Source organism: Bradyrhizobium sp. USDA 4538, from assembly GCF_024171045.1.
Lineage (GTDB): Bacteria > Pseudomonadota > Alphaproteobacteria > Rhizobiales > Xanthobacteraceae > Bradyrhizobium > Bradyrhizobium australafricanum.
In genome coordinates this window covers 4,233,982-4,349,324 of the sequence record NZ_JALJZE010000001.1, presented here as the reverse complement: position 1 = coordinate 4,349,324, position 115,343 = coordinate 4,233,982, and the positions used below count along the sequence as shown (strand labels likewise).

The 115,343-nt window shown below is 65.3% G+C and carries 100 protein-coding genes, 1 tRNA gene and 1 riboswitch (1 of these 102 running past the window's edge); of the genes, 66 read left to right on the top strand and 35 right to left on the bottom strand.

The features are described 5' to 3' along the window. Nucleotides 1-98: 98 nt before the first annotated feature. The 6 genes from J2R78_RS19540 to J2R78_RS19515 all read left to right on the top strand — a co-directional run bounded on the left by J2R78_RS19540 (nt 99) and on the right by J2R78_RS19515 (nt 4,998). Nucleotides 99-518, top strand: a complete 420-nt coding sequence (locus J2R78_RS19540) for an HIT domain-containing protein (RefSeq protein ID WP_016848078.1) — start codon at nt 99-101, stop codon at nt 516-518. A gap of 7 nt (nt 519-525) precedes the next feature. Next, the gene (gene nudC, locus J2R78_RS19535) at nt 526-1,476 is read left to right on the top strand and encodes an NAD(+) diphosphatase (protein WP_076834914.1); all 951 of its coding nucleotides are present in this window, start codon (nt 526-528) and stop codon (nt 1,474-1,476) included. Nucleotides 1,477-1,554: 78 nt separating this feature from the next. Next, on the top strand, nt 1,555-2,502 hold the full coding sequence (locus J2R78_RS19530) for a sugar kinase (RefSeq protein WP_057018982.1): 948 nt from the start codon (nt 1,555-1,557) through the stop codon (nt 2,500-2,502). Between the two features lie 76 nt (nt 2,503-2,578). After that, nucleotides 2,579-3,079 carry an Lrp/AsnC family transcriptional regulator gene (locus J2R78_RS19525; protein ID WP_016848075.1) on the top strand — a complete coding sequence of 167 codons (501 nt, stop codon included), beginning with the start codon at nt 2,579-2,581 and terminating at the stop codon, nt 3,077-3,079. Nucleotides 3,080-3,239: 160 nt separating this feature from the next. After that, nucleotides 3,240-3,551, top strand: a complete 312-nt coding sequence (locus tag J2R78_RS19520) for a hypothetical protein (protein WP_253606251.1) — start codon at nt 3,240-3,242, stop codon at nt 3,549-3,551. Continuing rightward, complete coding sequence (locus J2R78_RS19515) at nt 3,532-4,998, top strand: methyl-accepting chemotaxis protein (RefSeq protein WP_253606249.1); 1,467 nt, start codon at nt 3,532-3,534, stop codon at nt 4,996-4,998. The genes J2R78_RS19520 and J2R78_RS19515 overlap by 20 nt, the downstream gene beginning before the upstream one ends. Before the next feature lie 120 nt (nt 4,999-5,118). On the opposite strand, the gene J2R78_RS19510 is transcribed toward J2R78_RS19515, so the two are convergent. After that, nucleotides 5,119-6,618, bottom strand: a complete 1,500-nt coding sequence (locus J2R78_RS19510; protein WP_253606247.1) for a phosphomannomutase/phosphoglucomutase — start codon at nt 6,616-6,618, stop codon at nt 5,119-5,121. Nucleotides 6,619-6,879: 261 nt separating this feature from the next. Between J2R78_RS19510 and J2R78_RS19505 the strand changes: the two genes are divergently transcribed. The 3 genes from J2R78_RS19505 to J2R78_RS19495 all read left to right on the top strand — a co-directional run bounded on the left by J2R78_RS19505 (nt 6,880) and on the right by J2R78_RS19495 (nt 8,529). Then, nucleotides 6,880-7,083: a hypothetical protein gene (locus J2R78_RS19505; protein ID WP_253606245.1), complete on the top strand. Its 204-nt coding sequence runs from the start codon at nt 6,880-6,882 to the stop codon at nt 7,081-7,083. Between the two features lie 225 nt (nt 7,084-7,308). After that, a complete protein-coding gene (locus tag J2R78_RS19500; RefSeq protein WP_253606243.1) occupies nt 7,309-8,034 on the top strand; it encodes a hypothetical protein in 726 nt (241 codons plus the stop codon). A 9-nt stretch (nt 8,035-8,043) separates the two neighbouring features. Beyond that, nucleotides 8,044-8,529: a hypothetical protein gene (locus J2R78_RS19495; protein WP_143029463.1), complete on the top strand. Its 486-nt coding sequence runs from the start codon at nt 8,044-8,046 to the stop codon at nt 8,527-8,529. A gap of 276 nt (nt 8,530-8,805) precedes the next feature. On the opposite strand, the gene J2R78_RS19490 is transcribed toward J2R78_RS19495, so the two are convergent. The 3 genes from J2R78_RS19490 to hrpB form a co-directional block, all read right to left on the bottom strand. Then, on the bottom strand, nt 8,806-9,318 hold the full coding sequence (locus tag J2R78_RS19490) for a TIGR02281 family clan AA aspartic protease (protein ID WP_253606241.1): 513 nt from the start codon (nt 9,316-9,318) through the stop codon (nt 8,806-8,808). Nucleotides 9,319-9,518: 200 nt separating this feature from the next. Then, nucleotides 9,519-10,970: an NCS1 family nucleobase:cation symporter-1 gene (locus J2R78_RS19485; protein ID WP_057018987.1), complete on the bottom strand. Its 1,452-nt coding sequence runs from the start codon at nt 10,968-10,970 to the stop codon at nt 9,519-9,521. A 219-nt stretch (nt 10,971-11,189) separates the two neighbouring features. Continuing rightward, complete coding sequence (gene hrpB / locus J2R78_RS19480; protein ID WP_253606239.1) at nt 11,190-13,658, bottom strand: ATP-dependent helicase HrpB; 2,469 nt, start codon at nt 13,656-13,658, stop codon at nt 11,190-11,192. 207 nt (nt 13,659-13,865) lie between these two features. On the opposite strand from hrpB, the gene J2R78_RS19475 reads away from it, so the two are divergent. The 9 genes from J2R78_RS19475 to J2R78_RS19435 all read left to right on the top strand — a co-directional run bounded on the left by J2R78_RS19475 (nt 13,866) and on the right by J2R78_RS19435 (nt 22,133). Continuing rightward, nucleotides 13,866-14,933 (top strand): acyltransferase family protein, encoded by a 1,068-nt coding sequence (locus J2R78_RS19475; RefSeq protein ID WP_253606237.1) that lies wholly within the window; start codon nt 13,866-13,868, stop codon nt 14,931-14,933. A 246-nt stretch (nt 14,934-15,179) separates the two neighbouring features. Further along, a complete protein-coding gene (locus J2R78_RS19470) occupies nt 15,180-15,791 on the top strand; it encodes a sigma-70 family RNA polymerase sigma factor (protein WP_057018990.1) in 612 nt (203 codons plus the stop codon). A 411-nt stretch (nt 15,792-16,202) separates the two neighbouring features. Continuing rightward, a complete protein-coding gene (locus tag J2R78_RS19465) occupies nt 16,203-16,952 on the top strand; it encodes a cytochrome c biogenesis CcdA family protein (RefSeq protein WP_309145048.1) in 750 nt (249 codons plus the stop codon). Between the two features lie 17 nt (nt 16,953-16,969). Beyond that, nucleotides 16,970-17,548 carry a thioredoxin family protein gene (locus tag J2R78_RS19460; RefSeq protein WP_076834906.1) on the top strand — a complete coding sequence of 193 codons (579 nt, stop codon included), beginning with the start codon at nt 16,970-16,972 and terminating at the stop codon, nt 17,546-17,548. Between the two features lie 191 nt (nt 17,549-17,739). Next, nucleotides 17,740-19,146: a cytochrome ubiquinol oxidase subunit I gene (locus tag J2R78_RS19455; RefSeq protein ID WP_253606234.1), complete on the top strand. Its 1,407-nt coding sequence runs from the start codon at nt 17,740-17,742 to the stop codon at nt 19,144-19,146. After that, nucleotides 19,143-20,144, top strand: a complete 1,002-nt coding sequence (cydB, locus tag J2R78_RS19450; protein WP_057018993.1) for a cytochrome d ubiquinol oxidase subunit II — start codon at nt 19,143-19,145, stop codon at nt 20,142-20,144. Before J2R78_RS19455 ends, cydB begins: the two co-directional genes overlap by 4 nt. Continuing rightward, on the top strand, nt 20,144-20,272 hold the full coding sequence (locus tag J2R78_RS19445) for a DUF2474 domain-containing protein (protein ID WP_156436394.1): 129 nt from the start codon (nt 20,144-20,146) through the stop codon (nt 20,270-20,272). Before cydB ends, J2R78_RS19445 begins: the two co-directional genes overlap by 1 nt. 170 nt (nt 20,273-20,442) lie before the next feature. After that, a complete protein-coding gene (locus J2R78_RS19440) occupies nt 20,443-21,036 on the top strand; it encodes a L,D-transpeptidase (protein ID WP_253606232.1) in 594 nt (197 codons plus the stop codon). Nucleotides 21,037-21,095: 59 nt separating this feature from the next. Beyond that, nucleotides 21,096-22,133 (top strand): amino acid ABC transporter substrate-binding protein, encoded by a 1,038-nt coding sequence (locus tag J2R78_RS19435; protein ID WP_038385646.1) that lies wholly within the window; start codon nt 21,096-21,098, stop codon nt 22,131-22,133. Nucleotides 22,134-22,488: 355 nt separating this feature from the next. Here the strand turns inward: J2R78_RS19435 and J2R78_RS19430 are convergent, their stop codons facing one another. Then, complete coding sequence (locus tag J2R78_RS19430; protein ID WP_253606230.1) at nt 22,489-23,628, bottom strand: acyl-CoA dehydrogenase family protein; 1,140 nt, start codon at nt 23,626-23,628, stop codon at nt 22,489-22,491. Between the two features lie 152 nt (nt 23,629-23,780). Then, nucleotides 23,781-24,965, bottom strand: a complete 1,185-nt coding sequence (locus tag J2R78_RS19425; protein ID WP_253606228.1) for an acyl-CoA dehydrogenase family protein — start codon at nt 24,963-24,965, stop codon at nt 23,781-23,783. Between the two features lie 168 nt (nt 24,966-25,133). Between J2R78_RS19425 and J2R78_RS19420 the strand changes: the two genes are divergently transcribed. Continuing rightward, entirely contained in the window at nt 25,134-25,679 is a 546-nt protein-coding gene (locus J2R78_RS19420) for a carboxymuconolactone decarboxylase family protein (RefSeq protein WP_253606226.1), read from the top strand. Nucleotides 25,680-25,814: 135 nt separating this feature from the next. Further along, nucleotides 25,815-26,309, top strand: a complete 495-nt coding sequence (locus J2R78_RS19415; RefSeq protein WP_253606224.1) for a VOC family protein — start codon at nt 25,815-25,817, stop codon at nt 26,307-26,309. A 153-nt stretch (nt 26,310-26,462) separates the two neighbouring features. Here J2R78_RS19415 and J2R78_RS19410 read toward each other — a convergent pair whose 3' ends face one another. From J2R78_RS19410 to J2R78_RS19400, 3 genes are all read right to left on the bottom strand, one after another. Continuing rightward, on the bottom strand, nt 26,463-27,626 hold the full coding sequence (locus tag J2R78_RS19410; protein ID WP_057015126.1) for an IS4 family transposase: 1,164 nt from the start codon (nt 27,624-27,626) through the stop codon (nt 26,463-26,465). Between the two features lie 341 nt (nt 27,627-27,967). Next, on the bottom strand, nt 27,968-28,471 hold the full coding sequence (locus J2R78_RS19405) for a DUF2938 domain-containing protein (protein WP_253606222.1): 504 nt from the start codon (nt 28,469-28,471) through the stop codon (nt 27,968-27,970). Then, a complete protein-coding gene (locus J2R78_RS19400) occupies nt 28,464-29,327 on the bottom strand; it encodes a class I SAM-dependent methyltransferase (RefSeq protein WP_253606220.1) in 864 nt (287 codons plus the stop codon). The genes J2R78_RS19405 and J2R78_RS19400 overlap by 8 nt, the downstream gene beginning before the upstream one ends. 82 nt (nt 29,328-29,409) lie before the next feature. Here J2R78_RS19400 and J2R78_RS19395 point away from each other — a divergent pair, with 82 nt between their 5' ends. After that, nucleotides 29,410-29,844, top strand: coding sequence for a helix-turn-helix domain-containing protein (locus J2R78_RS19395; protein WP_057019001.1), 435 nt, complete (start codon nt 29,410-29,412; stop codon nt 29,842-29,844). A gap of 180 nt (nt 29,845-30,024) precedes the next feature. On the opposite strand, the gene J2R78_RS19390 is transcribed toward J2R78_RS19395, so the two are convergent. The 3 genes from J2R78_RS19390 to J2R78_RS19380 all read right to left on the bottom strand — a co-directional run bounded on the left by J2R78_RS19390 (nt 30,025) and on the right by J2R78_RS19380 (nt 33,452). Then, nucleotides 30,025-31,239, bottom strand: coding sequence for an MFS transporter (locus J2R78_RS19390; protein WP_253606218.1), 1,215 nt, complete (start codon nt 31,237-31,239; stop codon nt 30,025-30,027). 172 nt (nt 31,240-31,411) lie between these two features. Next, a complete protein-coding gene (locus tag J2R78_RS19385) occupies nt 31,412-32,656 on the bottom strand; it encodes an MFS transporter (RefSeq protein WP_076834898.1) in 1,245 nt (414 codons plus the stop codon). A gap of 304 nt (nt 32,657-32,960) precedes the next feature. Further along, nucleotides 32,961-33,452 carry a type II toxin-antitoxin system HicB family antitoxin gene (locus J2R78_RS19380; RefSeq protein WP_225162000.1) on the bottom strand — a complete coding sequence of 164 codons (492 nt, stop codon included), beginning with the start codon at nt 33,450-33,452 and terminating at the stop codon, nt 32,961-32,963. Between the two features lie 86 nt (nt 33,453-33,538). Between J2R78_RS19380 and J2R78_RS19375 the strand changes: the two genes are divergently transcribed. Beyond that, nucleotides 33,539-34,411 carry a protein-L-isoaspartate O-methyltransferase gene (locus J2R78_RS19375; RefSeq protein ID WP_253606216.1) on the top strand — a complete coding sequence of 291 codons (873 nt, stop codon included), beginning with the start codon at nt 33,539-33,541 and terminating at the stop codon, nt 34,409-34,411. 6 nt (nt 34,412-34,417) lie between these two features. Here the strand turns inward: J2R78_RS19375 and J2R78_RS19370 are convergent, their stop codons facing one another. Beyond that, entirely contained in the window at nt 34,418-35,092 is a 675-nt protein-coding gene (locus J2R78_RS19370) for a DUF938 domain-containing protein (RefSeq protein ID WP_253606213.1), read from the bottom strand. A gap of 265 nt (nt 35,093-35,357) precedes the next feature. On the opposite strand from J2R78_RS19370, the gene soxX reads away from it, so the two are divergent. The 8 genes from soxX (at nt 35,358) to J2R78_RS19330 (ending at nt 41,408) form a co-directional block, all read left to right on the top strand. Next, the gene (gene soxX, locus J2R78_RS19365) at nt 35,358-35,648 is read left to right on the top strand and encodes a sulfur oxidation c-type cytochrome SoxX (protein ID WP_253609862.1); all 291 of its coding nucleotides are present in this window, start codon (nt 35,358-35,360) and stop codon (nt 35,646-35,648) included. A gap of 34 nt (nt 35,649-35,682) precedes the next feature. Continuing rightward, the gene (soxY, locus tag J2R78_RS19360) at nt 35,683-36,177 is read left to right on the top strand and encodes a thiosulfate oxidation carrier protein SoxY (RefSeq protein WP_168859289.1); all 495 of its coding nucleotides are present in this window, start codon (nt 35,683-35,685) and stop codon (nt 36,175-36,177) included. Nucleotides 36,178-36,247: 70 nt separating this feature from the next. Continuing rightward, nucleotides 36,248-36,559 (top strand): thiosulfate oxidation carrier complex protein SoxZ, encoded by a 312-nt coding sequence (soxZ, locus tag J2R78_RS19355; RefSeq protein WP_057021236.1) that lies wholly within the window; start codon nt 36,248-36,250, stop codon nt 36,557-36,559. Then, nucleotides 36,556-37,479, top strand: a complete 924-nt coding sequence (gene soxA, locus J2R78_RS19350; protein ID WP_375167045.1) for a sulfur oxidation c-type cytochrome SoxA — start codon at nt 36,556-36,558, stop codon at nt 37,477-37,479. The genes soxZ and soxA overlap by 4 nt, the downstream gene beginning before the upstream one ends. Then, a complete protein-coding gene (locus J2R78_RS19345) occupies nt 37,476-37,790 on the top strand; it encodes a hypothetical protein (protein ID WP_253606211.1) in 315 nt (104 codons plus the stop codon). Before soxA ends, J2R78_RS19345 begins: the two co-directional genes overlap by 4 nt. A gap of 34 nt (nt 37,791-37,824) precedes the next feature. Continuing rightward, a complete protein-coding gene (gene soxB, locus J2R78_RS19340) occupies nt 37,825-39,573 on the top strand; it encodes a thiosulfohydrolase SoxB (protein ID WP_253609860.1) in 1,749 nt (582 codons plus the stop codon). Beyond that, on the top strand, nt 39,570-40,025 hold the full coding sequence (locus J2R78_RS19335; protein WP_253606209.1) for a hypothetical protein: 456 nt from the start codon (nt 39,570-39,572) through the stop codon (nt 40,023-40,025). Before soxB ends, J2R78_RS19335 begins: the two co-directional genes overlap by 4 nt. A 339-nt stretch (nt 40,026-40,364) precedes the next feature. After that, nucleotides 40,365-41,408 (top strand): MBL fold metallo-hydrolase, encoded by a 1,044-nt coding sequence (locus J2R78_RS19330; protein WP_253606207.1) that lies wholly within the window; start codon nt 40,365-40,367, stop codon nt 41,406-41,408. A gap of 88 nt (nt 41,409-41,496) precedes the next feature. Here J2R78_RS19330 and J2R78_RS19325 read toward each other — a convergent pair whose 3' ends face one another. From J2R78_RS19325 to J2R78_RS19315, 3 genes are all read right to left on the bottom strand, one after another. Then, complete coding sequence (locus tag J2R78_RS19325; RefSeq protein WP_253609859.1) at nt 41,497-42,312, bottom strand: ABC transporter substrate-binding protein; 816 nt, start codon at nt 42,310-42,312, stop codon at nt 41,497-41,499. A 206-nt stretch (nt 42,313-42,518) separates the two neighbouring features. Next, nucleotides 42,519-43,292 carry an ABC transporter ATP-binding protein gene (locus J2R78_RS19320; RefSeq protein WP_253606205.1) on the bottom strand — a complete coding sequence of 258 codons (774 nt, stop codon included), beginning with the start codon at nt 43,290-43,292 and terminating at the stop codon, nt 42,519-42,521. After that, nucleotides 43,289-44,332, bottom strand: coding sequence for an iron ABC transporter permease (locus J2R78_RS19315; protein WP_253606204.1), 1,044 nt, complete (start codon nt 44,330-44,332; stop codon nt 43,289-43,291). Before J2R78_RS19315 ends, J2R78_RS19320 begins: the two co-directional genes overlap by 4 nt. 112 nt (nt 44,333-44,444) lie before the next feature. Then, nucleotides 44,445-44,643: riboswitch (cobalamin riboswitch) on the top strand. A gap of 108 nt (nt 44,644-44,751) precedes the next feature. Between J2R78_RS19315 and J2R78_RS19310 the strand changes: the two genes are divergently transcribed. The 3 genes from J2R78_RS19310 to J2R78_RS19300 all read left to right on the top strand — a co-directional run bounded on the left by J2R78_RS19310 (nt 44,752) and on the right by J2R78_RS19300 (nt 48,517). Continuing rightward, nucleotides 44,752-47,034 carry a TonB-dependent receptor gene (locus tag J2R78_RS19310; protein WP_253606202.1) on the top strand — a complete coding sequence of 761 codons (2,283 nt, stop codon included), beginning with the start codon at nt 44,752-44,754 and terminating at the stop codon, nt 47,032-47,034. A gap of 112 nt (nt 47,035-47,146) precedes the next feature. Continuing rightward, on the top strand, nt 47,147-47,320 hold the full coding sequence (locus tag J2R78_RS19305) for a hypothetical protein (protein ID WP_253606198.1): 174 nt from the start codon (nt 47,147-47,149) through the stop codon (nt 47,318-47,320). A 204-nt stretch (nt 47,321-47,524) separates the two neighbouring features. Beyond that, the gene (locus tag J2R78_RS19300; RefSeq protein WP_253606197.1) at nt 47,525-48,517 is read left to right on the top strand and encodes an ABC transporter substrate-binding protein; all 993 of its coding nucleotides are present in this window, start codon (nt 47,525-47,527) and stop codon (nt 48,515-48,517) included. Nucleotides 48,518-48,535: 18 nt separating this feature from the next. On the opposite strand, the gene J2R78_RS19295 is transcribed toward J2R78_RS19300, so the two are convergent. Next, nucleotides 48,536-49,783, bottom strand: coding sequence for a hypothetical protein (locus tag J2R78_RS19295; protein WP_253606196.1), 1,248 nt, complete (start codon nt 49,781-49,783; stop codon nt 48,536-48,538). Nucleotides 49,784-49,945: 162 nt separating this feature from the next. Between J2R78_RS19295 and J2R78_RS19290 the strand changes: the two genes are divergently transcribed. Further along, nucleotides 49,946-51,184 (top strand): MFS transporter, encoded by a 1,239-nt coding sequence (locus tag J2R78_RS19290; protein ID WP_253606195.1) that lies wholly within the window; start codon nt 49,946-49,948, stop codon nt 51,182-51,184. 28 nt (nt 51,185-51,212) lie between these two features. On the opposite strand, the gene J2R78_RS19285 is transcribed toward J2R78_RS19290, so the two are convergent. Next, nucleotides 51,213-51,665, bottom strand: a complete 453-nt coding sequence (locus tag J2R78_RS19285) for a MarR family winged helix-turn-helix transcriptional regulator (protein WP_092078941.1) — start codon at nt 51,663-51,665, stop codon at nt 51,213-51,215. Nucleotides 51,666-51,741: 76 nt separating this feature from the next. Here J2R78_RS19285 and J2R78_RS19280 point away from each other — a divergent pair, with 76 nt between their 5' ends. Next, nucleotides 51,742-53,562, top strand: coding sequence for a chloride channel protein (locus tag J2R78_RS19280; protein ID WP_253606193.1), 1,821 nt, complete (start codon nt 51,742-51,744; stop codon nt 53,560-53,562). 166 nt (nt 53,563-53,728) lie between these two features. Continuing rightward, entirely contained in the window at nt 53,729-55,447 is a 1,719-nt protein-coding gene (locus J2R78_RS19275) for an amidohydrolase family protein (RefSeq protein ID WP_253606191.1), read from the top strand. Nucleotides 55,448-55,671: 224 nt separating this feature from the next. On the opposite strand, the gene J2R78_RS19270 is transcribed toward J2R78_RS19275, so the two are convergent. Continuing rightward, nucleotides 55,672-57,000: an MFS transporter gene (locus J2R78_RS19270; protein WP_253606189.1), complete on the bottom strand. Its 1,329-nt coding sequence runs from the start codon at nt 56,998-57,000 to the stop codon at nt 55,672-55,674. Between the two features lie 223 nt (nt 57,001-57,223). Here J2R78_RS19270 and J2R78_RS19265 point away from each other — a divergent pair, with 223 nt between their 5' ends. The 5 genes from J2R78_RS19265 (at nt 57,224) to J2R78_RS19245 (ending at nt 62,862) form a co-directional block, all read left to right on the top strand. Further along, nucleotides 57,224-57,985, top strand: a complete 762-nt coding sequence (locus J2R78_RS19265) for a class I SAM-dependent methyltransferase (protein ID WP_253606187.1) — start codon at nt 57,224-57,226, stop codon at nt 57,983-57,985. 36 nt (nt 57,986-58,021) lie between these two features. Next, nucleotides 58,022-58,675 (top strand): ABC transporter ATP-binding protein, encoded by a 654-nt coding sequence (locus J2R78_RS19260; RefSeq protein WP_253606185.1) that lies wholly within the window; start codon nt 58,022-58,024, stop codon nt 58,673-58,675. Continuing rightward, on the top strand, nt 58,672-61,131 hold the full coding sequence (locus tag J2R78_RS19255) for an ABC transporter permease (protein WP_253606184.1): 2,460 nt from the start codon (nt 58,672-58,674) through the stop codon (nt 61,129-61,131). The genes J2R78_RS19260 and J2R78_RS19255 overlap by 4 nt, the downstream gene beginning before the upstream one ends. Further along, entirely contained in the window at nt 61,121-62,206 is a 1,086-nt protein-coding gene (locus J2R78_RS19250; protein ID WP_253606183.1) for a lipocalin-like domain-containing protein, read from the top strand. The genes J2R78_RS19255 and J2R78_RS19250 overlap by 11 nt, the downstream gene beginning before the upstream one ends. Nucleotides 62,207-62,472: 266 nt before the next feature. After that, nucleotides 62,473-62,862, top strand: a complete 390-nt coding sequence (locus tag J2R78_RS19245; RefSeq protein WP_057021220.1) for an MAPEG family protein — start codon at nt 62,473-62,475, stop codon at nt 62,860-62,862. Between the two features lie 168 nt (nt 62,863-63,030). Here J2R78_RS19245 and J2R78_RS19240 read toward each other — a convergent pair whose 3' ends face one another. From J2R78_RS19240 to J2R78_RS19230, 3 genes are all read right to left on the bottom strand, one after another. Next, the gene (locus J2R78_RS19240; RefSeq protein WP_057021219.1) at nt 63,031-64,221 is read right to left on the bottom strand and encodes an ABC transporter substrate-binding protein; all 1,191 of its coding nucleotides are present in this window, start codon (nt 64,219-64,221) and stop codon (nt 63,031-63,033) included. A gap of 269 nt (nt 64,222-64,490) precedes the next feature. Then, complete coding sequence (locus J2R78_RS19235) at nt 64,491-67,664, bottom strand: efflux RND transporter permease subunit (RefSeq protein WP_225642972.1); 3,174 nt, start codon at nt 67,662-67,664, stop codon at nt 64,491-64,493. Further along, nucleotides 67,661-68,878: an efflux RND transporter periplasmic adaptor subunit gene (locus J2R78_RS19230; protein ID WP_253609858.1), complete on the bottom strand. Its 1,218-nt coding sequence runs from the start codon at nt 68,876-68,878 to the stop codon at nt 67,661-67,663. The genes J2R78_RS19235 and J2R78_RS19230 overlap by 4 nt, the downstream gene beginning before the upstream one ends. Nucleotides 68,879-69,710: 832 nt before the next feature. Here J2R78_RS19230 and J2R78_RS19225 point away from each other — a divergent pair. The 5 genes from J2R78_RS19225 to J2R78_RS19205 all read left to right on the top strand — a co-directional run bounded on the left by J2R78_RS19225 (nt 69,711) and on the right by J2R78_RS19205 (nt 80,177). After that, complete coding sequence (locus J2R78_RS19225) at nt 69,711-77,696, top strand: cadherin domain-containing protein (RefSeq protein ID WP_253606181.1); 7,986 nt, start codon at nt 69,711-69,713, stop codon at nt 77,694-77,696. Between the two features lie 338 nt (nt 77,697-78,034). After that, entirely contained in the window at nt 78,035-78,535 is a 501-nt protein-coding gene (locus J2R78_RS19220) for a phage tail protein (protein ID WP_225162022.1), read from the top strand. 42 nt (nt 78,536-78,577) lie between these two features. Further along, a complete protein-coding gene (locus J2R78_RS19215; RefSeq protein ID WP_253588614.1) occupies nt 78,578-79,072 on the top strand; it encodes a phage tail protein in 495 nt (164 codons plus the stop codon). 12 nt (nt 79,073-79,084) lie between these two features. Continuing rightward, nucleotides 79,085-79,618 carry a phage tail protein gene (locus J2R78_RS19210; protein ID WP_253606179.1) on the top strand — a complete coding sequence of 178 codons (534 nt, stop codon included), beginning with the start codon at nt 79,085-79,087 and terminating at the stop codon, nt 79,616-79,618. A 7-nt stretch (nt 79,619-79,625) separates the two neighbouring features. After that, nucleotides 79,626-80,177: a GNAT family N-acetyltransferase gene (locus J2R78_RS19205; protein WP_253606177.1), complete on the top strand. Its 552-nt coding sequence runs from the start codon at nt 79,626-79,628 to the stop codon at nt 80,175-80,177. On the opposite strand, the gene J2R78_RS19200 is transcribed toward J2R78_RS19205, so the two are convergent. Beyond that, nucleotides 80,159-80,464 (bottom strand): DUF6916 family protein, encoded by a 306-nt coding sequence (locus J2R78_RS19200; RefSeq protein ID WP_253606175.1) that lies wholly within the window; start codon nt 80,462-80,464, stop codon nt 80,159-80,161. The two genes, J2R78_RS19205 and J2R78_RS19200, sit on opposite strands and share 19 nt — an antisense overlap. A gap of 451 nt (nt 80,465-80,915) precedes the next feature. On the opposite strand from J2R78_RS19200, the gene J2R78_RS19195 reads away from it, so the two are divergent. The 11 genes from J2R78_RS19195 (at nt 80,916) to J2R78_RS19145 (ending at nt 94,398) form a co-directional block, all read left to right on the top strand. Continuing rightward, nucleotides 80,916-82,160: an IS4 family transposase gene (locus J2R78_RS19195; RefSeq protein WP_253609857.1), complete on the top strand. Its 1,245-nt coding sequence runs from the start codon at nt 80,916-80,918 to the stop codon at nt 82,158-82,160. A gap of 442 nt (nt 82,161-82,602) precedes the next feature. Then, complete coding sequence (locus J2R78_RS19190; RefSeq protein ID WP_253606173.1) at nt 82,603-83,757, top strand: iron-containing alcohol dehydrogenase; 1,155 nt, start codon at nt 82,603-82,605, stop codon at nt 83,755-83,757. Between the two features lie 87 nt (nt 83,758-83,844). After that, entirely contained in the window at nt 83,845-85,395 is a 1,551-nt protein-coding gene (locus J2R78_RS19185) for an AMP-binding protein (protein WP_253606171.1), read from the top strand. Nucleotides 85,396-85,515: 120 nt separating this feature from the next. Further along, on the top strand, nt 85,516-86,214 hold the full coding sequence (locus tag J2R78_RS19180; RefSeq protein WP_375166721.1) for a DUF2270 domain-containing protein: 699 nt from the start codon (nt 85,516-85,518) through the stop codon (nt 86,212-86,214). 71 nt (nt 86,215-86,285) lie between these two features. Continuing rightward, complete coding sequence (locus tag J2R78_RS19175) at nt 86,286-87,170, top strand: TauD/TfdA family dioxygenase (protein ID WP_253606169.1); 885 nt, start codon at nt 86,286-86,288, stop codon at nt 87,168-87,170. A 444-nt stretch (nt 87,171-87,614) separates the two neighbouring features. Continuing rightward, nucleotides 87,615-89,210 (top strand): ABC transporter substrate-binding protein, encoded by a 1,596-nt coding sequence (locus tag J2R78_RS19170; protein ID WP_253606167.1) that lies wholly within the window; start codon nt 87,615-87,617, stop codon nt 89,208-89,210. A 90-nt stretch (nt 89,211-89,300) separates the two neighbouring features. Continuing rightward, nucleotides 89,301-90,248 (top strand): ABC transporter permease, encoded by a 948-nt coding sequence (locus J2R78_RS19165; protein WP_028335293.1) that lies wholly within the window; start codon nt 89,301-89,303, stop codon nt 90,246-90,248. Nucleotides 90,249-90,252: 4 nt separating this feature from the next. Then, nucleotides 90,253-91,146, top strand: a complete 894-nt coding sequence (locus J2R78_RS19160; protein ID WP_016848340.1) for an ABC transporter permease — start codon at nt 90,253-90,255, stop codon at nt 91,144-91,146. After that, the gene (locus J2R78_RS19155; RefSeq protein WP_253606166.1) at nt 91,146-92,159 is read left to right on the top strand and encodes an ABC transporter ATP-binding protein; all 1,014 of its coding nucleotides are present in this window, start codon (nt 91,146-91,148) and stop codon (nt 92,157-92,159) included. Before J2R78_RS19160 ends, J2R78_RS19155 begins: the two co-directional genes overlap by 1 nt. Beyond that, nucleotides 92,156-93,151, top strand: coding sequence for an ABC transporter ATP-binding protein (locus J2R78_RS19150; protein ID WP_253606164.1), 996 nt, complete (start codon nt 92,156-92,158; stop codon nt 93,149-93,151). The genes J2R78_RS19155 and J2R78_RS19150 overlap by 4 nt, the downstream gene beginning before the upstream one ends. 152 nt (nt 93,152-93,303) lie before the next feature. After that, a complete protein-coding gene (locus J2R78_RS19145) occupies nt 93,304-94,398 on the top strand; it encodes an IS30 family transposase (protein WP_253606163.1) in 1,095 nt (364 codons plus the stop codon). A 125-nt stretch (nt 94,399-94,523) separates the two neighbouring features. Here the strand turns inward: J2R78_RS19145 and J2R78_RS19140 are convergent, their stop codons facing one another. After that, nucleotides 94,524-95,297 carry a tetratricopeptide repeat protein gene (locus J2R78_RS19140; RefSeq protein ID WP_309145005.1) on the bottom strand — a complete coding sequence of 258 codons (774 nt, stop codon included), beginning with the start codon at nt 95,295-95,297 and terminating at the stop codon, nt 94,524-94,526. Nucleotides 95,298-95,587: 290 nt separating this feature from the next. Here J2R78_RS19140 and J2R78_RS19135 point away from each other — a divergent pair, with 290 nt between their 5' ends. Beyond that, nucleotides 95,588-96,838: a glycosyltransferase family 87 protein gene (locus tag J2R78_RS19135; RefSeq protein WP_253606161.1), complete on the top strand. Its 1,251-nt coding sequence runs from the start codon at nt 95,588-95,590 to the stop codon at nt 96,836-96,838. Between the two features lie 33 nt (nt 96,839-96,871). Here J2R78_RS19135 and J2R78_RS19130 read toward each other — a convergent pair whose 3' ends face one another. The 6 genes from J2R78_RS19130 to J2R78_RS19105 form a co-directional block, all read right to left on the bottom strand. Further along, nucleotides 96,872-98,473, bottom strand: coding sequence for a hypothetical protein (locus J2R78_RS19130; RefSeq protein WP_253606158.1), 1,602 nt, complete (start codon nt 98,471-98,473; stop codon nt 96,872-96,874). Then, nucleotides 98,473-99,219: an SDR family oxidoreductase gene (locus J2R78_RS19125; RefSeq protein ID WP_253606156.1), complete on the bottom strand. Its 747-nt coding sequence runs from the start codon at nt 99,217-99,219 to the stop codon at nt 98,473-98,475. Before J2R78_RS19125 ends, J2R78_RS19130 begins: the two co-directional genes overlap by 1 nt. Continuing rightward, entirely contained in the window at nt 99,219-100,574 is a 1,356-nt protein-coding gene (locus tag J2R78_RS19120; protein WP_253606154.1) for an FAD-binding oxidoreductase, read from the bottom strand. Before J2R78_RS19120 ends, J2R78_RS19125 begins: the two co-directional genes overlap by 1 nt. A gap of 32 nt (nt 100,575-100,606) precedes the next feature. After that, nucleotides 100,607-102,037, bottom strand: coding sequence for a UbiA family prenyltransferase (locus J2R78_RS19115; RefSeq protein ID WP_253606152.1), 1,431 nt, complete (start codon nt 102,035-102,037; stop codon nt 100,607-100,609). Between the two features lie 157 nt (nt 102,038-102,194). Continuing rightward, a tRNA-Arg gene (locus tag J2R78_RS19110) sits at nt 102,195-102,271 on the bottom strand. 118 nt (nt 102,272-102,389) lie between these two features. After that, on the bottom strand, nt 102,390-103,892 hold the full coding sequence (locus J2R78_RS19105) for an NAD(P)/FAD-dependent oxidoreductase (RefSeq protein ID WP_253606150.1): 1,503 nt from the start codon (nt 103,890-103,892) through the stop codon (nt 102,390-102,392). An 84-nt stretch (nt 103,893-103,976) separates the two neighbouring features. On the opposite strand from J2R78_RS19105, the gene J2R78_RS19100 reads away from it, so the two are divergent. The 3 genes from J2R78_RS19100 (at nt 103,977) to J2R78_RS19090 (ending at nt 106,788) form a co-directional block, all read left to right on the top strand. After that, nucleotides 103,977-104,627 carry a TetR/AcrR family transcriptional regulator gene (locus J2R78_RS19100; RefSeq protein ID WP_092083175.1) on the top strand — a complete coding sequence of 217 codons (651 nt, stop codon included), beginning with the start codon at nt 103,977-103,979 and terminating at the stop codon, nt 104,625-104,627. A 200-nt stretch (nt 104,628-104,827) separates the two neighbouring features. Then, nucleotides 104,828-105,925 carry a hypothetical protein gene (locus J2R78_RS19095; RefSeq protein WP_057020156.1) on the top strand — a complete coding sequence of 366 codons (1,098 nt, stop codon included), beginning with the start codon at nt 104,828-104,830 and terminating at the stop codon, nt 105,923-105,925. A 197-nt stretch (nt 105,926-106,122) separates the two neighbouring features. Beyond that, on the top strand, nt 106,123-106,788 hold the full coding sequence (locus J2R78_RS19090) for a hypothetical protein (protein ID WP_057020157.1): 666 nt from the start codon (nt 106,123-106,125) through the stop codon (nt 106,786-106,788). Between the two features lie 108 nt (nt 106,789-106,896). Here J2R78_RS19090 and J2R78_RS19085 read toward each other — a convergent pair whose 3' ends face one another. Genes J2R78_RS19085 through J2R78_RS19075 form a run of 3 tightly spaced genes read right to left on the bottom strand, consistent with a single transcriptional unit; the run spans nt 106,897 to nt 108,612 of the window. Continuing rightward, complete coding sequence (locus J2R78_RS19085; RefSeq protein ID WP_253606148.1) at nt 106,897-107,319, bottom strand: CAP domain-containing protein; 423 nt, start codon at nt 107,317-107,319, stop codon at nt 106,897-106,899. Further along, nucleotides 107,316-107,549 carry a hypothetical protein gene (locus J2R78_RS19080; protein WP_253606146.1) on the bottom strand — a complete coding sequence of 78 codons (234 nt, stop codon included), beginning with the start codon at nt 107,547-107,549 and terminating at the stop codon, nt 107,316-107,318. The genes J2R78_RS19085 and J2R78_RS19080 overlap by 4 nt, the downstream gene beginning before the upstream one ends. A gap of 40 nt (nt 107,550-107,589) precedes the next feature. Next, nucleotides 107,590-108,612, bottom strand: coding sequence for a 2-dehydropantoate 2-reductase (locus J2R78_RS19075; protein ID WP_253606144.1), 1,023 nt, complete (start codon nt 108,610-108,612; stop codon nt 107,590-107,592). Between the two features lie 151 nt (nt 108,613-108,763). Between J2R78_RS19075 and J2R78_RS19070 the strand changes: the two genes are divergently transcribed. Further along, nucleotides 108,764-109,369 (top strand): YidB family protein, encoded by a 606-nt coding sequence (locus J2R78_RS19070; RefSeq protein WP_168858718.1) that lies wholly within the window; start codon nt 108,764-108,766, stop codon nt 109,367-109,369. Between the two features lie 36 nt (nt 109,370-109,405). Then, nucleotides 109,406-109,684, top strand: coding sequence for a GlsB/YeaQ/YmgE family stress response membrane protein (locus J2R78_RS19065; protein ID WP_024582682.1), 279 nt, complete (start codon nt 109,406-109,408; stop codon nt 109,682-109,684). Between the two features lie 147 nt (nt 109,685-109,831). On the opposite strand, the gene J2R78_RS19060 is transcribed toward J2R78_RS19065, so the two are convergent. Together J2R78_RS19060 and J2R78_RS19055 are read right to left on the bottom strand one after the other, a co-directional pair. Then, nucleotides 109,832-110,614: an SDR family NAD(P)-dependent oxidoreductase gene (locus J2R78_RS19060; protein WP_253606142.1), complete on the bottom strand. Its 783-nt coding sequence runs from the start codon at nt 110,612-110,614 to the stop codon at nt 109,832-109,834. Nucleotides 110,615-110,705: 91 nt separating this feature from the next. Beyond that, nucleotides 110,706-111,467 carry an N-acyl homoserine lactonase family protein gene (locus tag J2R78_RS19055; RefSeq protein WP_253606140.1) on the bottom strand — a complete coding sequence of 254 codons (762 nt, stop codon included), beginning with the start codon at nt 111,465-111,467 and terminating at the stop codon, nt 110,706-110,708. Between the two features lie 200 nt (nt 111,468-111,667). Between J2R78_RS19055 and J2R78_RS19050 the strand changes: the two genes are divergently transcribed. The 3 genes in view from J2R78_RS19050 to J2R78_RS19040 are tightly spaced (at most 59 nt apart) and all read left to right on the top strand, a layout consistent with a single transcriptional unit that may run on beyond the window. Beyond that, a complete protein-coding gene (locus J2R78_RS19050; RefSeq protein ID WP_253606138.1) occupies nt 111,668-113,296 on the top strand; it encodes an AMP-binding protein in 1,629 nt (542 codons plus the stop codon). 15 nt (nt 113,297-113,311) lie between these two features. Continuing rightward, nucleotides 113,312-114,529, top strand: coding sequence for an ABC transporter substrate-binding protein (locus tag J2R78_RS19045; protein ID WP_253606136.1), 1,218 nt, complete (start codon nt 113,312-113,314; stop codon nt 114,527-114,529). 59 nt (nt 114,530-114,588) lie between these two features. Then, nucleotides 114,589-115,343 carry the 5' portion of an NADH:flavin oxidoreductase/NADH oxidase gene (locus J2R78_RS19040; protein ID WP_253606134.1) on the top strand. 379 nt of this gene lie beyond the right edge of the window, so only the first 755 of its 1,134 coding nucleotides appear in the window; it begins with the start codon at nt 114,589-114,591; its stop codon lies off the right edge, out of view.

Sequence of the window (115,343 nt, the reverse complement as noted above, 5' to 3'; positions counted from 1 at the left end):
GGGCCAAAACCGCCGGAAAGCAAGCGGCCTGACCCGGCTTTGTAAGGCTGGCTTTGTGGGACTTGTCTGGGAACACGGAAAGGCATTATTTGCCCCCCATGTCCGCCTCCAATTGGTCGCTGCATTCGCAGCTCAAGAAAGACACCATCGACATCGGCGACCTGCCGCTGTGCAAGGTGCTCGTCATCAAGGATGCGCATTATCCGTGGCTGCTGCTGGTGCCGCGGCGCGACGGCGCGGTCGAGATCATCGACCTCGACGAGGTCGCGCAGGCGCAGCTGATGACGGAAATCACCCGCGTCTCCCGGGCCCTGAAAGAGGTCACCAAGTGCGACAAGCTGAATGTCGCCGCGCTCGGCAACCTCGTCCCGCAGCTGCACGTCCACGTCATCGCGCGCCGCACCAGCGACGCTGCATGGCCGCGTCCCGTTTGGGGCGTGATGCCGCCGCTGGCGCATGACGCCGAGGAAGTGCAGAATTTCATCAGCGCGCTTCGCCGCAAGATCTGGTTGGGTTGAACATTCAATGTCTGCATTCGATTCATTTCCGCTCGGCCAGCCGGCCTTCGTCACCCACGTGCTGGACCGCGCCGCGCATCTGCGCACCAACGACGAGAAGCTGTTCGCGCTGGAGGGCCACCGCGAAGCTAGAGCCTATGTGATCTATCGCGACTCGCTGGTCGTGAAGCAGGAGGATGGCGGGGCCCGCGCACTGCTTTCGCTGGAGGAAGCCCGCAGCTACGGCGCCAATCCCGGCACGATCTTCCTCGGGCTGCGCGACGCCGCGCCGATCTTCGGCATGGGGATCGCGCCGCAGGCGGCCGAGAAGCTGGTCGGACGCGCCGACGTCGCGATCACCGAATTGCGCGGCATGGCGATGCAGGGGGTGGTGCCGCCCGAGCAGCTCTCGGCCATCGCGATGGCGAAATCGATGGTGACCTGGCATCAGCGCCACGGCTTCTGCGCGAACTGCGGCACCCGCACGGCGATGAAGGACGGCGGCTGGAAGCGCGAATGCCCGAGCTGCAAGGCCGAGCACTTTCCGCGCACCGACCCGGTGGTGATCATGCTGGTCACGTATGGCGATAAGGTGCTGCTGGGACGGCAGAAGCAGTTCATGCCCGGCATGTATTCCTGCCTCGCCGGGTTCGTGGAAGCCGCGGAGACCATCGAGGACGCCGTGCGGCGCGAGATTTTCGAGGAGTCCGGCATCCGCTGCACCGACGTCAATTACTACATGACGCAGCCCTGGCCCTATCCGTCATCGCTGATGATCGGCTGCACCGCGCGCGCGACCAACGAGGACATCGTGGTCGACCGCACCGAGCTGGAAGATGCGCGCTGGTTCGACCATGCCGAGGCGTCGCTGATGCTGAAGCGCCAGCATCCCGAAGGGCTCGCCGGCCCGCATCCGTTCGCGATTGCCCATCATCTGCTCGGCCGCTGGGTGCATCACCAGAACCCGTTGGACAAATAGCGGGAACCGGACATCGTTCTGCCGATTAAAGCTGGACACAGTTCTGGCAGTAACGGAACCATTGCGACGGATCCCCGCATGAATTTTCAGAACGGCGCCCCGAAAGTCCCGCCCCGCATCCTCTGCATCGGCCTGCCGGTGCGCGACCTGACCTTTCGCGTCAGCGTCCCGGCGCGCGGCTCCAAGGAGAATGCGACGCATTTCGACGAGATCTGCGGCGGCAATGCGCTGAACGCCGCCATCGGCATCGTCCGACTGGGCGGGCGCGCTTCGATCTGCGGACCGATGGGCGATTCGCAGGAGACCTCGAGCCGCTACATCTTCGACAAGCTCGCCCAGGAAGGCATCGAGACCAATCATCTGATCCACATGCCGAACCTGGTCACCCCGATCTCGGCGATCATGATCGACGACAGCGGCGAACGCACCATCGTCACCTTCCGCGATCCGGAACTCTGGAAGGTCAAGCTGCCGCCGACCGAGCTGTTGCTGGAGGATTGCGCGGCGATCCTGACCGAGAGCCGCTGCGCGCCGTTCTGCACCGAGCTTTGCGCCGAGGCGGTCAAGCGCGGCATCCCCGTGGTGGTCGACGTCGACCGCGCGATGTCGATGCGGGAGGGGCTGCTCACCGCCTCCTCCCATCTGGTGTTCTCCAGCGAGCCGCTGCAGGAGACCGCCGACGTCACCGACGACGGCCAGGCGCTGCACAAGCTCGCCAAGCTCACCCCCTCCTTCCTGGCCGGCACCCGCGGGCCGATGGGCACGATCTGGCTCAACGAGAACGGCGAGCTCGAGGAAACCCCGGCCTTCCCGGTCCATACCGTCGACACGCTCGGGGCCGGCGACGTCTTCCACGGGGCGTTCGCCCTCGCCATCACCGAGAAGCAGCCGCTGCGCGACGCACTCCGCTTCGCCTCGGCCGCTGCAGCGCTGAAATGCACCCGCTTCGGGGGTGCTTATGCCGCACCGCAACGTACTGAAGTTGAAGAGTTTTTGGGTCAGCACGCCGACGCCAGGCCGGCCTGAGCCGTCACGAATCGCTTGATTTGGAAGATTCTTCTCTATATGAGGGATATTGAACCTTCATATGGAACTTTCTTCTATGACCGATGTCGCCATTCAGCTTCATGACAACAGCCGCCGCCTCGATGCGATCGATCGCAAGATTCTGACCGTGTTGCAGGAGGATGCGTCGCTCTCCGTCGCCGAGATCGGCGACCGGGTCGGCCTGTCGTCGACGCCGTGCTGGAAGCGCATCCAGCGGCTGGAGGCCGACGGCGTGATCCTGCGCCGCGTGGCGCTGGTCGACCAGAACAAGATCGGCCTCGGGATTTCGGTGTTCGTCTCGGTCGAGAGCGCCGACCATTCGGAAGCCTGGCTGCGCAAATTCGCCGACGCCGTCAGCGCCATGCCCGAGGTGATGGAGTTCTACCGGATGGCCGGCGACGTCGACTACATGCTGCGCGTCGTGGTCGCGGACATGCAGGCCTACGACGTCTTCTACAAGAAGCTGATCAGTGCCGTGCCGCTGAAGAATGTCACCTCGCGCTTCGCGATGGAGAAGATCAAGTCGGTGACGGCGCTGCCGGTGCCCGCGGCGTAAGCGCAGCCGCACACCCCACACGACAGGTCGATACGCCCCCAGGTAGTTCGCCGGTTCGGCATTTACCTGAAGTTAGCGCCGGCAGCGGTATTCTGCTGCGATGGAGCCGGGGGAGATCATCCCAGCGAAACGACGGCCTGCCTGGCTGGGCGCGGCCGCATTGCTGATCGCGAGCTGGATCGCGGTCGCAACGCTGTCGTTGCAGGTGCGTGCGGGCAGCGATGTGGTGGCCGTGGCCTTTCCGCCATGGTGGCGCGCCGAGCGCGCGCTGCTGGCCGCCGCATCCGCCGATGCGTCGATCGTTCGGATGACCGCGATCCCGGCCCTGCTGGTGGTGCGGCCTGACCGCAATGGCGGGCTGGGCCGGCTGTACGAGGCCGGCGCCTTGCTGACCATGGATCCGCAGGCGATCGCCGGCTGCTTCGGGGCGGATGACGATCTGGGGGTTGGGGATGACCTTCGAAGGCGATGAAATGGCGGCCCTGCGCGAGACGGCCAGCAAGATCCTGCTCGTTGTGCTCTGGCTGCACGTTCCGATCGCGATCATCGTCGGCATGACGCTACACACCGACTGGCTGATGCCGGCCGGCTTCATGGTCGCGATGGCGCTGGCCGCGACGTTGTCGTGGCGCGTCTCGGGGAACGGCGTTTCAACCCGCCTGATCGTTGCCGTGGCCCTGATGGCCGGCGTGTCGATGCTGGTCTACCAGTTTGCCGGCCACCGCTGGCAGGTCGACATGCACATGTATTTCTTCGCCGCGCTGGCGTGCCTCGTCGCCTATTGCGACTATCGGCCGATCGTCGCCGGCACTTTGGCGGTTGCCCTGCACCACCTGACGCTGAATTTCATCCTGCCGGCTGCGATCTATCCCGGCGGCGCCGATTTCGGTCGCGTCGTTCTCCACGCCGTGATCCTGCTGATCGAGGCCGGCGTGCTGATCTGGCTCGCGCACACGCTTGCCGAACTGTTCAGGACGTCGGCGCTGAAGGCGGCGGAAGCCGAGGCCGCCGGTGCCGCCGAGGCGCGCGCCAATGCCGAGCGCATCGAGGCCGAACGCGCCAAGCAGGATCGCGATGCCGCGCGGCGCGAGCTCGCCGCCGGCTTCGAGCGCAAGATCGGCGAGGTCGTCGAGGCCGTCGCGGTGGCGGCGGGCGCGATGCAGGACCTGTCGGCAACGATGAACGGCAGCAACGCCGAAACCATCCGCCAGGCCACCGCCGCCGCCTCCGCATCGACGCTGGCCTCGAGCAATGTGGAAACCGTCGCGTCCGCGACCGAAGAGCTGACGGCCTCGATCAACAGCATCGCCGAGCAGGTGACGCGCTCGGCACGGATCGCCGCCAAGGCCGCCGACGAGGCACGCCGCACCAACAGCGTCGTCGAAGGCCTTGCCGCCGGCACGCAGAAGATCGGCGAGGTGGTGACGTTGATCCAGAGCATCGCCAGCCAGACCAATCTGCTCGCCCTGAACGCCACCATCGAAGCGGCGCGCGCCGGCGAGCATGGCCGCGGATTCGCCGTGGTCGCGAGCGAGGTCAAGGCACTGGCCAACCAGACCGCCAGGGCGACCGAGGAGATCTCGGCCCAGATCCAGGATATCCAGAGCGCGACCGGCGCGGCCGTCAGCGCGATCGGGACCATCGGGTCCACGATCGCGGAGATCGACCAGGTCTCCGGCGAGATCGCGGCCGCCGTCGATCAGCAGGGCGCGGCGACCCGCGAGATTTCCGGCAATTTGCAGCAGGCCGCCGATCGCACGCGGGATGTCAACAAGGGCATCCTCAACGTCAACCACGCCTCAGAGCAGGCCGGCAGCGCGACCGCACAACTGCTCGATGCGGCCAACGGCCTGTCGTCGCAATCGGAGTGGCTGAAGACCGAGCTGGACCGCTTCCTGGCCTCGCTGCGGGCGGCGTGAAGCTGCGGACACCGACCGTCGCACGCTGGCTTGACCCGCGTGCCCATCGATTTTCAAGAAAGCTTTTCCGAGATGGATTGCCGGGTCAAGCCCGGCAATGACGACCCAGGAGCACCCAGCTCAAATCTTCTGATTATACTCGCCGACCTCGGGATGCGTGCGCAGCACGGCATCCATCGCCTCGAACATGTCGTGCATGCGCCGCTCGCTGACCGGGCTTTCCACCACGACCACGAGCTCCGGCTTGTTCGAGGATGCGCGCACCAGGCCCCAGCTGCCGTCCTCGACCGTGACGCGCACGCCATTGACGGTGACGAGGTCGCGGATGTTCTGGCCCGCGACCTTCCCGCCCTGCTGCTGCAACGCCTCGAAGTGCTTCACGACAGCGTCGACGACGCCGTACTTCGCCTCGTCGGCGCAATGCGGCGACATGGTCGGCGACGACCAGGTCTTCGGCAGCGCGTTCTTCAGGTCGGCCATCGACTTGCCGGGGGCGCGGTCGAGCATTTCGCAGATCGCGATCGCCGACACCAGGCCGTCGTCATAACCGCGGCCGAACGGCTTGTTGAAGAAGAAGTGGCCGGACTTCTCGAAGCCGGCGAGCGCGCCCAGTTCATTGGTGCGCCGCTTCATGTAGGAATGGCCGGTCTTCCAGTAGACCGTCTTCGCGCCCTGCTTCTGCAGCACGGGATCGGTCACGAACAGCCCGGTCGACTTCACGTCGACGACGAACTGCGCGTTGGCATTGATCGCCGACATGTCGCGCGCCAGCATGACGCCGACCTTGTCGGCGAAGATCTCCTCGCCGGTGTTGTCGACCACGCCGCAGCGGTCGCCGTCGCCGTCGAAGCCGAGGCCGACATCGGCCTTGTGCGCCAGCACCGCATCGCGGATCGCGTGCAGCATCTCCATGTCTTCCGGATTCGGATTGTATTTCGGGAAGGTATGATCGAGCTCGGTGTCGAGCGGGATCACATCGCAACCGATCGCCTCCAGCACCTGCGGCGCGAACGCGCCCGCGGTGCCGTTGCCGCAGGCCGCGACGACCTTCAGCCTGCGCTTCAGCTTCGGCCGGCTGGTGAGGTCGGCGATGTAGCGCGCCGGATAATTCTCGTGGAATTGATAGGAGCCGCCGGCCTTGTTGTTGAATTCGGCGTTGAGCACGATCTCCTTCAGCCGCGACATCTCGTCCGGACCGAAGGTCAGCGGGCGGTTAGCGCCCATCTTGACGCCGGTCCAGCCATTGTCGTTATGCGAGGCGGTGACCATGGCGACGCAGGGCACGTCGAGATCGAACTGCGCGAAGTAGGCCATCGGCGTCACCGCGAGCCCGATGTCATGCACCTTGCAGCCCGCCGCCATCAGGCCCGAGATCAGCGCGTATTTGATCGAGGCGGAATAGCCGCGGAAATCGTGACCGGCGACGATCTCCTGGCGGACGCCGAGCTCCGCGATCAGCGCGCCGAGCCCCATGCCAAGCGCCTGCACGCCCATCAGGTTGATTTCCTTGTTGAACAGCCAGCGCGCGTCGTACTCGCGAAACCCGGTCGGCTTCACCATCGGCTCGGATTCGAAGGCGTAGGTGTTCGGAACCAGCGCGGGTTTCGGCTTGGGAAACATCAGAAATGGCCTCGTGGAAATGCGGAGGAGCGATGCCGCTGGCTTTAGCGAATGCATCGCCGCAGCGGAAGGCAGGATTGACGGCTTGTGGCCAATAATTAAGGCAGATTTGGCGTCGGCGAAATACTGTCGTCATCCACCCATCCTTGCACGGCGGCGCAACACGCCACGCCGTTGCGCCCTGCGAGCTGCTTGACCGCTAATCGCTCTGACCCAGCATGGTTTCTGCAGGGGCGGCGCTAGGCAAGGACAGGCATTGCCGTGCGGTTGTTATTTCAGCCGCTCCCGGCGCTCTGCAATCTGCGCGTCGAACAATTGACACGTCGGGCAACTCACCGATATATTTCATCGTCGCAACAATTAAGCCCGCACCGGAAAATCCGCTGCGGGCTTTTTGAATTGGACAAGACGCTGTCGGCCAATCCACTGCCGGGCGCGCCGCAATTGGCCACCGCAACGAACTGAGCTGGCCGATAGCCAGGGCCGACCTCGCCGACAGGCGGCGGTCCGGCGAACACGATGGACAAGCCGAGCCGGAAGCGACACTTCCGCGCCGCCGCGCAAGCTATCCTTCAAGCACTTGCCTTCAAGCACTTGCCTTCAAACACTCAAAGCCAACCCAGCACTCTCCGCGAGGCGCGCCGCACGCGCTCGCCCGAAGATGCCCGCAATATCTGTAGGTGATGATCAATGCCTGATTACTCTCTGGTGCCGGTGGACCATCAGCCGGATTTCGATGACTACTCGCTCGTTCCCGTTGACCACGATCCGTTCGCCGCGGATGGCGTAACTCAACAGGCGCAGATTCAACAGCCGCCGACATCGACTCAACTAACGCGGCCACAGCCGCAAACCCAGCCGCAACAGCCTGCGACAGCAGCCGGTCAGCCCGGCGTCAACGGGCCGGCGACGGGCAACAGCCCCAGCGGATCGGGTGGCGTCGCTGGCATCAAGCGCTTTGGCGGCGCCGAAGGTGGCGACTTTCCGAGCCGCAATGCGGGGATCGGTTTCGAGAGCGCGGAGCGCGCATGGGACGCTGCCCGTAAGGAAATGATAGACCTTGGTGCCCAATATTACCCGGAAGAGACCAAGAGCAGGGGTTTTATCCCGGAACTGGGCGTGGAAATTCATAAGCGCGGCGGACTATATTACTACGATCAGATAGCGCGCGGATTCCAAGACGGAGCGCTGGGCGGTGGTGTGGGGTTTGGCGACAGCGGTGCGGTGGCACGTCGGCACATGCACTGGGATGATCAGCACGAGAGTGATGGAGATCTAGACAATGCGAAGGCTTATTCGCAGAAAACTCCGGATTATCGAGCGTGGGTTGGATCTTGGGATGGGAGCTATTTGTATTGGCTTCACGGCAAGCCAACGGGGTCGAGAATGCCTGATTGGAATCGATACAAATATTGAGTCATGCCGATGAAAATGTTCGTGCTCGCCGGAGCCTTATGCCTTCTGCTCGCCAATTCAACGGTATGCAAGGCAAACTCGGGCCCCTGGTGTAAGCCGGATGTCGTGACTTTGACTTTCAAAAATCAACAAGGCGGGGATCTTGCGAAGATCGAACTTCGCACCCTCAAGGCAGTTTGCGACCGAAACCCGGAAAAGAAAGGGTTTGGGGTAGGCTTGGAACGGTCGATGCGCATTGAACACAATGGGCAATGGATTGATGTGCCGAAAGAGTGTCTATCCGTTTTTCCTTTTGGGGAAGATGAGGTGTCGCTATCGGGTGACGATGCCGGCCTAGGCATAGCTATTATTGGGAAACCGACGGAGAGAGGCGAGCGTTTAAAAGTCTCGATATTCAAACACGGTGATGAAGTCTTTTGCGTTCAGGTCGTGCGCTGCCCGAATGTCGACGACCCGCCCGGCTATATCAGAGAGTGCAGTAGGGATTTACAGTGAGCACGCCGGGAGATCGGCGCGACGCTCTGCGAAAGCGCCTCAGGTCTGACGTTGCCCGCGAACGTCTGGCGCAAATGCCGCGCCGTCGCGAAGATCGACTCGACTACGCTCTCATTCCCAAAATGTGAACAAGCAGCGCACTGAATTCCCTCGCGGCGACTTGTGTGTCCGCCTTCCTCAGTTTCGGCGGAATTTCTGCCGTTCTGAGGAGACGATGCGCATCACGGAGGAAGACATCCAGCGGAAGACTTGGATAGGCTTTGATGCCAATCGGCCTTACTGCTCCAGCAACAATTTGCCGTTGGCATATTCGAAGCGCTTCAGCTTCGACAGGAAGGACAGGCCGAGCAGGTTTTCCGACAGCGCCTCGTCGGGCAGCACCAGGGCGTCGACGTCGCGCACGGTGAGGCCGCCGATCTCGATCATGGCGATGCGGGCGCGCGCGGCCTTGATGGTGCCGTTGGCAGTGGTGACGCGCGAGGTGTAATCGCCCGGCACCGGACGCAGGCCGAAGCGTGCCGCGGACGTTTCGTTCAGGGCTACCACCGAGGCGCCGGTGTCGACCATGAAGTTGATGCGCTGGCCGTCGATCCGGCCGTCGGTCGCGAAATGACCGCGAGGATCGGGCGCAATACTGAGCGTGCGGGCGCTGGCCTGCGCCACCGTGACGGCTGGGGCCATGATCTGCTTTGTGGTGGTCGCGGCGGCGGGCGACATCTTGCTGGCCATCTGAGCCATGAAGGTGCCCAGCCCGATCAGGATGGCCGCGAAAATCATCAGGTTACGCATGACACCATACTCGGAAAACCGAACACGCAATTTCACCACGCCGCCCGCCCCGCCGCGAGCGAGGGCGGCGGCACGAGCCTGCCATTTTGGCGAAAAGGATGAGCGAAGGGTTAATGCGAGCCCCAAGGGGCGGCCGAATGACGTCGGTCGCCCGCGAGGGCCGCAATTTCCGGCCCTCAGGCCGTCTCTCAGGCCGTCTCTCAGGCCGTCCTGGCGACCGGGCTCGGCATCGCAACGCGCAGCGCGTAATAGACCGCGCCCGCGATCCCGACACCGAAGAACCAGCCATAGACCGCCCACCACGCCGGCAGGATCGAGGTGAAGTTCGGCAGCACCGACGAGAACAGCGCGCCGATGCCGGCGGCGATCAGCGCGCTGACGTTCCAGCCGTTCTGAAAGCGATATTCGCCGTTCTCCTGATACAGCGCCGGCACGTTCACACGGCCTTTGGCGATCAGGTAATAGTCGACCATCATGACGCCGAAGATCGGTCCCATCGTCGCGCCGATCAGCCCGACGAACGAGGCGGCGCTGCCCTCCCAGGGCGCGAACGGATACAGCGCCAGCGCGATCAGCGCCGCGATATAGCCGCCCTTCTTGAAGTCGATATGCCGCGGAAACACGTTCGAGAAATCGAACGCCGGCGAGACGAAATTGGCGACGACGTTGATGCCGAGCGTCGCCACCGCGAAGGTGACCGCCGCGAGCAGCGCCAGGAACCAGCTGTCGAACTTCGCCGAAATCTGGTCGGGATGCAGCAGCACCTCGTGATAGACGTTGAACGCCGCGATCGTGGTGACGCCGGCGACCAGCGAGAACAGGATCAGATTGACCGGCAGGCCCCAGATATTGCCCTTGCGCAGCGCGGCTGCATCGGGCGCATAGCGCGAGAAGTCGCAGAAGTTGAGATAGAGGGCGGCGAAATAGGTGATCCAGGTCGCGGCGACGGCGCACAGCGCCGGGAACGAGCCGGGCACGCCGGGTACGCCAGCCTCCTTGGTCTTCTCCAGCAGCACGTCCTGCGGGATCGGCGCGGTGAGCGAGATGCCGCCGGCCGCGATGCACAGATAGATCGCAAGGATCAGCATCATCAACCACACCGCAGGTCCCGCCCAGTCCTGGAAGCGCCGCACCGTTTCCATGCCGCGCTGGATGATCAGGAGCTGCAGCGCCCAGATCACGACGAAGCAGATCACCTCGAGCGTGGAATGGCCGAGCATATGGCTGGACTGGTGGAACGCCTTGAAGCTGTCGATGCGCGTCAGCAGCGCAACGATCGCGCCCGAGGCCGCCGCAGTCTGCGCGCCGTACCAGAAGCAGGCGACGACAGCGCGGACCAGCGCCGGAATGTTGGCGCCCCAGACCCCGAACGAGGCGCGCGCCAGCACCGGATAGGGCACGCCGGTCCTCACGCCGGCATTGCCGATCAGGCTCATCAGCACGAAGATCACCAGCGACCCGACGCCGATCGCGAGGATGAAATTGACGAAGCTGCCGCAGAGCAGGAACAGGCTGGCGGCGAGATAATAGCCCCACAGGCTATGCACGTCCGAGGTCCAGACGTTGAAGATGCTGAAGGCGCCCCAGTTGCGTTCCTTGGCCGGCGCCAGGTCTTCGTTGTACAGCGACGGCGATGCGTTCTTGATCTCCACGGTGACCTCCCCAAACTGCGAGCCCGTGATCCCATCCCAGCGTGCAAATCTAACCACCGTTTGCGGACGCTCGCCAGCGTTACGTCCCGGATGGTGCGGGTCTATGCCCGTCATTGCGAGCGAAGCGAAGCAATCCATCGTGCGGCATGCGCGGAACGATGGATTGCTTCGTCGCTATCGCTCCTCGCAATGACGGCGATGCATGAGATTCGCGACCCGTCACGTGCCGCGCGGTTTCACGCGCCTGGTCGGCATCGCGCTGGCGGGATCTTCCGGCCAGGGATGGCGCGGATAGCGGCCGCGCAGGTCGGAACGCACCGCAGCGTAACTGCCGCGCCAGAAGCCGGGCAGATCGCGCGTCACCTGCACCGGCCGCTGTGCCGGCGACAGCAGTTCCAGCACCAGCGGCACCGCGCCCTTGGCGATCGAGGGATGGGTGTTGAGCCCGAACAGCTCCTGCAGCCGCACCGCGATGGTCGGGCCCTGCTCGGCCTCGTAATCGATCGCGAGCTGCGTTCCGGTCGGCGCCTCGAAATGCGTCGGCGCCTCGCGATCGAGCCGCGCGCGCAATTCCCACGGCAGCAACGCCATCAACGCGTCCGACAGGTCGCCGGCGGACAGGTCCTTCAGCGCGGTCTTGTCGCAGAGCGCCGGCACCAGCCAGTCGTCGGCACGCGCGGCGAGCGCGGTGTCGGACAGATCGGGCCAGCTCTCGTCCTCGGCCTTGCGCAGGAACATGACACGGTCGCGCCATTGCTTGGAGTGCTTCGACCACGGCAACCGGTCGAGCCCGGCCGCGATGAGCCCGTCGGCGAAGACGCGCGCGGTCTCGGCCGAGGGCGACAGCGACATCGGTGCTTCCGACAGCGTGATCGCGTGCAGCGAACGCCGGCGCCGCGCGCGCAGCGCCATCGCGCCGCGGTCGAACGTCACCTCTTCCACGTTCTCGATCTGGTCGGCGAAACGCTGCTCGATCTCCTCCTGGGTGATCGGCGCCGCCAGCAGGATGCGGCCGCTCGCGGCCGTGCCGGTCAGTTCGGCGACCGCGATATAAGGCAGCCGCGCCAGCGCCGCGGTCTGCTCGACGGCGGCACCGCGGCCGTTGGCCAGCACGAAGCTGCCATTGCCGCGGTTCCTGGCGACCCGATCCGGGAATGCGAAGGCCAGCATGACGCCGGTGGAGAGATCCTTCGCTTCGCCGACAGCCGACTTCACCTGCGCGGCCCAGCGCGCCGCCATGCTGCGAGCGCTCGATGCGCGCTGCGAACGGTCGCGGCGGAACTGGTCGAGCCTGACGTCGAGATCGACACTGTCGCCGCCGAGCCCGCGCTCGGTCAGAACCGCGGCGATCTCGGCCGCCTCCTCGCCCATACCGAAGCGGGCGGAATCCACGATCATGCGCGCCAGCCGCGGCGGCAGCGCCAGCGCGCGCAGGCTCTGCCCTTCCTCTGTCATGCGGCCATCACCGTCGAGCGCCCCGAGCTCCGACAGCAGCGATCTGGCTTCCTTCAGCGCCGGTCCCGGCGGTGGATCGAGGAAGGCAAGGCCCGCGGGATCGCTGACGCCCCATTGCGCGAGGTCGAGCACCAGCGAGGACAGATCGGCGGAGAGGATTTCGGGCGCGGTGTAGGCCGGTAGCGACGCGGTCTGCGGCTCGTCCCAGAGCCGGTAGCAGACGCCGGGCTCGATGCGGCCGGCGCGGCCGCGCCGCTGATCCACCGCGGCGCGCGACGCCCGCACAGTCTCGAGCCGCGTCAATGCAATGTCTGGCTCGTAGCGCGGCACCCGCGCGAGGCCGGAATCGACCACAATGCGGACGCCCTCGATGGTCAGCGAGGTCTCGGCGATCGAGGTCGCCAGCACCACCTTGCGGGTGCCCTTCGGCGCCGGCGCGATGGCGCGATCCTGCACGCTGGCATCGAGCGCGGCGAACAGCGGCACGATCTCGACCGCGGCGTCGTGCACGCGCTCGGCCAAAAAAGTCTGGGTGCGGCGGATCTCGGCGGCGCCCGGTAGGAAGGCGAGCACCGAGCCGGCATCGGCGCGCAGCGCGGCCGCGATCGTCTCGGCCATCTGCCGCTCCAGCGGCGCGTCGACCTTGCGGCCGACGTAACGGGTCTCGACCGGAAAGGCGCGCCCCTCACTTTCGACCACCGGCGCGTCGCCGAGCAGTTTTCCGACGCGTGCGCCGTCGAGCGTTGCCGACATCACGAGGATCCGCAGGTCCTCGCGCAGGCCGGTCTGCGCGTCGCGCGCCAGCGCCAGCCCGAGATCGGCATCGAGCGAGCGCTCGTGGAATTCGTCGAATAGCACCGCGGCGACGCCGTTGAGCTCGGGATCGTCGAGGATCTGGCGCGAGAAGATGCCTTCGGTGACGACCTCGATCCGAGTCGCGCGCGACACCTTCGAGCCGAAGCGCACGCGATAGCCGACGGTCTCGCCGGCACGCTCGCCGAGCGTCTTCGCCATCCGCTCCGCGCTGGCGCGCGCGGCGATGCGGCGCGGCTCCAGCACGATGATCTTCTTGCCCCTCGCCCAGGGTGCATCGAGCAACGCCAACGGCACGCGCGTGGTCTTGCCGGCGCCCGGCGGCGCCACCAGCACCGCGGCGTTGTGGCCCTCGAGCGTGCGATCGAGCTCATCGAGCACGGCGTCGATCGGCAGCGGACTATCGAATTGGCGCGGCAAGGACTTTTCATCATCGCAGCGGCGCTCGGGCCGGGCTGCGTCCCATGGTTAACAATCCGTGTCGGATTCCCTCGCCTCTTAGACCATTCGCCGGCTACGGGAAACCCGCGGAAAGGTCCGGTTTGGTGGCACACCATTTGTATCAATAAAGGAGAAAGCAACCGATCGGGCCGATGATAGGCACGATCACGCCGGAACGAGACAAAGATGACCACGAACGGCACAGCCGCTGCGACAGATCGTTCCGCCCCAGGCGCGAGCGGACGCGTCGACTGGGTCGACTACGCCAAGGGCATCTGCATCATCATGGTCGTGATGATGCATTCGGTGCTGGGGGTCGAGAAGGCCGCCGAGCAGACCGGCTTCATGCATTACGTCGTGATGTTCGCGAAGCCGTTCCGGATGCCTGACTTCTTCCTGATCTCGGGCCTGTTCCTGTCGGTCGTGATCGATCGCGACTGGCGCACCTATCTCGACCGCAAGGTGATGCACTTCGCCTATTTCTACGTGCTCTGGGTGACGATCCAGTTCGGCTTCAAGGCGCCGTCGCTGGCCGCCGAGACCGGTTGGGCCCAGGTTGGGCTGCAATACCTCGAGTCCTTCATCGAGCCGTTCGGCACGCTGTGGTTCATCTATCTGCTGCCGATCTTCTTCGTCGTCACCAAGCTCGCGCGCAACGTCCACCCGCTCGTGATCTGGCTGATCGCGGCAGCGCTGGAGACCGCGCATGTCGCGACCGGCTGGACCGTGGTCGACGAATTCTGCTCGCGCTTCGTCTACTTCTACACCGGCTATGTCCTCGCCGATTACGTGTTCGCGCTCTCGGACCGCGCGCGGGCACGGCCTGCGCTTGCCCTGCTCGGGCTTGGGCTCTGGGCGCTGATCAATGGCGGCCTGGTTGCGCTCGAGGTGAGCGAATGGCCGGTCGTCTCGCTGGCACTCGGCTTTGCCGGCGCCTGCGCGATCATCGTGACCGGCACGCTGCTGGCGCGCGCGCACTGGCTTGGCTTCCTGCGCTTCTGCGGCGAGCATTCGATCGTGATCTATCTCGCCTTCTTCCTGCCGATGGCGGCGTCACGCACCCTTCTGCTGCGCTTCGGCGTCATCCACGACATCGGCCTGATCTCGCTGATCGTGACCGCGGTCGGCGTCGCCGGCTCGCTCTTGATCTGGCGGCTGGCGCTGGCGGCGCGGGCCAATTTCCTGTTCGAACGGCCCGATGCGTTCTGGATTGCCCCGAAAAAGGCGGCGCCCTCGCTGCAGGCGGCCGAATAAGCCCCGACAGTGCCAGAAGTCATAACAGCCGGATTCGTTCCGACGGCGGGAATCCGGCCGTTCGAATTTTCCTCGCATTGAAATTATTGGCTTTTTGGTCCCGAATGTTTCGTCGTCGGGCCGGCGACGAAACAATTCTCCCGTTCACGAAACCATTTTCCGCTTTTCGCGCAGACATCCGGAAACGGGCCGTAACTAACAATTCTCCCAACGAACCGCCGCCCAACGGCGAACTGGGAGCCTGTCATGCCGAACGTCATCGCCATCAACTCTGCAGCCACGAAGCATATCGACGCTGCTCGCGCGACCTCGGATGAAACGCTGCTCGCGCGTATCGCCAAGAATAACCGCACCTCGATGCACACGCTCTATTCCCGTCATAACGTCCGGGTTTACCGCTTCGTGCTCCGCATGGTGCGCGACACCACGATGGCCGAGGACCTGGTGAGCCAGGTGTTCCTGGACGTCTGGCGCACCGCGGCCCAATTCGAGGGCCGCTCGCAGGTCTCGACCTGGCTGCTCTCGATCGCCCGCTTCAAGGCGCTGACCGCGCTACGCCAGCGCAAGCATGAGGACATCGACCAGGACGACGTGCTGGAGATCGCCGACGGCGCCGACACGCCGGAAACCTCGCTCGATCGCGCCACCACCAGCGAGATCCTCCGCGCCTGCGTGGCCAAGCTGTCGCCGGCTCACCGCGAGATCATCAATCTGGTCTACTACCATGAGAAGTCGGTCGAGGAGGCCGGGCAGATCATCGGGATCCCGCAGAGCACGGTGAAGACCCGCATGTTCTATGCCCGCAAGCAGCTCGCCGACCTCCTGCGGGGTGCCGGCGTGGATAGCGTCGCCGCATAAAAGACTGCAAATTCAATACCTTAAATGGAAATCACGCGACCCGGGCAATTGTTCACGAAGCCGAAAAATTCAGGCGACGAAACAATTGAAACAATCGACGACATCACCCGGAAAAACGCGACCTCTATACCTATATCCAACGACGCAACCCCAACCCCAATTCACTGAACCGGTTTCGATACTTCTTCGTTCTAACCTCCCAAGTAGCCTCCAACGACCCGGCCGGGATGCCCCCCAGCCGGGTCGCTCTGTATTTGACGCGACGTCGTGAAGCCGAGTGCACCTCGCCTCACACAGACGTGACGCGGCCCGCGACCGGCCCGCCGTAACGGCCAAACCGTCCTCGCGAAGAACATCAGGCGTACCCGGCACGGCCCTCTGGCGCGCCGGGACTCTGATGGACGGATGACGATGCTCAGCCTTGCCCTTGCCCTGCTTGCCGGTGTCGCCACCGTCGCCGCCCCTTGCACCCTGCCGATGCTGCCGATCCTGCTCGGGGTATCGATAGGCCAGACCGGCAAGGCGCGGCCCGCGATGATCGCGCTCGGCTTCGTGATGTCATTCTCTGCGGTGGCATTGCTGCTGAGCGCGATCACGCGCGCCTTCGATTTCGATCCGAACGTGCTGCGGACCGGCGCGGCCGTGCTGCTCGCGGGCTTCGGCCTCCTGATGATCTGGCCGGCGCCGTTCGAATGGCTGTCGATCCGGCTCACCGGCGCTACCAAAGCGTTTTCGAGCGAAACCGGTTCGCGTCAAGAAAGCGCGTCTAAACAACAGGGCAGCCTCGGTCATGCCGCGCCGTCGCAAAGCCTGTTCGGCGGCTTCGTGCTCGGCTCTACGCTCGGCCTGGTGTGGACGCCGTGCGCCGGCCCCGTGCTCGGCTCGATCCTGACCATCGTCGCGACCTCGAAGGACACCGCGTGGGCGAGCCTGCAGCTCGTCACCTACGCGATCGGCGCCGCGATCCCGATGCTTGCGATTGCCTATGGCGGACAGGCCGTCACCACGCGCGTGCGCAGCATGGCGCGGATCGCGCCGCGCCTGCAGCAGGGCTTCGGCGTCGTGATCGTCGCATTCGCCGCGCTGTCCTACCTGCAATACGACACGCTGATCGTGGCGTGGCTGACCCAGTTCTATCCCAACGGCCAGATCGGCCTGTAAGCCCAAAGGAGATATCGATGTCCCTGCGCTTGATTGCCGTATCCGCTCTGGTTACGGGCCTTGGCCTCGGCGGCGCCGTCATTCCCGGCCTCTGCACCGAGTCAGACGCGCCGGCACAGCCGGTGCCGCGGGCGATCGCCATGACAACCGGACAGAGCCAGACCGCGCCCGAATTCGTCGGCATCAGCAACTGGTTCAATTCGCAGCCGCTCAGGCTCGCCGACCTGCGCGGCAAGGTCGTGCTGGTGGATTTCTGGACCTATGGCTGCGTCAACTGCGTCAACACGCTGCCGCACGTCACCCAGCTCTATTCGAAGTACCGGGATCGCGGCCTCGTCGTGATCGGTGTCCACACGCCGGAATTCCCGTTCGAGCATTCGGCCTCCAACGTGCAGGCGGCGCTGAAGCGGCACGGCATCCTCTATCCGGTGGCGCAGGACAACAATTCGCAGACCTGGAACGCCTACCGCAACCAGTATTGGCCGGCGCAATACGTGATCGACCAGAACGGCAAGATCGTGTTCCAGCACGCCGGCGAGGGACAGTACGACGAGATCGACCGCACCGTCGCGCGGCTGCTCAACGCCAATAGCTAAAGCCTGATGAAAATCAGGTTGAGCTGGAACGGCGTCGAAAGCTCACCTCTCCCCGACGGGGAGAGGTGAACCGGGACCGCGCCAAGCCGATCCAGCCAAAACTCAACCCGCTCTAGTCGGACAATCCGCCCTCTTTGTCGTCACAGCTGACGTGGTAAGGTCCACGCCAGGTCGACGACGGATGGTGCGTAATGTTCGAAGGCTGGGATGCGGTCGTACTCGCCCGCGCGCAATTCGCTTTCACGATGTCGTTCCACATCGTGTTTCCCGCATTCTCGATCGGGCTTGCGAGCTATCTCGCGGTGCTGGAAGCGCTGTGGCTTGCCACCAGGCGCGAGGTCTACATCAACCTGTTCAATTACTGGCTGAAGATCTTCGCGGTCGCGTTCGGCATGGGCGTGGTCTCGGGCATCGTGATGTCCTACCAGTTCGGCACCAACTGGTCGTCCTTTGCCGACAAGACCGGGCCGGTGATCGGCCCGATGATGGCCTATGAGGTGCTGACCGCATTCTTCCTGGAAGCCGGTTTCCTCGGCGTGATGCTGTTCGGGCTCGAGCGCGTCGGCCCCAGGCTGCACTTCGTGGCGACGCTGATGGTCGCGATCGGCACGCTGATCTCGGCGTTCTGGATTCTGTCGGCCAATTCCTGGATGCAGACACCGACCGGCCACGCCGTCAACGCCGACGGCCAGTTCGTCGCCGCCGACTGGCTCAAGGTGATCTTCAATCCGTCGTTCCCCTATCGCCTCGTGCACATGGTGCTGGCGGCGTACCTCACCACCTCGCTCGTGGTCGGCGCGGTCGGTGCCTGGCATCTGCTGCGCGACCAGCATCTGGCGGGAGCGCGCGTGATGTTCTCGATGGCGATGTGGATGGCCACCCTGGTGGCGCCGATCCAGATCCTCGCCGGCGACCAGCACGGCCTCAACACGCTGGAGCACCAGCCCGCCAAGGTGATGGCGATGGAAGGCCATTACCAGAGCCACAAGGACGGCGCGCCGCTGATCCTGTTCGGCTGGCCCGACCAGCGTGAGGCGAAGGTGAAGTATGCGATCGAGGTGCCGAAACTGTCGTCGCTGATCCTGAAGCATTCGCTCGACGCGCCGCTGGCCGGCCTCGACACCGTGCCGCGCGAGAACTGGCCGCCGGTGCCGATCACCTTCTGGTCGTTCCGCATCATGGTCGGCCTCGGCTTCCTGATCATGGGGCTCGGCCTGCTCAGCCTTTTGATGCGCTGGCGGGGGATGATGTACCAGTCGCCGCTGCTGCATCGCTTCGCCGTGCTGATGGGCCCCGCCGGCTTCATCGCGGTGCTCGCGGGCTGGATCACCACGGAGACCGGGCGGCAACCGTTCACGGTCTACGGGCTGCTGCGGACCGCCGATTCGGCGTCGCCGCTGGCGGCGCCCGCGGTGGGCTCGTCGCTGATCGCCTTCATCATCGTCTATTTCGCCGTGTTCACCGCGGGCGTGATCTACATCCTGCGGCTGATGGCGCAGCCGCCGCATCCCGGCGAGCAAGGCCCGACGAAAGATCTTCCCGCCCGCGCAGCAGGCATCACGCCGGCGGCAGGTGCTGCCGTGGAGGGCGCGCGATGATCGATCTCGCCACGATCTGGGCCTTCATCATCGCCTTTGCCGTGTTCGTCTATGTCGTGATGGACGGCTTCGATCTCGGCCTCGGCATCCTGTTTCCGCTGTTTCCGCAGAAGACCGACCGCGACGTCATCATGAATACGGTGGCGCCGGTGTGGGACGGCAACGAGACCTGGCTGGTGCTCGGCGGCGGCGGCATGATGGCGGCGTTCCCGCTGGCCTATGCGGTGCTGATGCCGGCGCTCTACACGCCGATGATCGCGATGCTGCTCGGCCTCGTGTTCCGCGGCGTCGCCTTCGAATTCCGCTGGCGGACCCAGAAGGCGCGCAACAAATGGGATATCGCTTTCGCCGGCGGCTCGCTGCTTGCGACACTGGCGCAGGGGATCGCGCTCGGCGCCATCCTGCAGGGCATCCATGTCGAGGGCCGCCAGTACGCCGGCGGCTGGTGGGATTGGCTGACGCCGTTCAGCGTCCTGACCGGCGTCGCGCTGGTGATCGGCTACGCGCTGCTCGGCGCGACCTGGCTGGTGATGAAGACCGAGGGCGAGCTGCGCGACCGCGCCTATCATCTGAGCTGGATGTTGTTGGTCGCGATGCTGGGCGCAATCGGCGCCGTCAGCATCGCGACGCCTTTCCTCAGCGTGCAGTACACCCAGCGCTGGTTCGCCTGGCCCAACATCATCCTCACCGCGCCGGTGCCGATCGCGGTCGCCGCGGTCACCGCGCTGCTGCTGCGCGCGCTGAGCAACAAGAACGACCATCAGCCGTTCTTCCTGACGCTCGGGCTGTTCGCGCTGTCCTATGCCGGACTCGGCATCAGCATGTATCCGTACATCGTGCCGCAGAGCATCACGATCTGGCAGGCGGCGGCACCGACCAACAGCCAGGTCTTCATGCTGGTCGGCGTCTCGATCCTGGTGCCGCTGATCCTCGGCTACACCGCCTGGGCCTATTGGGTGTTCCGCGGCAAGGTGCGCCCCGGCCACGGATACCACTGATGCCCGAGGGCTCGAATCAGCGGCCGCTCGGCCAGCGCCTGCTGTGGTTCGCAGCGCTGTGGCTCGGCGGCGTCGGCACCGTGGCGCTGATCTCGTTCGCCTTGCGACTCTGGATCGCGCCGAAATGAGGCGGCCCGCGCAACGTGCCGCGACAATCAATGACAAAAAACAGAAGCATTACAGGGATATACCTGTGATGCCGCCCTAAGCTTGCCATCAAGCTGCCGCTGAGATTTGATGCTGCCTGATTTGCGGGTGGAGCAACCATTTGGCCGCGTGCCAACAAGGAGAGCTTTCAATGACGAAGTTTCGTCACCTGGTCTGGATGTTGATCGCGACGGGCGCGCTCGTGCTGTCGACGTCGCAGGGCTTCGCCCAGAACCGCCCGGACGCCGACGAGCCCGGCCTTGTTGCTGACGACGGCTACGAGCTCGACCCGGAATGGCAGAAGCAGGTCGTGTATTACCGGTCCAATGAGGCGCCGGGCACCATCATCGTCGCGACGGCCGAACGTCACCTTTATTTGGTGCAGGGCAATGGCCGCGCGCTCCGCTACGGTATCGGCGTCGGCCGCGAAGGCTTTCAATGGCAGGGCCTCGTGAGCATCACCCGTAAGGCCGAGTGGCCCGACTGGGTGCCGCCGCCGGAAATGATCGCGCGCCAGCCCTATCTGCCGCGCTTCATGGCGGGCGGCCCGGGCAATCCGCTCGGCGCACGCGCGATGTATCTCGGCACCACGGTCTACCGCATCCACGGCACCAACCGGCCCGACACCATCGGCACCGCCGTTTCCTCCGGCTGCTTCCGCCTGGTCAACAACGACGTCGCCGATCTCTACAACCGCGTTCCGGTCGGCACCAAGGTGATCATCCGGCAGAAGCCCGAACTCTGATCTCTACCCGCCTTCGATATCCGCCCTGATTTTCCCCGATCCTTCGCGAGAGAGAACCCATGCGTACATTTCGAGGCGGCCTGACGATCGGGCTCGCGATCGCCGCGCTGGTTGCGGCCGCCGCCATCACCTATGAGCGTTACGACACCCGCACGCTGAAGCGCACCGTCCGTCGCGGCGACGTGCTGTGCGGCGTCAACAAGGGCCTGCCGGGCTTCTCGATTCCGGACGACAAGGGTAACTGGACCGGCTTCGACGTCGACTTCTGCCGCGCGGTCGCGTCGGCGATCTTCGACGACCCGTCGAAGGCGAAGTTCGTGCCGCTCGACGCCAGCGAGCGCTTCAAGGAGCTGCAGAATCGCAAGGTCGACATCCTCTCGCGCAACTCCACCTGGAGCATGTCGCGCGAGACCAATTACGACCTCTATTTCCCCGCGGTCGCCTATTATGACGGCCAGGGCTTCATGCTGCCGCGCTCGCGCAACATCGATTCCGCGCTCGACCTGAACGGCAGCAAGGTCTGCGTGCAAGCCAACACCACGACGCAGCTCAATCTCGCCGACTATTTCCGTGCCAACAACATGAAGTACACGGAGATGAAGTTCGACAAGCTGGACGACGTCGTGAAGGCCTATAACTCCGGCCAGTGCGATACGCTGACGTCGGACGCCTCGCAGCTCTATGCGCTGCGGCTCAACCTCGCCAAGCCGAGCGACCACACGATCCTCGCCGACATCATCTCCAAGGAGCCGCTGGCGCCGGTGGTGCGCTTGCGCGACGACGACTGGATGATGATCGTGAAGTGGACGCTGTACGCCATGATCAACGCCGAAGAGCTCGGCATCACCTCGAAGAACATCGACGAGGCGCTGAAGTCGAAGAAGCCGGAGGTGATGCGGCTGGTCGGCACCGAGGGCAGCTATGGCGAGGATCTCGGTCTGACCAAGGACTGGGCGGTGCGCATCATCCGCCATGTCGGCAATTACGGCGAGGTCTACGACCGCAACGTCGGCGCCGACTCCAAGCTGAAGATCCCGCGCGGCATGAACCAGCTCTGGAACGCCGGCGGCGTCCAGTACGCGCCGCCGATCCGGTAGACTCTCCATCGTCATTGCGAGGAGCTCGCGACAGAATTGCAAAGCAATTTTGCGCTGAAGCGACGAAGCAATCCATTTCGCCACAAGTGGAGAGATGGATTGCTTCGCTTCGCTCGCAATGACGAGCCTATGCCAAGCCGCCCTCACCGCTGTCATCACCCGCGCGAAAGCGGGTGATCCAGTACGCCGCGGCTTCTCGGCTCAAGCGCCGACGTCTCTGGAATACTGGAACGCCCGGTCCCGTCTACGCCAAGGCTTCGACGAGGCTTTCGCTTTCAGGCGCGCCGAAGCTTGAGCGAAGGCGGCGAGCCGGGCGATGACAGCGTGTTGCGTAGCGACAATGACGCGGCGAAGATCAATACCCCTTGCCGCTCGCCAGCTGGTCGGTGTGGAAGTTGCTGTCGCCGAACAGCTCCTGGCAGACGCGGGCGCGCTTCATGAAGAAGCCGATGTCGAACTGGTCAGTCATGCCCATGCCGCCATGCATCTGCACGCCCTCCTGCACGGCCAGCGTCGCAGTGGTGCCGGCACGCGCTTTTGCCACCGCGACCGCGGTGGCCGCCTTGTCGACATCCGTATCGAGCGCCTGCAACGCCTTCAGCACGGCGGCGCGCGTGATCTCGATATCGATATAGAGCTGGGCGGCACGGTGCTGCAGCGCCTGGAATTCGCCGATCGCCTTGCCGAACTGCTTGCGCTCCTTCAGATAGGCCACGGTGCGGCCGAACACCTCGTCGGAGAGGCCGACCATTTCGGACGCCACCGTGCCGCGGCCGATATTGAGCACGCCCTCGAGCAGCCCAAAGCCCTGATCGACTTCGCCGAGCACGCTGTCGGCGTTGACCTCGACATTGTCGAACACGATGCGCGCCGCGTTGTGCGAATCGACCATCGCGGTGCGCTCGACCGCGAGCCCCTTCGCCTTCGGATCGACCAGGAACAACGTCAGCCCGTTCCTGTCGCCGGCGCCGCCGGCCGTGCGCGACGCCACGATCAGGAGGTCGGCGGTGTGGCCGTCGACCACGAAGGCCTTGTCGCCCGACAGCTTGAAGCCGTTGCCGGAGCGCGTGGCCTGCAACTTCGTCTGCAGCGGGCGATGCTTGGCGCCCTCATCGATCGCGAGCGCCGCCAGCAGCGAGCCGTCGGCGATCTTCGGCAGATGCTGCGCCTTCTGCGCCTCGCTGCCGCCGCGCGACAGCGCCGAGGCGGCGAGCACCGAGGTCGCGAGGAACGGCGACGGCATCAAGGTGCGGCCGATCTCCTCCATGACGATGCCGGCCTCGACGCAGCCGAGCCCGCTGCCGCCGAACTGGTCCGGCACCAGCAGGCCGGAGAAGCCCATCTCCGCAAATGTCTTCCAGAGATCGCGCGAGAAGCCGGTGGCATCCTTGGCATCGCGCAAGGACCGCAGATGCGCCACCGGCGCCTTGTCGCTGATGAGGCCGCGCGCACTGTCGCGCAGCATGGATTGTTCTTCGGTGAGGACGAGGGCCATTGGAAATCCGATCTAACGTTCTAAGCAACGGTCTGAGTTCGTCATTCCGGGGCGATGCGACAGCATCGAACCCGGAATCTCGAGGTTCCACAATGCGCAACTGCGCATTAGGGTTCGCCGCTTCGCGACGCCCCGGAACGACGGTGCAGCGATCACGCGCCCGGCAAATCGAGGATGCGCTTGGCGACGATGCCGAGCATCACCTCCGAGGTGCCGCCCTCGATCGAATTGGCCTTGGTGCGCAGCCAGGCGCGCGGGCGGGCGCCGCCTTTGGAGCGGTCGCTCTCCCATTCCAGCGCGTCGATGCCGCCGGCCGACATCAGGATCTCATAGCGGCGCTTGTTGAGCTCGGTGCCGTAATATTTCATCGCCGAGGAGAACGCCGGATGCGATTGCCCGGCCTTGGCGAGATCGACCGCGCGCTCGGCGGCGGCAGCGAGCGCGGCCTCGTCGACCTCGAAGCTCGCGATCTGGCTGCGCAGCTGCGCGTCATCGAGCTTGCCCTGCGCGTCCGCACCGATCGAGTCGGCGGCGATCTGGCCGAGCGGACGACCGACGCCGCGCTCGCCCATGCCGGAGATCATCGCGCGCTCGTGCTGCAGCAGATATTTCGCGACATCCCAGCCGCGATTGACGGTGCCGACGACATGCGACTTCGGCACGCGAACATTGTCAAAGAAGGTTTCGCAGAACGGCGAATAGCCCGAGATCAGGAGGATCGGCTTGGTCGACACGCCCTTCGAGGTCATGTCGAACAGGATGAAGCTGATGCCGTCATGCTTCTTCGCCGCCGGATCGGTGCGCACCAGGCAGAAGATCCAGTCGGCGTAGTTGGCGTAGGACGTCCAGATCTTCTGGCCGTTGATGATGTAATCGTCGCCGTCGCCGACCGCGCGGGTCTGCAGCGAGGCGAGGTCGGAGCCGGCATTCGGCTCGGAATAGCCCTGGCACCAGCGGATCAGGCCCGCGGTGATCTTCGGCAGATGCTCCTTCTTCTGCTCCTCGGTGCCGTATTTCAGCAGCGCCGGTCCCAGCATCGAGATGCCGAACGAGGTCAGCGGCTGACGCGCGCCGATCGCAGCCATCTCCTGGCGCACGATCTTGGCCTCCTCGCCGTCGAGGCCTCCGCCGCCATATTCCTTCGGCCAATGCGGCACGGTCCAGCCCTTGTCGCGCATCCGCTCGAACCAGACGCGCTGCGCTTCGGACGAGAATTTCGTGTTGCGGCCACCCCAGAAGGTATCGCCATCCGAGGTCATCGGCTTGCGCATCTCCGCCGGGCAATTCTGCTCCAGCCAGGCGCGGGTCTCCGCGCGGAATTTCTCGAGGTCGGCCATGGTGCGTTTCCAGTCAAATTCGACGAATTGGATTCGACCTTAGACCTACGCAGCCGCCGAATTCAATATGCCTCGCGGCCGCGCCATGCTCTGGCGTCGCTACTCACTGCGCGCGATCGGGTGTATCGCCGAGATGGGGTAACGCTTGAAAAACAAAAGGAAACGGACATGCGGCTGAAGCTGCTTTCGCCTAGCGAAATGAACGCCGCCCAGAAAGAAACCTACGACGAGTCGATTGCCGGCAAGCGCGGCGCGCCACCCGCGCCGATGATGGCCTGGCTGAACAGCCCCGAGATGGCACGGCATGCCACGCGGCTCGGCGAGGTGCTGCGCTTCGACACGATCTTTCCCCCAAAACTGTCGGAGATCGCGATCCTCGTCACCGCGCGGCACTGGACCGCGCATTACGAGTGGTATGCCCACAAGCGCCTGGCGCTGAAGGGCGGCCTCGATCCGAAGATCATCGAGGACATTCGCGTGCGCCGGACGCCGAGCTTCGACGAGCCCAAGGCCAGGGTGATCTACGACGTCGCCAAGGCGCTGCACGAAGGTCACGGCCTGCCGAAGGCACTGTATGACGAGGCGATCGAGGTGCTGAGCCAACGCGGCCTGGTCGAGGTGATCGGCCTCTGCGGCTACTACACGATGGTGTCGATGACGCTGAACACGTTCGAGTTCCAGCTGCCCGGCGGCGAGTTGTCGGAACTCTGCTAGGCCCGGCCGACCGTGGCGCCTTTCGGAAACGCTGCGTTTCCGGATCGATCGCTCCGGCGTCGGCAAATCCGGACTATATCAGGCGGCGAACCTCGCCCCTGATGGCAGGGGCATTGACGTCAACGGAGTCCGCTCATGCCAGAGAGTCCCCCCATCATCGCGGGCACCCGAATCGGACATGTCCACCTCAAGGTGGCCGATCTCGAACGCGCGCTCGGCTTCTATTGCGGCGTGCTCGGCTTCGAGCTGCAGCAGCGGCTGGGCACGGACGCGGCCTTCATCTCGGCCGGCGGCTATCACCACCACATCGGCCTCAACACCTGGGAAAGCAAGGGCGGCCATCCGCCGCCGCCGGGCACCACGGGCCTGTTCCACACCGCCATCCTCTATCCCACCCGCCCGGCGCTCGCCGATGCGCTGCACAGGGTGCTGTCGGCCGGCATCCAGCTCGACGGCGCCAGCGACCACGGCGTCAGCCAGGCGCTTTACCTGCGCGATCCCGACGAGAACGGCGTCGAGCTCTATTGGGATCGCCCCGAGGCCGAATGGCCGCGCAGCACGGACGGCAAGCTCGCGATGTTCACGCGACGGCTGGACCTGGACGACCTGCTGAAGCAGCGTGCGACGTAATTCCGCAAGGCGATAATCTCGTAGCCCGGATGAAGCGCAGCGAAATCCGGGGTTCGCTCCATGAGGTAATACTGCTCCCGGATTACGCTTCGCTCCATCCGGGCTACGAGTGCTTTCCCCTTCCCCCTGAAAGGCAGGGGTGTCCGGGGAAATTCAGGCATAGCGGAGCTCCATCTGGTCAGGTGAGATGGTTGATTTCCGACGGCTGGGGTTGATGGGCGGAGGTTTGTCGATGGCAGCGAGGGATCGACGCGTGAGCAGGAGCTGGCCGACGAGTTCGGCGAACCTGAGCGGGAGCATTTTGATGCAGTTGGTGTGAGCGGCGATGCGCAGCAGCAGGTAGGCAATCATCGCAGCGAGCACCTGAAGGCGGATCGCGTTGTCGTTGGCGCCGAGGAACTTGCGAATATCGAGATGCTGCTTGATCCAGCGGAACAGCAGCTCGATTTGCCATCGGCTCTTGTAGAGGGCGGCGATCTCGACGGCGCTACGGGCAAGGTCGTTGGTCAGGAGTGTGATCTTGCCGCCTTTCTCGCGTCTGATCTTGATGCGGCGGAGCGGGATTGGAAGGCGCGAATCGCCCTTGCTGGTGAGCTTCACCTCGTCATCGGCAAGGATTTCGAAGCCATCCCCGTTACGCTTGCGGATGGCGCGATGCCTGAGCGAGCGAAGACGGATGCTCGTCTTCGCCCGGGTAACGAAGAAAGCCTTGCTATCATTGATCTTCTGCCACCAGTCGAAACGGCAATAGCCCTTGTCAAACACATAGGTGGTGGCGGGCTGGATTGGGGTCTGTCGGCCGATCTCGATGTCATTGACGTTCGCGGCCGTCATCTCGACGCAGGTCGGGACATCGCTCCTTGGGTCGTAGACGACATGCAGCTTCATGCCGCGGATGCGGCCGTTCCACGTCGCCCAACTGCAGACCTTGCCGAGCGGGATCGGACTGGCGTCGATCAGACGCACCATCTCCATGCCTTCACTCCGCAGCTGGCGACGCGCCATCGCCGACAGCGCCGCAAAGGTTTGCGCGAAAATGCCGATCGGACGGCGGGCATTGGCATCGGACAACGTCGAGCGCGACAGCTTGCCGGTTCCCAAGTGATAGTGATGCTGCGAATTGGCGTTGAAGCCAGTCACCACCCCGCGCAGACTGCTGTTGCCGCTAAGCTGGGCATAGATCAGCGCCACCAGATGATCCCAGCTCCTGAACGACTTGTCGTAGGCATCCCCGTCCAGACGATCCACAACCGTCTGAAACTGCCGTCGATTGATCGGTTCAAGCAGCCTTCCAAAAATGCTACCGCGATATCGCATGCTCGGCCCTCTGTGTCTCGACAACCAGAAAAGACCGATTTGCCTCGGTCCTGCCGAGCATGCACCGCGACACAGTGAATCATTCCCCGGACACCCCTGCCTGAAAGGGGGAAGGTCGGGATGGGGGTTAGCCGCGGGCTCTGCTGCAAATGGAGAGAGCAGATCCCCACCCGCTTTGCTCTGCGAGCAAAGCGACCTCCCCTTTCCAAGGGGAGGTGAAGAGGTAGCTCGGATGGAGCCAACGGGTCGCGCGAACGCGCGCCCGATGACAGGCTCCGCGAAATCCGGGGTTCGCGCCGTAAGGTGATGTTGTCCCCGGATTGCGCTTCGCTTCATCCGGGCTACGGGTTCAGGAACGGGTGCACGAGCCAGCCGGCCACATATAGCCCAAAGCCGAACACCGTGTGCGTGACGAGGCTCTGCAGCCGCGCCGCCCATGGATGGGGCGTGCGGCTCGCGGCGATGCCGGCGCCCATCGCGGGCTGCATCACCAGGAACGGCGCGGCCACGCTGCCGATCCCGACCATCAGGGCCGGAGCGATGGTGGGCTGCCGCATCCAATCGAGGCCGACGATCGCAAGCAGCACGCCGGCAAAGCCGATCCCGATCAGATAATGCGCGGCCCATCCTATGACCCGTTCGCCCGCGATCTGCGGTGACGCGGCGATGCGGTCGTGGCGCAGGCGGGCGGATACGAGATGGCCGAGCCAGCGGCCGACCAGGGCATAGTCCAGCGACGGGATGCCAAGGAGGCGCGTGCGGACCATCCCCCAGATGTCCATCACGACGGTCGCGCCGGTCCCGATCAGCACCGCGCTCGCCACAAACTCCGCGGCTTCAACCATGTGCGGTCTCCGCCGGCGCCCGTGCCGCGACCATCCAGCACGCCGCGGTGAAGCGAATGTCGTTGCCGTGGATGTAACGATCGAAGGCACCGCACACGGTCTCGATCACTTGCGTGCGGCGCGGCTCCTCCATCGCCTGCAGCATCGTCCCGACCGGGCCGAGCCAACTCACATAGCGGGTCAGCTCCGATGCCGGAAAGCTGAGCGCGACATCGACCGGGTCGACCGCGATCGCGTCCCAGCCGCTATCCTCCAGGATAGTTTCGACCCGCTTCCGGTCGGCAAAGCCGAACTGCCCCGGCGCATCGGGACGCCGCGCCGGAAGATCCGGCAGCAACGGCTTCGCCGCCTGTTCCGCCGTCGTCATGAACGGGTTCTCGGCGGCGCCGCGCCAGGCGATGAAGCGGAGCGCAGCACCCGGCCGCGCGGCGCGGCGCAGATTGGCGAAAGCCTGCACCGGATCGGCAAAGAACATCACGCCGAGGCGCGAGATGATCATGTCGAAGCTCGCGGGCGCGAACGGATAGGTCTGCGCGTCGGCGCAGATGAAGCTGACCGGCCGCCCTTCCTGCTCCGCGCGGGCGCGCGCCGCCGCGATCATCGGCTCGGAAATGTCGATGCCGGTGCAATGCCCTTGACGGCCGAGCACGCGGGCCACAGCGAAAGTCGTGGCGCCCGTGCCGCAACCGATATCGAGCACCCGGCTTGCCGCGGCATCGGACACCGCCTGAACGAGCAGCTCTTCAAGCGGCCTGAACATCCCTTCCAGCACCTCGCGCGTCTCGACCCAGGCGCGGCCGGCGGCGCCGTTCCAGAGTTTGACCTGCTCGTCGTCGACTTGCGCTGCGACACCCATGATTCTCGTCCTTGTTGATGCTTGCCTTACGCAAGCGATAGGCTGGATACTGCCAGTTCAAGTGAACTTGAGGTCAAGGGCCATGCGGGACATCGATATCGCGGAGGTGGCGGAGCTATCGGGCGTGCGCGCCTCGACCTTGCGCTTCTACGAGGAGAAAGGTCTGATCGCCTCGCATGGCCGGCGCGGGCTGCGCCGCCTGTTCGATCCGGCCGTGCTCGACCGGCTGGCGCTGATCGCGCTCGGGCGCGCCTCCGGCTTCTCGCTCGACGAGATCGCAAGGATGTTCGCGCCCGATGGAAGACCGCGCATCGACCGGAAAATGCTTTCTGCCAAGGCCGACGAGCTCGACCGCACCATCCGCAGGCTCAACGCGATGCGCGACGGCCTGCGCCACGCCGCCGTCTGCCCGGCTCCGAGCCACATGGAATGCCCGACCTTCCGCCGCCTGCTGCGGGTCGCGGCGGCCGGCAAGATCGGCGAGAAGAAGGCGCGGAAGTCACGCCGCAAGTCGTAGAACGTAGCCCGGATGAGGGAAGCGATATCCGGGGACAGGTCTTTATTCCCCTTCCCCCTGAAAGGGGGAAGGTCGGGATGGGGGTCAGCCGCAGGCGATGTTGCAAGCGGAGAGAGCAGATCCCCACTCGCTTTGCTCTGTGAGCAAAGCGACCTCCCCTTTTCAAGGGGAGGTGGAAAGCTACTTCCCTTTCGCCATGATCGTCGCCGCCGCGATCAGCTCCAGGCCAATGCAGCCGTAGAACGGCAGCGAATAGCTGCCGGAGAGGTCGTGCAGCAGCCCGACCACGCCGGGGCCGAAGGCGTAGGTGATCTGGTTGATCGCGGTGATCAGGCTGACCAGCACGCCGAACGCACGCGGATCGAACTCGCGCTGCACGATCAGCGCCGGCAGCGTGATCAGATTGCCGACCGAGAAGCCGAACAGCGCGCAGGCCGCGATCTGCGCCACGTCATTGTGCACATTGATGATGACGGCGAGCGCGGCCGCCTGGCTGACAAAAGACAGCGCCGATGCCAGCCGCTGGTTGAGCCGATCGATCACGAAGGAGAACGAGACGCGGCCGACCACGGCCATCGCGGTCAAGAGCGCCATCGCCACCGTCGCGCGCTCGCGGCCGATCACCTGATCAAGATAGGCGATCAGATGCACGATGAAGCCGACCTGGGCAAACAGCACCAGCGCGAAGGCAATCGAGACCGAGAGGAAGCGGATGTCGCGCAGCGCCCGGCTGCGCACCTGCGTTGCCGACGGCGCGTCGGCCGCGGCGGCCGTGACCGCGTGCAGATGCACCGGCGGTTGCCCGACGAAGATCAGGATGACAGGCACCATCACCACGATCAGCAGCACCGCGGCCGCGATCATCGCGCCGGAGAAGCCGAAAGCGCCGATCCCCGCCACCAGCAGCGGAACGCCGACGATGCCGCCGAAGCTCGCGCCGTTCAGCGCCAGGCTGATCGCCATGCCGCGCTTCTTGTCGAACCACAGGCCGAGCGTGTTGGTGATGATGCCGAGGCTGGTGCCGGCCCAGCCGAACGCCAACAGCGCATCGGCAAGATAGAGCTGCCAGGGCTCGCGTACCTCGCCGATCGCAACCGCCGCTATCGCCATCGCGAAGGTGCCGGCGATCAGGCAGCTGCGCGCGCCGAACGCCTTGATCGCCTCGCTGACGAAGGCGACCAACGCGGCGCCGAACAGATAGAAGAAGGTCGTGCCCGACGAGATCAGCGATGCCGGCCAGCCGTGCAGCCGCTGCAGCTCGGCGACATAGACGCTCTGGCCGTAGAAGCCCAATCCCCAGCCGAAGGTCGCAAGCAGGAAGCAGACGACGACGATGCGCCAGCCTTCGTAGCCAAGCGAGGATTCATCAGGCAGCGTGGCTGAGGATGCGTCCATTTCTTGCTCTTGCTTCTCACATCGTCATGGCCGGACCAACCCGATCCCATGATGTGAACAGCGTTGCAAGCGGATCATTTCGAAGCTGATCGAAGTGTCAGCAAATGGCAGCAGCATGGTCCGGAAAAGTGCGAAGCGGTTTTCCGAACAGACCATGGTCAAACGACAAGCTTTAAATGCTGGGATCCGGGATTTCTTCCACCGCGCGCAATTTCGCGCGTCGCTTGGCGAATGAAGCGAACGAGAGCACGGCAAGGCCGAGCAGCACAGGCGGGAACACCACCCAGTTGACGGCATTCCAGCCGTAATGCGCGAGCAGTTGGCCCGACGAGAACGAACCGATCGCCATCATGCCGAACACGAGGAAATCGTTGAACGCCTGCACCTTGTTGCGTTCCTGCGGCCGGTGCGTTTCCAGCACCAGCGCCGAAGCGCCAACGAACGCAAAATTCCAGCCGATCCCGAGCACGAACAGCGTCGCCCAGAAGTGCGGCGCAGTGACGCCTGACAGTCCGATCATCGCGGCGACCGCCTCGAGCGCCAGCCCGAGCGCAACGATGACGGGCGCGCCGAACCGCGCGATCAAGGAGCCCGTGAAGAAGCTCGGGCCGTACATCGCAACGATGTGCCACTGAATGCCGAAATTGGAATCGCTGACCGACAGCCCGCACATCTTCATGGCGAGCGGCGCCGAGGTCATCACCAGATTCATCATCGGATAGGCGATCACGCCGCACAGCGCCGCGGCAATGAAGCGCGGCTGCTTTGCGATCTCGAGCAGCGGGCGGCCGCCATGCAGGTCCGCCGCCGCAGGCTTCGGCGCGTCGACGCCCGAGAGCACCGCCATCGCCACCAGCGCGACCAGCGCCTGCATCACGAAGGAGAACGCGAACAGATAGGGCGGCCAGATGTCCATGGTCCATTGCACGAGCTGCGGCCCGAGCACGCCGGCGAACACGCCGCCGGCCATCACCCAGGACACCGCCTTGGGCCGGAACGCGACACTGGCGCCATCGGCCGCAGCAAATCGGTAGGACTGCGCGACGGCGCCGTAGAGCCCGCCGAGGAAGGTCGCGCCGCAGAACAGCCAGAACGATGAATGCAGGATCGCCCAGGCGCCGAGCGCGCCGGTGAGCGTGCCGCAGAAGGTGCCGATGATGAAGGCGACGCGTCGTCCGTAGGCGCGCGAGATCGCGCCGGTCGGCAGCGTGCCGGCGGCAAGCCCGAGCACATACATCGAGAGCGGCACCGTCGCGAGCGAGACGTCGGGTGCCAGCGTCGCGCCGACGATCGAGCCGGTGGCGAAGATCACGGCCGAATTGGCACCGGTCAGCGCCTGCGCCGCCGCAAGCCGCCACACATTGCTGCGCGCCCGCGCGTCGTCGCTCGCCTCATCCGCAGCTGTCACGTCAATCATCGGTGGTCCCGCCTCGAAGCCCCGGCGGGAGCCCCCAATCGGGCGCACTATGGAGAGCGGGTCGAAGCCGATCAACCGGCGCAAACGGACGTACGCCATGCAGGAGGCGCACGAGGGGATCGCTTGCTCTCACAGAGCGACGTCACAGCAGCCCGGCACTTCTATCAGTACCGTCATCCTGAGGAGCGCGTAGCGCGTCTCGAAGGATGCACGGCCAACAGCCGGACCGTCGACCCTTCGAGACGGCCGCTCTGCGGCCTCCTCAGGGTGACGGTGAGAGAGCTGTCGCTCGATGATCGATCGCCTACCGCGCCGGCTTCTTGCCAGGCCGCTTCTCGGCGCGCAGCGCGCCGGTCTTGTGCACCTTGGAGCGCGGCCCGACGAGGTGCGGCTTGTGAACGTGCCATTCAAGCGCAAGCGTCGCGGCGAAACCGAAAAAGCTCGAGCGGCTCATGCCGAGTCCGGCGGCATGCTTGTCGATCCGTGTGATCAGGCTCTTCGGCAAATAGACGTTGACGCGCTCGGACGGGTCGGGCGGATCGACGCCGACCATGAAGAAGGCGGCGACGTCGGAGCCCTTCGGCGGCACGATGCGCTCGATCGGGGTCGGCTCCGGCAATGGCTTGCCCTGCTCGACCCAGCCGTCGACGGTCTGCGCCAGCGTCTGCTCGGCGCGCTCGATCGCGTCTTCCTGCGATCGTCCCGCGGCGACGCAGCCGGGAAAGTCCGGAAACCACGCCCCGAACGCGCCGCGCGGACCGCGCTCCAGCACGGCCGGATAAAGCCGTCTCTTCATTCTGGCCTCCGTCGCCGCAGTATGCTATTTCACACACCTCGGTGTGTCAAATCACACAACACGCGACATCGTGGGAGCGCGCGGCAATGGACCCGCAAGCCGAACTCCGCATCGTCCGCGCGGCCTATGCCAAGCAGATCCTGGCCGCCGCCAACACCATCAATCCGCGGCTGACGGAGGCCTTCGCCGCCATTCGCCGCGAGGACTTCGTCGGCCCGGGACCATGGATGATGCTGCGCTGGTGGAGCCGCGACTATGCGCCGACGCCCGATGCCGACCCGGTTTATCTCTACACCAACGATCTCGTCGCCTTGCGACCCGAGCGACGTCTCAACAACGGCCAGCCGTCACTGCATGCCTATCTCATGCACCAGGCCGCACCCACCGCCGGCGAGCACGTGGTGCATATCGGTACGGGCACGGGGTACTACACCGCGATCCTCGCGCATCTGGTCGGACCGTCCGGCCGCGTGACCGGCATCGAATACGATCCGGACCTTGCGGCAGACGCTCGCGCCAATCTCGCCGCTTGCGCAAATGTCGAGATCATCCAGGGCGACGGCACACAGGTCGCGTTCGAGTCCGCCGACGTGATCTATGTCAACGCCGGCTGCACCCGGCCTGTCGCGCGATGGCTCGACGGGCTCGCCGCCAGCGGCCGCCTGATCCTGCCGCTGACTTCGGATGAGGGATTCAAGGGCGGCGCGCCGGAGCAGGTGGCGCGATCCGGCGCCGTGTTCCGGATCCGGCGCGAGGAGGCAGCGTACCAGGCGGACTGGATATCACCGGTCGCGATCATTCCCTGCGACGGCGGCCGGGACGAGACGTCCGAAAAAACGCTCGCCGAAGCCTTCGCCCGCGGCGGCTGGCAGAAAGTGACGCGGCTCTATCGCGACGCCGGGATCCCCGATGAACGTTGCTGGCTGCGTGGGCCAGGCTGGTGCCTGGCTTACGATTGAGCGCGGCTACTTGCGGGCAAAGACCAAAATCATGTTGTTGGCCGGCATCTCGAAGCTGCCGGCGAGCTTGAGCCCGACGCGCTCCGCAAGCGTCTCGAGATCGGCGATATCGCGCACCCCCCACTCGGCGTCGCGCTCGCGCAGCGACGTGTCGAACACGGCATTGCTGAGCGCGGTGTGCTTGCCGCCGCGCTTGAACGGGCCGTAGAGCAACAGCCGGCCGTCGGCGCGCAGGTGCCGCGCGGCGCCGGCGAACAGGCCCTCGGCCACGCGCCACGGCGCGATGTGGATCACATTGGCGCAGAAGATCGCGAGCAGTTTGTCCGGACCTTTGCCGTCCGGCGGCGCCGGCGACCAAGCCGGGTCGGACAGATCAATCGGCTGCGGCGGCCGGATGTTGGCAAGGCCCGCATGCGCGCGCCAGGCCTCGATGCTGCGCAGGTGCGCCGCATGGAGATCGCTCGGCCACCAAGTGATGTCGGGCGCCTGACCGGCGAAAGAGACGACATGCTGGCCGGTGCCGCTGCCGGCTTCCAGCACGTCGCCGGATTGGCCGGCGAGGTAGTCCTTCAGGACGGTCCAGATCGGCTGATGGTTGCGATGGAACGCCGGCGCATCGAGCCGCCCGTCCGCCTCGACCGGCCGGCCGTCCTTGCCGAACTCCGCCACGAATTCTGCCACCGCGCTTCTCCCTACGCCTCAGCCGCATCTCAACCGCACAAACATGACAGGCGGAAGGCGCAGGACATGCGCTCCAGTGCCGGACTGCCCCTGTGGCATTAACCCCGTCGCAGCGCGCCTATTCTCCGTGTTGCCAGCCGATGGCCTTTGTGCTTTCCACTCTTTATATTGCGTTGGGATCATCGAGATTGAAGCCCGGGAAACGTCCTTGATCGCCACTTTCTCCAAGCCAGCCTTCGTCCTGGCGCTGCTGGCAAGCACCGCCATGGCCGCGCCCGCCAAGGCCCAATCCGCCGCCGAGGGACAGAAGCTCGCCTTCGACCGCGGCAAGGGCAATTGCCTGACCTGCCACGTCATCAAGGGCGGCGACCTGCCCGGCACGATCGGCCCCGAGCTGAGCGGCCTGAAGGCCAAATACAGCCGTGACGAGCTGATCGCGATCGTGACCGACGAAACCAAGCGCAATCCGCAGACGGTGATGCCGCCGTTCGGCCGAAACCGGATTTTGAGCGAGAAGGAAATCGACGCGGTGGTGGACTTCCTGCAGACGCTGTGACGCCGCGACCGTCGCTTGAGGAGATTTTTTTTCGATGAACATCACGACCACCGAATTTTTCAAAGCGCGCCGCATGGTGCTGAAGGGCGCCGGCATCGCCGCGCTGATCGGCCTCGGGGGCATTCCGTTCGACGTGCCGCAGGCGCTCGCCGCCGCCAACGACAAATATCCCGAAGACGCATTCAAGCAGAAGAACGAGGCCGACGCGATCAAGGCGCTCTATGGCAAGACCGCCGAGCCGTCGGACAAGATCAAGATGGATGCGCCGGAGATCGCCGAGAACGGCGCGGTGGTGCCGATCTCCGCCACCACGACGCTGGCCGACGTCACCTCGATCTCGTTTCTGGTGAGCGAGAATCCGATCTCGCTGGTCGCCTCATACAGGATTCCGGCCGGCACGCTGCCGACCGTCTCCAACCGCATCAAGATGGCGAAGACCAGCAACGTCACCGCGATCGTCGAGGCCGGCGGCAAGCTCTACAGCGCCAAAAAGGAAATCAAGGTCACCGTCGGCGGCTGCGGCGGCTGAGTACGCATGATCCGGAAAAGTGGGAACCGGTTTTCCGACAAGATCATGCGCAAACAATAGGGATAATCAGATGGCATCGAGCATTCGCGTGCGCGCCACGTCAAACGGCGACACCACCGAGGTGCAGGCGCTGATCCAGCATCCGATGGATTCCGGCTTCGTCAAGGACGCCAAGGGCGAGATCATTCCGCCGCATTTCATCCAGCAGCTCACCTTCGAATATGACGGCAAGCCGGTGTTCGTCGCCGACTGGGGCGGCGGCGTCTCCAAGGACCCCTATGTCAAGTTCGCCTTCAAGGGCGGCAAGAAGGGCGACGATCTGAAGGTCAGCTGGGTCGACAACAAGGGCGCGACCGACACCGCCACGGCGAAGATTCAATGACGCGGCGCCTCGCAATCCGTGCTCTAGAGCGTTTTCGAGCGAAGTGGACGCCGGTTCGCGTGAAGAAAACGCGTCAAAGCAAAAATCTAATTGCAACGTTCGCGCTCGGCGTGCTGACGCTCGCGCCGGCCGCGCGCGCAGCCGACACCGTCGATCCCGCCGCCGACAAGGCGGCGTTCCAGAAATTCTTCACCAGCAAATTCCCCAAGCTGAAGCTCGAGGATTTCGTCAACGGTCCCTATTCGATGAATGAGGATCTGCGCAGGCAGTGGGAGGAGAAGGAGCAGTTTCCGCCCTACGAGTTCTCGCTCGAAGCCGGCAAGGAGATGTTCGCGACGCCGTTCAAGAACGGCAAGACCTACGCCGACTGCTTCCCGAACAAGGGCATCGGTATCCGCCAGAACTATCCCTATTTCGACGAGAAGGAAGGCAAGGTCGTCACGCTCGAGCTCGCGCTCAACCGCTGCCGCGAAACCAATGGCGAGGCGCCGTTTTCCTATGTGAAGGACGACATGGCGGCGCTCACCGCCTACATGGCCTTCACCTCGCGCGGCAAGCCGATGGACATCAAGATCCCGAACGATCCGCGCGCGCTCGAGGCCTATCAGAAGGGCAAGGAGTATTTCTACACCCGCCGCGGCCAGCTCAATTTCTCCTGCGCAACCTGCCACATCCAGAGCCCGGGCGAGCGGATCCGCGCCGAGGTGCTGGCGCCGGCGCTCGGCATCCTGAACGCGATGCCGATCTACCGCTCGGAATGGAGCGGCATGGGGACGACCAGCCGCCGCTTCACCACCTGCAACAGCCAGATCCGCGGCGTGCCGCTCAATCCGCAGGACGACGAGTACCGCAACCTCGAATACTATCTGTCCTATGTCAGCAACGGGCTGCCGATTTCGGGTCCGGGAGCACGGCCATGAGCGCGGCCATCAAAACTGTCCTCGCAGCATCAGCCCTGCTGATCGCAGCGGCGACCGGCGCCCTCGCCGCCTCCGAGGCCGACTACAAGGCCGCCTACGCCGCCGCCGAAGCCGCCAACAAGGAAGCAGGCAGCCTGCGCAACCAGTGGACCACCACCGCCTCGACACTATCTGCCGCAAAAAAGGCCGGTGAGGCTGGTGATTTCGACACCGCAGTCGCCAGGGCCAAGGAGGCCGAGGCACTGGCAAAGGCCTCGATCTTCCAGGCCACCAGCGAGAAGGAACGCTGGAAGGACATGGAAGTTCGTTAAGAGCGCGCAGGCCAGGGGCCGCGCGGAGAGAATGATGATCATCCGCCGCCGGGAATTCCTGAAAGCTGCGGCCGCCGCAACGCTGACGGCCGGTCTGCCCCGCCTTGCGCGCAGCGCCGACACCGCCAGCGTCTACGACCTCGAGCGGTTCGGCAACGCGCGCATCCTGCACATGACCGACACGCATGCGCAGCTGAAGCCGGTGTTCTTCCGCGAGCCCGGCGTCAATCTCGGCGTCGGCGCGATGGCCGGCCAGCCGCCGCACCTCGTCGGCAAGGCCTTCCTCGACCGCTTCGGCATCCGGCCCGACAGCGCCGACGCCTATGCCTTCACCTGCGTCGAATTCGAGAAGGCCGCCGGCCGCTTCGGCCGGCTCGGCGGCTTCGCCCACCTGAAGACGCTGGTCGACAAGCTGCGCGCCGATGTCGGCGAAAAGCGTTCGATCCTGCTCGACGGCGGCGACCTTTGGCAGGGCTCGGCGCTCGCCAACGCCATGAACGGCGCCGACATGGTGGAGGCCGCCAATCTGCTCGGCATCGAGGCGATGACAGGGCACTGGGAATTCACCTATGGCGAGCAGGTGCTGCGCGACAACCTCTCCCGCTTCAAGGGCGAGTTCCTGGCGCAGAACGTGTTCCTGACCGAGGAAGCCGCGTTCAACGACGCCAAGGCGTTCGACCCGGCTTCGGGGCGGGTGTTCAAGCCGTCCTTCGTCAAGGAGATCGGCGGCCATCGCGTCGCTATCATCGGCCAGGCCTTCCCCTACGTGCCGATCGCCCATCCGAAGCGCTTCACGCCGGACTGGAAGTTCGGCATCCGCGACGAGGAGCTGCAGAAGCTCGTCGACGGCCATCGCAACAACGACAAGGTCGAGGCGGTGATCCTGCTGTCGCATAACGGCATGGACGTCGACCTCAAGCTCGCCAGCCGCGTCACCGGCATCGACGTCATTCTCGGCGGCCACACCCACGACGCGATCCCGATCCCGATCACGGTAACCAATGCCGGCGGCGTCACGCTGGTGACCAATGCCGGCTCCAACGGCAAGTTCATCGGCGTGCTCGATCTCGATCTTGCCAAGGGCAAGGTCGCCAACGTCCGCTACCGGCTGCTGCCGGTGTTCGCCGAATTGCTGAAGCCCGATCCTGCGATGCAGACGCTGATCGACAAGATGCGCGATCCGCATGTCGACGAATGGAACACCAAGCTGGCCTCGGCCGACCGGCTGCTCTACCGCCGCGGCAATTTCTCCGGCACCGTCGACCAGTTGATCTGCGATGCGCTGCTGAACGAGCTCGACGCCGAGATCGCGCTGTCGCCGGGCTTCCGCTGGGGCATCACCACGCTCGCCGGCCAGCCGCTGACCATGGAAGACGTGCTGTCGGAAACCGCGATCACCTATCCGGAGACCTACGTCGCCAAGATGACGGGCAGCCAGATCAAGGATGTGCTGGAAGACGTCTGCGACAATCTGTTCAACGTCGATCCCTATTATCAGCAGGGCGGCGACATGGTTCGCGTCGGCGGCCTCGCCTACACCTGCACGCCGGCCGAGACTGTCGGCAAGCGCATTTCCGAGCTGAAGTTGGGCAACGGCAAGCACCTCGAAGCCGGCAAGCACTACAAGGTCGCAGGCTGGGCCTCGGTCAACCAGCAGAGCGGCGCGCCGATCTGGGATGTCGTCGCCAGGCATCTGCGCTCCGGCCGGCCGCCGAACCGCGACGAACCCGGCGTGACGCTGAAAGGCGTCGAGGACAACCCGGGCATCGCGAGGCACGGATGACGCGCCGCGCGCTGATCGCGGCATTCGGCCTTGCTGCGCTCGCGCTGGCGACGCCGCTCGCGCGTGCCCAGCAGGCGCCGTTGCAGGACAAGCCGTTCGCCGAGCACAAGGTCGTGCTGCAGCTCTCCGACAACGATCCGAGGAAGCAAGGCCTCGTCATCAGCGTCGCCAACAATCTGATGAAGCATTACGACCCCGACAAGGTCGCGGTCGAGATCGTCGCCTTCGGCCCGGGCATCGACCTGCTCAAGCCCGACAACCCGAACCGCAAGCTGGTCGAGAGCCTGATCGCGCAGGGCGCGCGGGTCGACATCTGCCTCAACACCGTCGACACGATCGAACGCGACAGCGGCAAGCGGCCGGACTACATCGCCGCCGCCACCCCCGTGCAGGTCGGCGTCGCACAGATCTTGCTGCTCACCGAGAATGGATACACGCTGGTCCGGCCGTAACGGCCCCGTCGTCATTGCGAGCCAACGGGTCGCGCGAACGCGCGCCCGCGGGAGCAGGGCTGGAGTTACGTGCGGCCGTAACTTCGTCTCTTCCACGACCTCGATGCATATCCCGTCATCCTGAGGCGCGAGCGGAGCGAGCCTCGAAGGATGCACGGCCCAGATGCCTTGTCCCATTCGCGGAAAGACCCGGGCCGTCCACCCTTCGAGACGCGCGCAAGAGCGCGCTCCTCAGGGTGACGGGATCCGGCTGGGGTGGGGATGGATTTGCTTTGAACGGACCCTATCTATGGAATAATATCCTCCATGTGACTCGGCCCGGAGAATAGGTAAGCCGTCATGATCTTTCGCCAGCTCTTCGACAGCGTATCCGGAACCTACAGCTATCTGCTCGCGAGCCGCGCCGGCGGCGAGGCACTGATCCTCGATCCGGTGCTGGAGAAGGCCGACCGCTACTGCAAGCTGCTGCAGGAACTCGACCTCAGGCTGGTCAAGGCCGTCGATACGCACCTGCATGCCGATCACGTCACCGGCCTCGGCGAGCTGCGCGACCGCACGCAGTGCATCACCATCATGGGCGAGCAGAGCAAGGCCGACGTGGTGTCGATGCGAGTCTCCGACGGCGACAAGGTGACGATCGAGGGCCTCTGCCTCGAGGCGCTGTACACGCCCGGCCACACCGACGATTCCTACAGCTATCTGATGGGCGACCGCGTCTTCACCGGCGACACGCTGCTGATCCGCGGCACCGGCCGCACCGACTTCCAGAACGGCAGCGCGCGGGCGCAGTACGATTCGATCTTCAACCGCCTGCTGAAGCTGCCGGAGGAGACCATGGTGTTCCCCGCGCATGACTACAAGGGCGACACCGTCTCCACCATCGGCGAGGAGAAGCGCTACAATCCGCGGCTGCAGGTCAAATCGATCGACGACTATGTCGAGCTGATGAACAACCTCAATTTGCCGAACCCGAAGCTGATGGACGTCGTGGTGCCCGCCAACATGCATGTCGGCCTGCACCAGGACGAACTCGCCAAGGAGGGCCTCTCCCTCAGCGCGCGCGACGCCATCGCGAGCCTCGGCCGGCCCGATATCCTTCTGGTCGATTTGCGCGAGAGCGCCGAGCGGGCCAAGCACGGCACGCTCGCGGGCGCGCTGCACGCGCCCTATCCGGGGATTTGCGCCACCCTGCAGCCCGGCGGCATGCTGCGCGAGGTCGCGGCCGCAACCGGCCGCCGCGTCGTGTTCTTCTGCGCCTTCGGCGAGCGCTCGGCGATGGCGGTGGCCGCCGCGAAGAAGGCGGGACTGGCCAACACCGCGCATATCGATGGCGGCATCGACGCCTGGAAGAAGGCCGGCGGGCCGGTGGTGATAACTCCGTAGCCCGGATGAAGCGCAGCGCAATCCGGGATCAGCCCATCCGCGGATTGAGTGGCCCCGGATTGCGCTTCGCTTCATCCGGGCTACAAGGCTACCGCGTCACCCGCTTCAGCTCTTCCGTCAGCCGATCCAGCGCATCCGCCAGCATCACGCCGCCGCACACCGTGAGCCGCTCCGGCAGCACGATGCGCTTGCTTTGCGGATAGAAGCGCTCCAGCGCCGGATGCAGCAGGAAGGCGCGGCCGTCATCCTCGGCGCGGTCGCCGGCTTCCGACACCAGGATGAAATCCGGCCGCAGTTTTACGATCGCCTCCAGCGAAGCAAACCCGCCTGCGCCGACGCCAAGTTCGCCGGCGGCGTTGGAGAGACCGGTTGCCGCCAGCAGCGAGCTGACCAGGCTGCCGTCGCCGGGCACAAAGCCACGCCGCTCCAGCGGCAACACGCGGTAGTGATGCGCGCTCGCCGCAGCGCGCGCCCGGGCGGTGGCCGCATCGAGGCGCGCGATCTCGGCCTCTGCGCGATCGGGATGCTGCACCACATCGCCCATCGCGCGGATCTGGTTCTTCACCTCGTCCAGCGTGCGCGGCACCGTGAATTCGACGAGGTGCAGCCCGTGGGCCTTCAACAGATCACGGGTCGCGCGCTTGTCGAACAGGCTGACCACGACGAGGTCGGGCTTGAGCAGCAGCACGTCCTCGGCCTCGCCGGACAGGCGCGGAAAGTTTCGCGCCTTCTCCGCGGCCCAGGATTGCCAGTCATCGCGCGAGAAGCGGCTGAGGCCGATGATCTGGTCCGGGTCGGCCAGCGACAGCACGAGCTGGTCGCTGCAGACATTCATCGAGACGATGCGCGGTCCGGCGGCGAACGCGGCGCCGGCGGAAATAAGCCACAGCAGTATCGCGACCACCGCACCAAGATGAAGCGAAGCGAGATGGCTGCCACGCTGAAGGTGCGCCCCCTCTCCCGCTTGCGGGAGAGGGTTGGGGTCGGGGTCGTGCCGCAATGAACGCTCTTTGAGTGGAGAGAGCCCCCACCCGCTGCGCTCTTCGCGCGCAGCGACCTCCCCCGCAAGCGGGAGAGGTGAACTGAGCTCGTGGTGAGGCCGTGGCCACATCACACGTCCGCCCACGGCACGATGACGACCTCGCGCTGAAATTCGGCACGATAGGCGCTGATGCGGAACACGCTGGCGAGGACGCTCTCCGACAATGCCTCGACGGGCGCGCCCTGCGCGGCCAGCCGCCCCTCCGCGAGCACCAGCACGTGATCGGCAAAGCGCGCGGCGAGTCCCAGGTCATGCGTCACCACGATGACCAGCACGCCGGTGTCGGCAACGTTGCGCAGCTTCTGCATCACGTCGATCTGGTGGCGCGGATCGAGCGAGGCCGTCGGCTCGTCGGCGAGGATCACGGGCGCCTCCACCGCGAGCACCCGGGCCAGTGCGACGCGGCTGCGCTCGCCGCCGGAGAGTTCGGTGACGCGGCGATCGCTGAACTCAGCGACGTCGACCGCCTGCATCGCGCGCAGCACCGCCTCCACATCCGTCTGCGACAGCCGCGCCGGATCGGTCGCACCGTGCGGATAGCGGCCGAGCGCGACGATATCGCGTGCCGGCAGCGGCCAGTGCACCATGTGGCCCTGCGGCAGATAGGCGAAACGTTTCGCGCGCTCGCGCAGCGGCAGCGACGCCAGCGCATCGCCGCCGATCCGGATCTCGCCGCCCGACGGGATCAGCCCGGCCAGCGCGCGCAGCAGCGTGGTCTTGCCGGCGCCGTTCGGCCCGACCAGCGCGACTAGATGGCCCGATGGCAACGACAGGGAGACATCGTGCAGCACCTTGCGGCTGCCGAGCGAGGCATTGAGCGCGGCAGCCGAGAGCAGCGTCATGCCACGCCTCCGCCGAGCGCGCGGCGTTCGCGCATGATCAGATAGAGGAAGAACGGCACGCCGATGATCGAGGTCAGCACGCCGACCTTGATGTCTGAGGTCGAGGGAATGATGCGCACCGCGATGTCGGCGGCGAGCAGCAGCGCCGAGCCGGTGAGCGCGCTCGGCACCAAGAGCCGCGCCGGATCGTGACCGATCACGGGACGCATCAGATGCGGCGCGACGAGGCCGATGAAACCGATCGTGCCGGTGACTGCGACCGCGCCGCCGACGCCGAGCGCCACGCCCGTGATCACGAAGAGCCGCAACCGCCCGACGTCGACGCCGAGGCTCTGCGCCGCCTCCTCGCCAAGCGTCAGCGCGCGGAAGGCGCTCGCCTGGCTGAGCAGGATGGCGGCGCCTGCGATAATGAAGGGCAGCGCCAGCGCGACGTGCTGGAAGCTGCGGTCTTCCAGCGAGCCGAGCAGCCAGAACGCGATCTCCAGCACCACGAACGGATTGCTCGAGAGATTCATCACCAGCGCGGTCGCGGCTCCCGCAAAGCTCGAGATCGCGAGCCCGGCGAGGATCAGGATCAACAGCCCGGCATTGCGGCCGGCGATCGCAAGCAGCGCGAACACCGAGCCGAACGCGGCGATGATCGCCACCACCGGCAGCGCGTAGGAGCGCACATCGGCGAGGCCCAGCGCGATCACCAGCACCGCGCCGAAGGCGGCCGATTGCGGCGCGCCGAACAGCGACGGCGAGGCCAGCGGGTTGCGCAGCAACCCTTGCAGCGCCGCGCCTGACAGCCCAAGAATACCGCCGATCGCGAATGCCAGGATGGTGCGCGGCAGGCGGATCTCGCGCACGATCACCTGCGCCACATCGCTGCCGCCGCCGAACAGCGCCTCGATCACCGCGAGCGGCGACAGCCGCACCGGCCCGATGCCGAGCGAGATCACCAGCAGCAGCAGCACAAGCGCGAGCAGCGCCGCGGTGGCGCCCCACCGGCGCCGCGCCGCGACCTCGGCCGCCAAGGCAAAATCCTGCACGCTCATCGGATCCATGCTCTTACAGCGATCGTCGTGGCAGACAAGCGACACTCGACAAAAACCGTGGCCGCACGGCCATTGCCCGACTTCCGCCGGATTGACTTTGCTACCCGGCCGAACCCTAGATGAACATGACGGTTCTTTCATGAGATGAAAAGGGAATGCGGTACGGGGAAACTTCCCCAACGCCGCGGCTGCCCCCGCAACTGTATGCGGTGAATCCTTCGTCACAGGCCACTGGGAATCTCGGTCCTGGGAAGGCGACGAAGGGTAACGACCCGCGAGCCAGGAGACCTGCCGTCAGCCGTGGTCACACGCGATGCTGCCGGTCGGGGAGTACAGGCATGAGCTTCACCTGATGCTGTGAGCACGATGGTGAGACTGGTTCGCGGTGACGTGCCACTGACGTTGCCGAGGCCTTTCTTATGTTCTCCTTCCCTTTCCATCGGCGGCGCCGCGCGCTTCTGCTCGCGTCGACGATGATCGCGCCGGCGACGATGCTCGCGCCGGCATTCCTTGTCTCCGCAGCGCGGGCGCAGCAGGCACCCGCTCCCGATCAGCTGCCGGCGATCGAAGTCACCAAGCCGGGCGACCAGAACGTCACGCGCGCCAGGCCGGCCGCTGACGAAGCGCCGGCGCCGCGACGCCCGGCGCCGGGCACCTCGCAAGGCAACAATACAGGCAGCGGAGCCGGATCGGGCACGACAGGGACCGGTGTGGCCACCGGAACGGGCGGCACCGGCGGCCGCCAGTTCGCCGGCATTGTCGGCACCTCCTCGGCCGTGATCACCGCCGACGACATCGCGCATTCGCCGGTGCAGTCGTTGCCCGAGATCCTCGCGCAGGTGCCGGGCGTGCAGCTGCAAACGCCCTATGGCGGACCGAACGGCGCCAAGACGTCGGTCGACCTGCGCGGCTTCGGCGCGTTCGCGACCGACAATACCCTCTTCCTGCTCAACGGCCGCCGCCTCAACGACGTCGACAAGGCCGGCTTCGACCTCACCACGATTCCGCTCGATTCGATCGAGCGCATCGAGATCACGCGCGGCAACAGCGGCGCGGTGCTCTACGGCGACAACGCGGTGGGCGGCGTCGTCAACATCATCACCAAGACCGGCGTCGGCGGCCCGCCGACGACGATGCGGGCCGAGGCCGGAGTTGGCTCGTTCAACACCCGCATGGCCGCGGTCTCCGCGGCACTCAATTCCGGCCCGTGGTCCACCTCGTTCTACGGCAACGGCATCAAGTCGGACGGCTACCGCGTCAACAATGCGCTCGACCAGCGCAACGCCGTCGGCAACATCAACTACACGACGCCGGATCTCACCGCCTTCCTGACCGTCACCGGCAGCGACCAGAAGCTCGGCCTACCCGGCGGACGGCTGGTCGATCCGTCGATCGGCGTGAACGAGCTGCTCACCGATCGCCGCGGCGCCGCGACGCCCTTCGACTATGCCAACCAGCAGACCGCCAGCGTCACCGCCGGCTTCACCAAGACGCTGATGAACGGCGTCGACCTCATCGTCGACGGCGGCTGGCGGCAGCGCGAGACGCAGAGCGGCTTCTTCGGCACGGTGCCGACCATCAGCTTCGCCTCGACCTACAATGACGCCGCGCTGCAGACCTGGTCGCTGACGCCGCGGCTCAGCGTCAAGAACGTGATGCTGGGCGTGCCGTCGACGATCCTGACCGGCATCGACTATTACGATTCGACCTTCCGCGAGGCGCGCGGCGCCTATCAGGGCGTCGACCCGTTCCACATCTACAGTATCGAGCAGCAGTCCGTGGCCGGCTATTGGCAACATACGCTGGGCCTGTTGCCGACGACCGACTTCTCCTACGGCGCGCGGGTTCAGAACACCAGCATCTCGGCGCGCGATCGCTACGACCCGAATGCGCCATTCGCATTCGACACCCAGGCGGCACCGCTCGACAGCAACGAGACGCAATACGCGCTGCATGTCGGCATCGAGCATCGCCTGACCGACACTTTCTCGGTGTTCGGCCGCGCGGCACGCGCATTCCGCACGCCTGATGTCGACGAACGCGTCGCGTCGGGTCCGTCATTCGACCCACTGACCTTCGCCCCGATCCCGCAGAATTTCCAGCTCAAGACCCAGACCTCGCAGGATGTCGAGGGCGGCTTTCGCGTCAGGACCAACCGCTTCCAGGTCCAGTCCAGCGTCTATCTGATGGATCTCGAGAACGAGATCCATTTCAACCCGGTGCTGTTCTTCAACACCAACCTCGACCCCACCCGCCGCTACGGCTCGGAGACCAGCGCGGCGCTCAAGGTCAGCGACAGCGTCACCCTGCGCGGCGGCATGGCGATCACCCGCGCGGTGTTCCGCGAAGGCATCTGGGCCGGCAACGACGTGCCGCTGGTGTCGCGCTACACCGGCAATCTCGGCGTCACCTGGAATATCTGGCAGAACTATCTGGTGTTCGACGCCACGGTGCGGGCCTGGAGCTCGCGCATCATGGACAACGACCAGGCCAACACCCAGAGCCGGATTCCCGGCAACGCCACCGCCGATATCAAGCTGAGCGGGCAAGTTGACCGCTTCTTCTGGTCGCTGAGCGTGAACAACCTGTTCAACGCGCTCTATTACGACTACGCCATCGCGAGCACGTTCACCGAGGGCCGCTTCTCGGCCTACCCGCTGCCCGGCCGCACCTACATGGTAAAGGCCGGCGCGACGTTCTAGAGCATGATCCGGTGGGGCGGGTGTGCCCCGCCGCACCGTCTCCGAATATTACAAACGCACGGAAACTGGGGTAGAGTTCCGGCAGCTGATTTGACCCGCGCAGGGGAAACGCATGGCCAAGGCCGGGAAGCAGACCAAGGGCGGCACGAAGACCAAAGACAAGGCCGACGACAAGTCGAAGAAACCTCCGCCACCCGCAGCGCTACAGGACGACGAGTACTACGAGGACGGCGACATCGCCACGCCGAAGCTCGACCGCTACGGCAATGATGACGAGCCGTTGTGAGGCGCGGCGAAGATCGATCGACCGATCCCGCGCAGTCGCGCGCGGCGGCCTCGTAGGTTGCGAACTACCGAGCCCGGCTCATCCTCGCCAAGCAGACATTAGGTCGCAGCGAGGTCATGGGCCGGACCACCCTTCCGGATTGGTTGCCCACCCCCTGAATGCTAGGCTCGCATGGACGCTGGGTCCTTGCTGGGGGGCGGTGCCATGAGATTTGCGAAGGCAGTGCTCACGGTCTTCTGCATGATCGCGTCGATGTGCGACCCGTCCGATGCGCAACAAGCTCCCAGGAAAGTAGGAATCCTCGTCAACGGCGGCCCGTCGCCGCTCTTCGATTCCATCAAGAAAAATCTTCTGAGCGACTTCGCCGACCGCGGCTATCTCGAAGGACGCGACATCGTCATCGAACCGCGATTTGCCGAATCGAAGCTCGAGCGCCTTCCGGGCCTCGCCTCGGAGCTGGTCGGTGCGAATGTGGATGTTATCCTTGCACTCGGCGGCCCGGCGTCGGTGGCGTCGCAGAAGGCCACGTCGACGATCCCGGTGATCTTTGCGATCGTCACCGATCCGGTCGCGTTGAAGCTTGTCGCCTCGATGGACAAGCCAGGAGGCAATGTCACGGGCCTCACCAACCTTGATCAGCAGCAGGCCAGCGACCAGTTCAAGCTTCTGAAGGAGGCATTCCCCGGGATCACGCGCGTTGCGATTCTCAGTGATCAAACGATCCCCGGCGCGGATGAACGCGGGCTCGCCCCGATTGACCGCGCCAACGAGGCCGCAGCCAAGGCGCTGGGGCTGGAGCCGCAAATCGTGAAGGTCAAGGGTGCGGACGATCTGGAGGCCGCGATTGCCGGGATGGCAAAGGAGCGCGCGGAGGCGCTGCTGGTCCTTGAAGTGCCGGTGCCCTGGAGCAATCGAAAACGAGTCGGTGAACTGGCCATCAAGAACCGCTTGCCGGCAATGTTTCCCGGCGGCCAGGCGGACGCGGGCGGGGTGATTACTTATGGGGCCAACGTCGCCGATACATGGCGCGAGTTTGCGACATTCGCCGACAAGATTTTCAAGGGCGCGAAGCCGGGCGACCTGCCAGTCGGCGTCGTCACCAAGCGAGAGCTGATATTCAATCTCCAGGCGGCCCAGGCCGTGGGCGTCGAGATTCCACCGGAGCTCTTGAAGCGCGCAGACAAGATCGTGCGGTGAATTCGCGCTGGAGGGATACTAGCGGAAATCGCCGTTCTCGATCGCCTTGATGCTGCCGCGATCGAGCAGATGCGCGCCAAAGCCGCCGCGCGCCAGCGATGAGGCGATCTGCGGTGATGCCAGCAGCAGCACTGTCGTCATCGCCAGCGGCACGGCGCTGAGCCAGTCGAGCCGCACCGGCGTCAGCTCTTCGCTGCTTCCCCGATAGTGCCCTTCGCCCGCGGCGATGCGGCCGCATTCCCGGATCAGGTCACGCCGCGTACCATCGCGCGACGCACTGCCGAGCAGCGCCTGCATCGCCAGATGCGTCCGCACGCCGGCGCGGCCCTCGGGCAGCGGCGCCGGAGTCTCGCCGCGCGAGACGCGCAGCAGCAGATCGACCAGATCGACGCCCGACTGAAAGGCGTTCATCGGCTCGACCAGCCGCGGGTTGCAGTCGATCAACAGCGGCGTCGCGCTGTCGAGCGGCATGATGACGTCGACCGAGAGCGCACCGTGCCAACCAAAATGCGCGCCGATGGTCTCGAGGCCGGCGCGGATCGCCGGCCGGCTCACGCTCTCCTTGATCGCCTCGCCGCCGCCGACACCGGCCGCAATCTGGCGGTAGGCATGGAAGCCGACAAGCGTGCCGTGGCAGAACACCGACTGCGCCTTCTCGACCGTGCCGGTGATCAGATCCTGCGCCAGCACCTCGCCGGCAAAATCGCCTGAGGACTCGAGGTCGTAGAGCGCGCGATTGAGATCACCAGCATCGCGCACGAACCAGACACCGCGGCTGGCGGTGCCGACCGACGTCTTGACAACGGATGGAAACCGCACCGCCTCGCGCAGCTCCTCGGCCGAGTTCACGATCCGGGTCGGGGGCTGCGGCAGCCCGAGCCGGTCGAGCAGGCGGCTGAAGCCGGCCTTGCTGTGCACGGCGCGATAGCTGGCGAAATCCGGCAGCGCGAGGCCGGCACGTGATGCCAGCCCCGCCGCGGCGCGGGCGAACAGAAATCCCTGTTCATGGATCGGCAGCAGCACATCGAAATGCCGCGACGCCAAGAGGCGCTCGACGAAGCGCAGGAAGCCGGCCGGATCCGACCGCAGCGGCGGACAATGGTGGTATTTGCGGACAAAGCGCGAGTAGCGCGCCAGGCACCAGCGCGAGGGGTCGCAAACCTCGACGTGATGGCCGGCCAGTCCGAGGATCGTGATCGCCTCGCGGCCGGAGGTGCTGGAGCCCTCCGACACCAGCACGCGGAGCTGCTTTTTGGGGTCGATCATGGCCGATCATCGCCGTGCTGCCGTGCTTTGTCGCCGCATTTAATGCCGCATGTGTCGATCCGGCACGCCCGCGCCGGGGGCAGCCATGCGCCCGCGTTCATGGACAATTAGCGGCCAATCTCTATTTTCGGCGGGCTTTCCGGAATTAGGGTTTTCAGGCACATGGTCGACGTTTTGGCCGCACCGCAGCAAGCGAAAGCCGACAGTGCGCTGCGCACGCTGACGGGGATTTCGGTCGCCCATTGGGTCAGCCATTTCCATATCTTCGTGCTGCCGATGCTGTTCCCGTTCCTGAAGCAGCAGCTCGGCGTCGGCTATGTCGAGCTCGGCCTGGCGCTGACGGTGTTCGCGGTGGTCTCCGGGCTGACCCAGGCGCCGATCGGTTACCTCGCCGACCATATCGGCGCGCGCAAGATCCTGTTGATCGGACTGACCGTCGGCGGTTGCGCGCTGATCGGGCTCGGCCTGCATCTCAGCTATACGTCGCTGATCGTCTGCGCGGTGCTGCTGGGCCTCGCCAACAGCGTCTATCATCCGGCTGACTATGCAATCCTCTCGGCGCATATGGACGAGGCGCGGATGGGCCGCGCCTTCTCGATCCACACCTTCGCCGGATTCCTCGGCGGCGCGGTTGCGCCCGCGATCATGGCGGCGCTCGTGGCCTCGATCGGCGGCCTCGGCGCGCTGATCGTCGCCGGCGCGGTCGGGCCGCTGGTGGCGCTGTTCCTGATCGTGCTCGGCATTCCCGATGCCGGCGCCAACAAGAACAAGGCAAAGGAGGGCGCCGCGCCGAAGGCGAGCGTAATCACGCCGGCGCTGATGGTGCTGACGGCCTTCTTCACGCTGCTCAGCCTGTCGACCTCGGGCATCAACAATTTCGGCGTGGTCGCACTGATGGGCGGCTACGGCGCGTCGTTCTCGACGGCCAATATCGCGCTGACTGCATTCCTCGGCGCCAGCGCGGCCGGCGTGCTCGCCGGCGGCTATCTCGCCGACTGGACCCACCGCCACAGCCAGGTCGCCGCGGCCTGCTTCGCGGTCAATGCCGCCCTCGTGCTGCTGATTGCGCTGCTCGACCTGCCGCCGGTGGCGCTCACGCTGGCGATGGGGCTCGCCGGATTCCTCGGCGGGGTGATCGCGCCGTCCCGCGACATGATGGTGCGCAACGCGGCGCCGCCCGGCGCCGCCGGCCGCGCCTTCGGCATCGTCTCCACCGGCTTCAACTTCGGCGGCATCGTGAGCCCGCTGCTGTTCGGCTGGATCATGGACCAGCACATGCCGCACTGGGTGTTCGGCGCCTCCGTGGTCTTCATGGTGCTGACCGTGCTGCTTGCCCTCGTCACCGAGCGCAAGCCGCAGGCTTCGGGATACGAGGCCGAGACCGCCAGCCCGCGCGCCTGAAACGCGAAACGTTGCGCACGCGGCGCGGTCATTCCGACCGTCGCGACAGCACCTGCTTCAGGAGCGGCTCGATCCGCGACAGCTCATCGAGATGGACCGCCGACAATTCGGCGAGATGATCGGCCGCAAGGCCGGTTAATTTCAGCAGCACCCGCCGCTGGTCGGCGGGATCGAGCACGCGCTCGACCAGTCCGGCCTCGGACAGCCGGTCGACCAGTTCGACCGTGGTGTGGTGACGAAGCCGCAGCCGTTCGGCCAGATCACCGACCGCAACCGGCCCGCCGCCCGGATACCCCCGGATCGCCAGCAATGCCTGATGCTGCCGCGGTGTCAGGCCTGCGGCCTTCGCGGCGTCCTGGCTGAACTCCAGAAACCGGCGGATCAGATAGCGAAATTGCGACAGCGTTTCGTAATCGCCCTGGCTGGGAACCCGCTTCTGGTCCTGCCTCGGCGATTTCGACGGTCCTTTCAACGCTGCCATTCGATGTCTCCCGCTTGTAATTATATCGCAATGCGATATTACGCCGCGTCCACTTCACCCGAGCCTTACGCCACCAATGAGCGTCATTTCCACCAAATCGAGCGCCTCCGCTACGAACACCGCCCCAAACACCGCCAAAATCGGCGAGAAGGCCAGCCACCTCCTGAGCGACTTCACGACCGATCCGCGCGTCGTGGTGATCTCGGCGATCGCCGTGTTTGTTTCCGCCGCAGGCGTGCTGGCCGGGGCGGGACTGCTGCAGCTGATCAAGCTCGCCACCAACATCGCCTATTTCGGCCAGTTCAGCTTCGCCGACCTGAAATTGCAGGATTCGCCGCTCGGGCTCTGGACCGTGCTGGTGCCGGTCGTGGGCTCGCTGATCATCGGGCTGATGGCGCGTTTCGGCAGCGAGAAGATCCGCGGGCACGGCATTCCGGAAGCGATCGAGGCCATCTTGCTCGGCCGTTCCCGGCTCGACCCCAAGGTGGCGATCCTGAAGCCGTTGTCGTCGGCGGTGTCGATCGGCACCGGCGGCCCGTTCGGCGCCGAGGGCCCGATCATCATGACCGGCGGCGCGATCGGCTCGCTGATCGCGCAGATGCTCCCGGTCAGCGACAACGAGCGCAAGACCCTGCTGGTGGCGGGCGCCGCCGCCGGAATGACCACGGTGTTCGGAACGCCGATCGCCGCGATCATGCTCGCGGTCGAACTGCTGCTGTTCGAATGGACGCCGCGCAGCTTCATTCCCGTCACCGTCGCCGCCGTGGTGGCGGCGGTCGGACGCACCTTCCTGCACATGCCCGCGCCGCTGTTTCCGTTCACCGGCGGCGTCGACATCTCGGTGCTGCAGCTCGGCGCCTGGATGCTGATCGGGATCCTCTCCGGGCTGCTGTCGGGCGTGCTCACCCAGCTGGTCTATGGCTGCGAGGACATCTTCCTCAAGCTGCCGATCCACTGGATGTGGTGGCCGCTGATCGGCGGCCTGGTCGTCGGCCTCGGCGGCTTGATCGAGCCGCAGGCGCTCGGCGTCGGCTATGACAACCTCGCGTCGATGCTGCAAGGCGATGTGGTGCTGAAGGCCGCGCTGCTGCTGCTCGTGGTGAAAGCCGTGATCTGGTCGGTCGCGCTCGGCTCGGGCACGTCGGGCGGCGTGCTGGCGCCGCTGCTCATCATGGGCGGCGCGATGGGAACGGCGCTGAGCGGCTATCTGCCTGAAGCGAGCCCCGGCTTCTGGGCGCTGCTGGCGATGGCGGCGACGATGGGCGGCACGATGCGCTCGCCGCTGACCGCAACCTTCTTCGCGGTCGAGCTGACCGGCAACACCCATGTGCTGCTGCCGCTGATCGCGGCCTGCGGCACCGCGCACGGCGTCACGGTGCTTTTGATGCGGCGCTCGATCCTGACCGAGAAGGTGGCTCGGCGCGGCCATCATCTGGTGCGCGAGTACCGTGTCGATCCGTTCGCGCTGACCCGCGTGCGCGACGTCATGACCAAGGCGGTCGAGACCGTCGCCGACACCATGACGCTGCACGGCGCGGCCGCCTTCCTGACCAACCCGAAGACCGGTCACCCCAGCTTTCCCGTCGTCGACGCCAACCATCACGTGCTCGGCGTGATCGACCCGCCGTCCGTGCTGCGCTGGCGCCGCGCCGGCAAGCATCGCACCGCGACGCTCAGGCAGCTGCTGGCCGGCAGCAAGATCACCGTCGCCTATCCCGACGAATATCTCGACCGGCTCGCCGACCGCCTGATGCAGGTCAACGTCTCGCATCTGCCTGTGATCTCGCGCGAGGATCAGCGCCTCGTCGGCTATATCGGCTGGAAGGACCTGATGCGCGTCCGCGCCAGGCTGCAGGCCGAGGAGACCCAGAAGACAGCGTTCTTCGGCGCGCGATAGGTTCGCGGCGGGTTGCCGGCGGAACAAATTTCCGCCGGACGGCAACGCTCGATCCCTGCTGGCAAATCAGCAACAGCGCATCCCAGAGCTTCATCGGCGCTGGTTGACAGCATCGGGGGCTGACCCATGATGCCGTCAACCAAAAACAGCCTCGGGATGAAATGCCATGACCTCGACCCCAGACCTCGTGATCCGCGGCGGCACCATCGCCGACGGCAAGGGCGGCGACCTCTATGAAGCCGATGTCGCGATCACAGGCGGCAAGATCACTGAAGTCGGCAAGGTTTCGGCGAAGGGCAAGGAAGAGATCGACGCCCGCGGCAAGCTGGTGGCGCCCGGCTTCGTCGACGTCCACACCCATTACGACGGCCAAGTGACCTGGAGCCATGACATCACGCCGTCGTCGCAGAACGGCGTCACCACGGCGATCATGGGCAATTGCGGCGTCGGCTTCGCGCCGTGCCGGCCGAGCGACCACACCAGGCTGATCCAGCTGATGGAAGGCGTCGAGGACATTCCGGAGCCGGTGCTCTCCGCCGGCATTCCCTGGGCGTGGGAGAGCTTCCCCGACTACATGGAGTGGCTGTCGAAGCGCGATTTCGACATGGATATCGGCGCGCAGCTGCCGCATGCCGCGCTGCGGGTCTATGTGATGGGCGAGCGCGGCGCGCGCCGCGATCCGGCAACGGCCGAGGACAACAAGGCGATGGCGGCGCTCGCCGGCGACGCAGTGCGGGCGGGCGCGCTGGGTTTCTCGACCTCGCGCACGCTCAATCACCGCACCTCGACCGGCGACTACACGCCGACGCTGAAAGCCGGCGAAGATGAACTGACCGCGATCGCCGGCGCGATGCATGGCGTCGGCCGCAGCGTGCTGCAATTCGTGCTCGACCAGAGCACCGTGCACGAAGACCTGCCGATGATGCTGCGGGTCGCCGAGAACACAAGGTGCCCGATCTCGTTCTCTGTCGCACAGGCCGACAAGGCGCCGCGGCGCTGGCGGCAGACCATGGACACCATCAATGAAGCCGCCGCCCGCGGCCTGTCGATCACGACCCAGATCGCGGCACGGCCGGTCGGGCTGCTGCTCGGGCTCGAATTGTCGCGCAATCCGTTCCAGACCCATCCGAGCTATCGCGAGATCGCCAAATTGCCGCTGGCCGAGCGGCTCGCGCATCTGCGTCGGCCCGAGGTGCGCGCGGCGATCCTGAGCGAGAGCGCGACGGCGACCGACGATCCGCTGTTCTTCCGGCCGAACTACGACAAGATGTATCTCTTGGGTAATCCGCCGAACTATGAGCAGCCGCCGGAAAACGCGCTCGGGCCGCAGGCGCGGCGCCAGGGCCGTCAGCCGGAAGAGCTTGCCTATGACGCGATGCTGACCGACGAGGGTCGCGGCATGCTCTATGTGCCGTTCCTGAATTACGCCGACGGCAACCTCGACGCCGTGCATGAGATGCTGCGCGAGCCCAGTGCCGTGCCCGGCCTGTCCGACGGCGGCGCGCATTGCGGCATCATCTGCGATGCCAGCTTCCCGACCTATCTCTTGACGCACTGGACGCGCGACCGCAGCCGCGGCGAGAAGCTCTCTATCCCGTTCGTGGTCGCGGCGCAGTCGCGCAAGACCGCGCTGTCGGTCGGTCTGTATGATCGCGGCGTGATCGCTCCTGGCTTCAAGGCCGACGTCAACGTGATCGATTACGACCGGCTGCATTTGCACCCTCCGAAGGTGCATTACGACCTGCCGGTCGGCGGCCGCCGCCTCCTGCAGCAGGTCGACGGCTATGACGCCACCATCGTGTCGGGCATCGTGACCCAGCGCGAGGGCAAGGCCACCGGCGCACGCCCGGGCAGACTGGTGCGCGGCGCGCAGGGGATGAATTGAGAGACGCAGCGATCCGGGCTACGGGACTCCCGCCTCTCCCCTTGTGGGAGAGGCCGGATCGCATGCAGCGGAGCGCAATGCGATCCGGGTGAGGGGTTGCGGTCTCTCGAGGGACGGAGCTCGCGGAGGCAGACCCCTCACCCGGATTTCCCGCTGACGCGCGAAATCCGGCCTCTCCCACAAGGGGAGAGGCGAAGTGGAGCGAGTTGCCAGAGGTGCGCCCCTTACGTCGGCGACATCGCGCCTTTGATCGTGCCTGCCGGCTGCGACGTGCCGGTCAGCCGCGCCCGCTCGCTGTTCGGCCACAGCAGCAGCAATCCGAGCAGGCCGGAGCCGGCCATGATCGCCGCGTTGATAGTGAAGCCGGACATGTAACCGGCCATCGGCGTGGCCGCGTGCTGGATCACATTGCCCATCACCATCGGCGCCAGGATGCCCGAGATCGTGTAGAGCGCGCCGTAGATCGCGATGATCGCGCCGCGCTGCGACACCGGCGTGAACTCGCCGAGCATCGGCGGGCACACCACGTAGATCGAGCCGCACAGGCCGGAGCCGATCACCAGCAGCGCGATCATGATCCCGCCGGGCGGCGCATAGGGCAGCATCGCAAGGATGGCGCCGCCGAAGATCAGCGGCACCGAGCCGAGCACGCCGCGCGCGCCGCGGGTGGTGAAGCCGCGCGCCAGCATCAGCTGCGAGATCCAGCCGGTCAGCAGCACGATCGTCGCGCCGAAGATCCAGGGCAGGATCGAGACGAAGCCGGCCTGGTGCTGCGAGAAGCCGAGCCCCTCGATGATGAAGGACGTGAACCAGGTGAGCCCGAGCGACAGCGCCCAATAGGCGCCGAAGGTTGCCACCACGCAGCCGATGAAGGTGCGCGAAGTCAAAAGCTTCCAATACGGAATCCGCGGCTCGTCGGCCGTCACGGCAGACGTCGACACCAGCGGCCCTTCCTTGCCGAGCGCGAACCAGGCGACGGCCCAGATCAGGCCGACGATGCCGAGCGCGCCGAAGGCGTGATGCCAGCTGTGATTGACGATGATCCAGTTCAGCGCGGGCACCGCGAGGATCACGCCGAACGCGGAGCCCTGCGACAGGATCGCGGTCGGCAGCGTGCGCTTCTCGTCCGGAAACCATTTGTAGATCGCGTGCGCCGCGACCGAGAACGCCGGCCCCTCGCCGGCGCCGAGGATGATGCGGCAGATCACCAGCGTCGTGAAGCTGACGGTGCCGACCATCGGAAATTGCGCCAGCGACCAGATCACCGCCAGGATCAGCAGCACCCAGCGGGTGGCGACGCGGTTGACGATGAAGCCGACCACGATCGCCGAGATCGAGAACAAGAGGAAGAATGACGAGCCGAGATCGCCGAACTGCTCCTGGGTGAGGCCCATTTCCTTCTTGATCGGCACGCCGGCGAGCCCGACCACGATCTTGTCGGCAAAGTTCACCACCATGAACAGGAATAGAAGGAAGGTGATTTGCCAGGCGCCCTTCGGCGTCCCCTTTGACAGCCCCTCTGACGTCCTCTCGGGCGTCGCTTGCGTCGTCATGTCCGGCTCCCCGTCGTTTCGTTTTTGGCTTCGTAAATCGGCCCCGTCCGGCGATGCTAGCCACGCCTCGCCGTGCAACGCAACACCGCATTTCCTCGGGGTTGTGCGCCCCGGAGCGCTTCTAACGGCCCGATCACGATCGCGTCGGTCGCGCCAGTGGAGCGGTGAACTGTCATGTCCCGACTGCTATGTTCAGGGCCAACGAAAAGCCCGGGGTTATTTCATGAACAGATTGATCCTATGTGCCGCCACCTGCGCAGCACTTGTATCCGCCGCGCTGCTTGCCGCGCCTCAAGTTCGCGCGGCAGACGCCGCCAATCCCGACTACGCCGCGATCGTCGCCGCACCCGATCGCAGCGATGCGGATCGTCAGGTCGACCAGCGCCGGCAGCCGGCCAAGATGCTCGCCTTTGCCGGCGTCAAGCCCGGTATGACGATCCTCGACATGGCGGCGAGCGCGGGTTACAGCACCGAACTATTGGCGCGCACCGTAGCCCCGTCGGGCAAGGTCTACGCACAGGATTCCGCGACCGTGCTCGAGCGCTTCGTCAAGGACAAGTTCGACAATCGCGCCAAGGCGCCGGCGATGAAGAACGTCGTCCATGTGGTGCGGGACTATGACGACCCGATCCCGCCCGAGGTCAAGGACCTCGACATGATCACCTTCTTCTTTTTCTATCACGACATCACCTATCTGCCGGTCGACCGCGCCGCGATGAACAAGAAGATGTTCGCCGCGCTCAAGCCGGGCGGCTTCCTCGTGATCGCGGATCACTCCGCCAAGACGGGCGAAGGCACCAATGTCGCCAAGACGCTGCACCGGATCGAGGAGAGCACCTTGAAGCAGGAGATCGAGGCGGCCGGCTTCAAGCTGGTGGCCGAGGGCGATTTCCTGCATCATGCGGAGGACCCCAAGGACATTCCCGTCTTCAAGGCACCGGTGCCGATCGACGAGTTCGTCCTGAAATACCAGAAGCCGCAATGAGGCACGGCCATCGTTTCATCTGACCAGACCGCCGCAGTGCTTCGCGTCACCGGACTGACCAAGAGTTACCGCTCTGCCGGCGAAGACGTCGCTGTGCTGCGCGGCGTCGACCTTGCCGTTGCGACCGGCGAGAGCGTGGCGCTATCGGGCGAATCCGGCAGCGGCAAGAGCACGCTGCTGCATCTGATCGCGGGGCTCGATGCCGCCGACAGCGGCGAGATCGCCCTCGCCGACACCGTCGTCTCCGACCTCAACGACGCTGGCCGCGCCGAATTACGCCGCGACCGGCTCGGCCTCGTGTTCCAGCAATTCAATTTGATCCCGAGCCTGACGGTCACGGACAATCTCGTGTTTCAGTCGCGCATCGCCGGCCGGCATGACGCCGCCTGGCACGACGAACTGGTCGAGCGCCTCGGCCTGAGAAGCCTGCTCAGGCGCTATCCCGAGCAACTGTCCGGCGGTCAGCAGCAGCGCGTCGCGATCGGCCGCGCGCTGGCGCCAAAGCCGCTGTTGCTGCTCGCCGACGAGCCGACCGGCAATCTCGACGAGGACACCGCCGACGAGGTGCTGGCACTGGCACGCGATCTGGTGACCCGCACCGGCTGCGGCTTCCTGATGGTCACACACAGCGCGCGGCTTGCGGCGACGCTCGACCGCCAGGTCACCCTGCATGCCGGGATCGTCGCATGAGGCGCGCGCTGTGGATCCTTGCGGTGCTGCTCAGCCACTGGCGGCGGCATCCGATGCAGCTCGCAACGCTCTTGATCGGACTGATCTCGGCCACCGCGCTGTGGAGCGGCGTGCAGGCGCTGAACCAGCAGGCCCGCATCGCCTATGACCGCGCTGCCGCGACCTTCGGCGGATCGCGCACTGCAATGCTGGTCGCCAGGGACAGCGCGACCTTCCCGCAACAACTGTTCGTCGATCTGCGCCGTGCCGGCTGGCCGGTGTCGCCGATGCTGGAGGGCCGGGTCCAGATCGACGGGCGCAGCTTCCGCCTGCTCGGCATCGAGCCGGTGACGCTGCCGTCCGAGGTCGGCAACGCGCCGGCGGTCGGACGCGGCAGCCTGCAATCCTTCGTCACGCCGCCGGGCGAAATGCTGGTGGCCCCGGAAACGCTACGCGATCTCGGCCTCAAGGAAGGCGAGCAGCCGCAGGCCAACGGCATGAGCTTGCCGCCGCTGCGCGTACAGGCCGAGCTCGCGCCCGGCGCACTGATCGTCGATATCGGTATCGCGCAGGACATCCTCAAAATGCCCGGCCAGGTCTCGCGCCTCCTCGTTGGCAGGTCCAAAGCGCCGCACGCAACGCTCGAAAGCGTGGCGGGTGACAAGCTCCGCCTGGTCGAGCCGAGCGCGGAGAGCGACCTCGAACGCCTCACCGACAGCTTCCATCTCAACCTCACTGCGTTCGGCCTGCTGTCGTTCTTCGTCGGCCTGTTCATCGTCAACTCCGCGATCGGCCTCGCCTTCGAGCAGCGGCTGCCGATGCTGCGCACACTGCGCGCCTGTGGCGTCTCGGCGCGAATGCTCAACACCGTGCTGGTGATCGAGCTGGTGTCGCTGGCGCTGGTCGCCGGCCTCATCGGCCTCGTCTGCGGCTACTTCATTGCGGCTGCCTTGCTGCCGGATGTCACGGCCTCGCTGCGCGGGCTCTATGGCGCGCAGATTCCCGGACAGCTTTCGCTTAAACCCGCCTGGTGGTTCGCCGGCATCGCTATCAGCATTCTTGGCGCGCTCGCCGCGGCGGCTGCGAGCCTTGCCAAGGCGATCCGGATGCCGGTGCTGGCGACGGCGCAGCCGCAGGCCTGGCAGCAGGCGCAGCGGCGCTGGCTGCTGCTCCAGAGCGCGGCGGCACTCGCGGTGTTTGCGGTCGCCGCGGGCCTGATCTGGTTCGGCGATTCCCTGATCGCGGGCTTCGCCGTGCTCGCCGCGCTGATGCTCGGCGCGGCGCTGATCCTGCCGATGGTCCTGCAGATTGCGCTGGCCTTCGGGCAGCGCAGCGCGCGGGCGCCGGTCGGCATCTGGTTCTGGGCCGACAGCCGCCAGCAATTGTCGGGACTGTCGCTGGCGCTGATGGCGCTGCTGCTTGCGCTCGCGGTCAATGTCGGCGTCGGCACCATGGTGGAAAGTTTCAACCGCACCTTCCTGGTCTGGCTCGACGGAAGGCTCGCCGCCGACGTTTACATCAGCGCCGCCAGCGATCAGCAGGCAAAGGAGATCAAGGCCTGGCTGCGCGATCGGCCCGAGGTTCAGGCCATCCTGCCCGGCGGCCGCGCCGACACCCAGCTCGACGGCGCGCCGATCGAGGTGCTCGGCCTGCCCGACCACGCCACCTATCACGACAGCTGGCCGTTGCTCGAAAGCGTCGCAAATGCGTGGGTTCGGCTGCGGCCCGGCGACACCTGCCTCGTCAGCGAGCAGCTGTCGCGGCGGATGAAGCTGGCGATCGGCGATCATATCGAGGTACCCGCCCCCGGCGGCAACTGGCCGCTCGAGATCGTCGGCATCTATGCCGATTACGGCAACCCCAAGGGCCAGATCGCGGTCAACTTCGCCGCGCTGACCCGGCGCTTCCCGCAGACACCAATGACACGGATGGGCCTCCGCGTGGCACCGGATAAGATCGCACCGCTGATCACCGCGCTACAGGAGAAATTCGGTCTCGATGATCACAACATCGCCGACCAGGCCAGGATGAAAACGGAATCGAAGCGGGTCTTCAACCGCACCTTCTCGGTGACCGCCGCGCTCAACGCCTTCACGCTCGGCGTCGCCGGCATTGCGCTTTTGACCAGCCTGCTCACGCTGGCCAATTCGCGGCTGCCGCAGCTGGCGCCGCTGTGGGCGATCGGCCTGACCCGGCGGCGGCTCGCCGCGCTCGAACTGTTGAAGACCATGGCGGTCGCGCTGATCACCGCGCTGTTTGCGCTGCCGCTCGGCCTGCTGGTGGCGTGGTGCCTGCTTGCGATCGTCAACGTCAAGGCGTTCGGCTGGCGGCTGCCGTTCCACATTTTCCCGCTGCAGCTGATCGAGCTGCTCGCGGTGGCGCTGGCCGCCGCATTCTGTGCCGCGGCGCTTCCGGTCGCGAGGCTGGCGCGCATGCAGCCCGCCAGCCTGATCAGGATCTTTGTCAATGAGCGCTAGCGGCACCATCACCCGTCGCGCCTTTGCCGGCGGTGCGCTGGGGCTGGCGCTCGGCGGCAAGACGTTCGCGCAGGGCTTCGCCGGGCTCGGCGAGACCGCGGAAGGATTTGCCGCCGTCACGCCGGGCAAGCCATTCACGTTCCCCACGGACCACGGCCCGCATCCGGAATTCCGGATCGAATGGTGGTACGTGACCGCCAACCTGTCCGACACGAGCGGCGCGGCCTATGGCGCGCAATGGACGCTGTTCCGCCAGGCGATGAAAGCGGGCGGACCGGCCGAGGGCTGGGCCAATCAGCAGCTCTGGATGGGCCACGCCGCCGTGACCAGCGCCGGCACGCACCGCTTCAGCGAGACCTTTGCCCGCGGCGGCGTCGGGCAGGCCGCGGTCGAAGCCACGCCGTTCCGCGCCTGGATCGACGCCTGGGAGCTGCGCGGGCGCGATGCGTTCGATACCCAGCGCGTCGCACCGCTCGAGCTCAAGGCCTCCGCCGCCGACTTCAGCACCGCGCTGCGGCTCGACGCCGACCGCGCCCTGGTGCTGCAGGGCGACCACGGCTACAGCCGCAAGTCGGATCGCGGGCAGGCCTCCTATTATTACAGCCAGCCGTTCTACAAGGCGTCCGGCCGCATCGTGATCGACGACAGACCGATCGATGTCACGGGCATGGCCTGGATGGATCGCGAATGGAGCAGCCAGCCATTGGCGGCCGATCAGACCGGCTGGGACTGGTTCTCGCTGCATCTGCCCGGCGACGAGAAGCTGATGCTGTACCGGCTGCGCCAGAAGGACGGCCGCGAAAACCTGTTCGGCAACTGGATCACGCCGGACGGCCGCTCGGCCGAGATCGCCGCCGGCAGCAACAGCATCGCGCCGCTCGCGACCACCGAGATCGACGGCCGCAAGCTGCCGACATCATGGCGCGTCAACCTGCCCGCACGCGGCCTTGCCATCGAGACCACGCCGCTCAATCCGAAGGCCTGGATGGGAACCAGCTTCCCCTATTGGGAAGGTCCGATCCGCTTTGCAGGCAGCCACGCCGGAATCGGCTATCTTGAGATGACGGGGTACTAGGACGTGACGGAATTGGTCCGAATGGGGCCGCGGCATAACTGTGCTCCCTCGCCCCGTTCTTACGGGGAGAGGGTTGGGGTGAGGGGCCGTCTCCGCGTACCCGGTGACAGCTGGTGTCGCCGAGGTCCCCCTCACCCGGAACGCATCTGACGATGCGTTCCGACCTCTCCCCGCGCGCGGGGAGAGGTAAAGCGAGGCCGCATGTCACACCGGGCCTCGCTGACCCGTCATGACATCGGGGCCATTGGAAAGAGGAAATGCCTGACATGTACCACTACACCGCCATCGTCACCTGCCTTGCGGTCGCGCTGCACTTCTTCTTCGCGCTGCAGGTCGCCCGCGCCCGCGCGGTCTACGGGGTCAAGCTGCCGGCGATCACGGGAAATCCGGATTTCGAGCGCATCTACCGCATCCAGATGAACACGCTGGAATGGATGCCGATCTTCCTGCCGTCGCTCTGGCTGTTCGCGGTCTATGTCGGCGATGCCGCCGCGGCGGCGGTCGGCGCGATCTGGGTGATCGGCCGCATCGTCTATTTCATCGGCTATCGCGAAGCAGTGGCAAAACGCAGCCCCGGCTTCGCCATCCAGGCGCTCGCCTGCGTCATCCTCTGGGTTGGCGCGATCGGCGGCGCGGTGTGGCGGCTGGCGCATTGAAGGCGCGGTCGCGCCATAACCACTACCGTCGTCCTGGCGAAAGCCAGGACCCATAACCACAGAGCGTGGTTATGGGCAATCTGATGGCCACAGCGTGGTGCAACAACATCCAATCGGGGTAATGGGTCCTGGCTTTCGCCAGGACGACACCACCCGTGGATATTCGCCTCACTTGGTCAGCGGGCAGCCGCTTTCCTTGGCGGTGAAGAAGGCCTTGTCGCCGGGCACCACGGCGATCTGCTTGTAATAGTCCCACGGCTTCTTCGATTCCGAGGGCTTCTTGACCTCGAACAGATAGAGGTCGTGCACCATGCGGCCGTTCGCGAGCACCTTGCCCTTGGCGAAGGCGTCATCGACCGGCAGCTCCTTCAGCTTGGCGGCGACCGCCTCGCTGTCCTTGGTGCCGGCGGCCTTCACCGCCTTCAAATAGCTCAGCGTCGCCGAATAGGTGCCGGCATGGATCATGCTCGGCATCCGGCTGGTGCGCTTGAAGAAGCGCTCGCTGAAGGCGCGCGAGGCGTCGTCGTGGTCCCAGTAGAAGCCCTCGGTGAGCACGAGACCTTGCGCCGCCTCGAGCCCGAGACCGTGCACCTCCGACAGCGTCATCAACAGGCCGGCAAGCTTCTGGCCGCCGCGCACGATGCCGAACTCGGCCGCCTGCTTGATCGAGTTGGTGGTGTCGAGTCCGGCGTTGGCGAGCCCGATGATCTTGGCCTTCGAGCTCTGCGCCTGCAGCAGGAAGGACGAGAAGTCCGACGAATTGAGCGGCACGCGGACCGAGCCGACCACCTTGCCGCCCTTTGAGGTGACGATGTCGCTGGTGTCCTTCTCCAGCGCGTAGCCGAAGGCGTAGTCGGCGGTCAGGAAGAACCAGGTGTTGCCGCCGGCTTCCGTCAGCGCACCGCCGGTTCCGACGGCGAGCGCGCGGGTGTCATAGGCCCAGTGGAAGCTGTAGGGCGTGCAGGCATCGCCGGTGATACGGGAGGTCGCCGCGCCGACCACGATGTCGATCTTCTTCTTTTCCTTCGACAGCTCCTGCACCGCGAGCGCGACCGACGACGTCGTGAGCTCGGTGATCATGTCGACGTTCTCGACCTCGTACCAGCGCCGCGCGATCGCGGTCGCAAGATCCGGCTTGTTCTGATGGTCGGCGGTAACGATCTCGATCTTCTGTCCCAGCACCTCGCCGCCGAAATCCTCGACCGCCATCCGCGCGGCTTCGAGCGAATATTTGCCGCCGTAGTCGGCATAGACGCCGGACTGATCGTTCAGGATGCCGATCTTGACGCCCTGGGCCATCGCCGGCGCCGCAAGCATCAGGCTGCAGGCCGCGACCGCGGCCAAAAATCCGGACTTCATTCTATGCTCTCCCAGCAGTTTCTATCAGGAAAAATCGGCGCGACATTATTTTATAACCCCACGCCTGCCCATCTCTTTCCGCTCAGCCAAAAGTATGGGCTGCGTCGACAGCACTTGCTAGCTTCCCGTCACCCTGAGGGAGCACGGAACGCGCGTCTCGAAGGGTCGACGGCCCGGCCGGTGGCCGTGCATCCTTCGAGACGCCTGCTTCGCAGGCTCCTCAGGATGACGGGGAAGGACTTGCTGCTGCGGAACGTTGGGTGCCGCCCTCAACCCGCCACGGTTGCCTTGGGCTCGGCCGGCTTGCCCTCGTTCTTTCCTTCCGCGAGGTTGCGCACCACCATGTAGAAGATCGGCGTGAAGACCAGGCCGAACAGGGTGACGCCGAGCATGCCGAAGAACACGGCAACGCCGACCGCCTGCCGCATCTCCGAGCCCGAACCGGTCGACACCACCAGCGGCAGCACGCCGAGGATGAAGGCGAACGAGGTCATCAGGATCGGCCGCAGACGGAGCCGGCAGGCCTCGATCACCGCGTCCAGCCGCGACCTCCCCTCGAGCTCGATGTCGCGTGCGAACTCGACGATCAGGATCGCGTTCTTGGCGGCCAGCCCCACCAGCACCACGAAGCCGATCTGGGTCAGGATGTTGACGTCCTGGCCCATCAGTCGCACGCCGATCGTGGCCGCGAACAGGCACATCGGCACGATCAGGATCACCGCGAACGGCAATGTCCAGCTGCCATATTGCGCGGCCAGCACCAGATAGACGAACAGCACGCAGATCGGAAACACGTAGAGGCCGGCATTGGCGCCGGTGACCTGCTGGTAGGACAGGTCGGTCCACTCGAACGAAAAGCCGCTCGGCAATGTCTGGTCGGCGAGCTGCTTGATGGTGTTGAGCGCCGTCGTCGAGCTCACGCCCGGTGCCGGCTCACCCTGTAGTTCGGACGCCGAGTACAGATTGTAGCGCGCGACGCGGTCGGGTCCCGAGACGTCCTTGAAGTCCACGATGCTGCCGAGCATCACCATGTCGCCGGCGACGTTGCGGGTGCGCAGCCTTGCGAGATCGGGGCTGTCTTTCCGGAACGGCAGATCGGCTTGCGCGGTAACGTGATAGGTGCGGCCGAACAGGTTGAAGTCGTTGACATAGGTCGAACCAAAATAGGTCTGGATCGTGTCATTAATGTTGGCGATCGGCACCCCAAGCTTCTGCGCCTTGACGCGATCAATGTCGACGAACAGCTGCGGCGTGTTCGCGGTGAACGGCGAGAACACCGACGTGAGAGACGGCGATTTGCGCGCGGCTGTCACCAGTTCATCGGTCGCGGAAGCCAGCAGTTCGGGTCCGCGCCCCTGCCGGTCCTGGACGCGGATGGTGAAGCCACCACCGGTGCCGATGCCGGGCACGGCCGGCGGCGGAATGACGATGATGAAGGCGCCCTGGATCACCGACAGACGCTTGCGCAATTCGGCCGTGATCGCGTTCGCCGTCAGCCCCTTCTTCAGGCGCGCCTCCGGCTCGTCGAATACCGGGAACAGCGCCGCGGCGTTGCCCTGCTGCGTGCGCGTCGCACCGGAGAAGCCGGCGAACGCCGCGACGCGAACGATGCCCGGCGTATCCAGCGCGATCCGCTCGATCTCGCGCACAACAGCGGTGGTCCGCGCCAGCGACGCGGCGCCCGGCAGTTGCGCCGAGATGATGACGTAGCCGCGATCCTGCGCCGGAATGAAGCCCTGCGAGGTGGTCGCGAGCAGCCAGCCGGCGCTGCCGATCAGTACGAGGTAGAGCGCAAGCATCACCACCGTATGCCGGATCACGAAGTCGGCCACCGATGCATAGCCGTGCGCGAGCCGGTCGAACACCCGGTTGAACAGCGCGGTGAAGCTGTCCCAGCCGCGCGCGATGATGTTCCAGCGCGCCGGCGGGCGTTTCTCCTCATGCGGCACCAGGATCTGCGAGGCCAGCGCCGGCGACAGCGTCAGCGAGCAGAAGCAGGAGATCGCGGTCGCGACCGCGATGGTGACCGCGAATTGCTGGAAGAACTGCCCGGAGATGCCGCCGAGGAAGGCGGTCGGCACGAACACCGCGCACAGCACGAGCGCGATCGAGACCAGCGCGCCGCCGACCTCCTCCATGGTCTTGAGCGCAGCGTCGCGCCTGCTCATGCCGTGCTCGAGATGCCGCTCGACATTCTCGACCACCACGATGGCGTCGTCGACCACGATGCCGACCGCCAGCACGAGGCCGAACAGTGTCAGATTGTTGATCGAGAAGCCGAGCGCGGCCATCACCGCGAAGGTGCCGACCAGCGACACCGGGATCGCGATGATCGGGATGATCGCAGGCCGCCATCCCTGCAGGAACACCAGCACCACGATGACGACGAGCGCCATCGCCTCGTAGATCGTCTTGATCAGCTCGTGGACCGATTGGGCGATGAATTCGGTCGGGTTGTAGCCGATATTGTAGTCGAGCCCCTTCGGGAAACTCGCCTTCATCCGCTCCATCGTGTCGGAGATGCTCTTGGCGGTCGCGAGCGCGTTCGATCCGGGCCGTTGCGTCACCAGCAGCGCGACGGCGGATTTGCGCAGCAGGAAGCTGTTGGTGGCGTAGGACAGCGCGCCGAGCTCGACGCGGGCGACGTCGCGCAGACGTACCGTGCGGCCGTCGGAGCCGGCCTTCACCACGATGTCCTCGAACTGCCTGATGTCCTTGAGGCGGCCGGTGAAGACGAGGTTCGGCTGGAATGCGCGATCGGCGATCGGCGGCTCGGCGATCTGGCCGCCGGCGATCTGCAGGTTCTGCGCCCGGATCGCCGCCAGCACCTCGGTCGAGGTCAGGCCGAGATTGGCGATCCGGTCGGGATCGAGCCACAGCCGCATCGAATAGTCGCGCGCGCCGAACATCTGGATGTCGCCGACGCCATCGAGCCGCAACAGCTGGTCGCGGACCTGCAGCAGCGCGTAGTTGGAGATGTAGAGCTGGTCGAACGTGTCGTCGGGCGACAGCATGAACACGACCATCAGGATGTCGGGCGAGTTCTTGCGCGTGGTCACGCCGTTGCGCTGCACCTCTTCGGGCAGCCGCGGCTGCGCGATCGCGACGCGGTTCTGCACCAGCACCTGGGCCTTGTCGAGGTCGGTGCCGAGCTTGAAGGTCGCGGTGATGGTGAGCTGGCCGTTCGACGTCGCCTGGCTGTAGAGATACAGCATGTCCTCGACGCCGTTGATCTCCTGCTCGATCGGCGCAGCGACGGTATCGGACACAGTCTGCGCCGAGGCGCCCGGATATTGCGTGGTGACCACGACGGTCGGAGGCACCACTTGCGGATATTCCGAGACCGGCAGCGTCGGATAGGCGATCGCGCCGACGATCAGCAGCACGATCGACAGCACCATCGCGAGGATGGGCTGGTTGATGGAGAGCCTGCCGAGATTCATGGTTTGGCACCTGCGGCGGGCTTGTCAGCGGCCGCGGGCTTGTCGCCTGCCGCGGGCTTGGAATCCGCCGGAGCCTGCGCCATCTTCGGCGTCACCTTGGCGCCGACGCGGGCGCGCTGCAGGCCGTCGACGATCACGTGATCCTCCGCCTTGAGGCCTTCGCGGACGACGCGCAGGCCATCGTCGAGCGGCCCGAGCGTGACAGCTCTTGCTTCCACCGTATTGTCGTCCTTGACCACGAACACGATCTTGCGCGACTGGTCGGTGGCAACAGCGCTGTCCGGGATCAGCAGCGCCTCATAGGGCGAGGAGCCGATGATGCGGACGCGGCCGAACTGGCCGGGCAGGACCGACAGATCCTTGTTCGGAACGACCGCGCGGCTGCGCAGCGTCGCGGTCGAGACGTCGAGCCGATTGTCGAGGAAGTCCATCTTGCCCTCATGCGAGGGCTTGGTTTCGCCGGTCAACGCGATCTGCACCGGGTTCGCCGTGTCGCGCGAGCTCGGCCGCCTGCCTTCGAACCACAGCTTGCTGTTGCGCTGATAGGTCGCCTCGTCGACGTCGAAATAGATGTAGATCGGATCGAGCGACACGATCGAGGTCAGCAGCGTCGCGCCGCCCTCGCTGCCCTGCACGAGATTGCCCGGAGTGACCAGATGCCGGCTGACGCGGCCGGTGATCGGCGCCAGCACATGGGTGAATTCGACATTGAGCTGCGCGGCCTTCAGCGTGCCTTCGGCCTGGGTCTCGGCGGCGCGCGCCGCCTGCAATGCCTGACGGCGCTGATCGACGACTTGCTCCGAGACCGCGCTGGTCTGCACGAGGTTCAGCCCGCGCTCGAGATCGCGCTTGGCAAGCTCCCCCTTGGCGCGCGCGTCGGCCAGCTGGCCTTCGGCCTGCAGCACGACCGCCTCGAACGGCCGCGGGTCGATAATGTAGAGCAGATCGCCGGCGTGGACGATCGCACCATCCTTGAACTCGACGCTGTTGACGAAGCCGCCGACACGGGCGCGGACCTGAACCTCCTCGATCGCCTCGAAGCGGCCGGTGAACTCGTCCCAGTCGGTGACGGTGCGCTTGACCGGCTGCGCGACGGTCACGGGTGGCGGCGCAGGCGCGGCCTGCGATTGCGCGCTCTTGTTGTCGCAGCCGCCGAGCGCCAGCGCCGCCAGCAGCCCGATCGGCGCAAGGCCAAGCCAAGGCCTGAGCGACAGGCCGCGTGAGGCATGGCGGCGAAGCGAATGACGCTCGACGCCGGTCACCGGAGCCACACGCCCCGTTCTGTCAATCGAACTCAATTCCCTCTCCCCAAGGATCAGTGCAGGGCTACGAAAGTCGCAATTAAACTTGCGGTGATTCAACGCGGATGGACCACCGCAATGTCGCGGCAGCGGACGTCACAGATGTAGCCGCTCCCCAGTCTGTTCAAGATGGCCGCCGGATCAAGCGAATAGTTGCGCAATCTGAAAGCCTTACGACGTGATCGCGAAGCCGTGACGACAGGAAGGGACAGATTCACTGGCCTTTCGGGTGAGGAGAGATCACAGACGGCTTGCCGGGAATCAATCCCAAGGCGAATCACCGACACATGTTCGTCACACAACGACAATTCCGCCTGCGGCGCAGAAACCACCGGGGGTCGCACAAGATTAAAAATGGTCGAGTTCCCACACTCTACCTCCCGCTGCATGGCCGAATCGTGGTTAACGGCGCGGTGTCACGTGGACACACATTGACACTCGGAAGCATCGACAATACGGTCGTGGTTGCCAACCGGTAAATTTTCTTGGCCGCCGCGCTTTTCTCGAACATTCATTGGGCTTTTCTCGCGGCGTGAGTGAGTGGAAGCGATTACGTAATGGCAAGCGCATTTGAACTTGCTGATGTCGGGACTCCGCAACCGTCGCGGTGTCCGCATATTGCGAGCGGACCGGTGCGATCTCGGATCGCAAGTGATCAACCTCAACGTGTGAACTGCTTCACACCTCGTCGTCCCCAAAAATTGTAGTTAGTTGATCGGCTTTCACGCCGATCGCGGGAGTGCTCATGACGACCATACCTGCCTATACAATCGGTGGTTTAACCCGCCCCGAGCTTCATCTCGATCCGAGCGGCAATATCATTCTGGATCCGGCCGCGCAGGCGTTCGTCAATACGTATGGTCTGCAATATCTTTACCTGGGCTGTCCTCCCGGCACGCCGTGGCCGCCGGTGCCCGGCTTCCTATCGCCTCCGACCGACGCCAATTCCGGCGCCAACACGGTCGTTGAGGGCGCCGCAGCCAGTACATCGGTCGGCATCACCGCGCAATCCACCAGCCTGATCGGTCTTCCGGTCACCTATTCGCTGGCGTCCGATTCCTCGCATGGCGGCTTCAAGGTCGATCCGAATACCGGCGTCGTGTCGATTGCCGATCCCTCCAAGGTCGATTTCGAGAGCTCCGGCGGCAGCTACGTTGTCAATGTGCAGGCGACCGACGGTATCTTCGTCTCGTCGCAGAGCTTCACGATCGCGGTCAGCAATGCGCCGCCCTCGACACCGACCGACGGCAACGCCACCGCCAACGCCGTCAACGAGGGCGCCGCGGTCAACACCTCGGTCGGCATCACCGCGTCGTCGGCCGACGTCAACGGCCCCGGCGTCACCTACTCGCTGACATCGGATTCCTCCAATGGCGGCTTCAAGATCGATCCCACCACCGGCATCGTCACCGTCGCCAATTCCGCCAAGATCGACTTCGAGACCGCGCCGGGCCACGCCTACACCATCACGGTCCAGGCCAGCGACGGCCATGGCGGCGTCAGCTCGCAGAGCTTCACGATCAACGTCAACGACGTGGCGGTCAGCACCCCGGTCGACGTCAATGCCGCCGCCAACAGCGTCGTCGAAGGCGCAGCCGTCAACACGCTGGTCGGCATCACCGCCTCCGCGGTCGATCCGAACGGCCCCGCAACCACCTATTCGCTGACCGGCGACACCTCCGGCGGCGGCTTCACCATCAATGCCACGACGGGTGTCGTCACCGTCGCCGATCCGAACAAGCTCGATTACGAGAGCGCGCCGGGCCACGCCTACACCATCACGGTGCAGGCGACGAGCGGCGCGACCACGACGACGCAAACCTTCACGATCGGCGTGACCGACGCCCCGCCGTCGGCTCCCACCGACTCTGACGCCGCGACCAACACAGTGGTCGAAGGCGCCGCCATCGGCACCGCCGTCGGCATCACCGCGCACGCCACCGACATCAATGGCGGCACCGTGACCTATTCGCTGGTCGGTGATGCCCACGGCCTCACCATCAACGCCGCGACCGGCGTCGTCACCGTCGCCGATCCCACCAAGGTCGATTTCGAAACCGCGCCCGGCCACGCCTACACGATCACCGCGCAGGCCAGCGACGGCACGCAGACCAGCACGCAGACCTTTACCGTCAACGTCACCGACGTTGCGCCGTCGGCCCCGGTCGACAGCAATGCTGCCGCGAATACCGTCGTCGAAGGCGCGGCCGTCGGCACCACGGTCGGCGTCACCGCATCCTCGACCGACATCAACGGCCCGGCGGTAACCTATTCGCTGACCGGCGACAGCTCCGGCGGCGGCTTCACCATCAACGCGACAACAGGCGTCATCACCGTCGCCGACCCGAGCAAGCTCGATTACGAAAGCGCGCCCGGCCACGCCTATACCGTCACCGCGCAGGCCAGCGACGGCACCCTTGCGACCTCGCAGACCTTCACCATCGCCGTCACCGAAGCCCCGCCCTCGACCCCGGTCGACAGCGACGCCAGCGCCAATGCGATCGCCGAAGGCGCCGCCAACGGCTCGACCGTCGGTGTCACGGCGTCGTCGATCGACGTCAACGGCCCGCCGGTGACCTATGCGCTGATCGGCGACACCTCCGGCGGCGGCTTCACCATCGACGCGACAACCGGCGTCATCACCGTCGCGGATAGCACCAAGGTCGATTACGAGAGCAGCGGCCCGACCCATTCCTACACCGTCACCGCGCAGGCCAGCGACGGCACGACGGCGAGCTCGCAAACCTTTACGATCGCCGTCACCGACGTCGCGCCGTCGACCCCGGTCGACTCCGACGCCGGCGCCAACACCGTCATTGAAGGCGCAGCCAACGGCTCGACCGTCGGTATCACCGCGTCGGCGACCGACATCAACGGTCCGGCCGTGACCTATTCGCTGATCGGCGACAGCTCCGGCGGCGGCTTCACCATCAATGCCGCAACCGGCGTCGTTACGGTCGCCGATTCGAGCAAGCTCGATTTCGAAAGCTCGGGCGGCAGCTACACCGTCACCACGCAAGCCAGCGACGGCACGCTGGCGAGTTCGCAGACCTTCACCATCAACATCGCGGATGTTGCGCCATCGACGCCGGTCGACGGCGACGCCGCCGCCAACAGCGTTGTCGAAGGCGCGGCCGCCGGCACTGCGGTCGGCATCACCGCGCATGCGACCGACGTCAACGGCCCGGCCGTGACCTGGTCGCTGATCGGCGACACCTCCGGCGGCGGCTTCACCATCGACCCGACGACTGGCGTCATCACCGTCGCCGACCCGACCAAGATCGATTATGAGGGCAGCGGCCCGACCCATTCTTATACGGTGACCGCGCAGGCCAGCGACGGCACGCTGGCGAGCTCGCAGAGCTTCACCATCGCCGTCAACGACGCCGCACCGTCGACCCCGGTCGATGCCGACGCCGGCACCAACACGATCGCCGAAGGCGCTGCCAACGGCTCGACCGTCGGCATCACCGCGGCGGCAACCGACGTCAACGGCCCGGCCGTGACCTGGTCGCTGATCGGCGACACCTCCGGCGGCGGCTTCACCATCAACGCGACGACGGGCGTCATCACCGTCGCGGACAGCTCCAAGATCGATTACGAAAGCCCGGCCGGGCACGCCTACACCGTCACCGCGCAGGCCAGCGACGGTTTGCTCACGAGCTCGCAGACCTTCACCATCGCCGTCACCGACGTCGCGCCGTCGACCCCGGTCGATGCCGACGCCGGCGCCAACCGCGTTGCGGTCAACGCACCGGTCGGCGCGGGAACCAGCGTCACGGCATCCTCGACGGACGTCAACGGCCCCGCCGTGACCTATTCGCTGGTCGGCGACACTTCCGGCGGCGGCTTCACCATCGATGCGACCACCGGCAAGATCACGGTCGCCGATCCCAGCAAGATCAACATTGCCGACCCGTCCTATGACGTCACGGTCGATGCGAGCGACGGTACGCTGCACAGCCAGCAGACCTTCACCATCGCCGTCGTGGTCGACCAGGCGCCGGTCGTCACCGCCGGCCACACGCTGAACTACACCGAGAACCAGGCCGCGACCGTGATCGATTCGGCGATCACCGTCACCGACGGCGATGACGCCAATCTGGTGTCCGCGACGGTGCAGATCACCGGCAACTATGCCAGCGGCCAGGATGTCCTCGGCTTCACCAACCAGAACGGCATCACAGGCTCGTTCAATGCCGCGACCGGAACGCTGACGCTGACCGGCTCCTCCAGCGTCGCGAACTACCAGGCCGCGCTGGCGTCGGTGACTTACATCAACAGCAGCGACAATCCGTCCGGGCTGGCGCGCACCGTCACCATCACGACCAATGACGGCACGCTCGACAGCTCGCCGGTCACCGACACCATCAACGTCACCCCGGTCAACGACCCGCCCGTCGTCACCGCCGGTCACACCCTCAATTACACCGAGAACCAGGCCGCGACCGCGTTCGACCCGGCGATCATCGTGTCCGACGTCGACAACACTACGCTGACCGGCGCGACGGTGCAGATCACCGGCAACTACGCCAACGGTCAGGACGTCCTCGCCTTTACGTCCCAGAACGGCATCACCGGCTCGTTCAATGCGGGAACCGGCATGCTGACGCTGACAGGCACCGCCAGCGTCGCCGATTATCAGGCGGCGCTCGCCTCGGTGACCTATCAGAACACCAGCGACAACCCGTCGGGCCTGGCGCGCACCGTCACGATCATCGCAAACGACGGCACGGCGACCTCCACGCCGGTTACCGGCACCATCAACGTCACGCCGGTCAACGATCCGCCGGTCACGACCGCCGGCGGCACGCTGAACTACACCGAAAACCAGGCCGCGACCGTGATCGATGCGTCGGTCAACGTGACCGACGTCGACAGCGCCAATCTGACCGGCGCGACGGTGCAGATCACCGGCGGCTTCGCCGCCGGCCAGGACGTGCTGGGCTTCGTCAACCAGAGCGGCATCACCGGCTCGTACAATTCCGGGACCGGCGTGCTGACGCTGACCGGCTCCGCCAGCGTCGCCAACTACAAGGCCGCGCTCGATTCCATCACCTATTTCAACTCGAGCGACAACCCATCCGGGGCGGATCGCACCGTCAGCTTTACGGTCAACGACGGCACCGACAGCAGCAACACCTCGACCTCGACCATCCACGTCACGCCGGTCAACGATGCGCCGGTCGTGAGCTTCGGTGCCATCACCGGCTTCTCCGAGCCGCCGAACGGCACGCCGGCAGCGAACTCGACGCCGGTCACGATCACGCCGAACCTGACGATCACGGACGCCGAAGGCAATAACCTGACCGATGCGACCTTCGTTCTGAACAATCTGAAGCCGTCGGATGCGCTGTCGATCGCAGGCCACGCCGGCAACAGCGGCGATATCGGCGGCATCCACTTCGAGATCACCAGCACCGCCGGTACCGAAACGATCAGCTTCACCGGTACCGACACGCTTGCGCACTACAATGCGGCGCTGGACCTGATCCAGTTCAACAACACCAGCGAAAACCCCGACACCACCGCGCGCTCCTACAGCCTGACCGTGCACGATGACGGCGGTACCGCGAATGGCGGCAGCAACACCGGGACGGGATCGACGACGGGAAGCGTCACCGCGGTGGACGACGGACCCACCGCGTCGGTGCCGGCGGACAATTCGATCGGCACGGCATTCTCGCACACCGACTTCGCGATTTCAGGACTTTCGGTCGCCGACATCGATGCCGCCAGCGGCAACGTCACGGCGACGATTGCCTCAAGCCATGCGAACCTGACCTTCAATACCGCCGGGCTCGCCAGCTCCACCAACAACAGCAGCCACACGGTGACGCTGACCGGCACCGTCGCACAGGTCAACACCGCGCTGGCGACCTTGACATACAACAGCGACGACGGCTTCACCGGCTCGGATACCGTCACGCTGAACATCAACGACAACGGCAACACCGGCACCGGCGGGCCGCTCACGTCGGGCGCCCAGACCTTCCACGTCGGCGTGGTCCCGCAGGTGTTCTATATCGACAACTCGCCCACGGCGCTGGCCAACAGCGCCAATCTCGGCACCGCGGCCGATCCATACACGTCGATCGCCGCCTACAACGCGGCGAATCCGGCCGGCTCTGGCGACTATGTCGTGCTGAGGTCCGGCACCTATACCGAGGCCAACGGCATCAACCTCGCCAATGGCGTCAACCTGGTCGGCGGCAGTCACTCCCTGACGTTCACCAATCCGGTGACCGGCGCCGTGGTGACCGCCAACACTGCGACCGGCACCGATCCGGTGATCAAGGTGACCGGCGCCGACAACGGCATCGACCTGCTCGGCACCTCGGGCCACAGCATCAGCGGCGTCAGCATCGATACCTCGGCCTCGACCGGCATGGGCATCAGCGACGACAACAACAATATCGGCACCGTCACGATGTCCGACATCACGGTCAAGACTGCCAGCGGCACCGGCATGAGCTTCACCCATGGCGGCACCATCACGCTGACCGGCACCAACAACTCCATCACGTCGGGCACCGGCACCGCGCTCGATGTCGAGAACACCCAGATCGGCTCGTCCAACCTCATCCTCAAGAGCATCACCTCGAGCGGCGGGTCCAACAACGGCATCATCCTGTCGAATACCGGCACGGCCGCCGGCAATGGCGGCCTGCACATCACCGGCGACGGTTCGACGGTGGGCAGCGGCGGCACCATCGCCAACAAGACCGGCGCCGACGGCAGCACCACGCAGGGCAGCGGCGTCTACCTGAACAACACCAAGGACGTTCAGCTGTCCTATCTGGCGATGCACGACTTCCAGAACTACGGCATCGTCGGCACCAGCGTCACCGGCTTTACCCTCGGCAACACCACGGTGACCGGCACCAACGGCACCAACGTCGGCGGCATCGGCGAGGGCGACGTCTACTTCACCGGCCTGTCCGGCACGGCGTCGGTAACGAATTCGACCTTCACGGGCGCAGCGCTCGATGCGTTCCACGTCTTCAACAACAGCGGTCAGACACTCAACCGCATCACCATTACCGGCTCGACCTTCGCGACCAATTCGGCGGCCGGAAACAGCTCGGGCGATGCCCTGGTGTTCCAGGCCACCGACGGAACATTCAACGCGACCGTCCAGAATTCGACATTCACGTCGGCGCGCGGCGACCTGTTCCAGCTCGATCTGCACGGCGGCGTCAACTCGGACCTCGTGCTGAACGGAAACAGTTTCTCGAACAACAACCAGAATATCGTCTCGGGCGGCGGCGGCATCACCATCAGCTCCGGCGGGACCGGCGACCACGCCAACCTGACCTTCAACATCGCCAACAATACCATGCGTGATGCCCTCGGCACCGCGCTCGGCATCAGCACGGGATCAGGAGCAAGCTCGTTCAACGGCACGATCGATTCCAACACGATCGGCGTCGCCGGCGTCGCCAACAGCGGCTCCGCCCAGGGCAGTGACATCGGCTTCGTCACGATGGGCGGGGCCAATTCCAGCGTCACGATCACCAACAATCATCTGTATCAGTACAACAACGACGGAATCGAACTGCAGACCGGTGACGCTGCGAACGGCGGCAACGCCCTATTGACCGCGATCGTCATGGGCAACACGGTGTCCAACCCGGGTGCGTTCGGCGCTCATGGCTTCGAACTTAATGCCGGCACGGTCGCGGGCGATGCGCAGAGCGTCTCGCTGACGCTGGGCGGCACCGGCGCCCAGGAAAATCAGTTCCTCGGTTCGGGCGCGACCGGCACCGACATCCGGCTGCGCGATCGGTTTGCCACCACCGTCGGCCTGCACGCGGGCGACGGCTCGTCCTATGGCGGCGGCGCGACCGATACCGCCGCAATCTCGAGCTACGTCCTGGCGCACAATACGGTCACCACGGCGCCGACCATCAGCGTCACGGCGGGCAGCACCAACGGCTTCGGCTCGTCGCCGCTGCTCGCCGCGGATGGCGGCGTGCAGGCCGCCGTCGCGACCCCGGGTGAAACCCACCTGACGCAAAGCCAGCTCGACTCGGTCGTCTCGGCGGCCATTACCCAATGGGCAAAGGCTGGCGTGGACGCGGATCAACTGGCCGCGCTGCATGCCGTCACCTTCAGCGTCGCTGATCTCGCCGGCCAGGTGGTCGGCCTGGAAAGCGCCGGCCACATTACGATCGATGCCGATGCCGCCGGCCATGGCTGGTTCGTCGATTCGACACCGTTTGACAATTTTGAGTTCCCCCACGCGCTCAATGCTTCCGGCTCCGATCTGCAGACCGATTCGTCGACGGCCGCAGCCGGTCATCTCGATCTATTGACCGCCGTGGTCCATGAGTTGGGACACGTGCTCGGCCTCCCCGACCTGACGTCGTCATCCGATGCCAACGACCTGATGTATATCAGTCTCACCGACGGCGAGCGGCGGCTCCCAACCGCCGCGGATGTCACGCAGGCCAACGTGGGATCGGCGAAGGCGATGCCCATGCAGAGCAGCACATCCTCGACTCTGAACCGCGACGGCTTCGACTTCTCGTCGTTCACCCAGACGCCGTCGCAGGCCAGCACGAGCCACGCGGACCCGGCCGCGAACACCCAGACCTGGTCCGATCTGTTCAGCGGGCACGCCAATGCCGGCACCCCATGGTGGGTCGGCCATGAGGCGACGTTCGCCGCCATGGGCGGCACGCAAACCGACAACCACGCCCAGTTGCACCATGACCTGATCGTCTGACCGGGCACCGTATCGACTACACAACGCCTGCCGAAGCGTCCCGGCAGGCGTTGCCTCAGATGGATGGGATCCGCGCTTCCGTCGACCCGGCAAACTTCAATCGCCTCATGATGTCCGCTTGGACATGTCCGATTCGTGACAACGGTCCCGTCAGCAGCGATACCGTCTCGTCGCGAACTGCGAATGGCTCGCGCGGCCGCGGAATCGAAAAAATCGCGGAAACCAGACAATCGTTGAGGTTGCACTAGCCGCAAAACACGCTATCGTGCAGACGTTGCACACGCAGCATCATTGCTTCGAATTTTTCACAAATCGTACGACGTATTCGCGGAGGACCGATGGCCGATCCGTTTCTTTCCGAAGTCCGCATGATGTCGTTCGGCTTTGCGCCCAAGGGTTGGGCATTTTGCAACGGCCAACTGCTTCCCATCGCTCAGAATCAGGCACTGTTCTCGTTGCTAGGTACGACCTACGGCGGGGACGGGCGCGTCACTTTTGGCCTGCCCGACCTTCGAGGCCGGGTGCCGATAAGTATGGGCCCCGGCTATACGCTCGGCCAACGCGGCGGCGAGGAGAGCCACACGCTCACGATCAACGAGATGGCGCAGCACAATCATTTGGCCAACGCCACCAACAGCAACGGTAGCCAGCCGCTCGATTCGGGGGCCTATCTCGGTGCCTTCAACAACGGCTACAGCACGTCGACGACCGACATCACCCCGCTCAATCCATTGACCGTGGGCAATGCCGGCGGCAGCCAGGCCCATCAGAACATGCAACCGTTCCTGACGATCAATTTCAGCATTGCCCTCCAGGGCATTTTCCCCTCGCAGAATTGACGAGAAGCGCCGATGTCAGAATCCTATTTAGGCGAAATCCGTATGTTCGGCGGCAGCTTTGCCCCGGTCGGATGGAATTTCTGTGACGGCAGCCTGTTGGCGATCTCCCAGTACGACGCGCTGTTCAATCTGATCGGCACCACCTATGGCGGCGATGGCCAATCCACCTTCGCGGTCCCCGATCTGCGCGGCCGTGTGCCAATCCACACGGGCACCGCCAGCAGCGGCACGACCTATGCCATGGGGCAGACTGGCGGCGTCGAAAACGTAACACTCACGACGCAGACGATCCCGCAGCATTCGCACGCCTTCATCGCCGCGAAGCAGACCGGCACCGCGTCGAACCCGCAGGGAAATATTCTCGATCAGACGACCGGCACAATCGCGATGTATATCGACGGCCAGCCGCCCGACGGGCCCATGGCAGGCGGAATGCTGACGAATACCGGCGGAAACCTGCCGCACAGCAATTTGCAGCCGCTGCTTTGCGTCACCTTCATCATTTCGCTGTCCGGCATTTTCCCGAGCCAGGGCTAGGAGCGCGACACCATGGCCGACCCCTTCGTCGCCGAAATCCGCATCTTTCCGTTCAACTTCGCTCCCAAGGGCTGGGCCTTCTGCAGCGGCCAGATCCTGCCGATCTCGCAGAACACGGCGCTGTTTTCGCTGCTCGGCGTCACCTATGGCGGCAACGGCACCTCGAATTTCGCGCTTCCCAACATGCAGGGCAACGCGCCGCTGGCGCCCGGACAGGGCCCGGGGCTGTCGCTGTATGACCTCGGCGAGACCATCGGCTCCCCCAATGTGACGCTGCTGCAAAACCAGATACCGCAGCACAACCACCCCGTGAACGTCGGTACGCAGGACACGGCCGACGTTCAAGTCCCGAGCCCGACCCGCATCCTCGGCAAATCGGCCAACGCGTTCGCCTACCTGCCCGGGAGCCCGGCGCCAACACTGACGCAGATGAACGCCACCATGATCGGCATGACGGGCGGCAACCTTCCGCACAACAACATGCAACCTTACCTCACGCTGAACTTCTGCATCGCACTGCAGGGCGTCTTCCCGGCGCGAGGCTGAGCTCGTTTTGGCTCTCGACGCGCCAGGCACCATCACGCCCACCTTCGGCTGGGCGCGCGCGGCCGAAGTCGGTTGCGGCTTTCGCCGCCTGTCGGAGGCGGACCTGCCGTTCCTCGGCCGCCTCTATGCCTCGACGCGCACCGAAGAACTTGCGCCGGTGCCGTGGAGCGAGGCCGACAAGGCCGCCTTTCTCGAACAGCAATTCCGCGCCCAGCACGCGCACTACCAGCAGCACTATCCGAACGCCGATTGGCTGGTGATCGCGCGCCAGGGTGGTGAAGACGTCGGCCGGTTCTATCTCGAACGCTGGCCGAGCCAGCACCGCATCATCGACATCGCCTTCCTACCGGAGCATCGCGGCAGGGGCTACGGCGAAGCGTTGCTGCGCGACGCGATGGACGAGGCGGCGGCCGCCGGCAAGGATGTCTCGATCCATGTCGAGAAGCTCAACCCGGCGATGCGGCTCTACCGGCGGCTCGGCTTCATCACCGAGGAAGACAAGGGCGTCTACGACCTGATGCGCTGGCGGGCGGCAGAGCGTCAGGTGAAGATCGCCTGATAACCATTGCCGTGCGCGACCGGACCGATCGGCACCAGGAACATCTCGATCACGCCCAATGCCGGATGCCGCACCGGATAGATCGCCTGCGGCAGCCACGCGGCCTTCGGCGCCGTGAACAGCAGCGAGAACGCGCCGCCCGGCCGGCCGCTGTTGCCCACGGGCTCGACCTTGGCGAGCTTCAGCGGCACGACGCGATCCCTCTCCGCCTGCATCTCGAACTCCGCATCCTGATGCGGCGTGAAGTCGTCAATATGCAGTTTCGCGAGATCGACGGTGGATGTCATGTGCACGCCCTGGTTGGTCCCGAAGCTGTAGCACGCCGCGTGCCGCCTCGCGCGACAAAAAGGACCTGACGGGCAGCGCAGCGCGAGATCGGCACCCGGCTTTGCCTGCGCCCTCTGCTTCGACAGGGGGCAAGTAAACGCAAGACTCGGACGCTTTGCGCGGCGAGGATGCGGACGCATGGCTCACAAGCCTGCCACACATTCGCTGTCGTCCCTGCTTTCGCACTAGCGTGTCTACACGGTTTTGGGGCGCGACAGATTGACTCGGTGCAGCAAGAAGTGGCGTCTCTGCAGCATGTTGTATGATTCTCTCACTGGCGCTTTGATTCGAAGGAGCGCCAGCGATGCAGCCGGATTTGTCTTTGGGTGAGTTCGGGGACGTTCGTCTCGACAAAAGGGGGCGACGCTTCTCCGGGCTATGCTTTGCACGCGCAGCGTCTGCTTGCGCCAGATGGCCCGGGGCGATTGGGCTGCCAATATGGCGTTCTGGCGGTTTGTGAACAACCCCCAAGTCACGATCGATAAATTGATTGAGGGCTGGAGCGCGCAGACGCGGACTGCGGTCAGCGGGCGTCATGTGCTGGCGATCCAGGATACGAGCGAGGTCAAGTTCCAGACCCAGGCGGGACGGCGGCGCGGGCTGGGCAAAGTCGGCAAGGGCAATGCTCGCGGCGTGCTGTTGCATGCGATGATGGCGGTGGATGCCGACAGCGGGGTCTGTCTTGGCCTTACTGGCGGCAACGTTTGGACGCGCAAAGGCAAGGTAAAAATCCCGCATGAGCGGCGCGCCTTGGCCGACAAGGAGTCGGCGCGCTGGGTGACGGCCGCCGAGCAAGGCCGCGACGTCCTGGCAGATGCCCGCATGATCACCGTCGTCAACGACCGCGAGGGGGATTTCTTTGCTCACTGGGCGCTGACGCCAGCTGAGAATGTCCATCTTCTGTCGCGTGCCATGCACGACCATGCGCTGGTCGATGGCGACACACTTTATCAGGCGGTCGAGCGGAGCCGCTTCTGCGACAACGCGGTGATCGATCTGCCGCAGCGAATGGATCGGCGCGGCCGGCAGGCCCATCTCTCGATGCGCTTCGGAACCGTCGTGCTCAAGCGGCCGCAGAGGCCCGGCGTCACCGACTTGGCGGAGGGCATCAAACTCAGCTTCGTAGAAGTGGTCGAGTTGCATCCGCCGAGAGGTGCGGAGCCCATTCGCTGGCTGCTCCTGACCACTCATCCGGTCGCCACCGTTAAAGACGCCTGGCAGATCGTCTCCTGGTACCGCCAGCGCTGGATCATTGAGCAACTCTTTCGCTCGCTGAAGAGCCAGGGTTTGCGCATCGAGGATAGTCAGATCGAGAGCGCCGAAGGCCTGATCAAGCTCGTGGCGGTCGCCACCAGAGCGGCATGTATCGTCATTCAACTCGTTCAGGCCCGCAACAGTGGCGAAGAATTGCCGGCTGAATTTGTCTTCACCGCAGAAGAGATCGAGACGCTCAGGGCCATCAACAAAACCATGAAAGGTCGCACCGAGCTTCAGAAAAACCACCATCGCCCCAACACTCTTGCTTGGGCGGCATGGATCATCGCAAAACTCGGCGGATGGACCGGCTACGCCTCCCACCGTCAACCTGGACCAATCACCTTCCACACCGGAATGGCCCGCTTCCAAATCCTCGCAAATGGCCCGACAAACGCGTAGATGCACTAGTGCGAAAGCAGGGACCCATAACCATGAGTGGTCATTAGCGAGCGAGGCTGGAATGATGAGTCCCTTCAACAAGGAACGCCGCGGCGTATGGGTCCCTGCTTTCGCACTAGCGTATATACATATCCTCCGCAGTCTTTCCGGAGTCTTCTCAAAGAGTTGGCCGAAAACCGCAGAGAACTTACTCATCTGCACTAGGGTTGCGCCCGCCGATTTCGGCTCTCGCCTAGTAGCTAACCCCTTGATGATGAGTCGGTTTTCTAGCCTCGAAGAGATGTGTAAATGCCCTAGTGCTTTCGCAGGGACGACAGCGGAATAGGCAGCACGACCATACCAGCCACCGGCCCAGAGCCCTAATGACGGCCCCGATTTCCTCCGCTAACCTCGCCGCAAAGGGCCGCCAGCAAGGCAGACCGTGTTGAGGGAGGACAGGCGCGTGCATCAAGGCCGTGTCGTATTCGGCGCCATGGACGAGGTCGTGTTCGGGCGGCCCGCGCGTGAGGCCATCGTCGAGCAGCTGGACCGGATTGGCGCCGAGCGCGCCTTTCTGATGGTGTCGGGCACGCTGAACCGCGAGACCGACGAGATCGAGAAGGTTCGCGCGGCGCTTGGGCCCCGCTGCGTCGGCACCTTCGACAAGATGCCGGCGCATACGCCGCGCGCCGCGGTGATCGCGGCGGCGCAACAGGCGCGCAGCGCGAAAGCGGATTTGATCGTCACGATCGGCGGCGGCTCGATCACCGACGGCGCCAAGGCGGTGCAGCTTTGCCTCGCCAACAACGTCACGACGGCTGACGGCATCGAGACGATCCGCACCCATGGCGGCGTCTCGCCCGCGATGAATCCACCGACCGTGCGCCAGATCAGCGTGCCGACCACCATCGCCGGTGGCGAGTTCTCGTCGATCGCCGGCGTCACCAACGAGGCCAAGCGGCAGAAGGAGATGTTGCGCCATCCGCTGGTGATGCCGCGCGCCACCATCCTCGATCCGGAACTGTCGGTGCACACGCCGGAATGGCTGTTCCTGTCGACCGGCATCCGTGCCGTCGACCATTGCGTCGAGGGCATCTGCTCGCGCGAGGCGCATCCTTACGGCGACGCGCAGGCGCTGAAGGGACTCGAGATGCTGGCAGCCGGCCTGCCGCGGGTGAAAGCCGACCCGAAGGATATTTCGGCGCGAATGGATTGCCAGATCGGCACCTGGCTCTCCACCGGCCCGCTCGCCTCGGGTGTGCCGATGGGCGCGAGCCACGGCATCGGCTACGTGCTCGGCGCCGAATTCGACGTGCCGCACGGCTATACCTCGTGCGTGATGCTGCCCGCGGTGATGCGCTGGAACAAGCGCGACAATGCCGACCGGCAGGCGCTGGTCGCGGCCGCAATGGGACATGCGGGCGCGGACGCCGGCGACGTGCTTGACCGCTTCATCCGCGACCTCGGCATGCCGCGCAGCCTGCAGGAGGTCCACGTCGGCTCCGAGCATTTCGACCGCATCGCAAAGCAAGCGATGCGAACGCCCTGGGTGCCGCGCAATCCGCGCAAGATCGACGATCCATCCCAGGTTCGCGAGATTCTGGAGATGGCTGCATAGAGCGCTTTCGAGCGAAGTGGGTACCGGTTCGCGTGAAGAAAACGCGTCAAACAAGAACAAGCACGATCAAGGGGGATCTGGAGTTCGATGTACACCGGCAAGCATGCTTACCTGCGCCCGCTGCAACCCGCCTTCATCATGGCCGGGACCGGCGAGACCGTCACCTATCGTGAACTCGAGGCGCGCTCCAACCGGCTCGCGCATCTGTTCCGCAAGCAGGGGCTGCGGCGGCTCGATCATTATTCGATCTTCATGGAGAACAACAACCGCTACCTCGAGGCCTGCGGCGCCGGCGAGCGCGCCGGGCTCTACTTCACCTGCGTCAACTCCTACCTCACCGCGGGCGAACTCGCCTACATCCTGACCAACAGCCAGTCGCGGATCCTGATCACCTCGAAGCTGAAGCTCGACATCGCGCGCGAGGCGCTGAAGGAGTGCCTGCGGGTCGAGCTCTGCATCGTGGTCGACGGCGAAAGCGAGAGCGATCGCATTGTCGGACTGCGAGAGGCCACCGCAGGCCTGCCGTCAACGCCGATCGCGGACGAATTTGCCGGCACCGCGATGCTGTATTCCTCCGGCACGACCGGCCGGCCCAAGGGCATCGTGCGGCCGCTGCCGGAGCAGCCGCCGTCGCAGAACCTGCCGCTGTTCGATTTCCTGACCAAGCTTTGGCACTACCGCGAGGGCATGGTCTACCTCTCGCCGGCGCCGCTCTACCACTCGGCGCCGCAGGCCGCGGTCAATCTCACCATCCGGATGGGCGGCACGGTCGTCATCATGGAGAGCTTCGACCCGGAGCGCTATCTGCAGCTGGTCGAGCAATGGGGCATCACCCACAGCCAGCTGGTGCCGACCATGTTCTCGCGTCTGCTGAAACTGCCCGAGGAGGTTCGCACCCGCTACGATCTGTCGACCCTCGAGATCGCGATCCACGCCGCCGCGCCCTGCCCGGCGCTGGTCAAGGACGACATGATCAAATGGTGGGGTCCCATCATCCACGAATATTACGGCGCGACGGAGGGGCTCGGCTTCACCGCCTGCAACAGCGAGGAGTGGCTCGCGCATCGCGGCACCGTCGGCAGGGTCCTGCTCGGCGATCTGCACATCCTCGACGAGAACATGCAGCCCTGCCCCAAGGGAACGCCGGGCACCGTGTGGTTCAAGACCGCCACGCCATTCGAATATTTCAACGACCCCGCCAAGACCAGCGAGGCGCGCTCGCCCGACGGTAGCATGAGCACGGTCGGCGACGTCGGCTATGTCGACGACGACAACTTCCTCTATCTCACCGACCGCGCCACCTTCATGATCATCTCCGGCGGCGTGAACATCTATCCGCAGGAATGCGAGAACCTCCTGATCACCCATCCCAAGGTCGCCGACGCCGCGGTGTTCGGCGTACCCAATGTCGATCTCGGCGAGGAAGTGAAGGCGGTGGTGCAGCCGGTCGACGGTATCGCGCCGGGGCCGGACCTCGCCGAGGAACTGATCGCGTTCTGCGCCGGCGCGCTGTCGCGCCAGAAGGTGCCGCGCTCGGTGGATTTCGAAGCCGAGCTGCCGCGGCTGCCGACCGGCAAGCTCTACAAGCGCCTGCTGCGTGACCGCTATTGGGGCAACAAGACCTCGCGGATCGTGTGAGCGGCGGTGCGGCATCCAGACTGATGCTGCCAACCAAGCCGACGGACGCAACGGACTCGCCGGTCGCGCGGATTTCGCGCTATGCTCCGGGATCGTAAGCCAGCTTCGCCGGAGGCCGCCATGCCATCGCCCCAGCCGCGCGAGCCGGAGCCGGTGCAGGCCGGAAGGCTCGAATTCACTGCCGCCGAGATCGGTGCACTCGCCCATCTCTATCGTGGCGAGGTCTATCGCAGCACGGTCTGGCGCACCCGTCTCGACAGCTCGACCAACTGGGCGGTGGTCACGACCGGGATCGCGCTGTCGGCGACCTATAGCAGCGCAGAGGCTTCGCCCTTGCCGATGGTCCTGGTCGGACTGCTGGTAACCGTGTTCCTGCTATTCGAGGCGCGGCGCTATCGCTATTTCAACGTCTGGCGCGCCCGGGCGCGGTTGCTCGAAACCGATTTCTACGCGCCGATGATCCGCGGCGAGGGCCCCACACCGAACGCAGCCTGGACCGAACTGCTCGCCAACGACTACCGCCGCCCCAGCTATCACATCAGCTATGTCAGAGCGATCGGCCGGCGCCTGCGACGGACCTATGGCTGGATCTTCGCGATCCAGGCCATCGCTTATTACGGCAAGCTGGCGATCCACCCGCTGCCGCTGACCACGATGGGCGCGATCTGGGACCGCGCTTCGATCGGTCCGATTCCAGGAACCATCGTGATTCTGGCCGGTATCGCCTTCCACTCCAGCTGGGCGCTGTTCGCCTTCATTACACATCGCATCGAGGTCGCCGACCGGCGCACGCGGCACAATCTGATCGCAATGGGCTGAGGGGCCGCGTTGCCGATGGCGGGCTTTTCCCCTAACCTCGCCGCAACAACAAAGAAAAGGGAGGACTTGCGATGGAAGTGATCCCACTGAAACCTGGCTTCGGTGCCGAGCTGCGCGGCGTCACGCTGTCGGACGTTGCCGCCAGCGATACCGCCTATGCGGCGGTGCGCGCGGCGTTCGAGGAACATTCGGTGCTGGTGTTCCGCGGTCAGGAGGTCAGTGACGACATCCAGCTCGCCTTCTCGCGCCGGTTCGGTCCGCCCGAAGTGACCAAGGTCGGTTCGATGGGCACCGGTTCGCATTTCGTGATCCTCTCGACCTTCGGGCCCGACGGCAAGGTGGTTCCATCCGATCACCGGCAGCAGCTGCGCGCCAGGGCCAACCAGCTCTGGCACACCGACTCTTCCTTCAAGCAGGTGCCGGCGCTGACCTCGATCCTGTCGGCGCGCATCATTCCTGAACATGGCGGCGAGACCGAATTCGTCTCGATGCGGCTTGCCTTCGAGCGGCTCGACAAGGACGCGGCAAGTCGGCTGGAGAACGCGTTCGCCTGGCACTCCTACGCGCATTCGCGCAGCAAGGTGGCCACCGGCCTCGCAACGACTGAAGAAGTCGACGCGCTGCCGCCGGTATGCTGGCGGATGGTCTGGCGCAATCCCGTCAACGGCCGCGGCGCGCTGTATCTTGCCTCCCATGCCTATGGCGTCGAGGGCATGGATGCCGAGGCCGGCAGGGCGCTGATCGAGCAATTGACCGAAGCCGCGACCGTGCCCGGCGTCAGCTATCTGCATCAATGGAAGCAGGGCGACGTCGTGATGTGGGACAACCGGGCCACCATGCATCGCGGCCGCCCCTGGCCGGCGCATGAGGGCCGCCTGATGATTCGCACCACGATCTCGGCGACCGAGGCCGATGGCGTCGCCAACATGCACCTGCCCTCGCCGCAGGGCGGCTGAGTGAGCGTGATGTTCCTAGTGAACCGTCATCCCCGCGCAAAGGCTTCGCCTTTGTCGCTGGAGGCGCGCGCTCTTGCGTTCGTCTCGAAGGATCGACGACCCGGCTGGTGGCCGTTCATCCTTCGAGGGCTCGCTCCGCGAGCGCCTCAGGATGACGGGGCTACATCGCGATTTGATCGGCGACATACTGTCGCTGATTGCGGCGCGCTTCACGTCGCACGCGTCAGCGTCGGCAACCGAATTCAAACGGAGTTTCGCCGCTGCATAGCAAAACAACCCGGGTTCCCCGCAATCACAGCCATTATTCCCGATCCGTGGAAATTTTAATGTTGTGGGGTCATCCGAATTGCCAATCCCCGCGCGATCCTCGCCGGTTGCCCGACAGCCTCACCGTGGTATCGTCGATGCCAATCGGCCATTGAGACCGAAATGTGGGAGGGGACCATGCGGAGCGTGCAAGCGCTGGCCGTCGCGGTGTTGTCTGTGCTGATCATCAGCGACGTTTCACGCGCAGCCGAGCCGAAACCGGGCGGCATCTTCAGGATCTATCACCGCGACAGCCCCGGCAGCGCCTCGATCCACGAGGGCGCGACCTATTCGCTGAACGTTCCGTTCATGCCGATCTTCAACAATCTCGTCATCTTCGATCAGCACATCGCCCAGAACAGCACCAGCACGATCCGGCCCGAGCTTGCGGAAAGCTGGGCCTGGAGCGGCGACAACAAGACGCTGACCTTCAAGCTGCGCAAGGACGTGAAATGGCACGACGGCAAGCCGTTCACCGCCGCCGACGTCAAATGCACCTTCGACATGCTGATGGGCAAGTCGCAGCAGAAGTTCCGGCAGAACCCGCGCAAGTCCTGGTACGAGCAAGTCGAAGAGGTCACGACCAACGGCGACCATGAGGCGTCGTTCAAGCTGAAGCGGCCGCAGCCGGCGCTGCTGTCGCTGCTCGCCTCGGGCTACTCGCCGGTCTATCCCTGCCATGTGTCGCCGGCCGAGATGCGCACCAAGCCGGTCGGCACCGGCCCGTTCAAGTTCGTCGAGTTCAAGGCCAACGAATCGATCAAGCTCACCAAGAACCCGGATTACTTCAAGAAGGGCCTGCCTTATCTTGACGGTATCGAGTTCACCATCATCCCGAACCGCTCGACCGCGATCCTCGGCTTCGTCTCCGGCAAGTTCGACATGACGTTCCCGACCGAGGTCTCGATCCCGCTGCTCAAGGACGTCAAGTCGCAGGCGCCCAATGCGGTCTGCGTGGTGGAACCGAACAACGTCTCCACCAACATCATCATCAATTCGACCGCGCCGCCGTTCGACAATCTCGACATCCGCCGCGCGCTGGCGCTGGCGCTCGACCGCAAGGCGTTCATCCAGATCATGTTCGAAGGCCAGGGCGACATCGGCGGTACCATGGAGCCGGCGCCGGACGGGCTTTGGGCGATGCCGAAGGAGATGCTGGAGCAGATCCCCGGCTACGGTCCCGACATCGAGAAGAACCGCGAGGAAGCCCGCAAGCTGATGCAGAAGGCGGGCTATGGCCCGGACAAGCACCTGCAGATCAAGGTCTCGACCCGCAACATCGCGGTCTATCGCGATCCCGCGATCATCCTGATCGACCAGATCAAGAGCATCTACATCGACGCCGAGCTCGACGTCGTCGACACCGCGCAATGGTTCCCGAAGATCGCCCGCAAGGACTATTCGCTCGGCCTCAACCTCACCGGCAATGCCGTCGACGAGCCCGACCAGTCGTTCTACGAGAACTATGCCTGCGGCTCGGAGCGGAACTACACCAACTATTGCAACAAGGAGATCGAGAAGCTGTTCGACCAGCAGTCGGAAGAGACCAACGTCGACAAGCGCAAGAAGCTGGTCTGGGAGATCGACAGGAAGCTGCAGGAAGACGTCGCGCGTCCGATCATCTTCCATGCCCGCACCGGCACCTGCTGGCAGCCTTACGTGAAGAATGTCACGATCATGTCCAACAGCTCCTATAACGGCTATCGTTACGAAGACGTCTGGCTGGACAAGTAGGCATAGCGTTTTCGGGCGAAGTGGATACCGGTTCGCGTCAAGAAACGCGTCGGAAGACAAGACACAGGCGGGATCAAGGAGAGAGCCAGGGTGTTTGCCTATATCGTGCGGCGGCTGTTCCTGATGCTGGTGACCCTGTTCGGGATCTCGGTCATCATCTTCGTGCTGCTGCGCGTCGTTCCCGGCAACATCGTCGACATCCTGTTCGACGCCGCGGGCTTCGTCGATCCCGCCGACAAGGCCAATCTCGAGCGCGAGCTTGGCCTCAGCCAGCCGATCGTGATCCAGTATCTGCACTGGATCGGCGGCCTGCTGCACGGCGATCTCGGCTATTCCTACGTCTCGGAAAAGCCGGCGCTGGAGGAAATCCTGCCGCGGATTCCGATCACGGCGCGGCTTGCCGGGTTGGCGCTATTGTTCTCCGCCTCGATCGGTATTCCGCTCGGTGTCATCAGCGCCGTCCACCAGGGCTCACGGCTCGATTATGCGCTGCGCGTCGTCAGCCTCAGCGGCCTGTCGCTGCCGTCATTCTGGCTCGGCCTCTTGATCCTGATGGCCTCGGTCTCGCTGTTCGGCACCATGCCGATCTTCAATCCGAACCCGAAGACCTGGCTCGAGGCGCTGACCATCTATGCCGTGCCGGCGATGGCGGTGGGCTTCCGCAGCGCGGCACTCACCATGCGCATCACCCGCTCCTCGATGCTGGAGATCCTGCGCCAGGACTATATCCGCACCGCGCGCGCCAAGGGCGCCTCCGAGGCCTCCGTGAACTATCACCACGCGCTGAAGAACGCGGTGCTGCCGGTCATCACCGTGATCGGCATCGAGGCTGCATTCCTGATCGGCGGCCTGATCGTCACCGAGACCGTGTTCAACATCCCTGGCATCGCCCGCTTCCTGGTCGAGGCGCTGCGCTGGCGCGACTACCCGATCGTGCAGAACCTCGTGATGTTCATCGCCGTCGTCGTGGTGGTGGTGAACTTCATCGTCGACATGCTCTACGCGGCGATCGATCCACGTATCCGGTTTGGAGACTGAGCGCGTGGCAACGATCAATTTCGACAGCGAATTGCGACGTGCCGGGGCCAACGCCACCGGTGGCTGGGGACGGTTTGCGTTCCTCGCGCAGCGCCATGTGCTCGGCACGGTCGGCCTCGTCATCATGCTGCTGTTCGTGCTGACCGCGATCTTCGCGAACGTCATCAGCCGCTACGATCCGCTCAGCGTCGATTCCGCGCACCGGCTGGCGGCGCCGTCTGCGCTGCACTGGTTCGGCACCGACTCCTTCGGCCGCGACGTCTGGAGCCGCATCATCCATGGTGCGCGGATCTCGCTTGCGGTCGGCATCGGCTCGACGACGCTCGGCGCCACGCTCGGCGTGATCGTGGGCCTCGCCTCCGGCTATCTCTCCGGCTGGGTCGACCTCGTGTTCCAGCGGGTGACCGACATCCTGCAGTCGCTGCCGCTCTTGGTGCTGGCACTCGTCATGACCGCGGCGCTCGGTCCCTCGCTGCCGAACGTGATCCTGGCGATCGCAATTCCCCTGATCCCGACGGTCGCGCGCGTGATCCGCGCCAACACGCTGGCGCTGCGCGAGCAGCCGTTCGTCGAGGCCGCCAAATCGATCGGCATGAGCGAGATGCGGATCGCGCTGCGCCACGTGCTGCCCAACACCATCGCGCCGCTGATCGTGCTCGCGACCGCGCAGCTCGGCTCGACCATCCTGACCGAAGCGTCGCTGTCGTTCCTTGGCCTCGGCATCCCCGAGCCTTATCCGTCCTGGGGTCGCATGCTGTCCGAATCCGCCGCCGAATATGTCCGCACCGCGCCATGGCTGGTGATCTTCCCCGGCATTGCGATCAGCCTTGCGGTGTTCGGCACCAATCTGTTCGGCGACGCGTTGCGCGACATTCTCGATCCGAGGCAGCGCGGCTGATGAGCGAGGCCAAGACGCTCGATACGGTTCTCGAGGTGAAGAACCTGCAGACGGTGTTCTTCACCAACTCCGGCCTGTTCCGCGCGGTCGACGACGTCTCGTTCTCGGTCCGCCGCGGCGAAACGCTGGCGATCGTCGGCGAATCCGGCTGCGGCAAGAGCGTCAGCGCGCTCTCGATCATGCGGCTGGTGCCCGATCCGCCCGGCCGCATCGTCGGCGGCTCGGTGACGCTCGAGGGCACCGATCTGCTGAAGCTCGACGATGCCGCGATGCGCGACATCAGGGGCAACCGCATCTCGATGATCTTCCAGGAGCCGATGACCTCGCTCAATCCGGTGATGCGGATTGGCGACCAGATCATCGAGGCGGTGCGGCTGCACCAGAAGGTCAGCAGCAAGGAGGCCTGGAAGCAGGCGGTCGACATGCTGCGGCTGGTGCGCATTCCGGAGCCGGAGCGCCGCGCGCAGGAATATCCGCATCAGCTGTCCGGCGGCATGCGCCAGCGCGCCATGATCGCGATGGCGCTGGCGTGCCGGCCGGCGCTCCTGATAGCGGACGAGCCGACCACGGCGCTCGACGTTACCATCCAGGCGCAGATCCTGGCGCTGATCGTCGATCTGCAAAAGCGGCTCGGCACCGGGCTGATCCTGATCACCCACGACCTCGGCGTCGTCGCGCAAACCGCGCAGCGCGTGATCGTGATGTATGCCGGCAAGAAGGTCGAGGAGGCGACGGTTGAATCCTTGTTCGAGACGCCGCTGCATCCCTACACCCGCGGACTGATGGCCTCGATGCCGGCGGTGATCGCGCTCGGCGCGAAGACCGATGCGCGGCTGACCGAAATCCCCGGCATGGTGCCGTCGCTGACCAAGCTGCCGCCCGGCTGCGCCTTCGCGCCGCGCTGCAAGCTGGCGGTCGACCGCTGCCGTCAGGAATATCCGCCGCTCGACGAGATCAAGAGCAATCACTGGGCCGCGTGCTGGCGCGCCGGCGAGATGGCGGAGGCGTCATGACCGAACAGCGCCCGCTCCTCGAGGTGACCGACCTCGTCAAGCACTACGCGGTGCGCGGCGGTGTGCTGCGCCGGCAGGTCGGCACCGTGCATGCGGTCGACGGCGTCAGCTTCGCGCTCGGCGCTGGCGAGACGCTCGGGCTGGTCGGCGAATCCGGCTGCGGCAAGTCGACGGTGGCGCGCACCGTGCTGCGGCTGGTCGAGCCGACCAGCGGCGCCATCAAGCTGGATGGCGAGGACATCGCGCCGCTCAGCAAGACCGCGCTGCGGCCGTACCGGCGCTCGATGCAGATCGTGTTCCAGGATCCGTTCGCCTCGCTCAACCCGCGCATGACGGCCGGCGACATCGTCGGCGAGCCGCTCACCGTGCACGGGCTCGCGACCGGGGCGAAGAAGCAGGAACGCGTCGCGGAACTGTTCCAGCAGGTCGGCCTGCGGCCCGACCAGATGAAGAATTTCCCGCACCAGTTCTCCGGCGGCCAGCGCCAGCGCATCTGCATCGCGCGTGCGCTGTCGCTCGGGCCGCGGCTGATCGTCTGCGACGAGCCGGTCTCCGCGCTCGACGTCTCGATCCAGGCGCAGGTGATCAATCTGTTGATCGACCTGCAGCGCAAGCAGAACTTCTCATATCTGTTCATCGCGCACGATCTGGCGGTCGTCGCCCATATCAGCCACCGCGTCGCGGTGATGTATCTCGGCCGCATTGTCGAGATCGCCGACAAGCACGAGCTGTTCGCCAATCCGCGCCACCCCTACACCCAGGCGCTGCTCGCCTCGGTGCCGATCGCCGACCCGAAGGCGAAACGCACCGCGCCCCTGATCGACGGCGATGTCCCGAGCCCGATCAATCCACCTTCAGGCTGCGCCTTCCACACCCGCTGCCGTTACGCGATGGATCGCTGCAAGAGCGAACGCCCGGCGCTGCAGGCGGCCGGCCCGGCGCATCAGGTCGCCTGCTGGCTGAATGACGGCACGGGGCAAGCGGCCTCATAAATGTCGTCCCGGCGAAGGCCGGGACCCATTACCCCGAATGCCCGTTGATTTGCCAAACTGGGGCCACAGCTTGCTCCAACAACATACAGCGGTGGTTATGGGTCCCCTGAGTTCACAAACGAAGTGCAACACTTCCTTGAGGAGGTGTTGCCATGGGGCGGACTTACAAGCAGCTCTCTCTGGACGACCGATGCGAGATTGCCTGCCTATCGGCCAATGGCAGCTCGGTCCGGCAAATCGCGGCAGCTCTGGATCGCTCGCCATCAACGATCTCGCGGGAACTGAGGCGCAATCGGGGGAGCCAGGTCGGCTACAAGCCGAGCTATGCCCAGCACCAGATGCGAGCGCGGCGCTGGACGGGCGGACGCCTCGAACGGGAGCCCGGCCTGCGCCGCGCGGTGTTGCAACGCCTTCGCCGCGGCTGGTCGCCCGAGCAGGTCGCTGGCCGGCTGGCCCGCGAGCACGGGCGCAAGGTGATCTCCCACGAGACCATCTACCGCTTCATCTATGGCCAACTCAGGCGCACCACGGACTTCAACTGGCGGCGCTATCTGCCGCGCGCCAAGAGCAAGCGCGGCTGCCGCGGCAAGCGGGGCGGCAGCCCCGCAAGCTTCATCGAAGGCCGTGTATCCTTGGCAAATCGGCCGCTCGAAGCGGCCGACCGCAGCGTGCCCGGACACTGGGAGGCCGACCTGATGATGTTCTCGAAATACGGTCAGGCCGTGCTGACCGTGCACGAGCGCACCTCGCGGCTGCTGCTCGGCATCCGCCTTGCCAGCAAGGTCGCGCGCGGTGTCGCCCGCCATCTCGTGGGCTTCTTCGCGCCCCTTCCACAAGAGCTGCGCCAGAGCGTTACCTTCGACAACGGCACCGAGTTCGCCGGTCACCTGGCGCTGCACCGCCTCTCGATCGCGACCTTCTTCTGCGATCCCCATGCCCCCTGGCAGAAGGGTGGCATCGAGAACGCCATCGGCAGGATGCGCCGCTTTATTCCCCGCAAGACGGATCTCGTAACCCTCTCGACCGCCAGGTTCCGCCAGTTCATCGCCGCCTACAACAACACCCCGCGCAAATGCCTTGACTACCGCACGCCCGCCGAGTCCTTTGCTCAAGTGTTGCACTTCGAATGTGAATCCACCTCCCAGCCTTCGCCGGGACGACACCGAATATGTGGCGCGATCCTGAGCCGGTTCGGTGTCTTCACCCGCATGCGGGTGATCCAGTACTCCAGAGACGCCAGCGCTTGAGCCGAGAGGCCGCGGCTTGTCTCGGCTGTCGTCCCTGCGAAAGCAGGGATCCATACGCCGCAGCGGGTGTTGTGAGCCCGACTCGTCGTTCCAACGCCGCGGAACAAGCAGTATTTGAAAACGCTCTAGCTCAGAAATTCCGCAAAGGCGCTGCGGCGGAAGAAGAAGCGGCCGTGCGATGACATGATGAGCGCGGCGGTCGTGCGGCCGATCATTTGCGGCCGGCCGCGCAACGCGAGACGCAGATTGGCCTCGCCGGCCGCGCGGTCGCCCATTTCCAGAAGACTGGCGGAGAAGCTGAGACGCGTCAGCGGGTCGTCGGGGCGCTGCGCCACCACCTGGCGGTAGAGATCCGCCGCGGCAGCATATTCGCCATCGAGCAGCAGTACACGCGCAAGCGCGGCCAGAACATCGGGATGTCCCGGCGCCGCATTGCGCAACTTCTCCAGAATCTCGCGCGCCCGGCCACGCTCATTGCGTTGGGGCAGCAACTGCGCCAGCAGCAGCTGAAACTCGAGGCTCCCCGGCGCGAGAGCAAGCGCGCTCTCAATGACGGCAACCGCCTCGTCGATGCGACCGGCCGAGTGCAATTGCCCTGCCAACGCCTGGAATGCGGGCAGGTAGGGCGGCCGCCGCGCGGTGGTTCGCCGCAGCACGTCGATCGCCTCGCTGCCGCGACCGGCGCCGCCGAGCGCTGCGCCGAGCAGAGTCTCGAGGCCGGGATCGTCGACGCGGCGCACGGCGCGCTCGAGCGGCGCGATCGCCTCCTCGTTGCGGTTCTGGATCATCAGCGCCCGCGCCAGGATCGAGGCCGCGCCGACATCGGTCCGGTTTGCCTTCAAGACCTCCGCCGCCAGCCGCTCGGCTTCGACGACCTGTCCCATCTGCAATGCGACCACGGCGCGTTGCAGAACCGGGGATGGGCTGGGCCCGCGATTGGAAAAAGGCGGCGGTTTCGGCATGCGGTCCGTCGTGAGATGGTTCTGGTCAGCCGTTATCACTGCCGCCGACGGAGCGTCCAGCGAAAGTCGCATCCGGACACCGAGATACCGTCCGGTTCCAGCCCCGCCGACCGATTTCATACATCCCTGCGGGCGTCAGGCGACAGGGGATCCACCCTCCCCCTGCAATTTTTCGACTGCTTAACCTATTCAATCTAGCTTGGGTTGCCATAACAGGGCCCGGCCTGATGCTCGCAACAACGCTCGAAACAATTCAGTCGACGGACTCGAAGCGCGCCAACTACACACGCGGAATCCTCGTGATGCTGGTCGCCGCCCTCCTGTTCAAGGTTGTGTGGTTCTCCCAGCTGGGGCTGGGGCACGGCCGCGAACTGGTCGACTTCGCCGCCTTCTACATTACCGCAAAGCTGGTGTGGCTCGGCGACCTCGACCAGGCCTATCAATTCGCGAAGCTCGCCATCATCGAGAAGCAGGCGTCAGGCGGGCACGACGGCTTCATGCCATGGACCTATCCGCCGCAATTCAACCTGCTGCTGGCTCCGTTCGCGCTGGTCCCGTTCGGAATGGCCTATCTGTTGTTCATGGCCTCGACGCTGGCCCTTTACCTCGCCGTGCTGCGGCGCATTGCCGGAAACCGGTTCGTGCTCGTGCTGATCGTTTTCTTTCCGACGATCGGGGTCACGCTGGCATGCGGTCAGAACAGCTTCCTTACCGCCGCACTGATCGGACTGGTGTGCCTGTACTTCGAAGAGCGGCCGATGCTCGCAGGCGTGGCCCTTGGTCTCATGATCATCAAGCCGCATTTCGCCGTTGCCTTCGCACTCTACGCCATCCTGCGGCGCTCGTGGATCGTCGTGATGACGGCCGGCGCCGTCGTGCTGATCAGCTCGGCGATCTGCACGGTGCTGTTCGGCATGCAGATCTGGACCGTGATGCTGCAGAGCGTGCATGATTCGTCGGTATTCCTGCGGGAAGCCTATTATCCGCTGTATCGAATGGTCTCGGCCTATGCCGCGTTGCGAACCACGGGGTTCTCCGCATCCGGAGCGTTTATCGGCCAGGGCATCGTCGCCGTCCTTGCGCTCGGCGTGGTGCTGGTCGCGATCTACCGCAAGATGCCGGTGCGCGAGAGTCTCGGCCTGACCGCGATCGTATCGGTCTGCATCAGCCCCTATGCGTATGATTATGACTTCCTGATCTTCAGCATCGGAATGGCGCTGCTGTTGCCGGCGCTTCAGGCCAAGGCCCGCGAGTGGGAACGTGCGATCATCTATGCCGCGCCGATACCGATCGGAGCCTTCGGCTACATGCACACGGTCCATAACAACACGCCCCGCACGGACGTCCATTGGGTCGACGTGCTTTCGATCGGAGGCTTCGGGATCGCCGCGCTGATCACCCTGATCGTCGCAATCCTGCTGCTGCGTGAGTCAAGCGGCGCTTCCGTACCGGCGCAGGCGCCGCTCGCGAGGATTTGAGCACCTCGGCGCGCCCCCACGATCACGCAACGCTCACGGCGCCACCATTTCGAGACGATCGCGCGCCGGCAGGGTCGACGCGAAGGCCTTCAGGGCGCCGGCAACGAGCTGCGGCTCCGCGGCGGGCGTGACGTAGAAGCTTACGTCACCCCGCGCGCCGGTCACCGGAATCGTGTGCAGGATCGCGACCTTCCTCCAGCTCGCCGGCACGCCCTGCGCAAACCAGCTGTCGTAGATCATGGCGACGCCGACATGATGCTCGTCGGCGAGCGCGGCGATCTCGGCCGGGCCGTAACGGCCGGCGCGCTTCGCCTTGCGCACGCGCTCCGAACCGAGCCCCCACAGATCCAGGACAAAGTTCGGATTTCCCCAGGCAACGAGCCCAAGATCGTTCACGGCAACCGGCCGCCGGTAGAGCTGCTGGGCGAAGCGCCCCAACTGATAATGCTGCTCGTAGACGCCGCGCGAGGCAAACGGCGTCTCCAGGGCGGCGCTGACATAGCCCACGCTGGCAAAACCGGCCAGCCCGACGCTGGCGAGCGTCGCGGCGGTCCATTGCGGGACGCTCAAGACCGCTCGCGCGCGTGCAACCGCGTAGAACAGCGCCAGCACCGCAAGCGCAACGATGTAAACCTCATACCGGTAGAACCAGCCATATTGGCCAAAGCCGAGATGCGCAGCGATCGCGGCGAGCACCGTCGCACAGACGATCAGGGCGCCGCGGTCGGAGCGGAGCAGCGCCATGACGGCGGCGAGCGCAAGACCGAGCAGCATCAGCCTGAAGCCGGCGGGATCAGCGAAGCTGTCGCCGAGATTGCGGAGGATGGAGGCGATGACGCCGGTCCCTTCATAGCCGGATTCGGCGATGCGCGATTTGAGCAATACCGAACTCGGCAAAAGCGGGAGACCGAGCGAGGCCATTCGCGCGAAATACGCGGCGAACGCGCAGAGCGTGACGGCAGCGGCCGCGGCGGCAAAACGGCGCTGGCCGAGCAGGGCAAACCCCATCATCGCCGCGATGGCGAACGCGATTCCCTCGAAGCGAATCAGCGGCAGCAGCACCAGCGCCGCGAAGTGTATGACGGTCGGCGACCGTCCGCGCGCGGCTTCGGTCAGGCCGCCGAAAGTCGCGACCGTGGCCCAAACGTGAAGACTGTGCTCCATGCCGGTCATCGGCAGGGCGATCGCGCTTGACGAAAAAATGGCGAGCAACGCGACGAAAAACAGCAGCGGCTTCTCCCGGCCGGGGTCGAGCAGTTCAGCCGATTCAAGGATGCGCAGGAAAGCCACGACGGTCGCTGCCGCGGCCGCGGCATTGATCAGGAGCGGACCGAATGCGCCAAGACGCAGTGTCTCCGTCACCGCCAGCAGATAGGGCCAGATGATCGACGAGCTTGGCGACGAGACCTCGGACGCATTGACGCCGTAGCCGCCGGACCGGATGTGATCGGCGACGGCGAGGTGGATGTAGGGATCGTCGAGGGTGAAGATCAGCCGGCTGTCGCAGAGCGTGACGCTGAAGATCAGCGTCACCGCGAACAGCACGAGCCACAGCGATGCCGTCACGAGCGGGACGCTCGGCCGGATCGCGCTGGATCGCGGGAACGACGCGTGGTTGGCGGCGACGCCGGGCATCAGATACGCATCCGTTTGAAGATCGTCTCCGGCAGCGCGCAGATGATCGCCATCACCAGCCGGAAGCGGCGGGCCACATAGATCACGTCACGCGGCCTGCTCACATCGGCCCGGAAGATATCCTCCGCGACCCGATCCGGCTGCACCGTCAAGGGAGCCGGCAGCTTCATATGCGCCGTCATCCTGGTCCGCACGAATCCCGGCTTGACGGTGACGACACGAACCTTGCCCGCAAGCGCCAGGCGGTTGCGCAAGCCGGACAGGAATTGCGAGAAGCCGGCCTTGGCCGCGCCGTAGTAATAGTTCGAGGCCCGCCCGCGATCGCCGGCGACCGAGCTCACACCGACGATGGTGCCCGAACCGCGCGTCGCGAAGGCTTGCGCGAACAGTTCGAGCAGCAGCGCGGGCGCCTCGAAATTGGTGCGCATGATCTTCGTCGCTAGCTCGGGATCGGTCTCGGCACGCTGCTGATCGCCGAGCTCCCCGACAACGCATACGACGGTGTCGGGAGGTGGCGAAAGACCGGCGACGAAGCGGGCAAGCTGCCCGGTCTGCAGCACGTCGAGCGCGACAACCGAGGTGTCGGTACCGCTTCGCGTCTTGATGTCGTCCGCATTGCGCTGTGCCACCCCGATATCGCGGGCGGCGAGCATCACGCGCCATCCCTCCCTCGCATAGCGCAGCGCGGTCGCGTGCCCGATGTCCGAGCTGCCGCCAATCACCAGAATCGATTTTGTGCCGGTCATCAAATTCCAAGCCGTGCTGAAAGATGGGACACGAGGCGACTGTTCGCCCCGGTCTGCTGGCGGATGTTCCGCAAGGCCGCAAGGCCGGGATATCCGGATTCGAATGTCGCGCGGGACTGCCGCGCGTCCTTGGCGAGATAGAGCCGGCCGCCGGCATCGACCACCAGCGCGTCGAGCTGGTCAAGAAACCCGAACAGCGTGTCAGTCACGGGGAAGTCCATCGTCAGCGTGTAGCCGCGAAGTGGAAACGACATCGGCCCGCTGCCTTCGCCGAGCTGCTTGAGCACCGCGAGAAACGACGCATCGCCGCGCCGCGACACACGATCGAGAATTTCGGCGAAAACGCGGCGCGCGCGGTCGAGTGGGATCACGCATTGATATTGCACGAAGCCGCGCCGGCCGTAGATCCTGTTCCAGTCGGCGATCGCATCGAGCGGAAAGAAATACGGGTCCCAATGGACCAGCCGCGGCTTGCCCGGATGCGCGGCGCCGCGGCGGAAGTACAGCTCGTTGAACACCCGCATCGATGCGCGATTGAGTAGCCATCCCGGAAATTGCTCCGGGACCGCGAGCCGCGACGCGCGAAGCCTGGGAAACGTCTCGAGGCCGGGCCCCAGCATATCCTTGTCGCGCCGCGTGGCGTGCTCGGCCAGATAGACCAGCGACCGGCCAAGCGCCGCGCCGCGCGCGAGGCAGTCGATCCAGGCCACCGAATAGGTGGTCGATGCGCTGCTTTCCAGCTGATCGATCGCCTCGTCGAGATTGCCGGCGACGCGGGTGTCCTGACGCAGCCAGGCGGTCTCGATCGGCAGCAGTTGCAGCGTCGCGTCGAGGATCATGCCCGTCAGCCCCATGCCTCCCAGTGTCGCCGCGAACAGCGCGGCGTTTTCCGATCGCGAGCAGGTGACGATCTCGCCGCCAGGCAGCGCGAGGCGGAACGAATCGACGATGTTGCCGAAGCCGCCATCGCGATGATGGTTCTTGCCGTGAACGTCGGCCGCGATCGCGCCGCCGACCGTCACGAATTTCGTGCCGGGCACGACCTTAAGGAAGAAGCCGCGCGGCTCGAAAACGGCAAGGATGTCGGCGATGGTCACGCCGGATTCGACCGTCAATCGCGCGGTTGCGGCATCAAAGCTCCGCATCCGGTTCAGGCCGCGCGACGAAATCGTGGATTGCGTTCCGATCGCGGCATCGCCGTAGGCCCGCCCGGCCCCGCGCGCGACGACGCCGGACCGCGCAAGCAGGTGGTCCCGCGCGCCTGCGGGCGTCTGCGGCGCCAGCAGTTCGGACGACGCCCTGGGATAGTTGCCCCAGCCGGACAGGCCAATGCCGCCCGGACTGGAGGTCGACATCACAGCTCCTGGTAACGCAGCCGCCGGCATCGCTAGATGGCGGCGAGCATGATGGCGCCGATCGCGCCGAGCGCGACCCAGCTGACGCGATCCCTCAGCGCAAAGATGACCGGATCGTCGTCGATCAATCCGCGCTGCGCGAACAACATCACGCGGCCGATCCAGTACATCAATATCGGACAACCGACCCAGAGCAGTTGCGGATGGCTGTAAAGCGCGCGCACCGTATCGGACGAGATGTAGAGCGTGAAGATCACGACGGCGTTGAAGCCTGACGCGGCGGCGAGGATCGCGATCATCGATTTGTCCTCGACCTGGTAGCCGCGCGCCGCCAGCACGGCGCCGTCCGGCTGGCCGGCGAGCTCGATATAGCGCTTCACCAGCGCCAGCGACATGAAGATGAACAGCGAGAACGCAAGCAACCATTCCGACATCGGCACGCTGATCGCGACGGCGCCGCCGATCACGCGGACGGTGTAAAGCGTGGCGAGCACGACGACGTCGACGGTCGCGATGCGCTTGAGCCAGAACGAGTAGGAGGTGGTCAGCGCGAAATAGCCGAGCAGGACGCTGCCGAACTCGATCGATATCGACATTGCGATTGCAAATGCGGCGACCAGCGCCAGGGCCATCGCGCCGACGGCCCGCGATGCCGGGATGGCGCCGCTTGCGATCGGGCGGTTGCGCTTGGTCGGATGCGCGCGGTCGGCCTCGACGTCGAGAAGATCGTTCAGGATGTAGGCGCCCGACGCGCAGAGCGAGAATGCGATCACGGCAAGCAGCGACGTCGCCGCCGATCCCAATGCGAATTTGTGTGCGGTCAGCAGCGGCACCAGCACGAGGGCGTTCTTGGCGTATTGATGCACCCTGAACAGCTTCAGCCAGCTGCGCATACTGACGCGCATACTGACCCGCGCGGGCGCGGACGGCTCGGATCGAGCGGAGCGCGCGAGGCGCGATGCGGAATCGGGCAACGCGACCGCCGCGCTGCCGATATAGTCAAAGCCCTGCCGAAGCACGGGCGGCAGCTCTTCGCGCTGCGCCGGCGGCAATTGACGTTCCGGCGCGGCGGCCCAGGCGGTGAAGACGCCAAGATGCTGGGCAACCGCGCTGACGAACGGCTCGGGATAGGTTTCCGAGCAAAGGTAGACCGGGCGGCCTTCGCCCAGCACCTGCAGCAGGAACCTCATCGCGTCGTGGTCGAATTGCGCCCGAGACGGATCGAACCCCGATGGATCTGCACCATGCGCTGATCGCGGTTGCGACCCGAAGGAAGCGGTAATCGCCGCGGCGAAAGCGCGGAGGCGGCGGATCAGATCGGATGCGATATCGGCCGGGACGGAGCTTCCCCGCACCATGACCTCGTCGACATCGACGACGAGCGGCCGGCCTTTTGAACGCAGCGGATCGCGAAGGGCATCACCGCCCCCCTGCTCAACCCGTTCTGGAACGCTAGCTCGCATACGCGCGGTCTTCCGGTGCCCCCTCCCCATTGTCCCGGGCTTTCCCTAATTTGGGGTGAACTTGATCTCGGGTGAACTTGGGGGGAGCGAACGCCGGGCAGATCGCGCCGGAATGCGTGTTGAAAAGCCTCGCCGGCAGCGCGCGGTGAGCGAAAAATGGCGATCCCGGGAAGACTCGAACTTCCGACCTACGGTTTAGGAAACCGTCGCTCTATCCGGCTGAGCTACGGGACCGCACCGCCCGCAGCGAAGCATGCGGGCGTCGCCATCCCATAGCAGAGCTGCCGGGTGATCGCCAGCCCGCGCCACATCGGGCGCGGGCGAAGTTGCGCGGCGGTCGGCGCGTCGCGCGTTACGCCACCTGCCGGGCCGGATTCGAGGCGGCATCCGCGCTGGCCCGACGCGCCGGGAGAAACTCGATGGCTTCATCCTTCAGCGAGCCGAAGCGCAGCGTCACGATATCGAGTGCATAATTCTGGTAGAGCCGCCACGGCCGGCGCGAGCCCTGCTTGGGGAACCTGGCGGCGGCGCGCTGGATATAGCCCGATGAGAAATCCACCCAGGGCAATTCGGCGACATCAGGATCGTTCCGCCGCGGCGTGACCTGCGCGTAGCCATGCGCCTTCATGTGGTTGAGCATGCGGCAGACATATTCGCAGGTCAGGTCACATTTCAGCGTCCAGGACGCGTTGGTGTAGCCGAAGGCGGCGGCGAGGTTCGGCACGCCGCTATACATCAGCCCCTTGTAGTTCATGGTCTTCGACAGATCGACTCGCGCGCCGTCGACATTGATCTCGAGTCCGCCGAGCACCTGCAGATCGAGGCCGGTCGCGGTCACCACGATGTCGGCGTCGAGCACATTGCCGCTCTTGAGCTTGATGCCGCCGGGCGTGAAGGTCTCGATCTGATCGGTGACGACGGACGATCCACCGTTGCGCAGCGATTGGAAGAGATCGCCGTTCGGCACCAGGCAAAGCCGCTGGTCCCACGGATTGTAGCGCGGCGTGAAATGGGTTGCGACATCGTAGTCGGGGCCGAGCGCGTGGCGCACGCCGCCGAGGATCAGCTTCTTCACGCGCTCCGGATCGCGCTTGCAGAGCCGGTAGAAATACATGCCGAACAGCACGTTCTTCCAGCGGGTGAGGCCGTAGGCGAGTTTCGCGGGCAGCCGCGCGCGCAGCCAGTTGGCGACCTTGTCCTCGTCCGGACGCGCCACGACATAGGTCGGCGAACGCTGCAGCATCGTGACATGGGCGGCGGTCTTGGCCATCTCCGGCACCAGCGTCACCGCGGTCGCGCCGCTGCCGATCACCACCACCTTCTTGGCGGCATAGTCGATGTCGTCGGTCCATTTCTGCGGATGGACGACGCGGCCGGCGAAATCGGCGATGCCGGGGAAGTCGGGCGTGTAGCCGTGTTCATATTTGTAGTAGCCGCTGCACATGAACAGGAAGCTGCAGGTGAAGCGCTCGATCGTCTTCTCCGGCCCGCGCTCGACCTCGACCGTCCATTGCGAGTCGGCGGACGACCAGTCGGCGCGCACGACGCGATGGTTGAAGCGGATGTTCTTGTCGATGCCGTAGACGCGCGCGGTCTCGCGCACATAGTTCAGGATCGACGGGCCATCGGCGATCGCCTTCGGCTCGGTCCACGGCCGGAACGAATAGCCGAGCGTGTACATGTCGGAGTCGGAGCGGATGCCGGGATAGCGGAACAGGTCCCAGGTGCCGCCGATGCAGTCGCGGCCTTCAAGAATGGCGTAGCTGCGGTCAGGGCAGTTGGCCTGCAAATGGTAGCCGGCGCCGATGCCCGACAGTCCCGCGCCCACGATCAACACGTCGAAATGAACGGACACGCCCTGACCCTCCCGTGTCAGTATTGACAATACATATTGTCAGATAACTTGACATCTGACAATGCCTCGTGTCAATACACTTTCATGGCAAGCAGCCGGAAAGCCCGCCTCTATGGCGGTATGGACGCCGAGGAACGCCGCGCCGAGCGGCGGCTCAAGCTGATCGACGCGGCGATCGAGGTCTATGGCGAGGTCGGCTATCGCGGCGCCACCGTGAAGGCGATCTGCGAGGCGGCCGAGCTGACCGAGCGCTATTTCTACGAGTCCTTTGCGAACAGCGAGGCTCTGCTGATCGCCGCTTACGGCCATGTCGTCGGCCACCTGCACGAGGAAATGACCGCGGCCGCTGCAGCCGCAGGCGACGATGCCGAGATGAGGCTGCGCGCGGCGCTGACGCTCTATTTCACGCGGCTGAAGCAGCACCCGAAGCCCGCCCGGGTCTTTCTGCTGGAAATTTCAGGCATCAGTCCGGCGGTCGATGCCGTCAAGCTCGACGCCTTGCGCGTCTTCAGCGACATCCTGGTGCCGCCGGCGCTCGACCCGAAGCGCAGCGGCAAGGGCGCGGCCGCCTCGCTGCTCTCGGTCGGCATGGTGGGCGCCGTCATCTCGATCGCGCTGCGCTGGGTGTCGAAGCAATATCCGCAGGCCGTGGAAGAGGTCGTCGCGATCGCCGCCAGCTTCTGCCGCGTGGCGCTGACCGAGGCCGGCCACCGTGAGGATGGTCACTTATCGTAGCGGCCGGATCGCACCGGCCAGCGGGACCCGCCGATTTTCGATCATGTTTCGCCAGCGCTTGCGGACCCGACCCCTAGCCTGTCGCTGATTTAACTTGCATATCGGGCCCCTGGGTTTTCTTATGCCCGGTACCGGGCGCAACGAGGTGCAGCCTGTTTCGCCTGACAGAACAACGCTGTTTGCATCGGCGGAGCTGAATTTTGGTCGATCTGCACAGGCTTGACGATGTGACCGCGCGCCTCGGCGATGTGGTTCTCGATCCCTCGACCTGGCCGTCCTTCATGGACGAGGTCTGCGCCGCCGTCGGCGCGACCGGCGCTGCGATGCTTCAGAGCGATATCCGCACTGAAGACATTCCGCGCACGGACTCGATCACCGAGTATTTCACCAAGACCTACTTCCCGCACAATCTTCACCTCACCGACATCCGCGCGGCCCGCGGCGTGCCGCTGATGCATGCTGGCGTCGATGTCATCACCGATGCGGATCTGTTCGAATCCGAAACCGAGATGCTGCGCGATCCGCTCTACGCCACGCTCGGCGAGTTCGGACTGAAATGGTTCGCGGCGATCGGCTTCCACTCCGGCCCGGCGTTGTGGGCACTGACGATCCAGCGTTCGCCCAGGGAAGGCTTGTTCGACGCCGACGAGATCAAGGCGCTGCAAAGGGTGTCGGCGCCGCTCACGGAAGCCGCGACGCTCTCCGCCGTCGTCGGCCGCTCCGCACTCTCGGGCATCACCGGCGCGCTCGATCTGATCCAGGTCGCTGCGATTGCCGTCGGCCGCTTCGGTACCATCATCGGCATGAACAGCCAGGCGGAACGCTGCCTCGGCTACGACCTTGCGATCCGCAACAATCGCCTCACCCTGCTCGACCGACAGGCCAATGCCGATCTGACCAGGCTGATCGATCAGTTGGCCCACAGCTCGGACCTGCACCCATTGCCGTCGTCGCCGATCGTGGTGCGCAGGATCGACAAGCGGCCGATCGTGATCCAGATCCAACCGGTGCCTCCGGCGGCGCGCTCGCCGTTCCTCGGGGCGCGCGCGATCCTGTTGATCCGCGATCTCGAAGGCAGCGCCGCGTTCGATCAGGCGCTGCTGGCGGCGACGTTCGAGCTGACGCCGGCGCAGGCACGCCTCGCCGCGCGGCTTGCGCGCGGCGATTCGGTCGAAGCGGCCGCGCAGGCAGCCGGCGTTGCCCTTGCCACCGCGCGCAATCAGCTCAAGACGATCTTCCAGAAGACCGGCACCCACCGGCAGGCGGAACTGGTTGCGTTGCTGCACAGGGTGAAGTGAACGATTAAAGGCGAATTGTTCTGATCTCCGGCCCGGCCCGTTCCGATGAGATTCTTCAATTATTCCAATCGCGAAGGCTGTGTTCCATCAGCCGCGGCAACATTCCACAGGTCAGGAAAATCGTCGGGTTCCCGGGTGACAAGTGTCACTAAAATGGCGACAATCTGCTCACTCTGTGTCGTTCGGGTTTGGTCTCAATGTCCGTGATGCCGTCACGATCATCGACGTTGGCTGTTGCCGCTTTCGCCGTCGCTTGCGTGCTGGCGCCGATGAGCGCGCACGCGCAATGGTGGCGCGGTGGACCGAAGGACTTCGAGGACTGCGCCGACCTCGCCGAGAAGGCGAAGACCAGGGAAGACAAAACCGCGCAACTCGCCGATTGCAACGCCAAGTTCGCCGGCCGTCGCAAGCCTGGCGGTGGCTACACCTATTACGACTTCATGCAGGACCGCAGCTTCGACATCGCGGGTCCCAATCCGACGCCGGACGAGCAGAAGAAGATCGACCAGGAATATACCGGCTATCTCGAGCAACAGCGCCGCTCGCGTATCGTCGCGGCGTTCAATGCGAAACAGCTCGAGCGGCAGGAGACACAGCCGGTGCGTCCGCCGCAGGTCCAGCAGGCGTCGTTGCACAATGAGCCGGTGCGCAGTGAGACTGCGAAGGTCCCCGTCCCTGCTGCAAGGCCGGTCAAGCCGCGGGGCGCTGCCGTCCCCATTCCCGAGCCGCGGCCGCGAGCAAGCAACTGCGTGAAGGGTACGTTCTCCTGCGAATGGCCGCGGCTTTCCGAGGGATTGGACGGCCTGAAGAAGCTGTTCACGCCGACACCGCCGCCACCGACCAAGGTTGCGAAGCGAAACTGACGGTTCGCTTAGTCATTCTGGGGCTCGCGCAAGCGAGAACCCGGAATCTCTCTGCCGTCGAGATTCCGGGTTCGTCGCTTCGCTCCGCCCCGGAATGACACCGCAGGCTCAATCGGTAATCACCATCGCCCAGAACCTGCGGTACGGCGACTTCGGATTGTCGACGAAGGCGACGCCGACGCGCTTGGCGCCCGGCATCAGCAGGTTCTCGCGATGGCCCGGCGAATTCTCCCACTGCTTCAGCATCTCGGCGAACGCGATGAAGCCGGCGCCGATATTCTCGGCGGCGCGCTGCTTCTTGAGCGGCGCGATGCGCGTGAAGAAGCTGCCGCCCGCGGAGTGGCTGACGGATCCGGTCGCCGACATCGCCTGCGCCTGCTTCAGCGCCATCGCGTTCAGCTTCGCGTCGAGCTTCACCGCGGGCATGCGGTTGGCACGCCGGTAGGCGCTGATCGAGCCGGCATAGTCGGCGGCGCCTGCGGCCGTGGCGAAGCCAAACACGAAGGTAAGCGCGAGGAACAGCAGCTTCATCTGAGGTCGTCTCTGTGATGGATCAGTGCGCGCGGGTGCGCTTGTGGTGCCGGGGTGCGACCGAATTTGTGCGCAGGCGTGGCCGCTCGGCTGGCTGCTGCGGCCGCCGCGCGTTGCTCCTGCAAGCGCGCATCATAGCCAGGCGACGGTGTCACGGTCGGCGGCGCCGCGCGGACCGGGCCGGCCGCGAGCGCAACAAGCGTGAACAGCATGATGCTGGACCGTTTCATGATGTCATCTCCTCTGTTGTTCGATCGACGTGGCGGACGATCATCGGCGTTCATGGTCGCCGCCATCGCGGATCTGTTCGGGCGTTAGCCCCGGCGAGCCCTTGCCGTCCGCCTCCGCCTTCCGGATCAGCGCGATGACGCGGCGCGACAATGGCGCCTCGAGCCCGCGGCGATCCGCGATCGCGGTAATCACGCCCTGCAAATAGTCGACCTCAGTGCGGCGGCCGCGCTGCAGATCCTCCCACATCGAGGAGCGCGCCTCGGGATCGATCTTCATGGTGCGGCCGAGCAGCATGTCGAACAGCGCATCGGGCAGCCGCAGCAAAGGCGGCATCCAGTTCGACGGCAGCGGCGTCGGCGACACCGGCGCAATGCCTTCGGCGCGCACCGCGGCCAGGCCCTCGGCCATCTGATCGGCAAGCAGTCGTCGCCAGCCGCGCTGCGCGAGCTGTTGCCGCAGCGGAATATTGGACAGCGCATTGAGCGCATTGTTGAGATTGACGATCAGCTTGCCCCACTGCACGCCGTCGATATCGCCGGTGGGCTTGATCGCAAGGCCCGGCACCGACAGCCGCGCCGCGGTGCCCGCGTCATCCTGCGCGATGACGATGTCGCCGGAGGTCGAGCGATGGAAGCGGCCGTCGCCGAGCGCGACCACGTTGAACGGCACCATGCCGCCGAGCACCCTGCGGCCCGGCAGACGGTCGCGCAGCAGCGGCACATTGCCGACGCCATTCTGCAGGCTGATCACCGCGGCATCGCCAGGCGCGTGGCGCGCGATCGCATCGGCCATCGCAGCGGTATCGGCGCTCTTCACCGTCACCAGCACGGTCTGAACGTCGGACAAGATCGACGGATCGTCGGACACAATGAGCCGGTCCGCGGATACCGTCCGCTCGGAGCCGTCAAAGCTGCTGACCCGCAAGCCGTTGCCTGCGATCTCCTGGATCAGCCGCGGCCGCGCCAGCAGCACGACACGGCACCCCGCAGCCGCGAGCGTGCCGCCGACGAAGCAGCCGATGCTTCCCGCGCCCGCAATGCCAATCGGCCGGTCCTGGTTCATCTGGCCAAACGTCCATTCATCATTGGCTCGATAGCAGACCTTGGGTTGCCTGCCTATTTCGACGCACCGCGGTCCGGGTGGCCCGCCTTGTAACCGTCATGGGCGGAAGCTATGTTTCCCGCTCGGGGCACGGTTGCGGCAGGAGACGATCATGGGTTTACTCGACGTACTCAACGGCATGCAGAACGGCCCGCGCGGTCCGAGCGCGCCAAGCACCTCATCCGACAGTTCGAGCGGCGGCGGAATGTCGCCGATGACGATGGCTATCCTCGCGCTGCTCGCCTGGAAGGCGGTCAAGCATTTCTCCGGCGGCCAGGCGGACGCGAGCGCCCCTGAGCCGAAGCCGGCGCAGGCGCCGCCGCTTCCTCCCGGCAACGTCACCGCAGGCCTGCCCGGCGGCGCAGGCGGTGGCGGGCTCAGCGATCTGCTCAAGGGCGGCCTTGGCGGCCTGCTCGCCGGCGGCGCAGCCGGCACCGTGCTCAGCGGCGGCCTCGGCGATCTGCTCAACCAGCTGCAGCAGAAGGGCCATGGCGACGCGGCCAATTCCTGGGTCAGCAACGGTCCCAACAAGCAGATCGCGCCCGGCGATCTCGCCAACGCGCTCGGCGCCGACCAGATCAACTCGCTGGCATCGCAGAGCGGCCTCTCGCGCGACGAACTGCTGCAGGGCCTCAGCCAATATCTGCCCGACGCGATCAATCACCTGACGCCGGACGGCCGGCTGCCAAGCGGCGACGAGTTGCACCGCAGGCTCTGACGGTAGCGTTGATTCCATCTGAGGAGGACGACAGTCATGGGCGGCATCATCTGGGTCATCATCGTCGGCTTTGTCGCGGGGATCATCGCGCGATTCCTGTCGCCGGGACCGAACAATCCAAGCGGCTTCATTCTCACCACCGTGCTCGGCATCGCCGGCGCGTTTCTTGCGACCTTCATCGGCCAGGCGATCGGCCATTACGGTCCCGAACAAGGTGCCGGCTTCATCACCGCCACGATCGGCGCTCTGGTGGTGCTGTTCATCTGGAATCGGCTGGTCGCGGCGCGCGTGATCCCGGATATCGGAAACAGGTGACGCCGTAGGCGTCATCCAAAACGGTCATTCCGGGGCTCGCGAAGCGAGAACCCGGAATGACCGAATAACCGCAAAGCCTGTCTCAAAATGCAAATGCCCGGGCCTCGCCCGGGCATTTTCGTTTCGGCAAACCGCTCCGCAGCCGTGTCACTGAATCAGATGCATGCCGGCGTCCATGCGGACGAACTCACCGGTCATGTTGCTCGACACCGGGCTCGCCAGGAAGCAGACCAGGTTGGCGATGTCCTCGGCCGTCGAGGCGACCTTCAGCGGCACGCGCGCGATCACGGTATCGCGCACCTGTTTCGCCTGCGCCTCCCCGCGTCCCTTGGTGAACCAGGGCGTATCGATATAACCCGGACACACCGTGTTGACGCGGATCAACGGCGCCAGCGCGCGCGCCAGCGACTGCGTCATGGTGTTGAGCGCGCCCTTGCTCGCGGCATAGGCGACCGACGAACCACCGCCGGAAATGCCTGCAACCGAGGAGACGTTGACCACAGCCGACGGACGGCTAGATGCCTTCGCGCCGGCTTCGAGCAGCGCGCGCGCGGCACGAACCATCTGGAACGGGCCGATGGTGTTGACGGCATAGATGCGCTGGAAATCTTCCGCGGTCAGGCCGTCGAGATCGTGATGCGGCACGTGCTTGGTGGTGCCCGCATTGTTGACGAGCACGTCGAGGCGGCCCCAGCCCTGCGCGGCGGCTGCGATCTTCTTGCAGTCCTCATCGCGCGAGACGTCGCCCTGCACCACCAGCACCTCGGCGCCCTGCTTGCGGCAGACTTCCGCGGTCGCCTCGGCTTCCGCCTTGCTGTTGGAATAGTTGATAATGAGGCGCGCGCCCTGCGTGGCGAGGATTTGCGCGGTGGCGGCGCCGAGTCCCGATGCCGATCCCGTCACGATCGCGCACAAACCATCCTTGGACATCTGCATTTTCCTTGTTGTTGTGAGCCAGATGAACTCCGGCGGCGGCACACCATATCGCGTGGAACGACATCTGCAAGCCGCGCCCAAATCCTCACGTATAGGCGTTCAGCCCCTTTTGCAGGCTGGCCCACTGCGCCTCGTCATGGCCGCAGATGATCTTGACGCCGGACGCCTCGAGCCTGGCGATCTCGTCGAGCGACTTCAGGAACTGGTCGACGTCAAGGCTGTTCCTCGGCGAGGTCCGCTGGTCGAGATTGGCGCGCACACTGAGCGCGTCGGAGGCGAGCAGGAATTCGCCGCTGTTGTCGAGCCTGACCAGCGCGCCGGTCGTTCCCTTCGAGTGTCCGGGCAGCGGGACCAGCGTCAGCTTGCCGTCGCCGAACACGTCCATCTGCTCATCGAAGATCTCCATCTTCAGCGGATGATCCCAATCCGCCTTGAGGTATCCGCGATCGAACGCGTTATCGGCATTCGCGGCCTCGATCTCGAGCGCGTGGACGAAGATCGTCGCCTTCTTGAAGAAGGCGTTGCAGCCGCAATGGTCGGTGTGCAGGTGGGAGCAGATCACCACGTCGATATCGTCGGCGCCGAGGCCAACGGCCTTCAGGCTCGTCAGCACATGATCATCCGCCGGCATGATCGGGCGCATGTATTTGGCGAGCGTGCCGAGCCGCCCTTCAGGATCGGTCGCGACATCGGGATGGCATCCGGTGTCGAACAGCACATTGCCCTGCGCATGCCGCAACAGCACGCAGGCGACCGGAAGCTCAATCATCTCGCCGCGCGCCGCATCGGGCAGATAGGTCCGCTTCGACATCTGGAGACGGCCGCCCGACAACATATGCATCTTCATCTCGTTACCTCCGCTTTTGGCTTCAAACTACATATGAGTTTTATGGAAACTTATAATGGATTTGACAGCATATTATTCGTCCTTATAGCTTCCGCGCAACGTCGCGATCGCATGACAAATGCGCTCAACGAAGCACCCGGCTCTTTCGGATCGGCATCGTTGGCATCGATCAGCGGCCGTCAAAGGGAAGTTTCGCCACGATGTACACCGTGTTCAGCACGTTCGCTGCGACATCCGATGCGGCAGCATTCAAACCCTTTCTCTGCATTCCCGCGCGTGCTGACCGCGCATACTTTCCCGATGGTATCGAACTGTCCTATGGCGACATTGCGCGGCAGGTCTGCGCATTGCGCGATCAGTACCGCGCAGCAGGCTTCGGCCACGGACACCGCGCCTGCCTGCTGCTGGAGAACCGCCCCGATTTCATCGTGCATTGGCTGGCGTTCAACGGCATCGGCGTCTCGATCGTTCCGATCAACCCGGCCTATCGCGCGGCGGAAATCGAGTACCTGATCGCGCATGCCGAACCCGACCTGATCGTCACGCTGGCCGATCAGAAGGAATTGCAGAAGGCGCTGACCGGCGACGTTCCGCTGCTCACCGTCTCCGGTGACGATCTCGGCGCCAGCGTCGAGAAAGTGCCGCCGGCCAGGCGGCCAGCACCGCGCGCCGGCGAGCCGGGAAGCGAGACCGAGGCTGCGCTGCTCTACACGTCAGGCACGACGGCGCGTCCGAAGGGATGCATCCTGACCAATGAATACGTGGTCTCGACCGGCCGCTGGTACGTCAGCCACGGCGGCGAGGCGACGTATCATGCCGGAACGGAGCGCCTCTACAGCCCGCTGCCGCTGTTCCACATGGCCGGCCTGACGCTGACCCCGATCGCGATGGTCTTGACCGGCGGCTGCCTGATCCTGCCGGAACGCTTCAACGCGAAATTTGCCTGGCACGACATCGTCGCAGGCCGCGCCAGCGTGCTGCATTATCTCGGCGTGATCGTCGCGGCCCTGCTGGCGCAGCCGGAGACGCCGGACGAGAAGGCCCATGCGCTGCGCTTCTCGATGGGCGTCGGCGCCAATCCCGAGCAGCGCGCGCGGGCCCGCGAGCGCTTCGGCATCCCCTTCGTCGAAGGCTGGGGCATGACGGAGACCGGGCGCAGTCCGTTCAACACGGTCGAGCCGCGCCATCTCGAGACCAACACCATCGGCCGCAGCGTACCGGGGCTCGAAATGACGATCCTCGATGCCGACGGCAATGCGCTGCCGGCAGGCGCGGTCGGCGAACTCTGCGTGCGCCACTCGGAAGCGACGCCGCGGCGCGGCTTGTTCTCCGGCTATCTGAAAGACCCCGAGGCCACCGAGCAGGCCTGGCGCAGCGGCTGGTTTCACACCGGCGACAGCGCCTGGCAGCACGAGGACGGCGCCTTCGTGTTCGTCGACCGGCTGAAGCATCTCGTTCGGCGCGCCGGCGAAAACATCTCGGCGGCGGAGGTCGAGGCCGTGCTGACGACGTCGCCTCTGGTCAAGCAGGCGGCGGTCGTCGCCGCGCGCGATCCGATCCGCGACGAGGAAGTTGCGGCCTTCATCGTGATCAACGACGGCACCGATGCTTCACGCGTGCTCGCGCAGGACATCTTCCGCTTCTGCCGCGAACGCCTGGCGGCGTTCAAGCTGCCGGCGTGGATCGCTTTCGTCGCCGAGTTGCCGCTGACCTCGACCAACAAGATCCAGAAGCACGTGCTGCTCGGCGCGGACAGGGATCCGCAGTCGCATCCGGGCATGATCGACCTGCGGCAAGACAAGATCAACGCCATAAGGCAATCGAACTAGAGGAAACCAAGGACAATGACATCGAGATACGGATGGATCGCCGCGAGCGCTGCAATCCTCTCAGTCGCCTTCGCCGCCGCGCCATCCCACGCGCAGATTTCCGACGACGCGGTGAAGATCGGCGTGCTGACCGATCAGGCCGGACTCTACGCCGACGCCGCCGGCCCCGGAGCGGTCGAAGCGGTCCGGATGGCGATCGCGGATTTCGGCGGCAAGGTGCTGGGCAAGCCGATCGCGATGGTCGATGCCGACCATCAGAACAAGGCGGACACCGGCGCCGGCATCGCGCGGCGCTGGTATGAGCAGGAGAATGTCGACGTCATCGTCGATTTCGCCAATTCCGCCGTCGCCTTCGCCGTGCTCGAGCTCACCAAGCAGAAGAACAAGGCGATGCTGGTGTCGTCGGCCGGCTCCTCCGATCTGACCGGAAAGGGCTGCTCGGCGAATTCGGTGCAGTGGACCTACAACACCTATGCGCTCGCCAACAGCACGGTTCGGGCGCTGGCCAAGTCGGGCGCGAAGAGCTGGTACTTCGTCACGGTCGACTACGCCTTCGGCCACGCCCTGCGCAACGACGCGGCCAGGACCGTGGAGAAGGTCGGCGGCAGCATCGCCGGCGAGGTGCGGCATCCGCTCAACAGCATGGATTTCTCGTCCTATCTGCTGCAGGCCCAGAGCTCGAAGGCTGACGTGATCGCCTTTGCCAACACCGGCGGCGATCTCGCCAACTCGATCCGGCAGGCGCAGGAATTCGGGATGGCACACACGCAGAAGCTCGCGGCCTTCCTGATGCAGACCAGCGACATCCACGCGATCGGCTTGCAGGCCGCCCAGGGGCTGCAGCTCGCGACCGCCTTCTATTGGGATCTCGACGACAAGACCCGCGACTTTGCCGCGCGCTTCATGGCCAGGACCAAGAAGCGGCCGACCATGGTGCAGGCCGGTCTCTATTCCGCGGTCATGAACTATCTCAAGGCGGTGGAGAAATCCGGCACCGACGACGGCCCCAAGGTGATCGCGCAGATGAAGGACATGCCGATCGATGACTTCTTTGCCCGCAACGCATTCCTGCGCGAGGACGGCCAGCTGATCCACGACATGTATCTCGTGCAGGTGAAGTCGCCGGCCGAATCGAAGGGTGCCTGGGACTACGAGAAGCTGGTTCAGGTGATCCCGGGCAAGGAGGCGTTCGCGACGCCGGAGGAGAGCGCCTGTCCGCTGCTGAAGAAATGATCGCTCTGACGAAACTCGCAAGTCACAGGCAAGAAACCACAGGCAAGGCTGGACATCCCATGACTGAGCTGCCGCTGCTGTTTACCCCACTGCAATTGCGCGATCTCGAACTGAAGAACCGGATCATGGTCTCGCCGATGGCGACCTATTCGGCGCGGGAGGGGCGCGCCACCGATTGGCACACCGCGCATATCGGCAAGCTCGCCGCCGGCGGCGCCGGCCTCGTGTTCGTCGAGCAGAGCTCGGTGAACACCCAGGGGCGCATCACCCATGGATGCCTCGGCATCTGGGACGATGCGCACATCGCGGACCACGCCGCCCTCGCCGCGCTGATCCACAGCTTCAACGCCAAGGCCGCGATCCAGATCGCACATGGCGGCCGGAAAGGCTCCTCGCAGCGGCCGTGGGAAGGCGGCAACCCGCTCGGCGAAGCTGACATCAAGGCACGCGGCGAAGGCCCATGGCAGATCGCGGCCTCGAGCGGCATTCCCTTCGATGACGGCTGGCCGGCACCGCAGATGATGACTTCAGAGCAGATCGATGCCCTGGTGGACGACTATCGCCAGGCATTTCGTCGCGCCAGGGCGGCCGGCTATGACGTCATCGAGCTGCACTGCGCGCACGGCTATCTGATGCACTCGTTCCTGTCGCCGCTGGCGAACAACCGCAACGACGAGTATGGCGGGTCGCGCGAGAACCGCATGCGCCTGCCGCTGCGGATCGCGGCGATCATGCGCGAGGAGTGGCCCAGCCATCTGCCGGCCTTCGTCCGCATCTCGTCGGTCGACGGCGTCGACATCGGCTGGTCGATCGA

Coding starts and splice junctions, on each gene's coding strand:
- J2R78_RS19470 (WP_057018990.1), top strand. CDS start 15,180: ATGCCGAACGTCATCGCCATCAACTCTGCAGCCACGAAGCATATCGAC.
- J2R78_RS19305 (WP_253606198.1), top strand. CDS start 47,147: ATGGCCAAGGCCGGGAAGCAGACCAAGGGCGGCACGAAGACCAAAGAC.
- J2R78_RS19130 (WP_253606158.1), bottom strand. CDS start 98,473: ATGCCCGGCGTCGCCGCCAACCACGCGTCGTTCCCGCGATCCAGCGCG.
- J2R78_RS19465 (WP_309145048.1), top strand. CDS start 16,203: ATGCTCAGCCTTGCCCTTGCCCTGCTTGCCGGTGTCGCCACCGTCGCC.
- J2R78_RS19430 (WP_253606230.1), bottom strand. CDS start 23,628: ATGGCCCTCGTCCTCACCGAAGAACAATCCATGCTGCGCGACAGTGCG.
- J2R78_RS19290 (WP_253606195.1), top strand. CDS start 49,946: ATGGTCGACGTTTTGGCCGCACCGCAGCAAGCGAAAGCCGACAGTGCG.
- J2R78_RS19390 (WP_253606218.1), bottom strand. CDS start 31,239: ATGGACGCATCCTCAGCCACGCTGCCTGATGAATCCTCGCTTGGCTAC.
- J2R78_RS19250 (WP_253606183.1), top strand. CDS start 61,121: ATGAGCGCTAGCGGCACCATCACCCGTCGCGCCTTTGCCGGCGGTGCG.
- soxB (WP_253609860.1), top strand. CDS start 37,825: ATGATCATCCGCCGCCGGGAATTCCTGAAAGCTGCGGCCGCCGCAACG.
- J2R78_RS19255 (WP_253606184.1), top strand. CDS start 58,672: ATGAGGCGCGCGCTGTGGATCCTTGCGGTGCTGCTCAGCCACTGGCGG.
- J2R78_RS19145 (WP_253606163.1), top strand. CDS start 93,304: ATGGGGCGGACTTACAAGCAGCTCTCTCTGGACGACCGATGCGAGATT.
- J2R78_RS19065 (WP_024582682.1), top strand. CDS start 109,406: ATGGGCGGCATCATCTGGGTCATCATCGTCGGCTTTGTCGCGGGGATC.
- J2R78_RS19440 (WP_253606232.1), top strand. CDS start 20,443: ATGACGAAGTTTCGTCACCTGGTCTGGATGTTGATCGCGACGGGCGCG.
- J2R78_RS19530 (WP_057018982.1), top strand. CDS start 1,555: ATGAATTTTCAGAACGGCGCCCCGAAAGTCCCGCCCCGCATCCTCTGC.
- J2R78_RS19225 (WP_253606181.1), top strand. CDS start 69,711: ATGACGACCATACCTGCCTATACAATCGGTGGTTTAACCCGCCCCGAG.
- J2R78_RS19395 (WP_057019001.1), top strand. CDS start 29,410: ATGCGGGACATCGATATCGCGGAGGTGGCGGAGCTATCGGGCGTGCGC.
- J2R78_RS19195 (WP_253609857.1), top strand. CDS start 80,916: ATGGCCCGGGGCGATTGGGCTGCCAATATGGCGTTCTGGCGGTTTGTG.
- J2R78_RS19270 (WP_253606189.1), bottom strand. CDS start 57,000: ATGACGACGCAAGCGACGCCCGAGAGGACGTCAGAGGGGCTGTCAAAG.
- J2R78_RS19055 (WP_253606140.1), bottom strand. CDS start 111,467: ATGAAGATGCATATGTTGTCGGGCGGCCGTCTCCAGATGTCGAAGCGG.
- J2R78_RS19405 (WP_253606222.1), bottom strand. CDS start 28,471: ATGGTTGAAGCCGCGGAGTTTGTGGCGAGCGCGGTGCTGATCGGGACC.
- J2R78_RS19090 (WP_057020157.1), top strand. CDS start 106,123: ATGTCCGTGATGCCGTCACGATCATCGACGTTGGCTGTTGCCGCTTTC.
- J2R78_RS19265 (WP_253606187.1), top strand. CDS start 57,224: ATGAACAGATTGATCCTATGTGCCGCCACCTGCGCAGCACTTGTATCC.
- J2R78_RS19060 (WP_253606142.1), bottom strand. CDS start 110,614: ATGTCCAAGGATGGTTTGTGCGCGATCGTGACGGGATCGGCATCGGGA.
- J2R78_RS19410 (WP_057015126.1), bottom strand. CDS start 27,626: ATGCGATATCGCGGTAGCATTTTTGGAAGGCTGCTTGAACCGATCAAT.
- J2R78_RS19515 (WP_253606249.1), top strand. CDS start 3,532: ATGACCTTCGAAGGCGATGAAATGGCGGCCCTGCGCGAGACGGCCAGC.
- J2R78_RS19490 (WP_253606241.1), bottom strand. CDS start 9,318: ATGCGTAACCTGATGATTTTCGCGGCCATCCTGATCGGGCTGGGCACC.
- J2R78_RS19150 (WP_253606164.1), top strand. CDS start 92,156: ATGACCGAACAGCGCCCGCTCCTCGAGGTGACCGACCTCGTCAAGCAC.
- J2R78_RS19300 (WP_253606197.1), top strand. CDS start 47,525: ATGAGATTTGCGAAGGCAGTGCTCACGGTCTTCTGCATGATCGCGTCG.
- J2R78_RS19445 (WP_156436394.1), top strand. CDS start 20,144: ATGCCCGAGGGCTCGAATCAGCGGCCGCTCGGCCAGCGCCTGCTGTGG.
- nudC (WP_076834914.1), top strand. CDS start 526: ATGTCTGCATTCGATTCATTTCCGCTCGGCCAGCCGGCCTTCGTCACC.
- J2R78_RS19335 (WP_253606209.1), top strand. CDS start 39,570: ATGACGCGCCGCGCGCTGATCGCGGCATTCGGCCTTGCTGCGCTCGCG.
- J2R78_RS19310 (WP_253606202.1), top strand. CDS start 44,752: ATGTTCTCCTTCCCTTTCCATCGGCGGCGCCGCGCGCTTCTGCTCGCG.
- J2R78_RS19100 (WP_092083175.1), top strand. CDS start 103,977: ATGGCAAGCAGCCGGAAAGCCCGCCTCTATGGCGGTATGGACGCCGAG.
- J2R78_RS19500 (WP_253606243.1), top strand. CDS start 7,309: ATGCCTGATTACTCTCTGGTGCCGGTGGACCATCAGCCGGATTTCGAT.
- J2R78_RS19455 (WP_253606234.1), top strand. CDS start 17,740: ATGTTCGAAGGCTGGGATGCGGTCGTACTCGCCCGCGCGCAATTCGCT.
- J2R78_RS19135 (WP_253606161.1), top strand. CDS start 95,588: ATGCTCGCAACAACGCTCGAAACAATTCAGTCGACGGACTCGAAGCGC.
- soxX (WP_253609862.1), top strand. CDS start 35,358: ATGGCCGCGCCCGCCAAGGCCCAATCCGCCGCCGAGGGACAGAAGCTC.
- J2R78_RS19435 (WP_038385646.1), top strand. CDS start 21,096: ATGCGTACATTTCGAGGCGGCCTGACGATCGGGCTCGCGATCGCCGCG.
- J2R78_RS19420 (WP_253606226.1), top strand. CDS start 25,134: ATGCGGCTGAAGCTGCTTTCGCCTAGCGAAATGAACGCCGCCCAGAAA.
- J2R78_RS19070 (WP_168858718.1), top strand. CDS start 108,764: ATGGGTTTACTCGACGTACTCAACGGCATGCAGAACGGCCCGCGCGGT.
- J2R78_RS19400 (WP_253606220.1), bottom strand. CDS start 29,327: ATGGGTGTCGCAGCGCAAGTCGACGACGAGCAGGTCAAACTCTGGAAC.
- J2R78_RS19275 (WP_253606191.1), top strand. CDS start 53,729: ATGACCTCGACCCCAGACCTCGTGATCCGCGGCGGCACCATCGCCGAC.
- J2R78_RS19045 (WP_253606136.1), top strand. CDS start 113,312: ATGACATCGAGATACGGATGGATCGCCGCGAGCGCTGCAATCCTCTCA.
- J2R78_RS19120 (WP_253606154.1), bottom strand. CDS start 100,574: ATGTCGACCTCCAGTCCGGGCGGCATTGGCCTGTCCGGCTGGGGCAAC.
- J2R78_RS19345 (WP_253606211.1), top strand. CDS start 37,476: ATGAGCGCGGCCATCAAAACTGTCCTCGCAGCATCAGCCCTGCTGATC.
- J2R78_RS19415 (WP_253606224.1), top strand. CDS start 25,815: ATGCCAGAGAGTCCCCCCATCATCGCGGGCACCCGAATCGGACATGTC.
- J2R78_RS19385 (WP_076834898.1), bottom strand. CDS start 32,656: ATGATTGACGTGACAGCTGCGGATGAGGCGAGCGACGACGCGCGGGCG.
- J2R78_RS19080 (WP_253606146.1), bottom strand. CDS start 107,549: ATGAAACGGTCCAGCATCATGCTGTTCACGCTTGTTGCGCTCGCGGCC.
- J2R78_RS19220 (WP_225162022.1), top strand. CDS start 78,035: ATGGCCGATCCGTTTCTTTCCGAAGTCCGCATGATGTCGTTCGGCTTT.
- J2R78_RS19495 (WP_143029463.1), top strand. CDS start 8,044: ATGAAAATGTTCGTGCTCGCCGGAGCCTTATGCCTTCTGCTCGCCAAT.
- J2R78_RS19185 (WP_253606171.1), top strand. CDS start 83,845: ATGTACACCGGCAAGCATGCTTACCTGCGCCCGCTGCAACCCGCCTTC.
- J2R78_RS19125 (WP_253606156.1), bottom strand. CDS start 99,219: ATGACCGGCACAAAATCGATTCTGGTGATTGGCGGCAGCTCGGACATC.
- J2R78_RS19085 (WP_253606148.1), bottom strand. CDS start 107,319: ATGAAGCTGCTGTTCCTCGCGCTTACCTTCGTGTTTGGCTTCGCCACG.
- soxZ (WP_057021236.1), top strand. CDS start 36,248: ATGGCATCGAGCATTCGCGTGCGCGCCACGTCAAACGGCGACACCACC.
- J2R78_RS19540 (WP_016848078.1), top strand. CDS start 99: ATGTCCGCCTCCAATTGGTCGCTGCATTCGCAGCTCAAGAAAGACACC.
- soxY (WP_168859289.1), top strand. CDS start 35,683: ATGAACATCACGACCACCGAATTTTTCAAAGCGCGCCGCATGGTGCTG.
- J2R78_RS19320 (WP_253606205.1), bottom strand. CDS start 43,292: ATGACGCTGCTCTCGGCTGCCGCGCTCAATGCCTCGCTCGGCAGCCGC.
- J2R78_RS19510 (WP_253606247.1), bottom strand. CDS start 6,618: ATGTTTCCCAAGCCGAAACCCGCGCTGGTTCCGAACACCTACGCCTTC.
- J2R78_RS19200 (WP_253606175.1), bottom strand. CDS start 80,464: ATGACATCCACCGTCGATCTCGCGAAACTGCATATTGACGACTTCACG.
- J2R78_RS19375 (WP_253606216.1), top strand. CDS start 33,539: ATGGACCCGCAAGCCGAACTCCGCATCGTCCGCGCGGCCTATGCCAAG.
- soxA (WP_375167045.1), top strand. CDS start 36,556: ATGACGCGGCGCCTCGCAATCCGTGCTCTAGAGCGTTTTCGAGCGAAG.
- J2R78_RS19170 (WP_253606167.1), top strand. CDS start 87,615: ATGCGGAGCGTGCAAGCGCTGGCCGTCGCGGTGTTGTCTGTGCTGATC.
- J2R78_RS19235 (WP_225642972.1), bottom strand. CDS start 67,664: ATGAATCTCGGCAGGCTCTCCATCAACCAGCCCATCCTCGCGATGGTG.
- J2R78_RS19295 (WP_253606196.1), bottom strand. CDS start 49,783: ATGATCGACCCCAAAAAGCAGCTCCGCGTGCTGGTGTCGGAGGGCTCC.
- J2R78_RS19245 (WP_057021220.1), top strand. CDS start 62,473: ATGTACCACTACACCGCCATCGTCACCTGCCTTGCGGTCGCGCTGCAC.
- cydB (WP_057018993.1), top strand. CDS start 19,143: ATGATCGATCTCGCCACGATCTGGGCCTTCATCATCGCCTTTGCCGTG.
- J2R78_RS19285 (WP_092078941.1), bottom strand. CDS start 51,665: ATGGCAGCGTTGAAAGGACCGTCGAAATCGCCGAGGCAGGACCAGAAG.
- J2R78_RS19330 (WP_253606207.1), top strand. CDS start 40,365: ATGATCTTTCGCCAGCTCTTCGACAGCGTATCCGGAACCTACAGCTAT.
- J2R78_RS19115 (WP_253606152.1), bottom strand. CDS start 102,037: ATGCGAGCTAGCGTTCCAGAACGGGTTGAGCAGGGGGGCGGTGATGCC.
- J2R78_RS19210 (WP_253606179.1), top strand. CDS start 79,085: ATGGCCGACCCCTTCGTCGCCGAAATCCGCATCTTTCCGTTCAACTTC.
- J2R78_RS19215 (WP_253588614.1), top strand. CDS start 78,578: ATGTTCGGCGGCAGCTTTGCCCCGGTCGGATGGAATTTCTGTGACGGC.
- J2R78_RS19050 (WP_253606138.1), top strand. CDS start 111,668: ATGTACACCGTGTTCAGCACGTTCGCTGCGACATCCGATGCGGCAGCA.
- J2R78_RS19460 (WP_076834906.1), top strand. CDS start 16,970: ATGTCCCTGCGCTTGATTGCCGTATCCGCTCTGGTTACGGGCCTTGGC.
- J2R78_RS19155 (WP_253606166.1), top strand. CDS start 91,146: ATGAGCGAGGCCAAGACGCTCGATACGGTTCTCGAGGTGAAGAACCTG.
- J2R78_RS19475 (WP_253606237.1), top strand. CDS start 13,866: ATGACCACGAACGGCACAGCCGCTGCGACAGATCGTTCCGCCCCAGGC.
- J2R78_RS19280 (WP_253606193.1), top strand. CDS start 51,742: ATGAGCGTCATTTCCACCAAATCGAGCGCCTCCGCTACGAACACCGCC.
- J2R78_RS19315 (WP_253606204.1), bottom strand. CDS start 44,332: ATGAGCGTGCAGGATTTTGCCTTGGCGGCCGAGGTCGCGGCGCGGCGC.
- J2R78_RS19525 (WP_016848075.1), top strand. CDS start 2,579: ATGACCGATGTCGCCATTCAGCTTCATGACAACAGCCGCCGCCTCGAT.
- J2R78_RS19380 (WP_225162000.1), bottom strand. CDS start 33,452: ATGAAGAGACGGCTTTATCCGGCCGTGCTGGAGCGCGGTCCGCGCGGC.
- J2R78_RS19425 (WP_253606228.1), bottom strand. CDS start 24,965: ATGGCCGACCTCGAGAAATTCCGCGCGGAGACCCGCGCCTGGCTGGAG.
- J2R78_RS19175 (WP_253606169.1), top strand. CDS start 86,286: ATGGAAGTGATCCCACTGAAACCTGGCTTCGGTGCCGAGCTGCGCGGC.
- J2R78_RS19180 (WP_375166721.1), top strand. CDS start 85,516: ATGCCATCGCCCCAGCCGCGCGAGCCGGAGCCGGTGCAGGCCGGAAGG.
- J2R78_RS19240 (WP_057021219.1), bottom strand. CDS start 64,221: ATGAAGTCCGGATTTTTGGCCGCGGTCGCGGCCTGCAGCCTGATGCTT.
- J2R78_RS19075 (WP_253606144.1), bottom strand. CDS start 108,612: ATGAACCAGGACCGGCCGATTGGCATTGCGGGCGCGGGAAGCATCGGC.